Genomic DNA, 115,343 nt, shown 5'->3' with positions numbered 1-115,343 from the left:
ATTACGCAATACCAATAAAGAACATTACAATAAAACCACAGATATCCTATGAAAGAACTATTAGCAATTTTTTTAAACAATCAAATGCTTATAAGTCTACATATAATTTAACCTTAGTCGTTTTTTGATATATGAAAGAACTAACAATAATTTTTATTTGCATTATTTTTTTTAATCTCAATTTATTCTCACAATCAACATTAATCGGGCAAGTATTAGATCAGAAATCATTTAATGCTATACCATTTAGTTTAATTCGACTTTCCAAAATTAATATACAAAGTATCTCAAACGAAGACGGTTTCTTCAGTTTTAATATCGTGGATTTGAATTTAGATGATACTATCACTGTTTCTAGTTTGGGTTATTCCACAAAGAAATTTACAATTGCTGAGATGCTAAAAAATCGAACCAATAAATTTTATTTGTTAGAGACGCCAATAAATTTATCTGAAGTGTCTGTACAGCCTATTAATGTAGTTTCGTTATTAAATAACGCTACAAAAGTATCATCTTTTAAATTTCAATCACCAATATTATTAAATGGCTACTACAGAGAAGTTGTAAAAACAGATACTTCAATATCTAAATACGCTGACGGACTAATAAGTTATTATTTGCAACGGGACAAAAAAACAAAAGTTGAAGTATTAACTAAAATCAACCAAAGTAGATTAAAAGAAATTAATTTGGATGATGATGATAGATTTGATGGATTAGAAAGTAAAATACCAGTTTCAAAATTAGCAGAATTTATAGAGCCGATTAGTGCGTCGATATTAGACAGTAATAATTTCAAATACTATGATTATCAAATTCAGGAAGTGAACGAAGGAACAATTTATGTTATAAAATTTAAACCCAAACCAAATACAAACACCCCTCTATACCAAGGGGTTATAGAGATAGATAAAATGACAAATTTTATTTTATCTATAGAATATAAATTTTCGCCTACACCTAATTTTAAAGTATTAAAAAATGTTACAATCCTTGGTATGAGTGTGAGTATTACAGATATTACAACGATAGTTAAATACAATTTAGAAAATGAAAACTATTTTCCAATATATGTTTATAAACGCATTAATTTTTCCACAAACTTTAAAAAAATTAGTCAAACCAATGAAGTTAAAAGCGAATTTATTACAGTAGATTTTAAAAATGAAGGCATTGTTAAACCAATCGAATTATTTAAAAAGAAATATTTATATCAAAATGGAAATAAGTTTACTTATAATTTTTGGGAATATTTAAATATTAATCCAAATAGCAAACTAATAAATAATTTCTTAAAAGATTAATTATCTAAAAGGGATTTAATACAAATGAACAGTCTTACTTATCGCTATTCTCTTTCAAAAACTAGCTCTTTAATATATTTTACATTTCTAATAGGAATTATTCTAATTTTAGTTTCTCTACCCTACCTCAAAACCACAATTGCCATAAAATCACAAGGATTATTCCAATCTGCTTTAGAAAAAACAAACTTAACCATCCCAGTAAATGGGGTTATTAAAAGAGTTAAATTAACAGATAATCAAAAAACAATAGTTGATGATACTTTATTAGTGATTGATGCTAGCTTACCAGAACAAGAAAACAATATAGTGAGTGAAAGGGTAAACTTGCTAAAAAACAGCTTGCAGGATTTAAATGTTTTAATCATTCACTCTAAAAACAATCAAATTGCTATATCTAATTTAAAAACAAGTCAATATCAAGCGGTATGGCAAGCTTATGAGCAAGAAATGAGCAATGCCTTATTGCAAAAAGAACAAGCATTAAACATTTTTGCAAGGTATGAGAAATTATATAAAGGAGGCGTTTTAACCAGCGCAGAATATGAAAAACACAAATTTGATTATAACCAAGCCCTCAACAATTGTTTGCTGTTAACTAAAAAGTACAACAGCCAGTGGCAAACAGATTTAAACCAATATAAAGATGAGTTAAGGCAACTTTCGGCCAAAACCTTGCAAATTGGAGAACAAAAAAAGCTTTATGTTTTAAAAGCACCTGTTAAAGGAACACTACAAAATATAACTGGCTTACAAAATGGCACTTATGTATTTGCCAATCAAAAAATTGGAGAAATCTCGCCCGACACTAAACTCACAGCTTACTGTTACATTAAACCATCTGATATTGGCCTAATTAATAAAGGGCAAAGTGTACGCTTTAATATTGATGCTTTTAATTATAACCAATGGGGCTTTGTTACAGGTAAGGTATTAGATATATCTGATGATATTTTAATAGCAGATAACCAACCTGTATTTAAAGTAAAGTGCAGTTTAGATACTGATTTTTTACAATTAAAAAATGGTTACAAGGGTTATCTAAAAAAAGGGATGACCTTTAATGCCCGTTTTATAGTTACAGAAAGAACCTTGTATCAATTATTATTTGATAAGGTTGATGATTGGGTAAATCCAAACTTAGCAGCTAAATAATCACATCATTCGGTCTCTTTTCATTCTTACGATTTCATTTTACCTTAAACCCTCTACCTTAAACCTCATACCTTATATAACAGAATGAACATCAAAATAAAACAAAGAGACATTACAGATTGTGGCGCAGCATGTTTAGCTTCTATTGCATCGCATTACAAACTTAACCTTCCTGTAGCTCGTATCCGCCAAATGGCAGGTACCGATAAGAAAGGCACTAATGTTTTAGGAATGATTGAGGCTGCACAAAAAATAGGTTTTGATGCAAAGGGAGTAAAAGGACCTTTTGAGAGTTTGTTTAAAATCCCTTTACCTGCCATTGCTCATGTTATAGTTAAAGAGGTTTTACAACATTATGTGGTGATTTATAAAATCACAAAAAGTTTTGTTGAAATTATGGACCCAGGAGATGGGCAAATCCATAAAAAAAGCCATGAAGAGTTTAAAAAAGAGTGGACGGGTGTTTTAATTCTTTTAATGCCAGATGATGGTTTTAAAATGGGAAATGAGAAAGTTTCAATTAATGCCAGATTTTGGAGTTTAATAAAGCCTCATAAAAGCATTTTGATACAAGCTATTTTTGGAGCAATAGTTTATACTATTTTAGGTTTATCCACCTCTATTTTTGTTCAAAAAATAGTTGATTTTGTTTTGGTTGACGGAAATAGGAACCTATTAAACCTGATGGGAACTATTATGATAGTTTTGCTTTTTGTACAACTATTTATAGGTACTATGAAAACCATATTTACTATCAAAACTGGCCAAATGATAGATGCAAACATTATTTTAGGATATTATAAGCATTTATTAAAATTACCGCAACAATTTTTTGATACCATGCGAGTGGGTGAAATTATATCTAGAATTAATGATGCTGTAAAGATTAGAGCTTTTTTAAATGATGTTAGCATTAATTTTTTGCTTAATATTTTCATTCTGTTTTTCTCTTTCGCTTTAATGTTTACCTACTATTGGAAACTAGCTTTGTTATTAATTGTGGTTATACCGTTGTATGGTTTTATTTATTGGGTTACTAATAAACTTAATAAAAAAGTACAGCGTAAATTAATGGAAGATAGCGCCGAGTTAGAATCTCAATTGGTAGAAAGCTTAAATGCCATGGGTACCATAAAAAGATTTGGTTTAGAGGACTTTGCTAATGAAAAAACAGAGACCCGTTTTATAAAATTGTTAGATTCAATTTATACCTCAAGTATGAATGCGGTTTTTTCTGGCACATCGTCAGAATTTATATCCAGAATCATAATTATTATTTTACTGTGGGTTGGTGCTGGTTTTGTTTTAGATAATGAAATAACACCAGGCGAATTACTTTCTTTTTATGCTTTGGTAGGATATTTTACAAGCCCTGTTGCAGGATTGATAGGTATGAATAAAACGGTACAAGATGCTGTAATTGCAGCCGACAGACTGTTTGAAATAATGGATTTAGAACAAGAAAATCAAGAAAATCAAATTGAGCTTACGGAAACACAAATTGGAACTATCCAATTCCAAAATGTATCTTTTAGGTATGGAACTAGGGTGCAAGTTTTTGATGATTTGAATTTGAGTATCCAAAAAGGAAAGTTTACTGCCATTGTTGGTGAGAGCGGATCTGGAAAAAGCACTTTAATGGCTTTATTACAAAACATTTATCCTATACAAAAAGGTAAAATCAGCATTGGTGATTACGATATTAAATACATCAAAAATTCTTCTTTGAGAGGCTTAGTTTCTGTTGTGCCACAAACTATTGACTTGTTTGCAGGCCATGTAATTGATAATATTGCCATTGGTGATGATGAGCCGGATATGCAGCATATTATTACTATATGCACTCGTCTAGGTATTTTAGATTTTATAGAAAGTTTACCTAAGGGTTTCCAAACTTATTTAGGAGAAAACGGTGCAACATTATCTGGCGGACAAAAACAAAGGATAGCTATTGCTAGAGCTTTATACCGCAAGCCTGAGATTTTAATATTAGATGAAGCTACCTCGTCTTTAGATGCCAAGGCAGAACATTATGTGCAAGAAACCATTAATTTTTTAAAAGAAACAGATAAAACCATCATTGTAATTGCGCACCGTTTAAGTACTATTTACCAAGCCGATAAAATTATAGTTTTAGACCAAGGGAAAGTTGTTGAGGAAGGAGTCCACCACGAATTAATAGATAAAGAACATTATTATTTTAATTTATGGAAACAGGCATTTCCTTTGCAAATGGCTGTTTAATCATCAAAAAATTATATCTTTAACTAATAAAAAAATTTAACCCATGGAAAATTCAGTCATCATCATCACCGGTTTATTTTTGCTTTACAACATCATTGTTTTCTCTTCTTTTTTTTATAAAAAATATTACCTAAAGCAAAAAGTATCCATTTTTAGGAATTTACCTTTTTGGTTTTGAAACGCTTTTATTATAATTGACGTTAGTTTAACCCAATATCCATCAGCATTTACTTACTTTTGCCATATGGCAGGTATTTATATTCACATTCCTTTTTGCAAACAGGCTTGCCATTATTGCGACTTTCATTTTAGTACATCTGCTAAGTATAAAGATGAAATGCTACATGCAATTCATAAAGAAATAAAGCTTCAAAAAACTTACTTAGAAAATCAAAAGGTAGAAACCATTTATTTTGGCGGTGGTACGCCTTCTTTGCTAAGTGCTGATGAGATTTCTAAATTAATTCAAACTATTCAAGAAAATTTTGAGGTTATAAATGATCCGGAAATTACTTTGGAGGCAAACCCAGACGATTTAGGAATAGAAAAACTTAAAGATGTAAGAAATACTGCTGTAAATAGGTTAAGCATTGGTGTACAATCTTTTTATGATGAAGATTTAAAATGGATGAACCGAGCCCACCGAGCTTACGAAGCTGAAAGTGCTATAAAAAGAGCTCAAGATTTTGGTTTAGAAAATATTACCATTGATTTAATTTACGGTTATCCCCTACTCAGTGATTTAAAATGGCAAACCAATATTCAAAAAGCTGTAGATTTTGATATTGTACATTTATCTTCTTACGGGATGACGGTTGAGCCCAAAACCGCTTTGGCTAGTTTTATAAATAATGGAAAACAAAAACCTATGGATGAGGTACAAAGTGCTGCTCAGTTTCAGTATTTAATTGAAAAACTAACAGAAGAAGGTTTTGAACATTACGAGATTTCTAATTTTGCTAAGCCTAATAAATATTCTAAACACAATACCAACTATTGGCGTGGCGTAAATTATTTGGGTGTTGGTCCATCGGCACATTCTTTTAACGGTGAAACTAGGCAGTGGAATATTACCAATAACGCTAAATACAATGCCCAATTAGAATTAGGTAAAATACCTTTTGATTTAGAGGTTTTGACCTTAGAAAACAAGTTTAACGAATATATAATGACCAGCCTTAGAACACAATGGGGTATTGATTTGATTAAAGTAAATACCGATTTCGGGTGCGAAATAAACACAAAATTATTGACCTTTGCCGATGAATATTTAGCAAAAAATTGGTTGCAGTTAAATAATGAAAAGTTAGTTTTAACCAAAGAAGGAAAATTGTATGCAGATTTAATTGCATCAGAACTATTTTTAACAGAAAATGAATTTCAAAAATAAAATTGTTTGGATTACTGGTGCTTCATCTGGCATTGGCGAAGCTTTAGTTTATCAATTAAATGAACAAGGTGCAAAGCTAATTGTATCATCAAGAAGAGCTGATGCACTTTACAAAGTAAAACAAAAATGTAGGAAAAACCCTTTGGATGTGCATGTTTTACCTTTAGATTTAGAACAAACAGATTTGCTTTTTGCCAAAGCTGCTGCCGCTTGGAAAATTTACGGAACTATTGATATATTAATTAATGCTGGTGGAATTAGTCAAAGAGGAAGTGTTTTAGAAACTGAACCTGAAGTTGAACAAAAAATAATGAACATTAATTTTTGGGGGACTGTAAATTTAAGCAAAGCTTTACTTCCAAAAATGATAGCTCAAGGAAAAGGAAACTTAGTAGTAATAAGTTCTGTTGTTGGTAAATTTGGCACCCAATTCCGCAGTACTTATTCTGCATCTAAACATGCTTTACAAGGTTATTTTGATAGTTTACGTTGCGAAGTTTATGATAAAGGCATTTCTATAAATATTATTTGCCCTGGTTTTATTAAAACAAATGTTACCCTAAATTCTGTTACCGCTAATGGCGAGAAATACAATGTTATGGATGACAATCAAGAAAACGGAATGAGTTCCTATGATTGTGCCTTACAGATTTTAAAAGCTATTGAAAAAGATAAAGAAGAGGTTTTAATTGGTAGTAAAGAAACTTATGGGGTTTACCTTAAAAGATTTTTTCCGAAATATTTTTCTAAAATGATTAGGAAAAGGAAGGTTGTTTAGACTTTTAGTTCATTAGTATTGTTGAATTTATTAGTTAGTTCATTAGCCTTTGTTTTTTTAAATGTTAGAGTTAGTTTAATGTTGATGATATTTTAAGACTTTTATCATACAGCTTTCTAAGATTCAACAAAAAATCTTCTTATTTTCTCAATCATCTTTTTGGCTAAAAACCCAAATTTTTTGCCTTTTAAAAGATTGAAAAAACTATATTATTTGCCAATTCAACCAAGAACTCTTGGTTCAAATCTCATGACATATAAGATTTATTATCCTCATTTCATCTTATTGTTACATTTTAATTAACATTATAAAATTCTATTTTTCAAATACTTAACATTAAAGCATATTACCATACAAATATATTTCAATTTTTAAAAAACCGTTTTATTGTTTCATGCGTTAATCAGAACAAACAAAAGAAAAACTAAAAATGAAAAAATTATTTGTAACCGCATTTGCCTTATTAGCTATGGCTTGTGCTTCTGAAACTTACGCACAAAAAAACCCAATGGTGGGTGGTGCAGCAATGTATAACACAAAAGATATTGTAGATAATGCAGTAAATTCAAAAGATCATACAACCTTAGTAGCCGCCGTTAAAGCTGCTGGTTTAGTAGAAACTTTAAAAAGTGCTGGTCCTTTTACTGTATTTGCACCTACAAATGCCGCATTTGATAAATTACCAGAAGGTACTGTTGCAACTTTAGTAAAACCAGAAAACAAAGCTACGCTTACTAAAATTTTAACTTACCATGTTTTAGCGGGCAGATTTAGTGCTGCAGATGTAATGGCTGCTATTAAAAAAGGCGATGGAAAAGCAACCTTTACTACTGTACAAGGCGGTAAATTGTACGCTTCTGTTGATGATGGAAAAGTAAAACTTTGGGACGAAAACGGTGGAACTGCTTATGTTACCATTGCAGATGTTAACCAAAAAAATGGTGTTATACACGTAATTGATAGTGTGGTTACACCTAAATAGTGAGTTGTTTGATTTAGTGATTGATTTAATAGAAAAAAAGCTGCCTTTGGGCAGCTTTTTTTGTTTACAAACTATTTATGGTTGCAATTGTTTTTTCTGTTTCAGCAATTTGAGACCTTATCTTTAGTTTTTCACCTTCCGTTGCCATATCTAAATAATTTTTTTGACTGTTTATTAAATTAGCCAACATGCTATTTACAAATTCATCTGCACCGTATTTTTTGTATTGCTTGGCTAAATTTGTAAGCTTAGCTAAACCAATTTTCAAATTTTCTGTTTGCTTAACATTCATTAATATACCAACAAAACCAGGCGTTAATTGAAATTTGCTTTGTGCCCCTGCTTGCTCAAAAGCATTTGCAACAAAAGAAAACTCAGCATCAGAACCTGTAACAGTATAAACATTTACAATTGCTGCAACTAATGGTCCCTTACTATCTTTTTCTAAATTTTTAGCAATTTTGGTAGCCTCATCTATATTTAATGCTCCCATCGCATTTAAAGCAGAAGCTTGTACAGCGTAAGATTGACTTTTTATTGCATCCTTAAATAATGGCAAATAGGTACTGTCTTGCAATGTTCCTAATGCATCAATTGCTGCGGCTTTTGTTAGAGTACTAACATCTGTTTTGGCTATGCTTATAATGGTATTTAAAACTTTGGCTTTAACTTCAACTTCGTCTAATTTAAGGTTATCAATGGCTTTTATTCTTAAATCAAAATAAGGATCTTTTAATGCTGCAATCAAAATTTCAATACTTTTTTCCGAATCCAATTTTTTACTTGCTGCATTAACTGCCTCTAACCTATCAACATAAAGAGGTGAATTTTTATACTGAAAAGCATATTCTTCCATTGTTTTATCATCGGTTTTTTGAACTAACAAAATTTTATCAGCATCAACATTTATTAAATCTGGTTTAGCAGCATAATTCACTTTTATTGAATCTGATTTTGAAGTAAACCAGTAGTTTTGTATTATTTTTTTCCCTCCAACATAAGTATCAATCTTCATTGGTAATATAAACGCATCCTCATTTTGAGTTTGGTTTAAATAAATAGTTTGAGTTTTTGTAGCATCATTCCACTGATAAGTTATTTTTAACTCTGGATGCCCCGCTCTGTAAAACCATTGATTAAAAAACCAATTTAAATCTTGCCCAGTTACTTGCTCAAATGCCAAACGTAATTGATGTGCCTCGCCATTACGGTAAGCATTATTTTTTAGGTATAAATTTAAACTTTTATAAAAAGCATCTTCGCCTAAATAATTTCTCAACATGTTTAAAATACGACCACCTTTTTGATAGGTAACCACATCAAACATATCTTCTTTATCCTCGTAATTAAACCTTATTAACTTTTTTTCATTCGCGTTTGGAGTACTTAAATAAGCCTGCATAGATTCATAATTATGCGCATCACCAGCATCTTTCCCTCCGCTATACTCTGCCCAAAGGGTTTCGCTTAAATCTGCAAAAGACTCATTAACAGATAAATTACTCCAACTTTCTGCAGTAACATAGTTTCCAAACCATTGGTGAAAAATCTCGTGAGCGATAGTTTCTTCGCCTGCACTGCCATCTAAAAGTTCTCTTTTGGTTTGCTGCACATAATCGCCATGTACTGTTGCAGTGGTGTTTTCCATTGCACCACTTACAAAATCTCTAACTACAATTTGTGCATATTTATTCCAAGGATACTCGATACCTAATTTTTTAGAAAAGAAAGCCATCATTTCTGGAGTTTTACCAAAAATATCTTTTGCATGAGGAGCGTAAGCGGGTTCTAAGTAATAATCAACGGGAATATCTTTATACTTGTCTCTATAAATTTTAAAGTCGCCAACAGCCATCATAAATAAATAAGGCGAATGTGGTTTATCCATTTTCCAAGTATCGGTACGAGTACCATTCGGATTCGCTTTTTGAGAAATTAAAGCTCCATTAGAAAGTGTAACATATTTAGACGGAACAGTTATGCTAATTTCTTGCGTAGTTTTTTGGTTGGGGCTATCAATTGTTGGAAACCAAACTGATGAACCTTCGGTTTCTCCTTGTGTCCAAATTTGTACTGGCTTTCCTTTTGTTGTACTATCCGGATTAATAAAATATAATCCTTTGGCATCAGTAATTGCAGCACTTCCATTAACTTTAAACTCATTTGGCTTTGCCGTATAAGCAATATAAACTGTATAATTTTCTGATGCTTTATAAGTTTTACCTAATTTTATTTTAAGCTGTAAACTATCGTAACTAAATTTTAATGGACTTAAGATATTACCATTTACAATAGATACATTTTTTATATCCATCCCTTTGGCATCTAATGTTAAAGAATCTGTATTGTAGAAATATGGTTTTATGGTAAGCCAAGCTTTCCCGTATAAATAAGCTTTAGCATAATCAAACCTTACATCAAGTTTGGTATTTACTAATTCATTAATTTTAGTTATTGATGCCCTGTAAAGCATGCTGTTTTTAGAGTTCTGATTTTCTTGTGCATAAACAGAAAAACTTAAAATAAAAAGAATTGAACTTATTATAAATTTTGAATTGTACATATTTACAGTTTAACGTGATTAATTATAAGCTATTTAGCAAATATAATAAGTTAAAGAAATGTTAATAAAAAACAAGTAATTAAATTAAAATTCTTTACTAATAAAAATTTAGTGCTTTTTTCATGTTTTTTTATCGATATTAATGTTTTTGCATATTTTTAACAATCCCAATAGATCGAAAAACAGATGTTGAATTTATTATTCCATTACCTAAAATATTTAAGCTGCTCATTTTTGTTGTTTAGCGCAATCACAACTTATGCAGCTAATCCAGATTCTGTAAAAATTGAAAACTACTTAAGCAAATTAGATAAAATTGACGCAAAAAACGTTGATAGTTTGGTGCAAATGGCTAATCAATTTTCTGCTGAATTTTTAGCAGAAAACAACCAATATGGTTTATATAAAATAAAAGCTGATGTTGGCTTTTTATTGAGCAAATATGGTTTCTATCAACTAAGTATTAAATATTATTTAGAAGCATTACAACACGCAGAAAGTGTAAGTAATAAAACATATACAGTAAAGGTTTTAAATGCAGTTGGCGCATATTATGGCCGTAAAGGAGATGCTGAAAAATCAGAAACCTATTTATTAAAGGCAGCATTATTAGCAGATAAAATAGGATATTTTGAAGGGTTAATTTCTTCTTATTTTAAATTAGGCAGTTTGCGTATTAGTCAAAATAAACCTAAGGAATCTTTAGTTTTTTATGATAAGATAGATTCTTTAAACAAAGACTTAAAAACCAAGTATTTGGTGCCCGATGCTTTGGCAAACAAAGGTATTATTTTTGCCATGTCAGGAAATTTAGATACTGCACTTCATATTTTCAATGAAAGCTATCAATACAGTATTAAAACTAAAAATGTAATTGATCAGATTTTGGCACTTCAAAATACTGGGTTGGTTTATAAAGAAAAAGGTGATTATAAAACTGCTTTATCTAATTTTAATAAAGGTGTTATTTTAGCTGAGAAACATGGGTTAATAGAAAATAAAATTAAAATAGCCATTAACATACCCCTCCTATTTTTTATTCAAAACAATGCTGATGATGCTTATAAATTTGCTAAACAATTATTAAAAGATGCAGAAAAAATTGAATTAGAAAGTGCCCAAATTGAAATACAAAACATGATGATTGAAATTGCCAAATCACAAGGCAATTATAAATTAGCTACACAACATTTAGAAGCACTAAGTAGTTTAAAATCTAAACTAAATAAACAAGATAAAAATAAGGCGCTTGCAGAAGCTGCTATTGAATTAGATCTTTATAAAACTCAAAGAGAAATGAAATCAACAATTGATTTACTTTTTGAAACAAAAAAACAAAGAAATATTATTCTTGCTGGTTTATTACTTTTAGTAACACTTTTAATAATATCTGGTTTCTTATTGCTAAGAATTAAAAAATTAAACGAAAAACTAAATAAAAATAAAACTAAACTAATAAACAGCAACAACAACAAAAACAAATTATTTTCAATAATAGGACATGATTTAAGGAGTGCTTATAGCAGTACTTTAGGTGTATTAGGTTTATTAAAATCTGGAGATTTAACTAAGGAAGAAGAGGGAGAATATTTGGATAAGGTAATAAACCAATCTAACGCAGCACTTATTACATTAGATGATTTATTGATGTGGGGACATGCACAAATAAAAGGTACTCATTTAGAAAAAAAGCAGATTAACCCATTAAATAATTTTGAGAAAACCATATCATTTTACCACGAACAACTTAAGACGAAAAACATTGAACTTTTAAACAAAGTAGAGCCTCAGATTCATGTTTACATGGATGAAAATCATTTTTTGTTTATCATAAGAAATTTGATTGCTAATGCTATAAAATATACTCCAAATAATGGGATAATTGAAATTACAGCTTCTTTACATCAAAAAGATTATATCAAATTTTGTGTAAAAGATAGCGGTATTGGGATTGATGAAGATAAATTAGAAACTATTTTCTTGCCAGAAAGTACCAGTAAAAAAGGCACTAATAACGAGCAAGGAACAGGCTTAGGTTTAACACTTTGCAAAGAATTTGTAGAAACTAATGGTGGCGAAATTTGGGCAGAAAACATTATTTCTGGTGGATGCAAAATTTGCTTTACCAGCAAAAAAGGATAAATAATTGCTTAATACAAATTTTATTCTTCAATTATCTCTTGTACACGCCCAACTTGGCCATCATCAAGCATTACTTTAATTCCTCTATGGTGTTTTGGTGCACTAGTTAATAACCGTTTTACAATACCTTCGGTTAATTCTCCAGTTCGTTGATCTTTCTTTAACACAATGTAAACCAGCATTCCCGGTTTTATATTTGCTCTTATAGTTCCATCCATTTATCAAATAATTAATCTTACACCACCTAACTCTTCAATTCTATAAGGAAATCTATCCCCTGGAGAACCTACAAACATAAAATTGGCTGGTATATCCCATTTTTCTGAAAGCTCTCTTATTAATTCGGGTCCAAATTTAGCAATCATCTGTATAAACTCAATATCAATTTCAGGGTACATTCTGTCCAATACATTAATATCTGATTCTAGATTTTCTACCACTTCTTCCCCTTCTCTTAACACAGTTACAATTTTAATACGCTTAGTATGTTCATTGTTTCTTATGTAAGTCATTACATGGTTAAGGTTGGCAACGTTATCTCCTTTGGTAAAAAACACAAATTCTTGGTCGCGAATTCTATGAATATTATTATTTAAAGACTTGCTAATTACCAGAACAGCTTTCCTTAAAGGAATTTCTAAATCGCTATTTTCTGACCATCTTCTAATAGGTGCAAAAAAGTATTGAATTAAATTAATTAAGAATTTTAGCAAAGCGGTTCTGTTAAGCATTACCACTAAAAACAAAGTTGTAGGTATAAAATATTCTAAAAATACCACAATATTTCTTGGCTGCGTTGGGTCTTCCGGAACTATTAATATATTACCAATAATTGCACAAATTACTGCCGAAAGCGCAAATATTAAAGCTGTCCACTTTGCTTTTTCAGGCCTTGGCAATCTTTTCCTCTTCATTTTTAATAGCATATTCCCAATTACAAATAACGCCATAACTGATAAAAATGATAAAGTATAAACACCCGCTAGTAGAGTAACCTCTCCTTTGGTGATGAGTAGAACAGAAACACTTAACAAAAAGAATAAAATAATGATACGGTAAGAGCTTCCTTTTTTGTTTTTCTTCAAAAAGAAGTTAGGCATAATTCTATCTAAAGTAATACGCTCTAACAAACCAGAAACACCAACAAAGGAGGTTAAAACTGCTCCACACAACACTAGAACAGCATCAACTGAAATAATAATAGCCAACCAATCTCCAGAACTTATTGCGCCAATATGAGATAAAAGTGCGTTACTGTGTAATTTAATTTCTGGAATTGGTAAAACGCAAATGGCCAAAAAAGCGATTAACGGATTTAAAACGCTCACCACAATCCACATATTTTTTAAAGTCTTTGGGAAAACACCTTTTTTTTGCTCTTCAACAAAATTGGCAGAACTTTCAAAACCAGAAATACCCAACATTGAGGCTGCAAAACCGAAAAATATGGCCATGCCAATACTTCCGAAAGTTAAGGGTCTGTTCCAATTATCAATTAAATTAGCTGTTCCGTTTTGAAAAAGAAAAATAATTATAGAACCAACCAAAACAACCATGGTTGTTAAATGAAAGATGAAAATCCCTATAGCAACCTTTGCAGATTCTGTTATCCCGGAAACGGTAAGAAATGCAAAAATAGCTAGTATGCCAATGGTTGCAATAATTATTGGCAGGTTTGGAATTAAATGATGCAAGTAATGCATAGCCTCGTTTGCAGATATTACCGCAGTTGCCATATAAGAAAGCAATGTTAAACACGCCGCCATAGATGCCATTGACTTACTTGTTGTATTTAATAATGCATTATAAGCTCCTCCGTTTAAAGGTAAAGCACCTACCACTTCGCCGTAAATTTTGCGGAAAGTAAATAACACTAAAGCCACTATTAAAAGTGTAATCCAAGCATACTGGCCTGCAAAGCTTATTGCTAAAGCAGATACATAAAGTACCGAAGAACTGATATCATTCCCGCAAATAGAGGTTGACGCCAATTCTCCAAGTTTTTTTTCTTCTCTCATAAACTGATATGACTGCTTATTTCTTATAATTATTTGTCTGAATGTCTAATTACTACAGGAATTTCTTGTTGACTACCGTAAAGCTTAAGCTCATGAACATCAGATGGTAGGCTAAATCCTTTTTTAATTAACTCTACTTTAACCTTGTTAATTAGCTCTCCCCTTGTAACCAGCGCCGATCTTCTAAAATCTTTTGTATCGACCCAAAATAACACTTTTAAATTTACTGTACTTGTTGCAAGTTCATTTTCTACCACAAAATTTTCATGTTCTTCATCTGTAATTAAATCAGGATGATGGTTTAAAATTTGTATAATTTCTTTTTTTGCTTGGTCAATATCGTCTTCATACGCTATACCAACAATAAATTCTAATCTAAAAAAACCATCTTCTGTATAATTTGTAACGGGTTTAGTTAAAACGTCGGCGTTAGGTATATAAACATCTTTACCATCAAACGTTTTAATTTTTGTATATCGAAGTTCTAAAGCTTTAACCTTGCCAAAAACATCGTTAATCATAATGGTGTCATTAACATTAAATGGGCGACTAAAAGCTAATATAAACCCAGCTATAAAGTTTTCGCCAATATCTTTAAATGCGAAACCTAAAACTACTGCCGATGCACCAGCGGCAGCTAATATTCCACCAGCAATATCACCTAATCCTCCAGCATATAAAGCAATCATAATAATAAAAACTATGAAAATCATTTTGATTGCTTTAGTTAAAAATCTTGCTGTAAGTGGGTCTTTAGCATTTTTAACTAATTTTGTTCTAATTATACCTGCAATTAAATTGCTAATTAAAATCCCTAAAACAATAATTACAATTGCAGTAATTAGCTTAGGTAAAGAGAGAATAAAAGAAGTCCAATAATGATTAATTGCCCCAGAAAATTCATTCACAAAATTGTTCATCTTAAAAATTTATGTATGGATTGAACTTAAAAAAAGCGCTAGAAGCTTATCCCTTTCAAATATTGGGCTAAAAAAGAGATAATCCTAATTTTGCTTGTGTTTTTCATTGAACGGAGCTATACTATTATTAAAAAACTTTATAATATCAATAAATTCCATGCATTCTTTTAACTTTGTGCAATTTAACAAATCAGTTCTTTTATTTTAAAAGAACATCAAAGTTTAATCATCATAAAATAAAACACATGTCAAACTCATCAAAAATTATTTATACAAAAACAGACGAGGCTCCATTGTTGGCTACTTATTCATTTTTACCTATTGTACAAGCCTTTACAGCATCAGCAGGTATTGATGTAGAAACAAGAGATATCTCTTTAGCAGGAAGAATTTTAGCAAACTTCCCTGAGTTTTTGAAAGATGATCAAAAAATTGGAGATGCATTGACGGAGTTAGGAACTTTGGCAACAACACCAGAGGCTAATATTATTAAATTACCTAACGTTTCTGCTTCTATTCCGCAGTTAAAAGAAGTTATTGCAGAGTTACAATCTCAAGGTTTTGCATTGCCAAACTACCCAGAAGACGCAAAAACAGATGAAGAAAAAACCATTAAATTAAAATATTCAAAAGTATTAGGTTCTGCTGTAAACCCTGTTTTACGTGAAGGAAACTCAGACCGTAGAGCACCAAAAGCAGTTAAGAATTATGTAAAAGCCAATCCACATTCAATGGGTGCGTGGTCTGCAAATTCTAAAACAAAAGTAGCCAGCATGAGCGAAGGTGATTTTTATGGTTCAGAAAAATCTGTAACTGTAGAAAGCGATGCTCAATTTAAAATTGATTTTGTAGATGCCAACGGAGCAATCACATCTTTAAAAGGCTTAGCTAATTTAAAGGCTGGAGAAATTATTGATAGTTCTGTTTTAAGTATTTCTAAACTAAAAGTTTTTGTTGCTGAAGCAATAGAAGAAGCTAAAGCGGCTGGCGTATTATTATCTGCACACTTAAAAGCTACCATGATGAAGGTTTCTGACCCTATCATTTTTGGAGCAATTGTAGAAGTTTACTTTGCAGATGTTTTTGCAAAATACGCGGAACTTTTTAAAACTCTAGGCGTTGATACCAGTAACGGTTTAGGTGATGTTTATGCGAAAATTACTGGTAATGCCCAAGAAGCAGAAGTTAAAGCAGCATTAGATGCAGCAATTGCAAACGGGCCTGCTATTGCAATGGTTAACTCTGATAAAGGAATTACCAATCTACATGTTCCATCTGATGTTATTGTTGATGCTTCAATGCCTGCAATGATTCGTACATCTGGTCAAATGTGGAATAAAGATGGCAAGCCACAAGATACTTTAGCAATTATTCCTGATAGATGTTATGCTGGTATTTATACAGCTACTATTGAAGATTGTAAAAAACATGGAGCTTACAATCCAACAACTATGGGTTCTGTGCCTAACGTTGGTTTAATGGCTCAAAAAGCAGAAGAATATGGTTCTCACGATAAAACTTTCCAAACATCTGCTGCTGGAACAATCCGCGTAAGCGATGCTGCTGGAAATGTATTTTTTGAGCAGACTGTAGAAAAAGGAGATATTTTCCGTATGTGCCAAGTTAAAGACGCTCCTATTCAGGATTGGGTTAAATTAGCTGTAAATAGAGCTCGTTTATCAAATACTCCAGCGGTTTTTTGGTTAGATGAAAATAGAGCGCATGATAGAGAAATCATCAATAAAGTAAATAAATATTTGCCAAACTTTGACACCAAAGGGTTAGATATCCGTATACTTTCTCCAATTGAAGCTACTAAATTTACTTTAGAGCGTATCCGTAAAGGTGAAGACACCATCTCTGTAACTGGCAACGTATTACGTGATTATTTAACAGATTTATTCCCAATTTTAGAATTAGGAACATCTGCAAAAATGTTATCTATTGTTCCTTTAATGAATGGAGGTGGTTTATTTGAAACTGGTGCTGGTGGTTCAGCCCCTAAACATGTTGAGCAGTTTGTTAAAGAAGGTTATTTACGTTGGGATTCTTTAGGCGAATTTTTAGCACTACAGGCTTCTTTAGAGCATTTATCACAAACTCAAAACAACAGTAAAGCACAAGTATTGGCTGATGCTTTAGATGAAGCCAATGCGAAATTCTTAGCAGAAGATAAATCGCCAGGTAGGAAATTAGGAACAATTGACAACCGTGGTTCTCACTTTTACTTAGCTTTATACTGGGCAGAAGCTTTAGCAGCACAAACTAAAGACGCTGACTTGAGAGCTAGATTTGAGCCTTTGGCAAAAGCATTGGCTGAAAACGAAACAACAATCACTGGTGAGTTAATTGAATCGCAAGGTAAAGCTCAAGAAATTGGCGGTTACTATCATCCAAATGATGATTTAGCTTCAAAAGCGATGCGCCCAAGCGCTACTTTTAATAATGCTTTAGCTGCGTTGTAGTTTTATAAAGCTAATTGAATAATATTTTAAGCAGTTTAAACAATGGTTTAAGCTGCTTTTTTGTTTCTCGTTTTTCAGTTTTATTTAGCAAATAAATAATGGTTTAATAAATTATTGGCATGTTTCTAGCTTCTTAATAATTAATAAAACTAAATTATTATGGAAAATTCAAGCAATAATAGCAACGAAAGTTTTAAAAGAAACGGAGAATCTAATTTAGCCGACAATGAAGCTCGTAATTTAAAATATAACGAGGATGAAAACAGCTATGAATTAGATGTTGAGTCTGATGACCCAGATTACCAACATGCCGACCCTTACGACACAGCTGCTGATAATGGAGAGGACATGAATTCGGATTATGACGAAGCAAATCCTTATGTTGGTGATGAATATGATAAAAATCACTCTTTAAAAGATGATATCAATAAATTAGGTATGCATGCTACTGATGCTGATCATTTAAAAATGAGTAAAAGAGATGAAAAGTTAAGTCATACACCAGAAGATGACAGAGATGATTTAGACGCAGAAGGTTATCCTAAGAAAAAATAGTTTAAGGCTTCTCTTTTATTAGGCCTGTAAAATGATAATTCCGGTAGTGAAATGCTACCGGATATTATAGATGCCATTAATAATTTAAAAGTTCGTCGATTTTTTCTTTCAAATAACTTTTGGCCAAAAACTGTACTTCTAGTCTCTTATTCATAGGTATGGTGGTATCTAAACTACCACATCTTAAAACAGGCGAATCTAAAAATTGGAAACAATTTTCGGTGATACTTGCAGCTAATTCTGCTCCAATACCATAACTGATTGTATCTTCATGAAGAACCAAAACTCTACCAGTTTTTTTAGCTGACGTAAAAACAGCTTCTTTATCCCAAGGTAGTAAAGAACGTAAATCTAAAATATCAAAGCTTATATCTGGGTTTTCTTCGGCAAAATCTAATGCCCAATGCACTCCTAAGCCATAAGTAATCAAACTAAATTGAGTGCCTTCTTTTCTTAATTTAGCTTTACCTATAGGTACAAAATATACTCCCACAGGAATTTGCCCATTGTTTTTACGGTACAAATATTTATGTTCGAAATATAAAACTGGATTGCCATCTTCAATTGCAGCGTTCAACAAACCGTAAGCATCATCAGCGAAAGCAGGATAAACCACCTTTAAGCCCGGTGTTTTTGTAAACCAAGCCTCGTTACTTTGCGAATGAAAAGGCCCTGCTCCCGTTCCGGCACCTGTTGGCATTCTTATCACTACATCAACTTTTTGACCCCAACGGTAATGTGTTTTAGCTAAATTATTTACTATTTGGTTAAAACCGCAAGTTGCAAAATCTGCAAATTGCATTTCCATTACCGCCTTATATCCATTAATGGCCAAACCCAAACTGGCACCAACAATTGCCGATTCGCAAATAGGTGTATTCCTTACTCGCTCTTTTCCAAATTTCTCTATAAAACCTTGCGTAATTTTAAAAGCACCACCATACTCTGCAATATCTTGTCCCATTAAAACTAGGTTTTGGTGTTTCTGCATCATTAAATCTAAAGACCAAGAAATGGCATCAATATATCTTCCTTCTTTAGTTTCTGTAATCTCAAATTCTCCTTTTTCAAGGGATGGAAAATACATGTCATTTAATTCTGTCTCCATATTCGCAACAGGCTCTGGTTGTAAGAATGCCTTCTCTACTTCTTGGTTAATGTGCAGCTTGTATTTTTGATGGTAGCTATCAATATCTTCTGGTGTGAGTATTTGCTGCTCTAATAAAAAGTCTTCGTAATTTTTAAGAGGATCTTTTACCATCCATTCTTCAAATAAATTTTGAGGAACATATTTTACACCTGATGCTTCTTCATGTCCCCGCATTCTGAAAGTTACGCACTCTACCAAAACCGGACGAGGATTTACACGTAAATCCTTGGCTAAAGAATTTATGGTATGGTAAACTTCTAATATATTATTACCATCAATTTTAACGCCTTCTATACCATAGCCTTTAGCTTTATCCACTAAATTCTCGCAACGGTACTGTTCTTTTGTTGGTGTTGAAAGCGCATAACCATTGTTTTCTATCACAAAAATAACGGGTAAATCCCAAACGGCAGCTACATTTAGAGCTTCATGAAAATCACCTTCGCTGGTAGCACCTTCACCCGTAAATGCTAAAGTTACTTTTTGTTTGTTTGCTAATTTATCTGCCAGTGCTATCCCATTTGCAACTGCCAATTGTGGCCCTAAGTGAGATATCATCCCTATGATGTGATGTTCTTGCGTACCAAAGTGAAAAGATCGATCTCTGCCTTTGGTAAATCCTGTTGCTTTCCCCTGCCACTGAGCCATCAATTTCCATAAAGGAATATTTCGGCTAGTAAAAACTCCCAAATTACGATGCATCGGCAATATATATTCATCGCTTTTTAGAGCTAAAGTGCAACCAATAGCAATGGCTTCTTGCCCAATGCCCGAAAACCATTTACCTATTTTTTCTTGCCTCAATAAAATCAACATTTTTTCTTCTACTAACCTTGGAAATAGCAGGTGTTGATAGATATTAATGAGATGTTGGTGGTTTAGGTGGCGAGGGTTGAAATCCATAATCCTAAACTAATCATTTTAATAATTAAAGGAAAATGTTTTAACCACAAAGCGCACAGAGGTTTGCACAAAGGCAGCAAAGATTTTGTATGATGAGAAATTTAGAGTTTTAAGAGAATAAAAATCTGCGTTAATTAGCGAAATCTGTGGGAAACATTTTTTTTACCACAAAGCGCACAAAGGTTTGCGCTGAGATCACAAAATTTGGGCTGTGAATAAATTTCGAGGTTTAAGAGAATAAAAATCTGCGGGAAACATCTTGACCACTATTTTCACCACAGAGGTTACTAGAGCAATATATTTGATTAAGTGATAATGAAAGCTGCGAGAAATAAATTCTTGAATATTCTAAAAATCATATTTAACATTTACCATTTTCTCAGATAAATCCCAAAGTTTTTTAGCGTCTGCTAATTTTTTTGAAGCTGCATTAGAATCTACAATTTTCGGTTTGCCTCTCCATTCGTTAAATCCATCAGGACCAATATATTCTCCTCCTTTTAAATCATTAGAAAGTGCTGCAAAAATGATTGGCAAAGCACCATCCTCTGCTTTTTGCCCAATAAACGGACTTAACCATTTTAAAAAAGTAGGCATAAACTGAAACAAACCTGTATTTGAAATACCGGGATGAGCTACAACAGATATTGTATTAGAATCAGATGCTTTTAATCTTCTATCCAACTCATAACCAAACATTAAACAGGCAAATTTACTTTGTCCATAAGCTGCTTTTTTATCATAACCAGTCTCAAAATTCACATCATCAAACTTAATCCCTGTCCACCTATGGGCTAAACTGCTTAAATTAATAACACGAGCGTTTGTAGCGGCATTTAATAAAGGCAGCAATAATCCTGTTAAAGCAAAATGACCTAAATAATTTGTAGCCATTTGATTTTCAAAACCGTCTGCTGTTTTTTTGTACGGAGTCATCATTATGCCTGCATTGTTAATCAGTAAATCTAAATGCTTAAAATCAAATTTAACCAAATCAGCAAATTTAGAAACCGAATTTTGACTACTTAAATCAAGTTGCAAAACATCAATTAACCCATTTGGAAATTCTTTTAAAATGAGCTCTTTAGCTTTTAGTCCTTTTGAAACATCTCTACAGGCCATAATTATCCTGTAATTTACACTCACTAAAACTTTAGAAGTTTCAAAACCTAATCCGGCATTGGCACCGGTAACTATGGCTAACTTTTGCGTCATTTTAAAAGGGATTTGCCAAGGATTCAACCTCGGGATAATAAAAATTAATTAAAATCTTTATTCAATAATCGCTCCAAATCAGTAAAACTGATATTCATTTTTACTCTTCCTTGCTGTGCGTAAGAAATTTCTCCGGTTTCTTCAGATACAATTAATGCAGTAGCGTCACTAGATTCTGTAACACCAATTCCGGCTCTGTGGCGTAAGCCAAATTGAGGTGGTAATTTATCGTTTTCTGTTAGCGGCAAAATACAACTGGCAGATTTTATTAAGTTTTCTGAAATAATTACTGCGCCATCATGCAGCGGACTGTGCTTTTGAAAAATACTTTCTAACAAGCGTTTAGAAATTTTAGCATCAACAACCTCACCACTGTTCACAAAAGCATCTTGATCAAAATATTTTGCAAATACAATAAGCGCACCTGTACGGGTTTTCTTCATGGTTTTGCAGGCATCAATAATTGGTTTTATTTTGGCCATGTTGTTTTTCTCCAACTCTTCTTTTTTGAAAAGAAACTTTAGCCAAGTACGGTTTCTTAAAGAGATATTTTTACCAATTGTTAATAAAAAACGCCTAATTTCCTGCTGAAAAACTACAATTAAAGCTATAAAACCAACACTCACAAAACTGCCTAAAATGCTTGATAAAAGGCGCATTTTTAGAGCTTCTGTTACGTAGTAAAGTACATAAATAAGTATAAAACCAATAAATATATTTACAGCAATGGTGCCTCTAATTAAGTTGTAGATGTAATAAATAATAATAGCCACCAATAACATGTCTATTATATCTAAAACTGTTAATTTAAGAAAACTAAAATCGAGAAAATCCATTTTTGATAGCTAAATTAGTTGATATTATTTATTTAAAAGTTGAAAAAGTTGAATACATTCTTTCGCTTCTTTAACGTCATGCACTCGCAAAATACTTGCGCCTGCTTGTAACGCAAATGTGTTTAAAACTGATGTCCCGTTTAAAGCTTCATTTGCTGATGTATTTAGAGATTTCCATATCATAGATTTACGAGATAAACCTGCTAAAATTGGATACGCTAATAAACTAAAATAGTCTAATTTTTTTAATAACTGATAATTTTGAGCAATATCTTTTGCAAAGCCAAAACCAGGATCTAAAATAACATCTTTTACCCCAAACGCCTTCAATTGCGCAATACGTTCAGATAAATGATATAAGATTTCTTGCATCATGTTTTCATAATTATTTTGATGAACCATATTTTGAGGATTACCTTTTATATGCATTAAAATATACGGCACATTTAGTTTCCCCATGGTTTCAAACATTTTGTCATCCAATGTACCGCCAGAAATATCATTGATAATATGCGCTCCATTTTCTACCGCTTTTTTAGCAATATTAGCTCTAAAAGTATCAACAGAAATGATAGCTGCCGGAAATTCTTTAGCTATACATTTAATAGCAGGTATTAGGCGTAGGCTTTCTTCTTCAGCGGTAATATCGGTTGCGCCAGGGCGGGTAGAATATGCTCCTAAATCCAAAAAATCTGCTCCTTCGGAAAGCATTTTTTCGGCATTTCTCAATAGTTCATTTTCCGATTGTTGCCTGCTTCCACTGTAAAAAGAATCGGGAGTGATGTTTAAAATCCCCATTACTTTTGGTTCGCTTAAATCAACAATTTGCCCAGCAACGTTAAGTGTGCGCTTTACCCGAAAAAATGTATCTTTATCCGTCATTATTGAAACAAATAAAGGCATAATTTCATCATTAAAACAAACATTTAACAAGTTTTGGCAAATAACACATCCTCAGAATACGATTTGGTCATAAAAATTTGTAGAGATCTTTTCATTAAAAAAACCAGAGATTATGGCACTGCATGGCGCATTTTAAGACCATCCTCTATTACTGATCAAATTTTTATTAAAGCACAAAGAATTAGAACTTTAGAAGATAAAAAAGTAAGTAAAGTTGGCGATGATATTATTGGCGAATATATTGGTATTATAAATTATTGTGCAATTGCAATGATGCAGTTGGAGCTTAATGCAGACGCTCCGCAAGAATTAAACCCAGATGATGTGGCTGTAAATTTTGATGCAAAAATTAACGAAACTAAAGAATTGATGTTTGCTAAAAACCACGATTACGGTGAAGTATGGCGAGATATGCGTGTAAGTTCTTTAACAGATTTAATTTTGATGAAGATTTTACGTGTTAAACAGATTGAAGATAATGATGGCAAAACTTTAGCCTCTGAAGGTGTTAAAGCTAATTATCAAGACATGATTAATTATGCCATTTTTGCTTTAATAAAACTTGGAGTTTCCTAATTTAATATGACTGAAAAAAGAAAAAACATAAGCTTAACTTTAATAAAGTTATTTGTAGCGCTACTGTTTATATTTAGTGGGTTAATAAAACTTAACGATCCGTTAGGCTTTTCTTATAAACTGCAAGAGTATTTTGAGGTTTTTCATGTTACCTTCTTAAACCCCTTAGCTGTATTTATATCCATCACTATTTGTGCTTTAGAAGTAGTTTTAGGTTTGTTTTTAATAACAGGTTATTACGCAAAGAAAGTAGTTTGGGGCTTACTCCTACTCATTGTTTTTTTTACTTTTTTAACATTTTACTCGGCATTTTTTGATGTAGTTAAAAGTTGTGGCTGCTTTGGCGATGCAATTCCGCTAACACCTTGGCAATCTTTTAGTAAAGACCTTGTTTTATTAATATTGATAGTGCTATTATTTATTAATGTAAACAAATTTAGTAACCCATCAAAAAGTAAGAACGCTCGTACAATTTGGAGTTCAGTAATTGTTATCATCCCATTATTATTTGGTTTATACACCTATGCATTTTTACCAATAATTGATTTTTTACCTTATAAAATTGGCGCAAACATTCCAGAAAGTATGAAAATACCAGAAGGTGCACCTCAAAATGAGTATAAAATTGTTTATACCCTCAAAAATAAAAAAACTGGCGAGCGTAAAGACATGACTGATAAGGAATATCTTGCTACCAAAATTTACGAAAACGCAGATTGGGAATTAATCTCATCATCAGATCCTATTTTAGTTAAAGAAGGTTACCAACCAAAAATTAGTGATTTAAATGTGTACGATGCTCAAGGAGTAAGTTATACCAAAGAAATTTTTGAAAACCCTTACTATAACTTGGTTGCTGTAGCTTGGAATTTAGATAAAACACATAAAAAAGCTTTAGGAGACATTAACGCCATTGCTATTAATGCTGTAGAAAATTTTAATGTAAGGGCAGTTTTGTTAACGTCTAATTCGGCACAAGATGCCACAAAAATCAATAAAGAATTAAACCTTTTAACGGAGATTTTTTATGCAGATGCTGTGCCTTTAAAAAGTATGGTAAGGGCTAACCCAGGTTTAATTTTACTAAAAGATGGGGTTGTAATTAACAAATGGCCTGCAAGTGCTTTACCAAGTTATAACTATTTAGCAGATAATTATTTCTCAAAAATTAATGATTAAATTCATCATCCAAAAACTGGCTTATGGCTTTGCAGTGCTGCTTGGTGTGGTGGTGGTGGTATTTTTTTTATTCAATATTTTGCCTGCCGACCCAGCAAGGATGACTCAAGGACAACGGTCAGACGTTCAATCTTTAGAAGCTGTGCGTAAAGAGTTTGGCTTAGATAAACCTATCCCTGTTCAGTTTTTGTATTATATTAATGATTTATCTCTTTTGGCTATACATCCATCAGATTTAGCGAGTAAAAAAAAATACAATTATATCACGCTTTTTAAAGTTGGCAATAATAACGCATTGGTTGCTAAACTTCCATATTTACGCCGTTCTTACCAAACCAAAAGAGATGTTACCAATATTTTAGCAGAAACAGTTCCAAATACTTTAATATTAGCATTAAGTGCCATGTTTTTTGCTACTGTTATTGGTATTGCTTTAGGCGTATTGGCGGCTGTTTATAAAGATACTTGGATAGACCAAACCGCTATTGCAGGCTCAATTTTAGGGATTTCGGCACCATCTTTTTTTGCAGGGATTATTATCGCTTGGTTTTTTGGTTTTGTTTTAGGTGATTATACCGGGCTAAACATGTCCGGCAGTTTATACGATTATGATCCTTTTAAAGGCGAAGTTCTAGTTTGGAAAAATCTACTTTTACCTATGTTAACTTTAGGTTTACGTCCGCTCGCTATTATTATGCAATTAACGCGTAGCGCTATGTTAGATGTGCTAAAACAAGATTACATTCGTACAGCAAAAGCAAAAGGTTTAGACTCACAAACTATTATTATTAAACATGCTTTACGCAACGCTTTAAACCCAGTGGTTACCGCTGTATCTGGCTGGTTTGCTTCTTTATTGGCAGGTTCTTTTTTTGTGGAGTATATTTTTGGCTTTAACGGTTTAGGAAAAGCCACTGTTGATGCTTTAGAATTAGCAGATTTACCCGTAATTATGGGTGCAATTTTATTTATCGCTTTCATATTCATCATCATTAATATTTTGGCAGATTTACTTTATGCCGCATTAGACCCAAGGGTTAAAATTTAGATTATCATTAAACATGTCAACAGCTTTAGAAAACAATACCATCTTATCAAAAAAAATATTCTTGATTGGCTTTATGGGCTGCGGTAAAAGCAAATTAGGTAAAAGCATTGCATCAAAATTAGATTTACCTTTTTTAGATTTAGATGATTTAGTAGAAGCTAAAAACCAAATGAGCATTCCCGAACTTTTTGCCGCTTTTGGCGAAAATGGTTTTAGAGAAAGAGAAAAACAAACTTTACAAGAGGCAGCCATTGCCAATGATGCTATAATTGCCACTGGTGGTGGTGCACCCTGCTTTTTTGATAATATGGAATGGATGAATAATAACGGGATTACTGTTTTTATTGATACCCCTATAAAAGTTTTAGCGGATAGGTTAATTAATGCAAGAGTTGAACGCCCACTAATTAAAGGAAAATCTTTTGATGAATTATTAACCTTTATTGAAGCTAAATTAACAGAAAGAAGACCGTTTTATAACCAAGCTAAAATTATGTTAAGAGGTGTCGATTTAAGTGCTGATGATTTGATTGAAGCATTGAGTAAAGTTGAAGGTTAAATGATAATTTTGACTAGCCATGGATAATAAAAAACTGATCACCATCATAAAAATAATAGCAATCCCTACTGCTTATGCTTTAGTATTGAGGACTTTTTTTGATGTAGAAACATGGGAAAGTCTTTTTAAAGTAATGTCTATTTCTTTCTTGTTATGCCTGCCAACAATTATTGGTGCGCTTACCATTTACTTTTCAAGTTTAGAAAATGCTAAAAGCCTACCCTACAAAATTTTTATGCCATGGGTACCAGTGATTTTATTTCTACTGATAACTTTATTTTTTAAAATTGAAGGTTGGGCTTGTTGGCTAATGGTTTTACCACTGTTTTTTGTATTTGCATCTATCGGTGGGTTAATTGGCGGCTATTTTAAACTCAAAAAAGCGGACAACAAACTTTATTTACCTATTTTAACCTTAATCCCGTTATTTATTTCTCCATTAGAATCTCTGGTTAATACCATTCCTGGAGAATATAAAGCCTATACTTATATAGATATTAATGCGCCAGCAAATAAAATTTGGAGCAACGTAACGCGAGTAAAAAATATCAACCAATCGCAAGATAAAGGCTATTTAACAAATTTTTTAGGTTTTCCTCGTCCGTTAAAGGCCGAATTAAATTATGAAGGAATTGGCGCATACAGAGCGGCAGTTTTTACAAACGGATTGGTTTTTCATGAAACAGTTTCTGAATATATTGACCAAAAGAAAATGGTTTTTTCCATAAAAGCTAATCCACACGAAATTCCATCAACAACTTTAGATGAGCATGTGGTTATTGGCGGCGATTTTTTTGATGTTTTAAATGGTACTTACGAACTTGAAAAACTTACAGAAAATACCTACCGGTTACATTTATATAGTTATTTCAAACTATCTACCACTTTTAACTTTTATGCCAGTTGGTGGGCAAAGTGGATAATGAAGGATATACAAAACAATATTTTACAAATAAATAAAAGCAGATCAGAGGCAGAATAGCCTAAAATTAAAAACAGATTAAAGCTCAATTAAGATAAAATAAATGAAAAAAATATTAGTTACAGGAAGCAATGGTTTACTAGGCCAAAAATTAACAGAAAGAATTTTAGCGAAAAATGATTTTGAATTAATTGCTACTGGAAAAGGCATCAATAGATTTCCAATAAAAGAAGGGTATGTTTATGCAGAAATGGACATTTTAAATGCTGAAAGCATTGAAAGCGTAATTGCTAATTTTTTACCAGATGTAGTAATAAATACCGCTGCAATGACTAATGTTGATACCTGTGAAACAGAAAAAGAAGAATGTTGGGCTTTAAATGTTACGGCAGTTGAAAACCTTATCAATTCTTGTGAAAAGCATAATGCACAATTAATCCATTTATCAACCGATTTTATTTTTGACGGTTTAGCTGGCCCATATAAAGAAGATGCACAACCTTGTCCGGTTTCATTTTACGGAGAGTCTAAACTAGCTGCCGAATTGCTTTTGCAACAATCCAACATCAAATGGACGGTATTGCGCACCATCATCGTTTATGGAATTGTGAGCGACATGAGCCGTAGTAATATTGTATTATGGGCAAAAGGGGCTTTAGAAAAAGGCAACCCAATTAATATTGTAAACGACCAGTGGCGTATGCCAACACTGGCAGAAGATTTAGCCGAAATATGTTTATTGGCCGCAGAAAAAGAAGCGCAAGGAGTTTTTAACGCATCGGGCAAAGATATGATGAGTATTATAGAATTGGTTGAACAAGTTGCGGACTATTATGGTTTAGATAAAAGTTTAATTAATCCAATTAGTTCGGCATCTTTAAACCAAGCTGCAAAGCGCCCGGTAAAAACAGGTTTTAATTTAGATAAGTCCATTAAAGAGTTAGGCTATAATCCACATTCTTTTACAGAAGGAATAGCCATAATGGAAAAACAGTTAAATTTATTAAAAACAAATGATTAATAACACTGGTTTAACAAACAATCATTATATTGAAACAATTTAAAAATTAAAAATTATGTCATTAAAAATTGGAGATCAAGCACCAAATTTCACCTTATTTAGTTCAGATTTAAAAGAAGTTAATTTAAAAGATTTTGCAGGTAAAAAAGTAGTTATTCATTTTTTTCCGATGGCTTTTACGGGCGTTTGTACTACCCAACTTTGCACCATGCGAGATAACTTTGGTTTTTACGAAGGTTTAGGAGCGCAAGTTTTAGGCATTTCTGTTGATTCGCCTTTTACATTAGCTAAGTTTAAAGAAGATAATAATTATCAGTTCCCACTATTATCTGACTTTAATAAAGAGGCTTCAAACGCTTACGGAGCAATTTATGAAGAGTTTGTTTTCAATTTAAAAGGTGTTTCTAAAAGAGCTGCTTTTGTAATTGATGAAAATCAAAAAGTTATTTATGCAGAAGTGTTAGAATCTGCCGGAGATTTGCCTAACTTCAAAGCAATTGACGATATTGTAAAATAAACCTAAACATTAAATAATGGATCCATCATTCAGTATTATTTTTATCATCATTGGAAGTGTAGTTGCCTTCTTCTTCTTGTTTTACATTTTACCAGTTAATTTGTGGTTTACTGCACAACTATCTGGTGTAAAGGTAAATCTGTTAAACTTGGTTTTAATGCGTTTAAGAAGAGTACCGCCTTCATTAGTAGTAAACGCAATGATTACCTCTACAAAAGCGGGCTTAAACATTACCTCTAATGAGATTGAAACTCATTACTTAGCTGGTGGACATGTTAATAATGTAATTAAGTCTTTAATATCTGCCGATAAGGCAAATATTCCTTTAGATTTTAAATTAGCTACTGCTATTGATTTAGCTGGGCGTGATGTTTTTGAGGCCGTACAATTATCGGTAAATCCACGAGTAATTAATACGCCACCTGTTGCAGCAGTAGCAAAGGATGGTATTCAATTAATTGCCAAAGCAAGAGTTACGGTAAGAGCAAACATTAACCAATTGGTTGGTGGTGCTGGCGAAGAAACCATTTTAGCCAGAGTTGGCGAAGGTATTGTAACCACTATTGGTTCTGCCGTTAGCCATAAAGAAGTATTAGAAAACCCAGATAAAATATCTAAAGTGGTATTAAGTAAAGGATTAGATTCTGGTACAGCTTTCGAGATTTTATCTATTGATATTGCCGATATTGACATTGGTGATAACATTGGTGCTAAATTACAAACAGACCAAGCGGAAGCCGATTTAAAAGTGGCTAATGCTAAAGCAGAAGAGCGTAGAGCATTTGCGGTTGCTTTTGAGCAAGAAATGATTGCTAAAGCACAAGATGCAAGAGCAAAAGTTATTGAAGCAGAATCTCAAATTCCTTTGGCTATAGCCGAATCTTTTAGAAGTGGAAACTTAGGTATTATGGATTATTATAAAATGCAAAATATCCAAGCAGATACTGATATGAGAGAGTCTATTTCTAAACCAAGAAGCGGAGATCAGAAATAATTATGTTAAAGGCTGAAGGCCTAAAGCTGAAAGCCTACAGTAAAGACACAATTAACAGCGCATTTTTAAAAATGCGCTGTTTTTTTTTATCAAAAATTAACTTTAGTAAATTCACTGAAAGGTATAATATTAATCAAACTCTGCTCCAACTCTTGATTATAAATTTGAGAAAGATTTAGTTAAAAAGATTTTAACATTATAGTCAAAATTGATTATATGATAAATTTCATAAGTTCTGAAATATCATTGTTGGAAATATTATCAGTCTCTGACTTATCGAAAATGGTTAGCAAAAAAATTGTTCCCTCATGAATTTGTAAATAAGTAATTACTCTTGCTCCTCCAGACTTCCCCTTTCTTTTAGAGGCGATAGAAATACGAATCTTATAGCAATTGTTACCTAATGGAACGCCTATCTCTGGCTTTACCTTTAAATCATTTAGCAGATTTAAATATTCATTTTTTATTGATGGGTATTTCTTAGCAAGAAGTTTAAGATCTTTTTCAAATCTGGGTATAGCTATTATTTTATACCTCATCAAAAAGCTCTTCGGCATTACGGCCTTTTAGTTTTCCAGCCTTTACTAGGTTAATTTCCTCTATCGCTTCCTTTATCCCCTCCAAAACCTCAGCCTTTTGAGGTGTAATTGTTTTAGCCTTTACAAACGAGAAACTTTCTAAAAGTTCCATTACAAAATCAGCTTTTGCATCTTTAATATCTAATAATACTTTCATAGATTCTTATTTATTAACTAATATTTATTAAGTTTTAATCACATCAAATATCTAAAAATTAACAATTTGGAGTGCTTTTAGCTTATCAAACAAAAATAGTCAAACTTTATTATCAAATGAAACACACTATAATTTAATATTTTCAGTTTAGTCCGTTGGTGTTTTTAATTTAAAATAGTTTATCTGCTATTAAATAAAAAATGCGCTGTTTTTTTATGCCCCTATTTTTTATGTGGCTTTGTTTTTGAACAGCCCCATCCAATACAACATTTAATTACACACTATCAAATTTTAAAGAAATGAAAAAAGTTATTTTAACAACATTAAGTTTTTGCCTAATGGCTATCATTATAAGTTCTTGCGCATCAAAAAATGCTGCATCAACTAATTATAAAGTTTCAAAAGGTACAATTTCTAATACTTGGACAGTTAACAACGTAAGTTTAGAAGGTTTCCCTGCAGGTTATCAAATTAAAAACGCTTTTGACATGGCTCCTTATCAAAATTTCACAGGAAGTATTTGGAAATTATATGGAGGAAATAGCGGTATTATTACTTTATCAAACGGAACAACACAAAACATTTACTGGTCGTTAATAAATAATGGTACAAACCCAATATTTCAATTTAAAAAAGTTGATGACGGTGAAAAAGCCCGTGAAGTAACTGATGGTTACCAATTAAACATTGATGCTGCAAGTAAAGATGCTTTAACAGTAAGCTCTCCATTTACTTTGCCTAATGGTAACACCGCAAGAATTGTCTACAATTTAAGCGCACAATAAAATATTTAAAAAGTGGCTTAGTAAATTTACTAAGTCATTTTTCTTTAAAATTCTATTAATCCATACATCAAATCTTAATAATTTCCTAAATTTAGGAATGTATGTTGATGAGATTCCTGCTGTAAAAAATATCATCATTGCCCATCGTGGTGCCTGGAAAGAATTTAATTTACCGCAAAACTCTATTGCATCATTACAACAAGCCATAAAATTAGGTTGTTTTGGTTCTGAACTGGATGTGCATTTAACAGCTGATGAAATTATTGTAGTAAATCATGATGCTGAATTTTTCAATCAACATATTGAAACCTCAAATTATAAAGAGCTTTTAAAACATCAATTATTTAACGGAGAAAATATCCCTAAACTAGAAGATTGCATTATTGAATGTTTAAAAAATAATACTACAAAACTAATCATCGAATTAAAGGCATCAGAAATAAACAAAAGCAGAACACTGCTACTTGCAAAATCTATAATAAAATTGGTTAATCAACTAAAAGCTCAACATATAGTTGAATTTATCAGCTTTGACTTTGACGCTTGTTTATATATTATCCAAAATCTACAAAATGCTAAAGTAGCTTATTTAAGTAATGATAAACCGATAGTTCAACTTGCACACTTAGGTTTATATGCAATTAGCTTCCATTATAAAGAATTTTTAAATAAGCCCGAAATTATAGCGGATGCTATAAAACTAAGACTAACAGTTAAAAGTTGGACTGTTAACAACAAACAAATTTTTATCAGCTTGAAAAATAAAGGGCTTAGCTATATTACTACAGATAAGCCCGAACAATTCTTAAAAATCTAAATTTATGGCATTACTTGAGTTACATCGCCTATAACAATTAATGCAGGGTGTGTAATTTCATGTTGTGTTGCTAAATCATGCAAATCGCATAAATTCCCCTTTACCATTTTCATGCTTGGTAAAGAAGCATTTTGAATTAATGCTGCCGAAGTATTAGGTTTACCTGCTTTAATAGCCGCTTCAATAATAAAAGGCAAGTTTTTCATACCCATATATATAACCAAAGTAGTTTTACTTTGCAAAGCCAATTCAATATCTCTTGATAAACTACCGTCTTTTTTTGTTCCAGTAACAATCCACAAACCTTCACTTACCCCACGGTGAGTTAATGGAATATCACATAACCCTATGGCTAACATGCTGGTTATACCCGGAATATAACTAGTTTTCATGCCTATTCCCCTAGCAAAAATTATCTCTTCCATTCCCCTTCCAAAAACAAAAGGGTCCCCACCCTTTAAACGGACAACAACCTCGTGTTTTTGAGCATTTTCTTTTATTAAGGCATGAATTTCTTCTTGACTATTATATTTTTGGTAAGGAGTTTTGCCAACATACACCAATTCGCAGCTGTCTTTCTTATAATCTAACAAAATCTTATTTGCTAAATTATCATATAGTATAACATCTGCTCTTTTTAAAGCATTTATAGCTTTTAAAGTGATCAATTCTGGATCTCCTGGGCCTGCACCTACAACAATTAACTCCATTTTTTCAATTTTAACCAATTATCAACAATAATAACCTACAAAAAATAAGTAATTTTTTAAAATTTATACATTTTACATTAAAATTTTAATAAAAAACCAATAATTTAATATATGAAATTTAATATTATGCTAAAAATTATCATTTTTTACTATTATTTATTATAAAAAACATATAAATACATAAATTTATAAAATAAAATAAGTGATTATTATAATATTAATCATACAATATTTATTTCAATCACAATATTATAAAGATTAAATAACAAAAAATAGGTTTTTATTAAAAAACAACTAAATATGAATAAGAAAAATATAGTAATTATCGGAAATGGAATGGTTGGTTATAAATTTTGTGAAAAATTAGTAACAAAAACCGATAGTTATAATATGATTGTATTTGGAGAAGAACCAAGAAGAGCTTATGACAGGGTGCATTTAAGCGAATATTTCAGCGGCAAAACTGCGGAAGATTTAAGCATGTCTACCTCTACTTGGTATCAAGAAAACAACATCACCTTACATTTAGGAGACCCTGTTTTAGAAATTAACCGAAACACTAAAACCATACATACTCAAAAAGGAATTCTGCAAGCTTACGACTATTTAATTTTAGCCACAGGTTCGGCTCCTTTTGTTCCAAACATACCAGGTATAGAAAAAAAAGGAGTATTTGTTTACAGAACTATTGAAGACTTAGAGCAAATGAAAGAACATGCCAAAACCGCAAAAATTGGTGCGGTAATGGGCGGCGGACTATTAGGATTAGAAGCAGCAAAAGCAGTTTTAGATTTAGGAATTAAAGACGCACATGTTATAGAATTTGCTCCACGATTAATGCCAAGGCAAATAGATAGTGCCGGTAGCGGTCTTTTGCAAGGAAAACTGAATGAGTTAGGATTAAATATTCATTTAAATAAAAGCACCAGCGAAATTATTGGCGAGAATAAAATTGAGGCATTAGTTTTTAATGACGACACAAAACTTGAGGTTGATATGCTTGTCATATCTGCAGGTATTAGACCCAGAGATGAATTGGCAAAGCTAGCTGGCTTAGAAGTAGGCACAAGAGGCGGCATATTAGTAAATAACAAAATGCAAACTAGCGATGAAGCTATTTTTGCTATTGGCGAGTGCGCACTACATCAAGAAATGATTTATGGCTTGGTAGCACCCGGTTACGAAATGGCAGAAGTAGTAGCATCGCATTTATGCAATATTGAGAAAAGCTTTACTGGATTTGACATGAGCACCAAGCTAAAATTAATTGGAGTTGATGTGGCCAGTTTTGGGGATGCTTTTGTAAGCGAACCAAATGGAAGAACCATTGTTTTTGAAGATACGCACAAAGGAATTTACAAAAGAATTAACATTACCAATGATGGGAAATACCTGTTAGGAGGTATTTTAATTGGCGATGCTGATGCTTACAATATTTTGTTGCAAACCGTAAATAATAAACTGGTTTTACCACCAAATCCAGAAGATTTAATTTTAGGAAGTAGAGGCGGCGAAGGTGAAAGCGGCTCTGGAGTTATGGCCTTACCAGACGATGCTCTCATTTGCTCTTGCGAAGCAGTTACCAAAGGAATGATATGCGCTGCTGTTACTGATGGCGGTTGCACCGATTTAAATGGAGTAAAAAAATGCACCAAAGCCGGCACAGGCTGTGGTGGCTGTGTGCCTTTAGTAAAAGATTTAATTAATGGTACCATGGAGCAAAATGGGGTTTACATAAAAAATGTATTATGTGAGCATTTTGACTACTCTCGTCAAGAATTACTGGATTTGATTAAGCTAAATAAAATAAAAGATTTTGATACTGTACTAGACCATTTTGGTACAGGCCATGGTTGCGAAACTTGCAAACCAGCTGTAGCAAATATTTTAGCAGGTTTATGGAACGATTTAATCTTGAAACAAGACACCATACAAGATAGTAATGACCGCTTTTTAGCAAACATACAAAAAGGCGGAACTTACTCTGTTGTACCAAGAATACCAGGCGGAGAAATTACGCCAGATAAACTGATTGTTATTGGACAGGTTGGGAAAAAGTATAATCTATACACCAAGATTACTGGCGGCCAAAGGATAGATTTATTTGGTGCACACCTTAACGATTTACCTGCAATTTGGGAAGAGTTAATTGATGCGGGCTTTGAAAGCGGACATGCTTACGGGAAATCTTTAAGAACTGTGAAAAGCTGTGTTGGAAGCACTTGGTGCAGATTTGGTTTACAAGACAGCGTAAGCTTTGCCATAGAAATTGAAGATCGCTATAAAGGTTTACGTTCCCCTCATAAACTAAAAGGAGGTGTTTCTGGCTGTATTAGAGAATGCGCCGAAGCACAATCAAAAGATTTTGGAATTATTGCAACAGAAAAAGGCTATAACTTATATGTATGCGGAAACGGAGGTTCTAAACCACAACATGCTTTATTATTAGCTGCGGATATTGATAAAGAAACTTGTGTAATATATTTAGATAGATTTTTAATGTTTTATGTAAGAACTGCCGAACCTTTAAGTCGAACAGCAACCTGGCTTAATAAAATGGATGGTGGAATAGCTTACTTAAAAAATGTAGTGATTAACGATAGTTTAGGAATTGCAGAAGAATTGGAAGAGCAAATGAAATACCATGTAAGCACTTACCAATGCGAATGGAAAGCCGCTATCGAAAATCCAGAAATGCGTAAAAAATTCAGCCATTTTGTAAATGCACCAGAAGAAAAAGACCCTACTGTAAAATTTGAAGAAATGCGTAAGCAAATTAAAGCGGAAGCTTGGTAGATTTTAGAGTTCATTACTATTAGTACTTAATAAAAGCCCATATCTTATAAATAATGTACTAATGAACTAACCATTGACTAATAACTAACAACTAACCATTGACCATTCACTATTGACTAATAACTAATACACTAACCATTGACTAATTAATTAACATGAGCGAGATTATAGAATTAAATAAACAACTAGAAAGCACCTCAACAGAGGGATTATTTTTTGCTTGCTATACTGATGACGTACCAGAAAATGGTGGCGCTTGTGTGAAATACCAAGACACACAAATAGCAATTTTTAACTTTACCAGAAATAAAGAATGGTATGCAACGCAAAATCTTTGTCCGCATAAACAACAAATGGCATTATCTCGGGGTATGATTGGCAGTGCTGGACATGATTGTGAACCAAAAGTTGCCTGCCCTTTCCATAAAAAAACATTTTCTTTAAAAAGCGGAGAATGCTTAAGTGGGGATGACTACAAAATTGAAACCTACCCTGTTATTATTATAAATGGGCGAGTTTATTTAAAACTTAATTGAGCTTACACAAATAAAAGAGGCCAATTTTGAGTAAAACAGCCTCTTTTATAACCTAAATTTCTCTTGTGGCTAAATCCTCAACTTTAGCTAAATCAAGTATTTTAATACTCCTTTTTGAAACTTCAATTGCTTTTTCCTCTATTAACTCGTTCAATATTCTAAACAGAGTTTCGTAAGTAGCTCCTATATATGAAGATACATCTTGTTTAGATAATTCTAACGCTAAGGAACCATCTTCATTAACACCAAACTGGTTTTTAAATGATATTAATGTTTGTGCTAACCTACCTTTTACAGACATGTGAGCAATATTTCTCATTTTTCTTTCAGATTCTTGCAATTCATCAGCAAAAAACATTAAAAGCTTATAAGCAAATTTTGTATTTACCTTTAAAGTGCAATGAAAAAAATTCATATCTATATAGCAAACAACAGAATTTTCTAATGCTGTTGCAGAAATAGGATAGTTTGTATTATTGGTTGATAAACCCCTATGACCAAGTATTTTACCATCCGTAGCAAAGCGTAAAATCAGCTCCTTATCAGAAGCCCACTTTTTATGAACCTTTAATTTGCCAGAATAAACAAAATAAATACCTTCTACTGGCTCACCTTCCTTAAAAACAAGTTCACCTTTTTTTACTTCGTATATTTTCTTGTTGGCTTCTATAGCAGGCAACCACTCTGGCAAACAGTGATTACTGAGGTAGCAATTTTCAATTCCGTATTTCTTTTTGCTTAATTTCATCTCTTTTCTTTAGTGAAAAAACTTTTAACTGATCTATCATTAAGATTAAACACTAATTATCTCATGAAATAACAATAAAAACTTTTAAATTTTTCATAAAAATCGTAAAAAGATTTATAAATATGCATTATAGATACTAAAAAATTACATAAACATTAAAAATCAAAGTCAATTTAATTTAAAAAGAGTCTTTTTTATTGCAAATAATACAATTTAACAAATATTTTATAAATAAATATTGATATTTTGATTAAAAAATATCAATATTTTAACATAAATAACATTTTTTCACAAAAATTGATATTAATAATATAAAATTACATGATGTTTAATATATTTATTAAAAAAAAGAACCAAAAAAGATGATTTAAAAAATACAAAAATTAGCAAAAGAAAAAACCCCACTCAGATTGCAGTCTGAAATGGGGTCAACTAGTCTCAAATCGTTCAACTTAAAACTCATCAAATGTATCGAAAATTTAAACTCCCACGAACTCTTCTAATTTTTTTAATTTCAGGTATCAGTTTAACAAACGCAAATGCGCAATTTTCTCTTTCAGGAGAAATTAGACCAAGAGCCGAATTCCGCAACGGTTTTAAAACATTAAATACCTCAACAAGTTCTCCAGCTTTTTTTGTAGAACAAAGAACACGCTTAAACTTCGGTTATACAAAAGAAAAATTAAGCTTTAAAGTTTCTTTTCAAGATATAAGAACTTGGGGTGCAACCGCACAAATTTATAAATCGGACCCTGCGCTTTTCAACGTTTTTGAAGCCTATGGCAAATATCAATTTGATAAAAAATGGTCAATGAAAATTGGGCGTCAAGGTTTAAACTATGATAACGAACGTTTTCTAGGTGTTTTAGATTGGGCGCAGCAAAGCAGAAGTCACGATGTGTTAAAGTTTACCTACAAAGATTCCTTAGGTTTTACAATGGATGTTGGCGCAGCGTTTAATCAAAATATTGGGGTAGAACCAACAAAATTGAGTAGCACTTTTTATAACGGAACAGCCAATTATAAAACCATGCAATACTTATGGTTGCACAAAGATTATAAAGGCGGAAAACTCTCTTTTCTTTTTTTGAACGATGGCCGTCAGAAAACAGATTCAACAACTGCATTTAAACAAACATTTGGTTTGTATGCAGAACAAAAAGTTGGGCAAATTGCTTTGCATGAAGAAGCTTTTTATCAAACTGGAAAAACCACCGCAAGCAAATACGTTAGCGCTTATTTATTGTCTTTTAGCGCTGCATTGCCCAAAGCATTTGCAAGCCCAGAGCTTGGGGCAGATTACTTGTCTGGAACAAAATCAACCTCGGTTGATGAAAATGCCTTTGATCCAGCCTTTGGTACAAACCATAAATTCTACGGTTATATGGATTATTTTTATGTTGGCAACAGTTTTGGCCAAGGTGGCAGAACTACTGGCTTAATAGACATTTACCTAAACACCAAATTTAAAACCGGCAAAAAATCTTTAATTCTTTTAAATATCCATCAATTTAACACCCCTGTTAATGTTTTTGCTGGTACCACAAAACTTTCAAGTTCTTTAGGGCAAGAAGTTGATGTAGTTTATACCCTAAATGTATATTCTGGAGTAAATTTCAAATTGGGTTATTCTCATTTGTTTTCTACAAAAACTATGGATGCTATAAAAAGCTCAATCAATAAAGGGCCAAACCAATGGGCTTGGACAATGATCACTTTTTCACCAACATTTATTTAATTTTTTTGTCACTCTTTAAACTTTAAACGCATGGAAACTAACAATCAACCTCTACATAAATTAAATATCTTCTCTTTTAAAGGAGTTCAAATGCGAACTTTCCATATCACATGGCTCATGTTTTTTGTGTGCTTTTTCGGATGGTTTGGTTTAGCACCATTAATGCCCACCATAAGAGCCGAAATGGGTTTATCAAAAGCTCAAATTGGTAATATCATTATTGCATCTGTATCGGCAACTATTATTGCCCGCCTAGTTATTGGAAAACTGTGTGATATTTTTGGACCACGTAAAACAGCCGTTTGGTTATTGATTTTAGGTTCTTTACCAGTTTTTTTGGTGGGTTTAGCTCATAGTTACGAGACTTTTATTCTTTTCAGACTAGCTATTGGGGTAATAGGAGCTTCGTTTGTTATTACACAATACCATACTTCTATCATGTTTGCGCCAAATATTAAAGGAACAGCAAACGCAGTAACAGGTGGTTGGGGTAATTTAGGTGGCGGTGTTACCAATATGGTTATGCCGGTTATTTTTGCAGCTATTGTAGGTTTTGGTTATACCGATGCACAAGCTTGGAGATACGCCATGATTTTTCCAGGATTAATGATGCTGATAACCGCTTTTATCTATTGGAAATATACTAAAGACACTCCAAAAGGCAATTTTGATGAAATTGGTCACTCAAAAGCAGAGGCAAAAAAAACAGATTGGAAGGTATTGGCAGATTGGAGAGTTTGGGCTTTAACCTTGGCTTACGCCATGTGCTTTGGAATGGAAATTACTTTTGATAACGTAGCTTCTTTACACTTTGTAGATTCTTTTGGTTTATCACAAAGTAGTGCAGGTTTTTGGGCTGGCGCATTTGGTTTTATGAATCTTTTTGCAAGAGCATTGGGCGGAATTGTTTCTGATAAAATAGGTGGTAAATTCGGGATGAAAGGTAAAGGCACTTTATTGGCATTGATGTTACTTTTAGAAGGTTGCGGTGTATTATTATTTGCTCATGCTGGTTCATTTGTATTTGCAATAATATCAATGGTTTCTTTTGCACTATTCTTAAAAATGGCTAATGGAGCTACTTATGGCATCGTTCCGTTTATAAATGATAAAAACGTAGGCCTAATAAGTGGCGTTGTAGGTGCTGGTGGTAATATTGGAGGCATGGCTTTCGGCTTCTTGTTTAAATCAGAAACAATTACTTATGTACAAGCCTTCGAATATATTGGCTATACCATTATTGCGGTTTCAGTAATTATATTCATCACTAAATTCATCGGCTCCACATCAAAAGAAAAAGTAGAAGATTTAGCGCTAAACATGTCAAAATAATTTCAGTTAATATTTATAAAACCTATTAAACATGATAAATCCACATTTAAAATCTACCGCTCAATTATCTACTTGCAGCTATTGCGGTGTGGGTTGTGGCGTAGTTGTGGGAAAAGATAAAAACAATATTTTAAGCTTAAAAGGTGATGAAAGTCACCCATCTAGCAAAGGCATGCTTTGCAGTAAAGGCATGAATTTACATTATACGGTAAATGATAAAAGCGATAGGTTGCTGCATCCGCAAATGCGTTATAATAAAAATATGCCCTTGCAAAAAGTAAGTTGGGATGAGGCACTAAATCGTACAGCTGCAGTTTTTAAAACTTTTATTGATAAATACGGCCCTAACTCGGTAGCGTTTTATGCTTCGGGGCAATGCCTAACCGAGGAGTATTATGTCATCAATAAATTGATAAAAGGATTTATTGGGAGCAATAACATAGATACCAACTCTCGTTTATGTATGAGTAGTGCCGTAGTTGGCTACAAAATGACCTTAGGAGAAGACAGTGTACCAGTTTGCTATGATGATATTGAATTAGCAGATTGTTTTTATGTTACCGGTGCAAATCCGGCTTGGTGCCATCCCATTTTATGGAGAAGAGTAGAAGCACATAAGGCTAAAAATCCAAACACAAAAATAATAGTGGTTGACCCAAGAGCTACAGATTCTGTTGCTATTGCCGATTTACATTTGCAATTAAACCCCGGCACTGATGTGGTTTTAAACAATGCAATTGGCAGGTTACTAATAGAAAATGGAGCTATTGACACTGATTTTATTGCCAATTATGCACAAGGTTACGAAGCTTATAAAGAATCTGTTTTTCTAAAAACTTTGGTAGAAGCTGCTGCAATTTGTGGCTTAGAACCTAGCGAAATACGTTTAGCTGCCAAATATATTGGCGAAGCAAAAGGTTTTATTACCATGTGGACAATGGGATTAAACCAGAGTGCCGTTGGAACTAATAAAAACCTGAGTTTAATTAATTTGAATTTAATTACAGGTCAAATTGGAAAGCCGGGTGCAGGTCCTTTTTCGTTAACCGGGCAGCCAAATGCAATGGGCGGCCGTGAAGTCGGTGGCTTATCAAACCTTTTGCCAGCTCACAGAAATTTGAATAATCCTTTACATCGTAAAGAAGTGCAAGATTTTTGGGGCGGAAAAGAAATCAACGAAAAACCAGGTTTAACAGCAACCGAAATGATGGATGCTTTAAATGATGGAAGTTTAAAAGCCATTTGGATTTTATGCACAAATCCTCTCACAAGTTTACCAAATGCCCGTTTGGCAGATGCTGCTTTAAAGAAAGCGAAGTTTGTAGTAGTTCAAGAAATCAGCAATAAGCCAGAAACTTTAGCTTACGCCGATGTGATTTTACCAGCGGCAGGTTGGGCAGAAAAAGAAGGAACAATGACCAACTCCGAACGCAGAATTACCTATTTGCCTAAAATAGTTGATGCACCCGGCGAAGCATTACCAGATGCGGAAATCATTTGCCGTTTCGCTCAAAAAATGAATTATCCGGGTTTTGATTATAAAAATGCTGAGGAAATTTTTATTGAACATACCAAATTAACAGCTAACACCAATATCGATATTACAGGCTTAAATTACAGCATCCTTAAAAAAGAAAGAAGTGTACAATGGCCTTATAAAAAAGGAAAAAGCGTTAACCGTTTATTTGAGGATAAAATCTTTTATACGCCATCAAAAAAAGCAATTATTCATCCGGTTGATGATACTTTAACCAGTGAATTACCTAACAGCGATTTTCCTTTTATTTTAACAACAGGTCGTATCCGCGATCAATGGCATACCCGTAGCAAAACAGGAAAAGTAAACAAGCTTAACCAACATATTAAAGATGCTTTTTTAGAAATTCATCCTTTAGATGCGGCTTTATTAGGAATTAACGAAAATGATGTTGCTTTAATTAAATCTAGGCGAGGCGAGGTAATGGTAAAAGCTAAAATTACCAGTAGCGTTAAAACTGGAGTTGTTTTTTTACCGATGCACTGGGGTAAAATTTTAGGTAGTGATTTAAACCGAGCAAATAATATTACCAGTGATCAGTTAGATCCAATTTCTAAAGAACCAGATTTTAAATATTGTGCAGTTAGTGTAGAAATATATAAAAAACCACAACAACGCATAGTAATTATTGGTGCAGGTGCAGGTGCTTATGGCTTTGTCAAATCTTATCGAGAGGTTAATAAAGACGATGAAATTACCATTTTTAGCAAAGAAAATTTTCCATTTTATAACCGAGTAATGTTGCCCGATTACATTAGCGGTGAGCAAAAATGGGAGCAATTGGTGAAAATGACGGATGAGGAAGAACCTGATTATAAAATCAGAATGCATCGTGGTTTAGGTATTGAAAAAATCAACCGCCAAGAAAAATATGTGGTTGATGCTTACGGTAAAAAAACACCTTACGATGTATTGGTTTTAGCAACAGGAAGCAGAGCTTCTGTTCCAAAAAATATCCCTTCTTTGCCGGGTATTTTTACCATGCGTAGCCGTACAGATGCCGATAGTTTTATCCAACATATTCCAAAAAATGCGCATGTTGCCATTTATGGTGGTGGTTTATTGGGTTTAGAGATGGCGGCTTCTTTACGAGAAATTGGTGTAAGAATTACCATTATACAAAGGAGTTCTAAGTTTATGCAAAAGCAATTAGACGCTTTAGGCAGTCAGCTTTTGTATGAAGAAATGGTAGATCAAGGTTGCGATATTTATTTTAACGATGAAGTTCAACTTTATTATGGAAGAAGTAAATTAACAGGTATTGGTTTAAAAAGCGGGCGAAGAATTAACTGCGATGCGGTTATTTTAGCTATCGGTACTACTCCAAATTTAGAATTAGCAAAAGATTGCGGCTTAGAATGTAAACGTGGCGTTGTAGTAAATGAAAGATTAGTAACTAGCGATGCATCTATTTTTGCCATTGGCGAGATAGCAGAATTTAAAGGTGATTTATACGGAATTACAACCGCTGCAGAACAGCAAGCACATATTGCAGCAAACTTTTTAAACGGAGATATTGCTAGCGTTTATCAAGGCAGCGCATTAATGAATATTATTAAAATTCACGGGTTCGATTTATGCAGTATTGGTTTGCCAGAATGTCCGGATAGTTCTTATGAGGAGATTGTTTTTATAGATAAAGCAAAACGTTACTACAAAAAATGTATCATCCATCAAGATAAATTGGTTGGTGCTATTTTAATTGGTGATAAAACTGAATTTTTAGAATTTAAAGAACTGATTTCAAATAAAATTGAACTCAGCGATAAGCGAATGCAACTTTTACGTAGCGGAAAAACTGCCGAGCCTGTTTTAGGTAAATTAGTTTGTAGTTGTAATAATGTGGGTGCAGATAATATTAGAGCTAAAATTAATGGCGGTTGCAATGAGTTTTCTGCACTTTGTTCGGCATCAGGTGCTGGTATGGGCTGTGGTTCTTGCAAACCAGAAGTAAAAAAGATTTTAGAAGAAAGTGTAGGTGCAAATATTTTAGAAATGGCGATTTAGGATGGAGAAAACAGAACATATCATCAAAATTAATTTGCCCGGAGGCATTGTTTCTCCTGGCGATTTGCATGAAATTTTGTGTATTGCAGAAAAATGTAAAGTTAAAAATGTACGCTTTGGTAACAGGCAACAATTACTTTTTGTGGTTAATGATGAATATTTGGATGATTTAAATGACCTGTTTTTGGTTGGCGATGTAGCTTATGAAATAGATACAGATGATTATCCGAATTTGGTGAGTTCTTACGTTACCGAAGAAATTTTTCCGACTTCTTTATGGCTTACAGAAGGCGTTTATAAAGATGTTTTAGATGGTTTTAATCATCAGCCTAAGCTTAAAATTAATATAGTAGATTATTATCAAAATCTGATTCCGTTTTTTACGGGCAACCTTAATTTTATAGCGTCTGAGACTAATAATTTTTGGTATTTATATATTCGTTTCCCAAAAACCAACCAAATGTATTGCTGGCCAACATTGGTTTATTCGGAAGATATTGCTGAAATGAGCCGGGTTTTAGAGCAGTTTATTGATTTAAACTCGGAAAAGAAAAGTTTTGAAACACAGATTATTGGAGAGGAAATTTATCATAAAGTAAAAAACAAATTCCAATTTTTAAGCCATACTTTTGAAAAGCCTTTAGTACATACCGATTTTCAATTACCTTATTATGAAGGTTTAAACCGTTATAGCGATAATAAATCTTGGTTAGGCATTTATAGAAGAAACGAAGAATATAGTCTGGATTTTTTAAAAGAAATATGCGAGATATGCTTAGAAACCAGAATTGGACAATTATATACCACTTCTTGGAAATCTATCGTCATCAAAAACATTAACAATAAAGACAGGGTATTTTGGAGCGATTTATTGAACAAATACCGTGTAAATATTCGGCATGCTGCAAACGAGTTAAATTGGCAAACCGAGGATTTTAGCAAAGAAGCTTTACGTATAAAATTAGATTTAGTAAAAGCTTTTGAAGAAGCAGATTTACGTACTTATCGTTTATGTTTTGCAATTAAAACGCAGCCAAAAACAGGCTTGTTTAGTTCTATTGTGGTGAGAAAACGTAATTCTAAAAACGCAAATGGAGAAGAACTTTACGAATTGCTTTATACTAAAGATTTTAATCCAAATTCTAAAGAATACATCACTTACCACGAAGGTGTTGTTTATAGTGAACTGGCACCCAAATTAATGGAGATTTGTGAGGTTTATTATACTTTAAGACTCAATAAAAAGGAACTTCAACAAAAGGAAACTCAAATTAAAAAAACAGTTGAAACCGATAAAATATTTATTGCTCATCAGTGTAAGCATTGCTTTACCATTTACGATGAACGCTACGGAGATTTAGTGAATAACATTCCGGTTGGTGTAAAATTCGATTCTTTAGAAAACTTCTCCTGCCCAACTTGCGATGCTCCAAAAACTGATTTTGAGCAGATAAAACTTAACAAAATGTTAATTGGTTGATGTTAATATTTGGCTCTTTTCTAGGGTTTATAGCCAAATAATTATTGGTGGCAGTTTATTTAATCATTTTCTACCACCGCATCAGCTTTTTTTGAGAAGTTAAAGAAAGTTTAAAATCTTTACCAATAACTCTTGATACTTATATCTTGATACTTTTAAAATCCAAGCAAATTAGCACTTGGTACTTGATACTCACATCTTGATACTACAAATAATCCACACCAACTGCTCTTGATACTTGATACTTGCTACTCTAAACAATAATCTCGATACTTGATAATCAAAACAACATTTCTTACCATGACATCAAAACCAACCATCACCATTACTTACTGTCCAAAATGTGGCTGGCTGTTACGGTCGGCGTATATGGCACAAGAACTTTTAACCACATTTACTGATGAATTAAAAAGTGTTGCACTTTGCCCAAGCGAAGTTGGCGGTGTGTTTATTATTAAATTAAACGATGAAGTAATTTTTGACAGAAAAGAAATGGAACGTTTCCCAGAAATTAAAGAGTTAAAGAAAATAGTGCGTGATGTGATTAGTCCGGATAAAAGTTTAGGACATACGGATAGGTAGGTTTTAATGATTGAATTTTGAATGATTGAATTTTGAATGATTGAATTTTGAATGATTGAATTTTGAATGATTGAATTTTGAATGATTGAATGTTGAATGATTGAATTTTGAATGATTGAATTTTGAATGATTGAATGTTGAATGATTGAATTTTGAATGATTGAATTTTGAATGATTTATAAAAACTTAAACAAATGCAACTAACAGCTTTAATATTATCTGGAGGAGAAAGCAAAAGAGCTGGAACTGATAAAGGTTTAAAAACTACTGACGGAGTAATTTGGGTTGATTTAATTGCTCAAAAACTGAAAGAAGTGGGTTTAATTATTAAAGTTAGTATCAATCAGCAGCAGCTTATCAATTACAGTCAGCATTACCCATCTGCAAATTTAATTGTAGATAAAATAGATGCTCCTGGTCCTTTAAAAGGAATTTTAACTGCGCATCAGTTTTTTCCTAAAACCAATTGGCTGGTAGTTGCTTGTGATATGATTGATTTAGATTTAGAAACTATCAATGAAATAATCTCACTCGCAAATCAAAACCCTAATTTTGATTTTTACACGTTTAAAAATTCAAAATTTCACCAACCTTTTTGCGCCATTTACTCGGCAACAGCCTTAGAAAAAATTAACAAAGCTTACCAAAATAACAACATAGAAAATTTTAGCTTACAACATATTTTTAATAGTTATACTACAAAAAGTATTGTTATTGATGATGATTTTAAGGCATTTAATAATTATAATAGTTAATCCTCTTTCTTTTTTAACACAACCATAACTTTTTCTAATTCTTTTTCATCATTGGTATAAAAAAGTAAATTCTTTTTTGAGCCGTAAACAAAAATACCCGGGTAACGCTTTGGCTGAAAATTAGGAACAAAGTAATAAGCAGTATCTCTTAAAATGGTAATATCAACATTATTTACAATTGCTGGGGCAAAGTTTTTTGTGTAATAATCAATGGCTTTATTTTCATCCATGGTAACAAACAATACATTATACGGCTTTAAATCGTTTAAGCGCTCATTAAAAAACTTTCCCGTAGTTTGGCAATGCGAACAAGTGGCATCAAAAAAAACAATTAACGTTTTTTTGGTAGCGTTTAAATCCTTTGTTCCGTAAGGAGTATTATTGGTGGTAACAAAATTAAAATTTGGCATTTGCTTAGCCGGCTCTTGCTGTGCATTTGCAAAATTTAACAAGCCAAAAAACAATATTATAAATGTTATATATTTCATCATCAAAAAAATTGAACCCAAGTGTGAGTATTTCAAATCTAAAAATCTTAACAAAAAATCACGATTAAAAAAAAAGAAAATTTTATTTATGGAATTGGCATAGTAATTACATCTTCATTAAAAACAAAAATAAAAAATTATGAAAAAGATACTTTTAAGTGCAATAATAGCATTAACAACATTAGCAACCTTTGCTCAAAATATTGATACCCGCAAAAAAATTGAAGTTGGTGGAAGCGCAGAAATAGAAGTTACACCAGACGAAATTTACATTGGCATATCTTTAAAAGAATACCAAAGAGACGCCAGAAGAAAAGTAAGTATTGAAGAATTAGAAGCGCAATTACAAAAAGCAGTTATAAAAGCTGGCATTGCACCAGAAGATTTTATGATTAACAATATTAGTGCTTATACCAATTATTGGGATAAGAAAAAAGACCCTACATTCTTAGCCTCAAAACAATACACTATTAAAGTTAAAGATTTAAGCAAACTTAATGCAGTAATTGCTGAAATAGACGCTAAAGGGATTGCTTATACCAATATTGAGCGTTATGCTTACTCTAAAGAAGAAAGTTTAAAGCAAGAACTAAAAATTAAAGCTTTAAAACAAGCTAAAAATAAAGCTACTTATTTAGTAGAATCTATAGGTGACAAATTAGGTGGAGCTTTAGAAATTACAGAATCCGAAGCTAACAATTATCCGCAACCGATGTACCGCAACACCATGATGAAAGCCGAAATGGCAAGTGATAATATGCCTCAAATTGATTTCCAAAAAATTAAATTAAGCGTACAAATAAGAGCTGTTTTTGAAATAAAATAATTATCAGAATTTTCACTTCAAGCATTTTGCAATGCTTTGAACCAAATACAAAGCCTCCAATAAAAACGGAGGCTTTTTTGTTTTAAATCTAAAGCTTAGCTTTGAGAATGAGCATTTTGAACGACAGGAACGACGTACCTTCTAAAAAGAAGATTTTTTACCCTATTCAAAACCCATTAAGGCAGTATTTGATAAAGTTTGACAGGGAAGTTGATCTTCCAATTCAGTACACAGATATGCTCAGGTTTAACCTATCTACTCCGCTTTTAGATAAAAACGATAAAGACACACTTTGGCAAACCGTTTATTACGACGAGACCGAGATGAATGAACTTTATCCGGGTTTAAAATATATTTATGCTTTAATGCATGCTTCTGGCAGGCTAGAAGTGATGGATCACCTTTCCGTATCGAGAATAGATTATTGCACTTTTGGAAATTCTAAGCCATTTAGGGTGCGCATTATTAATCGTTTAAACGATAATTACGATCATTTTTATGTTAAAAGAGCGGATACTTCCCGAATTTACGGCTTAGAGTTAGAGCATATTTTATCGCCAAATAGAATAAGTTACATTACCAACCAAGAAACGCTTATTGAAGAGCATATTCCGGGGCTTCCGGGCGATGTTTTTTGTGAAGAATATATTACAGATGTTAAATTTAACCAAACCCGTATTAGCAAAGAATTTGTAAAATTTAACGAGCGTTGTTTTGTGCGACTATTGGGCGATATGCGTTCTTATAATTTTGTGGTTGATATTACACCAGATATTGAGGGCAACCAATACCGTATTAGAGCAATAGATTTCGACCAGCAATCTTACGAAGGTAAATTGCGCCTTTACTTGCCGCAATTCTTTAAAGAAAATAATAATTTGGTTTTTTTGGGGATTGATGCCATCAACGAAAAATCTATGAAGCAATACCAACAAGAAGAACGAAGTATCATTAGTCACCGCATAAAATTAGGACGTTACCGAATTAACGAACTTTTTGAAGCTTCTTTATATGATGAGGTTGCCCCGTTAGAAAAAACTTTGGCTTTAGGCAAAGAGTTAGCTTTGTACCATAATGATAAAAAATTTACTAAAATTAAGCACATGGGACGTTTGGTTAAAGCACATTTATATGCTTGCTTGGTTAATAAACCCAGTAAATTATAATGAAACCGATAATTATAAAGTTTATTCCTAAAGTTTGGCTTCGTTTTTACGCTGATTTTAAAACCAAAAATAAAACTGCCGAAACCATTTTTACTGAGATTTACAAAAAACAATATTGGGGTAAAAATGAAGCTGACCCCTATTTTTCTGGTACTGGTACGCATGATGATAATACCACAAAATACATCTCGGCTTTAAAACATTTTATAAATGAAAACAATATAAAATCTGTTTTTGAAATTGGCTGTGGCGATTTTTCTATTATGCAGCAAGTTTTAATTAATGCGGATATAAATTACACCGGAGCAGATATAGTTACCGAATTAGTACAACACTTACTCCAAAATTTCGGCAACCTAAAAACCAATTTTATACATTTTGATGCGGTAAGCTCAGAGATTTATCCAGATGCAGATTTGTGTGTGATAAGGCAAGTTTTACAACATTTAAGCAATACTGATATACAGCAGATTCTTGAGAAAACTAAGAAATATAAATATGTAATCATCACCGAACATGTCCCTTTAAAACCCGAAGAAATTAACGGAGATAAAAGTGTAAACGGTTACATTAGGTTGCAAAACAAAAAAACATCTGGTGTGTTTTTAGCAGCCTCGCCTTTCTCGCAACAATGTGAAACCATTTTATCTTACGCTAAAAATGATGAAAACAGAAATGGAGAAATTATACCTGCCATAATGGTTAGCAGTTTGATTATTAATGCTTAATAAATTAAATTTACAATGATGAAAAAAAATTTAGCTTTGTTATTTGCCCTAATAGGTTGGTTTGCAGTAGTGGCACAATATGTTTTAATGATTGAAAACAGAACAGAGAATATACTTGAAACAAGCATCAGGTTTTTTAGCTTTTTTACCATATTAACCAATATCCTTGTTGCTCTTTATTTCACACTTACCTTTTTTTTTAATGCACAACCTCAAAGAAGATTTAACAAACCTGGCTTTATAACTGCAATAACTATTTACATAAGTATTGTTGGTTTGGTTTATCAGGTAGCATTAAGACATATTTGGAAACCCACAGGTTTACAATTTGTTGTTAACGAGTTACTCCATTCCTTAATTCCAATTTTGGTAATTGGCTTTTGGTATTTATATGAGCATTCAAAATCTGTTAAATATGCTAGTATTGCTAAATGGATGATTTACCCTATGGTTTATTTGGTTTATACGCTAATCAGAGGAAACCAATCTGGTTATTATCCATACCCTTTTGTAGATGTAAATTCGCTTGGTTTAGCAAAAGTATTTATTAACTCAGGTATTTTAATTTCCGTATTTTTTACAATTTCTTTATGTTTTGTATGGCTTGGCAAAAATTATGGCAAGAATAGCTGATTTAATTTGAAAAGGTTTTTCTTTTCTATGTCTAACAAAAACAATGTTTATACAATTAGCTCCTCATCATTTTTAAAGTAAACCAGCCCAGTAAGCAAATAATCAAACCCATAATTACCCATAACCAAAGTTTGTTTTCAAACAGAGGTTCTTCTTTTTCAGTTTTTAAAATATTAGACTTTTCTTCGCCTAAACTTAATTGAGTAAGTCCAGTCGGGATTTTATCAGTAAAGTTTTTGATGTCGTAGTTTGGTTCATTAGCTTTTTCATTACCATAAGCTAAAAAATAAGTAGCAGGTTGGTTAAACCTTACTAAAAGTTGGTAAACAAAACCGTTTAGCTCAACTCCGCTAATATCTAAAGCTTGATTATCGCCATTATCAATCATTATTTCTAGCTTTTTTAAGATGGTACTGTTAAATTGAAATTCGTTGTTTTCGATAGAATTTAATGTGGCAGAATGTAAACTTTGATAATTATAAACCCAGCCTTTTACTGTTTTTACACTATCCGTAATGGCACTAATATTAATTGGGCGGTAATAATCAAAATCGTTATTTACCAAAATTTTTACTTTACTAATAGGAACAGCCAATGGCAAAGTGACAGAAATAATGGTTTGTTTTTCTTTCTTGGCTTGTTTAATAATAACCGATTGTGCCTGATAAAGCTTTTGTAAACCTAATTTGGTTTGTACTAATATTAATTTAGCCGCAGTTAATTCTGGGTCTTTGTTAGTCGGGATAAATAACCTAAAATATTTATACTGTACATCTGTAAAAGAAAGCTTGGTAAACTTATAATTTGTTAAACTATTTTTAATAGATAAAATGCGGTAATTATTTAAAATATTAAACCATTCGTTTTGGTTATTGCTTGCTTCTAAATTTACGGCATATTCAAAATTAGCTTCTTTAAAATCGAGGCTAATTTGATTTAATAGCACATCATCATCTAACTTAAAAGTATAATAATAGCCTTTGCTATCACTGTTTTGGTTAATTAATTTAAAATCGACAATTTGGTTTTGAACCTCATCTTTTGCTATTTGCATTAAATAAGGTGCTTCTAAAGTGTCTGTTTTGGTAACACCAAAAACTCTGATGTCAGAAAAATCAGCCGAGACTTTAGAGAATAATTCATCTGGTAAAACAATGCTATGCCATTTATCATTGATGCCCTTTAGCTCCTGCTGGTACTTATAATTTTTTAACTGCGCAAAAGATGTACAGGTTATAAAAGCAAAAAAGAAAGCTATTCTAATCTTCAGTTTCATTGGTAATAATGTGTTTATATTTATTGTAAAGGAAAGAAATAATTAAAAGTAACACTCCTAAAGCCACAAAAATTACGGTTTTAGCAATGGTTTCCATTTGTGAAATATCGTAAAAAAACAATTTCACCAATGTAACAGAAAACAATGCTATTGCGCCAATTCTAATGTGTTGTTTGTTTTTCCAAATCCCGATAGCAATTAAGAAAAGTGCATAAACTCCCCATAAAATACTTAACCCCAATTTGTAAGATTGATCTGCCACAGAAAAATTTAGCCAAGTAATTAATTCACTACTCAATATCCAAACAATAGAAATATGAACTGCTAAATCAAAACCTATTTTTAAATTTTTGCTGACTGGTTTTATAAATTCTTTTTTGATGATTTGATAACTGGTTAAAATTACGAGTACTAAAAAAAGGTAACAAATATACCTAATGGCGATATTTAAGATTCCAATTTCATAATATTGAGCATTGGTTTGGTGTATGTAACTTTCTCTCAATTCGCTCAAAACATATAATCCTTGTATCAAAAAAGCCAGTAATACAACGGTGTTAAATGCTAAATTTACAAACGCAAACTGTCTGTTTTTTAATGCTTTAATATTGAAAATAGAAAGTATGGAGAAAAATAGCAGAGAATAATTAATTACCCAAATAGTGCTTAAATGCCTTAAATCAAAATTATAATATTGATTAGGATAGGTTTGCTTTGCTGTTTTAATTTCGATTATAGAGTCGGTAAATAATTGGTCCCAATAACGTACAATTTCCATTCTGAAAACCCAATAAAGCACCAACAAAAACATCCCTGTAATGGAATATCCAATTAAATTGATATTCTTTTGTGTGGTTAAAGCCGATTTGTATTTATTGCTGTAAAACAATTTATTAATGAAAGAAAAAGCCGCTACAAATATGATCCCTGTAAGGAAATAAACATTAAAAAAAGGCGTGGTTTTAACATCTTCTCCACCGTAATAGTAAGGCATGGTATAATAATCTTGCAGCAGACTAAAAAAGCCTAAAAACATTAAAATGTAGGATAACTTTTCGTAAACAGAAACTTCTTTTGTTCTACCAATCCAAAACAATAAAGCAGCTTCGCATGCCCAAACTATAGTCACCCAATTTCCATCTAACTGAACCGGAATGGTTACTGTTATAAAAACTAACACCAAACCGGCAACCAAATAAAATAGGTTTTTATCAGCCAGTTTTTGTTTGTAAATAATGCTCCCTACAATAAAATGAATAATTGCATTAAATAAAGTAAACAATCCTAAATACGCACTACATGCCGTTGTGGAAGATAAAATGGCAAAACCAAATCCGTAAAAAACAAAGGAATTTGCCAAAAGGAGTAAAATATCATCTAATTGGTATTTTTCTTTTCTGCTGAGCTTATAAATTAAAAACACAGCATAAAAAGTGGCAAAGAAAACACCTAAAAACGCTAATGAAAGGTTAAAATATTCAGCGGCAATGTATTTGGTAATAAACCACGATGCAAAAATTAACCATGTAAAAATAAAGGATGCATAGTATAAGGATTTCCAATATTTTTTAAAAGCTAAGAATAAAATACCAGCATTTATAATACTAATGTAAGCGAATAAAACGGCAACATTACCTGAACCTTCGCTCAATAAAAAAGGTACTGCATAAGCGCCAACTAAACCAATTAATGCAATAACCTGCTTGTTATAATTAATAGCTGCCACAACTGTAAAAACAGTAAAAAGCAACATTAACGCAAACGCTAAAAGTTGAGGAAATAACCCGTAAAAACTATAGGCAGCAAAAGTAATAAAATACATAATTGCGATAGCGCCACTTACCAAAACAGCGCTATAACTCTCGTACTTTTGTTTCAGTTTTATACCAAAAGCTAATAAAGCAATGCCCATTACATAACCTAAAATTATACGTGTAAGCGGACTAATTAATTCATGCTCAATAGAATATTTTGCACCTATTGCAACACCAATAATGGTTATTGCAATACCTATTTTATTAATTAAGTTTTCGCCGACAAATTTTTCCCAATCGAAAGTATTGGTTTTTGGTAATTGATATTTAAATGGCTCAAAAACTTTGGGTTGTGGTGCTTGATAAGAATTTGTAAAAGGTTTTACAGGCTCTTCTGCTATAAATGGCTTAATATCATCAGCTTTAGCAGCTGTATGAGTTGACTTTAACACATTAACTTCCTGTCTTAAAGCAGCAATTTCTTTATTAAAATTTTCCTGCTTTTTTAAAAGCGTCTCCAGTTTTAAAAGAACTTCATCTATTGGCTTATCGTTTTCCTCCATTTGGTAGTGTTGGTTTATTAATCTAAATGTAGGTTATTTTGATTTATTATCCTTTTTCAAAATGATTTTAGACCAAATAAAAATTAACCGCAAAACGCTCAAAGAAAAAAGGTTTAAACACGGAGAACACAGAGTTGCGGGTTTAATTTGCTATCCAAAAGCAAACTTCAAAATCTGTGATAATCAGCGAAATCTGCGGGAGAAAACATTTTACCACAAAGCGCACTAAGAAAAAAGGTTTAAACACGGAGAACACGGAGAGCACAGAGTTGAGGGTGTTAAACCTGAAATTCACAAATTCAACATCTGCGCTAACCTCCGGGAGATAAAAAGCTAATTAAATAGGTACACTATTTGTATAAATAAATTTCATGAAAGACACCGCAAGCCAAACACCAATACACCCAAAATTAAAATCGATTTCTAAGATTAGTAAATTGATGGACAGCCAGTTTGAAATTGGTGGTTTTAAGTTTGGTTTAGATCCTATTTTAAACTTTGTACCCTTTGCCGGCGATGCTTTTACGGGTATCATTTCTATAGGTTTAGTTTATGCGATGTATAAAAACGGCGCTAGTAGCAAACTTATAGTTAAAATGCTTTGGAATGTGTTTCTTGATGTATTAATTGGTGCAATACCCGTATTAGGTTGGATTTTCGATTTCTACTTTAAAGCTAACAACCGCAATATTGCTTTATTGAATGAACATTATTTAGAAGGGAAACATTCTGGTAGCGCAAAAGGTATATTGACTTGGATTTTAGTTGCTTTTATATTACTTATCGGACTTGCCTTTTATACAGTTTGGTTAATTACAAGTTGGCTTGTTGGAGTTATATTTTAGTGAAGCGAATTGAATGAAATATTTATACCCGTGTTTATTATTCATGTTAACCACTTCTTGTGGGAATGAAACATTGAAGATAGATAGTGATGACTCTTTTTTTGCTTCCGTAATGCTAAATCAAGATTCCTCCTTAATTACAGACAAAACTACAGAATCAATAGACAGTTTATCTTTAAATGATAGTACAAGATTAGACAAAGCAACATTAGTTAATTTCGCCAAAACATTACAAGGAATTCCTTATAAATATGGCTCAACAAATCCAAAAAATGGTTTTGATTGTTCAGGATTTATAACTTACACTTTTAATCACTTCAATTTTCCTGTGCCAAGAAGTTCGGTAGATTTTACAAATTATGGAAGTCCGATAAGTTTTAAAAAAGCACTTCCTGGAGATTTAATTTTATTTACCGGTACAGATAGCACCAAAAAAGTTGTTGGCCACATGGGGATATTAACCCAAACCAGAGATAGCATAAAATTTATTCATTCTACTTCTGGTAAAGCTTATGGAGTAACCATTACTCCCCTAAATAAGTATTATGCTGGCAGATTTGTAAAGATTATTAGGGTTTTGGATTAAGGTTTTCTCTAAAAATCTATAGCTAATATATTGTTAAAATTATTTCAATATCATAACATAATATATTTATAACTCCACCCCTCATTAAGACTTAATATAACTCCTATTTACATTATATGTACCCAATAATTTAAACCTATCTCCGAAGAAAAACCCATTTCGTGTACGCAGACTTATGGGTTTTTATTAGTTTTTGTAAATAGATTATACTATTATTGTATCATCATAAATAATCTGTCTCTTAAAACAGATTATTAAACCAAATGTAAAGTTAGATGAACAAAATTATTTACCTCGCCGTTTTATACTGCTCTTTTTTATGCAATACAAAGTTTGCAAATGCGCAATTTTTAAGCTTAAATAAAACTGAGCTAAAGAAATTAAAAACCATTGTACAAGAAGATAGCAGCGCAAAAAAAGCATTCAGTTTATTAGAAAAACAAGCAAAAGTTGCACTCACACAAAATCCTCAACCTATTGATACCATCATATCTGAAGGGCATTTAGCTACCGACCCTAAAAAGATTAAAACTTTAAAGGCACTTGAGGATTTGAAAAAGATTTACGCTTTGGCTTACACCTACAAAATCACTAACAATAAAGAATATTTTAATAAGTGCGTACAATACATTACAGCTTGGGCAACAATTAACCAAGCGATAGGCAACCCTATAAACGAATCGAAATTAGACCCATTATTTGAAGCTTACGATTTAATTAAAGAAGAAATCAAGACTGCCGACAAACAAATTATTGAAGAATGGTTTAGCAAAATTGCAGCTGCTGAAATTGCAACCCAATTTACCTCACTTAAAAGAAAATCAACCTATAATAACTGGAATTCTCACAGGATAAAAATTTTAACAAATATTGCCTATTTAACAAACAGTAAAACATACCAATTATTTGTAGATAGCAATTTTAAAAAGCAAATAGAAAAGAATTTACATGCTGATGGCTCTGGTATGGATTTTAAAGAACGGGATGCCTTGCATTATCATCAATACACTTTAGAGCCACTTTTAACCGCCGCCACAATTATTAAAAGAGCCACAGGTTTTGATTATTATACCTATCAATCTATTTCAAGTTCTTCCATTCAAAAATCGGTAGAATTTTTAGTGCCTTACGCTAAAGGTGAAAAAACCCATGCAGAATTTGTTAATAGTAGAGCAGCTTTTGACAGAAGAAGAGCAAATAATAATGAACCAGGTTATAAAATTGGTGCAAATTACGACCCGAAAAATGCCATTGATGTATTTATTGAAGCAAGCTATTTTAATAAAGAGTTTGTAGAAATTGTAAATACGTTAGCACAAAATAAGTCCAATTATGCCAATTGGCGATGTGTATTAAATGCAGTTAAAAACTAAATCTCATTATAAAATGAAAAAAAATCTCTTATTAATATTTGGTTTTCTGATTTTAAGCTTTGCCTTAAGGGCAGAAGTTAAGTTGCCAAGCCTTGTTGGCAACGGCATGGTACTGCAAAGAGATGAACAAATTAAAATTTGGGGATGGGCAAACGCCGGAGAAGTGGTAAAAGTTACCTTCAAAAACAAAACTTACACCGCTAAAACTGATAAAGACGGTAAATGGTTAATAAAATTAGATCCTCAGCCAGCTGGTGGACCGTTTAAAATTCAAATTAATAATAAAGAACTTTCTGATATTTTGATTGGTGATGTTTGGCTTTGCGCTGGCCAATCAAACATGGAGGCTTTATTGAGCCGTCCAAATATTAAAGCTAAATACACTAGTGAAATTGCGACTGCAAATTACCCCATGATTAGGCAATTTACAGTAAATAGAGATATGGCATTTATTCCGATTGCTGATGTAGCAAGTGATAAAGGTTGGGTAAGTGCAAACCCGCAAACGGTTTTATCTTTTACAGCAGTAGGATATTTTTTTGCTAAAGATTTATACAAAAAATATAAAGTACCTATTGGCATCATTAATTCTTCTGTTGGAGGCACACCTGCCCAATCTTGGGTAAATAGCGAATCGTTAAAGGAATTTCCAGAATATGATAAAGTTTGGCTGCAGTTAAAAGACACTAACGAAGTTGCCCGTATCATAAATGTACACCAACTAAAAACAGCCAATTGGCACAAAGAAATAACAGAAAATGACCTTGGTGTTAATGAAAAATGGTTTTTAGAAACTGATCATCATGATGTTAATTGGGAAGAAGTAAAAGACATCAACCAATTAGGCGAAAAAGTGAACTTCCCTAAATATGGCTCTATGTGGTTTAAAACCGAAATAAACATTCCGGCTAATTTGGTAGAAAAAACCGCAATTCTTTCTTTAGGAAGTATGCTTACGCAGGATGAAACTTATATTAACGGAAACCAAGTTGGCACAATGAATAGCAGTTATACTGATCGTTTTTATACCATCGCTCCCGGAGTATTGAAAGCTGGAAATAATAAATTGGTCATCAGGTTAATTAGCCCAACAACAGGCATCGGGTTTAACCCAAAAAATAATTATCAAATTAAATTTGGAGAAGATTCTATCGCATTAAACCAACCCTGGAAATATAAATTTGGTATAGAATTACCACAATTACCCAAAGGAAATGGTTTATCCTTACATAGCCCAACGGCATATTATTACGCAATGATTAAGCCGATGGCAAACTATAACATTAAAGGAATTGCTTGGTACCAAGGCGAAAGTAACGTCTCAAAACCAGAACAACATCAACACTTACTAACCTCATTAATAAAGACTTGGCGTAACGATTGGCAAAAACCTGATTTACCATTTTTGTTTGTTCAACTAGCAAATTACTTAGCCACAGGAACCGAACCAGAAATAAGTAATTGGGCTTTGCTAAGAGAAGCACAAATGAAAACTTTAAAAACCCCTCATACTGCAATGGTGGTTATACATGATGTTGGGGAGAAAAACGACATTCACCCAGCAAATAAACAAGATGTTGGTAAACGTTTGGCTTTGGCAGCACAAAAAATGGCTTATCACGAAGACATTGTTTATTCGGGTCCAATATATAAATCAATAAAAATTTCGGGCAATCAGGTTTATGTTTCTTTTAACCATGTTGGGTCGGGGTTAAAGATGGTAGGAAAACAATTAGAGCAGTTCAGCATTTCTGCCGATGGGAAGAATTTTGTGAAAGCTGATGCAAAAATAGTAGGAAACCAAGTGGTAGTTTGGGCTAAAGATATTACAAAACCAATTGCTGTTCGTTACGCTTGGGCAGATGCACCAGAAGGTGCAAATCTCTACAATAAAGAAGGTTTGCCTGCATCAAGTTTTAAAAGCAATTAATCATTTATAAATATTAAATTTTTAAGAATGAATTTTCAAAAAACACTTTCCACTTTCTTGTTAGTCGGTTTTTCTTTAATACTTTCAGCGCAAAGTTTTAAAGTTGACGCTAACTTAATTACAACATCACTAACAGATAGCACCAATTTTTCATTGCTAAACTCAAGGTTAGGTAGCAGGTTTTCTTTTTCTTTATTAAACGAGAAACAAAGTATGCAAACAGGCAGTTTGGGTTTTGATATGGATGAACAAACGGGCTTGCTAATTGGTGTTGAAGTTGATGAAAAATTCTATTGTTTTAGAACTACTAAACTGCCTAGAAATGCCGCTTATTTAATAAAACAGCAGTTAAAATTTGGCCCAGCATCTATGGAAATTACTGGTGAAACGCCAGAAGGCATCAAAGTTAATTTCACTTTGGTTTCTTCTTTTACAACATCTAAAGATTTAGCAGATAGTGCGGCTATTAAAACACAAATATTCCCTGGCTTTTATTTGCAGGTAAATATTGTAAACAATAGCACAACAAATGTAAATGGCAAACTTAAAGTTGCCGTAGCAAAAACACCAGTAAAGGGTTTCAATTTTATGGCTTTTGAGCCGATGAAACCTGACAACGTAACACAACGGGTTTTATTTAGAGACAATACCGATAAAGATGTAAAATTGGCATTATCGGCTATTAAATCTCCTGCAAAAGGCACTTTTAATACTGATGGTTTTGGGGGTTTATTTTATAATTTTAGCCTAGCACCAAAAGCAAATAAAGAATTTACTCAAGTTTACGCAACCTATAATGACCATAAAGTTATTGAAGACTTACGTGTGAACCAAGACCTTAAATTTTATTATACCCGTTATTGGAAAAGTATTAACGATGTTTTAAAATATGCAGAGGTGCATTATGATGAGAACATCCGCCTGACGCAAAACTTTGAAAACAGTTTAATGAATAGCAATTTAACCGCACAAGAAAAATGGGTTTTGGCCTTAACTTTCCATACTGATTTGGCAAATACTTATTTTTTATTGGATGAAAATCAGCAGCCTCGCTTTTATGTCTCTGAAGGAAGATTTAAACATTTAAGTACGGTTGATGTTGCCCACGAAACGGAAGTAAGTGCCATTTTTTGCCCTTGGCGTTTAAAATTACAATTAAGTCAGTGGACTCACTACATTGCAAGAGCAGAGGTGACTGTTGATGCTAATCCGTCCCAAGATAAACCAGCTTATCAACAAGGAATGACTGCGGCAGAATATGGCCCTTATTTATACCATGATGTTGGTGATTTACCTTTTGTTAACGAAACTGCAAATTATAATTACGGCCCACACATGGCGGTTGAAGAGAATACATCTTTTGTTTTATTGCTTTATTATTACTGGAAAATTACTGGCGATGATGCCTTTGTAAAATCAATGTTGGGTACGGTTGATGTTTTAATGCAATCGGTAAAAAACAGAGATACCAACGGAAACGGCATAGCAGATAAAGCTTACGGTTGGAGTACTTACGATGCCAATGAAGCTTTAAAACTATCGCCAGAAAACACTTTTTTAGGGGCTAAACAAATGAGTGCTTATGCTGTAGCTGCAGAAATGTTTAGGGCTTTAGCAAACAAAGAAAAAGTTATTGCAATTGATGCTACCAAAAAAGGTGTTGTTGATGGCGAAGGTGCTGGTTTCAAAAGCTTAGGTGTAGCTGTTAATAATGAAGGTTTAAGAAATAAACAGGCTGCTTACTACGAACAAGAGGCTAGCCTAATTTTATCTACATTAAAAAAAGCACAAAAGAAATATGGTTTTATACCTGTGAGTTTAGACGAAACTTTCCCTAAGTGGGATCAGCGTTCTGTGGTTATTGGCGAAGGTTTGTTTTTACCCGGATTAGTTGGTTCAAAATCTGTTTTGTTAAAGCAATTAGCAGAGGTTTTGAAAAAAGATTATGCTACCACTTACGCTCAGAGCATTACAGATTATGGGATTAAGTTAACCACACAAGAAGGTACAACTTGGTTTAGCAAAACCATTGTTGCCGATGTGGTTGCTGCGCAATGGTATGGCATTAAGCACTCATCTGCTCCTTATGTTTATGAGTGGAATAAAAACAGTCCGTATGCTTATAACGATGGTTTGTTGAAAAAAGATGATGTTTGGATTGGCTATTGGTACCCAAGAGGAATTTCTATTTTAGGATATTGGTTGTTGGAGAATCCGATTAAGGATTAAGCGGAAAGCTAAAGACGGAAGGCTAAAGGCGGAAGGCTTAAAGCTTTCGCTTGTTTAGGTAGGGTTTTACCTTTTGAGGAAATGAATTAACTCAGCTTAGTGAACGCTGCGAAAAGCACTATTCACTCTGCACTTAACTAAAAAAATTAAAAACCACGGAGTACACAAAGCACACATAGCCAAATGGCAACTAGCCGCCCAACTCCGTGACCTCCGAGCACTCTGTGGTTAATTAATAAACAAAAACACAAAACACACAGAGCCAATTGCTAATTAGCCGCCCAACTCTGTGACCTCCGAGCACTCTGTGGTTAAAAAACCAAAGCCCATATTGAGCAAAAAAAACTCAGTAGTCAAGCCCAAATAGGGTTTCTATTTTTGATAACCCTGCGTTTTTTAAATACGAATTACCAACCTCTATACCTCTCCTCCAAAAAATCCTTCATAAACAAATTTGCTTCCCATAAATCACTCACATCATCTTTGCTAAAAGGAAATTGTGGCATATACGGATAAGGGCCAAATTCGCAAGTAACAGTTAAAACAGGAGTTTTTAATCCTACATGACGTTTCACTATTGCATCCCACCATTCGCAATGAAAATCAAGCGCCTCTTTCCACTCAGGAGCGGCAGGGTTGTTAACTTGTGGTCCACCAGGGAAACCCACACGAGCATGAAAATGATCTGAACGACTGATTGCTAAATCCAAACTTTCTTTTTGATCTTGCAAAAAAGATTCAGATACACAGCACCAATGAGAAAAATCTGCTGTGATTCTTAAATCAGGATATTTTTTTAAAAACTGAGCGGTATAAGCGGCACAAAAACTGAATTTTCCGCGGTGGGTTTCGTGTAAAATAGTAACCCCTGTTGCTGCACTAATTTCTGCCGCTAACTCAATTAGTTTACTGTTTTCTTCAAAAGTAAAATAGTCTTTACCGGTTTGTGTATTGATTAAAATTGGTTTTGCAGCAGCTAATGCATTTAAACGAGTTTCATATTCGGGAAAATAGTCTTCAAAATTTGAAGCAGCAGTTTCAAAATGTTGCCCAATCCAAGTTAAACCGTTTTTTTTTAGCTCATCAAACATTTCTGTTTGCTCTTCTTGCAACATTGGCAAATTTGCTTCTACTCCGGCATAACCTGCTCCCTTCGCCTTTACTGCAAAATCAGCCCATGATAAATGCCTGTTTCCCCATCTGGGTATAAAAAATTTGATTTCCATTGTTTGTATGTGTTCAATTTTTTTAGTCCTATGTTTAGCGTTAGAATATTGATAATACTCAATACTTAAACCCCACTACACAGTCTTTCCTGCCCTTATGCCGGGCATTGGCAGTCACTTTTTTTCCGCAAAAAAGTAACCAAAAAACTCTCGCCTGCGTCTGATGCTACGAAAGTCAGTGCTTTAGCAGTTTCATCTGTTCCGCACCAGACAAGGGCGAATTAATGGTATTTAATGTTTCTACATTTAATCAAAACGCATATATAATAATCTTTCTTAAAAAAGGTTCACAATTAAATTTCTTATATCACATTAATCTTAAATCTATTTATGATTAGTGTACTGCAACTGATAAGCTTTTGGCGTTATTCCATTCATCCGTTTAAACAAGCGGTTAAAATAAGAAGGATTATTGAAACCAGATTCAAATGCCACTTCAGCCATACTTAAATCGCCTTTTAGCAATAAGCCAGCGGCATTGCCTAACCTAATTTCGTTCATAAAATCTTTAAACGTTTTGCCAGTTTTCTTTTTAAAATACCTACAAAAAGCAGCGGTAGTCATATTACATTTTAGCGCAATGTTAGACACACTTATATCATCCTTAAAATTGCTCAAAACATAATTATAAACCCTATCTATTTTTTCTATATCGTTACTTTTGTATTGGTGGGCATAACCAATACTACACAAATAATCATATTTTTTTTCGGTAGCAATGCTCAATAATATATCGGTTAAACCAATAATCTTTTGTGCTTCGCTTAAACTTAAAAAGTCGATTAGTTTTTGCTGTAAATTTACATCATTACTAGAAATTGCAATTCCTCTTTTGGCATTATTCAGCAAATCTAACACAGGTTTCATCGGAGGAATTTTCAAAAAATCACTTCCCGCATAATCTTGATTAAACCTGATGATGATGGCTTCCGCACCATTATCTTCCATGTTTTCGTAATAACTACTATCGTTATGCCAATAATGTGGTAAACGCGAGCCTAAAAGAATAATTTCTCCGGGTTTAAACCCCGATATATGATCGCCAATAAATTTTGTGCCCTCACTTTTTAGCACAAAAGTAATTTCTAACTCATCATGAAAATGCCAAGGATTTCCAAAATAACTCACTTGCTCTCTTCTGGCATCAATGTGAAATTTACTATAAGCCGGTACTTTAAGATGAATTGGTTTCATTGCACAAAAAGTAGTGTTTTATTTACAAATATCACTCATAAAGCAAAATTTGTTTTATAAATAGCAAAATTTGAGTTAAAACCTCTTCCTAATTTCGCTTAGCTTCGCTTAACCAATTCACCTAATTATACCAAGAATGAGGTTTTCATTCTTTAAATAAACTATATGAAAATTTCTTACGGATGGAAAATTTGTATCCTCCTATTTTTTGGTACTACTATAAACTATCTGGATAGGCATGTTTTTAGCATATTAGCTCCTGAGCTCCAAAAACTATATCATTGGAATGAGGTAGAGTACAGTTATATCGTCACTGCTTTTCAGGTTTCTTATGGTTTAGGTGTGGTTTTAACGGGCAAATTGTTAGATAAATATGGTACTAAGTGGGTATTTGGAATTGGCGTTGCTTTATGGAGTGCAGCCGGTATGGCTCATGCATTCGCCAGAGGAGCTTTTGGCTTTGGTTTAGCTCGGTTTGGTTTAGGTTTAGGAGAATCGGTTAACTTTCCGGCAAGTGTTAAAACTGTCGCCGAGTTATTTCCTCCTTCTCAAAAAGCATTTGCTACAGGTTTTTTTAATGCAGGCTCTAATATTGGCGCAATAGCAGCTCCATTATTAATCCCATTTATAGCTTACAATTATGGCTGGCAATGGGCTTTTATTTCTACTGGTGCATTAGGTTTTATTTGGTTAATATTTTGGTTTAAAATTTATAAAAAGCCAGCAAAAACTGAAGTTTCAACTGAAATTGATGCTACAAAAACTTCAACCATAAAATCATCAAAAAGCTGGAAAAGTGTGGTATTAAAAAAAGAAGTTTTAACCATTTGCTTAGTTCGGTTTATATCTGACCCTACTTGGTGGTTTTTATTATACTGGCTGCCTAAATTTTTAAACGAAACTAAAGGAGTAAGTACATCATCATTAGGTTGGCCTTTGGTTGCCGTTTACCTAATGGCAGATGTTGGCAGCTTAACCGGAGGCGCATATTCATCTTATTTAATTAAAAAAGGCAAAGGTATTTATGAATCAAGAAAACAGGCTTTATTAACCTGTGCTTTAATTGCATTGGTACTTAGTGGCGTTGGTTTTACAGATAATTTATGGCTTGCCGTATTGCTAATTGGTTTAGGTGCTGCTGCACATTGTGGCTGGACAGCCAACATATTTGCAACCATTACAGATGTTTTCCCTTCAGATGAAGTGGGAACGGTAATGGGTGTAGCAACTTTATCAGCAGTAAGCGGTGGCATAGTACTGTCTCTTTTAACTGGTAGAATTTTAGAACTCACCGGTGGCTACGGAGGCATATTTATGATTATAGGCTTTACTTACCTATTGGGTTATCTATTATTAACCCGCTTAATTCCCGAAATAAAAACAAATGAAACATTAGAAAATGGACTATAAAAAATTAACCCCAGCAGATAAAGCCCAATTTGAGAAAGACGGCTATATTTTAATTAAAGGAATGCTACAAGAAGCAGAAGTAAAAAAACTGTATAGCATTGCCATTAACGACCAAGTAATTAGCAATAAATCTTTTGACAGAGGCGATGCTAACGGATTAAGAACAAAATTAGCTTTATGGTATTCCTTGGCTGATGATGCTTATAGTTTACTAGCTCGCTCTAAGCGGATTGTTGAAGGAGCAAACTTATTATTAGGCGGAGAATCGGCACATTTTCATTCTAAATTGATGCAAAAAGAACCCAAAGTTGGTGGCGCTTGGGAGTGGCATCAAGATTATGGTTATTGGTACCGAGATGGATTTTTGTACCCTCAAATGTTGAGCGTATTAACAGCTTTATCAGCATCTACCAAAGAAAATGGTTGTTTACAAGTGATTAAAGGTTCGCATTTAATGGGAAGAATAGAACATGGCTTTAGCGGTGAGCAAGTTGGTGCAAACCAAGAAAGAGTTGACGAAGCATTAAAAAATTCAGAATTAGTTTTCGTGGAGATGGAAGCTGGAGACACTTTATTTTTCCATAGCAACTTACTTCACCGTTCTGATGCTAATTTGAGTGATGCACCAAGATGGTCGTTAATTTCTGCCTATAATTTAATCACCAACAAACCTTATAAAGGTAATTACCCGTCTGCCACAGAAAAAATTAACATTGTTAATGATGATGTTTTATTACAAGCTGGCAATGAAGGAATTAAAGATAATGCAAATTTTTTAGTGAAGTAGAGCTTTAAAATATTTTTAATTTAATCTAAAAGCGGGAAATAATTAAATCATTTCCCGCTTTTTTATGGCCAATTTTTTGAACTCTATTTTATACCAAAAAAAATCAATAAATAGCTTATATGCATTTTTTAGTTTTTTTTATTAGATTGTTTAATATTTTTACATAGGAATTGGATATATGGATAAACGGATACAAAATGCTAACAGGGGTTAAAGAAATAGCGAGAAGGGCAAATGTTTCAACCGGAACTGTTGATAGGGTTTTACATAATAGAACGGGCGTTTCTGAAGCAACTAAAAACAAAATATTAGCTATTATGAAAGAGCTGGACTACCAGCCAAATATTTTAGCCAGAAGATTAGCCTCTAAAAAAGTATTACGTTTTGCAAGTTTAATTCCGTCTGTTTCTGCCGAAACCGAATATTGGGATGCCCCAATAAAAGGTATTGAAATGGCTGAAGCAGAAATTAAGCAATTTGGGATTGTGATTGATAAATACTTTTATGATCAAAACGACAAACAATCTTTTGTTAAGCAATCAAACAATATTTTAAAAACCCCTATAGATGGCATATTGGTTGCCCCTATTTTTATTGAAGAGTCTTTAGCATTTTCTAAACTTTGTAACCTTAAAAAAATCCCCCAGGTTTTCATAAACTCTGATATCCCTAATGAAAGTAGGTTGAGTTATATTGGTCCAGATTTATTTCAAAGTGGACATTTGAGTGCGCACATGGTTAATTACTTAGTTGCTAGTGGCGATAAAATCCTAATCGTTAACATATCTAAAGAAATTGATAGTTACCATCACTTAATGCGAAAAGAAGAAGGCTTTATTGCTTATTTTAAAGACCATCAAAAAAAGGTAAAAATCATAAAAACAGATATTACCCCAGACACAGATTACCCTTCTGTTGCTAAAAGATTAACGGAAGTACTAACAGAACATACTGACGTAAAAGCAATTTTTGTTACCAATTCAAGGGTTTTCTCTGTTGCCCAGTTTCTACAAAAAACCAATCAAGAACATATTTTTTTAGTAGGTTACGATTTTTTACCCGGAAGTATAGAGCATTTAAAAAACGGTGTGATAGATTTTTTGATTTGCCAAAAACCACAAGAACAAGCATACAAAGGCATTATGGCTTTATACCAAAATGTGGTTTTAAACGGAGATGTGGAACCAACTTATTTTATGCCTATTGATGTGATTACTAAAGAAAATTATACTTCTTATAGGAATTAGGGAGGGCGTTTAAACACTCTATCAACTAGCGGGTATATCCCTTTTTTAATAAAATGCATTCTGTATTTCTCTAATGTCATGGCGAGGTACGAAGCCATCTGTTCATTTTTCGCACTCTCTTTTACTAACTTATTGCTTCGATATTACTTTTAATAACAACGCATTCAGGATAAGTGTTTCTTTCATGCCGGACACAGTCCTTTCCCATTTAAGATTTAAGTGGCTTGCAAACGGGACAATTACATCAGTTGAGGTTATTCCAAGTTATATATACTGCTTCTCACTTATAAAATTTCTTAACCGAACAAATTTGTTTAAACCGTTTTTTCATTTAACAACCGGTTTATTTATCTTTCGCTCTTCGTGATGTTAGCGCAGCGCATCTCGAAGAGCGAAAGATAAAAAGGATTTATAATCCGCTATTCATATTAAATAAATCCCTTTCTTGTTTATTGTTCCGAAGGGTCAATAAATAATTTTGAAAATCGAGGACTGTGCCCGGAAATTTAAGTGTTTGTTTCTTGCCGGACACAGTCCTTTTTTTCTTATTAAGATTTAAGTGACCCGCAAGCGGAACACTTAAACCAGTTAGGGTGTTTGTACCGTCCCAATTAAATACTTTATCAACTCCATTTGCCTTGAATTCTATCGTTGCTGTTTTTGGTTGCGTGGTTGCGTAAATATTAGAGATAATTTTATTGATTTTATCATAACTAAAACCTAAAGATTTTAATACTCTTCCATAACCCGTTTTTCCAGTTCCATTTTCACCAAATACTACGGTTAGGTTTTTTCCGAAGTGAATACTTTGATTTTTAGCTAGCCGATTTACACCTGTAATGTCACAGAGTTTTGCAAGTTCAATTTGTTTGCTTGTCGGAGTATATTTAGGCTTTGTAATAGTAAGTATAGGTAAAGTCTTACTTTTTTTAAGTGGTTCTAAAAAATAATCAAAAACAGACTGCCTTTCTGCTGTCGTTAACTCATTTTCAGTGCTTACAATTCTGCTTATTAAAAGTTTGCCCCAGTCTTCCTGCGTTTCTGCCCATTCCCAAAGGAAGTCGACAATTTCTTTTTTTGTTGTAGTTGTTGAAGCCATTAATTTAAGATTTTAATAGTGTAGCTCATTCTCATAATAGCACACTATAATACTATATCGGTTATCAATTTTGATAAAAGTAATTTAACAAAATTAACTTCCATAAAAGTAAATTTAATAACCTAAATATGTTTACGGTTTCCCGTATTCTAACATTTTAAATTTCTTTTATTTTTAAAAATTAGATTAATCTGTAAAAGAATATTCCAAAAATAGAAAACCCAACATCTGCGCTAATCAGCGAAATCTGCGGGAGAAAAAACTAGAATATTTAACAATAAACAATGCTTAAGCGCAAAAGCTAATGGAAAAAGTAGAGCGTGAAATAAAGTGTTATTTGAAGATGCTGCAAAAACAAAGTTTTGTGCTATAAATTTAGAGATTGCTTCATACCTCGCAATGACACGGACAAACAGCACAATTAAATAAAACATATTTTCCTTCCGCCAGCTGATGAACTTGGGAATTAAAGACATGGTTTTGCCACAGAACAGAGAGCGTTAGGGATTGCAGTGGATACCCGCCTTGTGGCTAAGGCCTTGTGAAGTATGAGCATAAAGCCCGGCTACGCCATTTCGCGGAGAACGCCCAAAAACTAAAATTTAATAAATCTATCCATCTGCTGCCCAGTAAACTTCAAGGTATCTTCTTTAAAAAAATCGCCTTCTTCATTCAACTCAGTATGAATGGATGGAATATGAATTTTGAGTGGTAAAACATGTAGGTTAATATAATTACAGATTCCAGTTAAATGATCTATCCCTCTAATGTTGCCGTATTTACCTGTAGAATGCCCAACTAAAGCCACTTTCTTTTCAAAAAAAGAATCTGGGAATTTGCAACAATCTATAAATAGTTTTAAAATACCGGGGAAACTGCCATTATACTCGGGTGCAATAAAAATAAATTTTTGGGCTTCACTTACTTTATCTTGTATTTTCTGAAAAGCCTCGCTCCTATCGCCATACATATCTGTTTGGATTACGGTAGCTGGTAAATCTGTTAAATATAAAATTTCACTCTCTAAGCCTTTTGCAGCAAGCGTTTTTTGATAATATTGGGCAATTTTAGCAGTATTACTATTTATCCTGTTGGTACCCGAAACAATAATTGTCATGTTTATTTGTTTATAAATTGCATTAACGTGTGGAAATTGATATTGTTTAAATTTGTATCTTGCCGCCTTGTTAAAAAGATTTAAAATTTGGCCTAAATTACAAAAAATGGCCTTTCTTTTTTATAAACAGCATACCAAACAAAAAGTTTCAAAATAGGAAATTATTACATGAGTAAAATCATTGCAATTGCCAATCAAAAAGGAGGCGTTGGTAAAACAACAACTTCTATAAATTTAGCTGCCAGTTTAGCCGTATTAGAGTTTAAAACTTTAATTGTTGATGCCGATCCGCAAGCCAACTCCACATCAGGTATTGGTTTTGACCCTCGTACCATAAAACATAGCATTTACGAGTGCATTATTAATGATGTTACTGCCCGTGAAGCCATACAAAAAACAGATACCCCAAACTTAGATTTGCTGCCAGCACATATTGATTTGGTAGGTGCAGAAATTGAGATGATTAACTTGCATGAACGCGAGTATAAAATGAAAGCGGTTTTGGCACAAATAAGCGATGATTATGATTTTATCATTGTAGATTGCTCTCCTTCTTTAGGTTTAATTACCATTAACGCTTTAACTGCAGCTCATTCTGTAATTATACCTGTACAATGCGAATATTTTGCATTAGAAGGTTTGGGCAAATTGCTAAATACCATTAAAATTGTACAAAACAGGTTAAACCCCGATTTACAAATTGAAGGTATTTTATTAACCATGTACGATGTGCGTTTACGCCTATCAAACCAAGTGGTAGAAGAAGTACGTTCGCATTTTGAAGATTTGGTTTTTAACACCATTATTGCCCGTAACACAAGGTTAAGTGAAGCTCCAAGTTTTGGCGTATCGGTAATTATGCATGATGCTAATTCTAAAGGTGCAATCAATTATTTAAACTTGGCGAGAGAAATTATTGAGAAAAACGGTTTAACTAGAGAAAATCCGGTAGATATTAAAGCGGCATTGAAGAAATGAGTAAAGACAGAAAATTTGGATTAGGCAGAGGATTAGGTGCTTTACTAAGTGACACACCAGAAGTTAACAGAGAAAGAGGCCAAACCAATACCAACAGTAATTCTTCGGTAACAGATAATCCATCGGCAGCTTTAGGCGCTATAAGCCATGTAAAAGTGAGCCAAGTGGAGGTTAACCCTTTTCAACCAAGGTTTGAGTTTGATGAAGATGCTTTAAAAGAATTATCAGAATCCATAAAATTACAAGGTTTAATACAACCCATTACCGTTAGGCAATTGGGGCAAAATAGCTACCAATTAATATCTGGTGAGCGTAGGTTAAGAGCCTCAAAATTAGCAGGAATTTTAGAAATACCTGCTTACATACGCACCGCTGATGACCAACAAATGCTAGAAATGGCATTAATTGAGAACATACAGCGTGAAAACTTAAATGCCATTGAAGTTGCCTTAAGTTTTCAGCGGATGATTGAGGAGTGCAGTATAAACCAAGAAGAATTAGGCGATAGGGTTTCTAAAAACAGATCAACCGTTACTAATTATTTGCGTTTATTAAAGTTACCACCAACCATACAAGCCGCTATTAGGGATAACAGAATTTCTATGGGGCATGCCCGAGCTTTAATTAGCGTTGCCGATGCCACAACGCAACTTTACATTTTTCAGGAGATTTTAGATAAAGACCTTTCTGTACGTAAAGTGGAAGAATTGGTTCGTCAGCTAAAAAATGACGCCACCAAACCGGCATCAAAAGATAAAAAACCAGAAGCTTTTTCTTTTCAGTATCAAAAAATTCAGGACGATTTATCTTCTAAATTTGCCACTAAAATTAAAATGAAAGTGCAAGATGGTGGCAAAGGAAGTATAGAAATCCCTTTCTTATCTGACGATGATTTGAGCAGGATTCTTGAACTGTTAGATTGGTAATGTTTAAATACGGTATCACATTTTTATTTTTCTTATTCTTTTTGCAGGCTAAAGCTCAGCAAAAAGATACTACTGCCGTTTCAGAAAATAATGTAACTGATACCCCAAAAATAAAAACTCCCTTTAAAGAACAATTTAAAAATACCACTAAAGAATTAGGGCTTTTATTTAAAGATACCACGGTTTTACAAAATCCTCGCAAAGCGGTTTTACGGTCTGCCCTTATACCAGGTTGGGGACAAGCCCGAAATAAAAAATGGTGGAAAGTACCTTTAGTTTATGGTGGTTTTGTGGGTTTAGGTTTGGTTTACGAATTTAATAATCGGTTTTACCAAGAGTTTTTGATTGAAAGCCAATTTAGAAAGGACAACCAAACAAAGCCTAGTGAACAGCGTTTTTTCTTTGTGCAATACCAAGGAATTTCTGATGATCAAATTTATAGTGCTAAAGATTTTTATCGCCGTAATAGAGATTTAACTCTTTACAGTTCTTTTGGTTTTTATCTTTTACAAATGGTAGATGCTTATATAGATGCTAAATTAGCTACATTTGATGTGAGTGATGATTTATCGTTAAAAATTAAACCAACTATTAATATGCCATCGTACGCAAATACACATTCGCTTGCGCCTATGCCAATGCTTACCTTAAAATTAAATTTTAAATAAATGAAAATAGCCCTTCTTGGATACGGAAAAATGGGTAAAATGATTGAATCTATCGCTTTAGATAGAAATCATGAAATCGTATTAATTATAGATCAAAACAACGCCCAAAATTTAACGATAGAAAACATACGCAAAGCTGATGTAGCAATAGAATTTAGCACTCCAGACACTGTTTTAAGTAATATAGAACTTTGTATTGAAGCTGGTGTACCTTTAGTTGTAGGCACAACGGGTTGGTATGGGCATTTACAAAAAGTTAAGGATAGTTGTTTAGCCGCTGGTTCTACAGTAATGTATGGTTCAAATTTTAGTGTCGGAGTTAATATATTCTTTCAGTTAAACCAACAGATGGCTAAAATGATGAATAATTTTGCCGACCAGTATGATGTTGGTGTTGAAGAAATTCATCATATTCATAAATTAGATTCGCCTAGTGGAACCGCAATTACCATTGCTGAAGATATTGTTGAAGAGTTTGATAATAAAACAGAATGGGTTGATGTAAAAGCTGATGACGAAGTAACAAATCATCAAGCAAGTAATCTTATTATAAATTCTTACAGAGAAGGTGAAGTACCGGGTACACATTCTGTAATTTATGATTCGGATGTGGATAGGATTGAATTTAAACACATTGCCCACGGTCGCCAAGGATTTGCACTGGGTGCTGTAATTGCAGCCGAATGGTTAAAAGGAAAAGCAGGTTTTTATTCTGTAAAAGAAATGTACAATTTTAAAGCTTAAAGCATAATCATGAATTTAAAATTCTGGGAAAAGAAAAAAGAAAAAAAGAAAAAGAGTGCTAGCAGAGAGTGGTTAGACGCTATTGTTTTTGCAGTTATTGCGGCAACCATTATCCGAGGCTTATTTATTGAAGCTTACACCATACCAACTGGTTCTATGGAACGCTCTTTATTGGTCGGCGATTTTCTTTTTGTAAGTAAAATGAGCTACGGAGCTCGCACTCCTATTACACCTGTTGCATTTCCGTTTGCACACCATACCATGCCTATTTTAAACACCAAAGCATATTGGGATGGTATTCAATTACCTTATTACCGTTTACCGGGATTTGGAAAAATTGAAAGGAACGATGTGGTAGTTTTTAATTACCCAATGGATGCGGATGAACCTTTAAACCGCCCAATTGATAAGCGAGAAAACTATATTAAAAGATGTTTAGGTATTGCTGGTGATACACTTTCTATAGTTGATACGCAGGTTTTTATTAATGGGAAACCGGGAGATTTACCCGAAATGAGCCAAACACAATACTATGTAAAAACTGACGGCACAGATTTTAATCCAATGGCTTTAAAAGATATCGAAGCTGATGTAGAGCGTGTTACTAATGATGAGTATGTGATTACCATGCCCAAAGCAGAGATTGAAAAAATTAAAGCTTTTTCTAATGTGAAAATGGTAACCCCTGTAATTGCAGAAAAAAACACCTTTGAACAACAAGTTTTCCCAAGTGATGGTAAACTAAACTGGAATCAAGATAATTTTGGGCCAATAATTGTACCTAAACAAGGCTGGACAGTTACTTTAGACAGTTTATCACTACCAGTTTATAAAAGAGCTATTGAGCTTTATGAAGGTAATAAATTAGAAGTTAATGGTAACGATATTTTAATTAATGGTGTTAAAACTAATACCTATACTTTTAAAATGAATTATTACTGGATGATGGGTGATAACCGCCACAATTCTTTAGATTCGAGATATTGGGGTTTTGTACCGGAAGATCATATAGTAGGAAAAGCATTATTTGTTTGGATGAGCTGGAATGATAATGGTTCCTTCTTAAGCAAAATTAGATGGAATAGGTTGTTGATGGGGATTCATTAATAATTCTTTTTTAAAATATTTAAATGCTCAGCTTTATAAGTTGGGCATTTTTTTTAGATATTTTTTGGGGTTAGAGATGATAAACATGTAGGCTTAAACTCTTCATTTGACACTCAACAAAGTTTAACCTTTTTACTGGTTTAGGTTTAGCTTTTTATAATATTTAACCTCCCTCTACCCCTCCAGAGGGGGACATATATATCATGAGAAACTGAATTTGATCGCATAAAAAAAGTCTGGATTTACACCCAAATTTTATACTTGATACTTAATACTTGATACTTGATACTTAATACTTGATACTTAATACTTGATACTTAATACTTGATACTTGATACTTAAATCTACTTAATCAAATCATACAATTCGTCTAACTTTGGTGAAAGTACGATCTCAATTCTACGGTTTCTACTTCTAGCTTCCGCTGTATTTCCTAATTCAATAGGTTGAAATTCTCCTTTACCAGTTGCGGTTAAACGCTCAGGAGTTATTGCTTGTAATTCTTTTAAATATCTCACTACAGAGGTTGCCCTTAATACACTTAAATCCCAATTGTCTTTAATTTGCCCAAGATTACCTACCTTTTGATTATCTGTGTGCCCTTCAACCGCAATATTAATTTCAGATTGTGTGTTTAGTACTTTTGCAAGTTCTTGTAAAGCTTGTTTTCCCTTTTCATCAATAACAATAGAACCTGTGTTAAACAATAACTTATCAGTTAAAGAAACGTAAACTTTACCATTTTTAACTTCAACAGTTAAACCATTTTCTGTAAAACCTAATAAGGCTTTTTGTAATTTATCTTTTAAAGCATTTGTAGCTTCATCTCTTTTTCTAAGTATTTCTTCTACCTCTTTTAGCCTAGCTTCACGCTTTTTTAAATCTTCGGAAAGTTTATTAATTTCTGACGAACTATTTGAACTTAAGCTTGCATAATTTTTATTTAAGCCTTCTAATTCTTCGGTTTTACTTGCAATTCTTGCATACAAATCTGCAGTGTCTGCTTTTAAAGTTTTTATGGTTTCCTCCAAAGAGATAATTTTAGTCTGAGCATTATTCCAACCTAAATTCAAGGAATCTTTTTGTGAAACTAATGCTTCATATTTTTTCTTTGACATTACCACACATGAACTTAGGAATAGCAATACTACAATAGCGGATAAAATATGTTGTTTCTTCATTTGATTTATATTTTAAAAATTCAATATAAGGATTTTATAATAGCTTTAAACACTTGCAATGGCCTCTTTTAAAAAACTATTTAAAGGCATTATCTCTTTAAAACAATTAATAACTTCACTAATTATACCTTTATTATATAATGCTTCATCCTTTATAGGATAACTTACTGTAAAACTCTTAAGTTTTAATAACTCAATATTAGGATGATCAGCATCATAACCTTTTGGTGTAGTCTTTAGTTTATCCTCTTCGGACAATCCATCCTTAAAATAAGTTTTAAAACTCTTACTGTCCAGGATAGCTAATAAATCATCCCCATTATAATCAATCTCTTGTCTTATCGATTTTAGATGAGGAGCATCAGGCATCCACATTCCTCCTGCTATAAAACTATTACCTGGTTGCAATTGTACATAATAACCTGGGCTATGCACACCTTTGGCGCTTAGAGAAATATAAAAAGCAAAATTTAATTTGTACGGCGATTTATTCTTGCTAAATCTAACGTCTCTGTAAATTCGCATTACACTTTTTTTACCCGTTAACTCGCCAGGAATTTGAGGTTCAATTTCTCTAAAGCCATCGATAACTTGCTGCGCAAAAGCATCAACATTATCTTTAGCTTTTAAATAAGTTTCTTTATGTTCTTGAAACCATTCCCGGTTATTATTTTCCGACAGCAGGCTTAAGAATTCTAATGTCTCTTTACTAATCGTGGTCATAATGAGAAACGTATTTTATTTTTGGAGACAACCAGTACAATAATATCACTCTAGAATACCTAAAATTTACAGGTGCTAATAATAAACTAAATGAAAGAATAACCCCAATATAAATCCATGGCGACTCTTGTTCATTTGTAAAAACATACGTAGCAATACCTAATGCTACGGCAAGCGCAACATTTAAAGCATAACCCACATACATTGCAGCATAAAAGTAACCAGGTTCAACTTCATAACGCAAGGCGCATTTTGGGCACACTTCATGCATTTTCTGCGATTTAAAACCATACATTGATGTTTTAAATAAATCGCCTCTTCTACAACGTGGGCATTTGGCCTCAAGCATTGCTTTTAATTTTGGAGTTTTTGCCATAATAAAAAAAAATCCCGTCTGTTAAACGGGAATGTTTTAATTTAAGTTTATTTTTTCAGCTTTCATATCTATTACAATATCTTTTTTACGATATTTCTTATACCATAAAACACCTATGCCTGCAATAATTAAGTACGGAGCTGCTAATAAATACATAATCCCTTTATTAAGTCCGCTACCTGTATTACCTCCTCCTTTCAAATTTGATTCAACCGTAGCTTGACACATTGCACATTGTGCAAATGTTGTATTACTTAAGCAAACCAAAACAAGTACAAATAAAGTAACTGTTAAAAGTTTTGAATATTTCATGTGCTTAAAATTTAAAAATTGTAATATGGGGAAACCATTAAATAAACAATTACGCCTGTAGAAGTAACATAAAGCCATATAGGATAACTCCACCTTACCAGTTTACGGTGCTTTTCTACCTGCATTTGCAAGCCTTTGTAAAAGCTCAATAATATTAAAGGTAATACACCAGCTGCTAAAATAATATGACTCACCAAAATAACGTAGTAAACATACCTTAAATTGCCTGCTGAACTTACTTCTTCTGCATTTAATATGCCATCATTGTTTAAATCTCCGTATTTAGTTTCAGGAGCGAAATAATGAAAAATAATATATGACACTAAGAAAAGAGACGATAAAATAAATGTTAAAATATTGGTTCTTTTGTGTGCTTCAATATTTTTTTGCTTAATAAAATATAATGATATCAATAACAACACAGTACAAGTACCATTAATTATTGCATTAAGTGTTGGTAAAAAATACACAAAACTTGGAGTAGGTATAGTTACAGGTATAAGTTTTCTATTTAGTATTACTACCACAACTAAGACAAAAATAGATATCCCTGTAATCAATCTAAAAATTAATTTATCACTCATCTTTTATAAACTTATATGAAGGTATTTTTGTTTTAACCTTCTACCTTAATTTTTCTTAATTCTTCGGTAATCAAGACTTTAATTTCATCACTCAATCTTTTTCCTTCATCCCTAGAAGTTCCAGTATAATATCCTCTAATTCTATTATCAGCGTCTAATAAAATGAGTTTGTCGCTAAAAATAAAATTGTTTTTATCAATTTGAACCGCATTTACAAAAAATTGATTTCTGGCTAAACGGTAAGTTACGCTGGTATCAGCAGTTAGCAAATTCCATTTATTAAATTTAGCCCCAATTTCAGTTTCAAAAGATTTAAGAAGGTTAGGCTTATCAAAATCAGGATCTATACTAATAGATACAAATTTAATACGCTTATTGTCCTTATACTCTTCTTGTAAAGCACTTAGTTGCTCATTCACTAATGGTAAAACTTCCTTATTACGGCTATAAAAAAAATTAACAATAATTAATTGTTGCGTATTTTTAGCTAGTAGCACTGAGTCACCATTGCTATCAAACAAAACCGGGTAATTTATAGCGTGATATATTGTGTCTGGAATTTTCTCGCCTCTTTTTGTATGAAAAGTTCCGGCAACAATCTTAGGCCCTAAAATGGGTAATGGTTTGTACCTATTTTTACCTTTTGCTTGTAGTAAATAATACAAAAATCCTGGAACCGCTAAGATGGTTACCAGGATTAATATTTTTTTTAAAGGAAATTTGTTCCTACTCATTAGTTCATGTGAAGGTTCAAGAAATTTCCCTCTACTAACATTAATACAATGAAATACGCAATAAAAATAAAGGATACAAGAAGCCCTACAATTAAAGCATATTTTTCAAATTTCAAGTGCATAAAAAATGCAACTATATAATATGCCTTCACTAAAGTTAAAGCGATGTAAAGAAAATTTCTAACTCCTAAAGACATCATTGTTTCAGGAACTGCTAAAGCTATTATAAACTCAACAACGGTTATACCTAACAAATAGAAAAACACTTTCCAAATTTTACCTTTAGACATTGACGCATGCTCTTCTGCATGTTCTACATTTGTATGATCTGCTGACATCTTAATTAAATTTTAAAATTATACTAAATAAAAGAAGGTAAACACGAATACCCAAACTAAATCTACAAAGTGCCAGTAAAGACCAACTTTCTCAATCATTAGGTAGTGTCCTCTTCTTTCAAACACACCAAGCATCGTCATTATTAAAATAATAATATTAATGATAACACCTGAAAAAACGTGAAAACCATGGAAACCAGTTATTGTAAAAAATAGGTTTGCAAATTGTTGCGCACTAATGTTATCGGCACCAAGTGCACTAACAGCTTCTGGTCCTGGTATTGTTCCCCACCAAAAACCTTCATGGTGTAAATGAGACCATTCTAAAGCTTGGCAACCCAAAAACATGAAACCGCCAATAATAGTTGCAACCATCCACCATATAACTTCTTTTTTTGAGTTACGATGTCCTGCTTCTACGGCTAAAACCATCGTAACAGAACTCATAATTAATATAAAAGTCATGATTCCTACGAAAACTAAAGGAGCGCCATGGTCTGTAATACCTGGAATAGATTGAAAGACAATGTCAGGATCTGGCCATGTCATTTTACTAAACCTCTGTGATCCGTAATAAATCAGAAATGCAGAAAATGTAAATGCATCTGATAAAAGAAAAAACCACATCATCAGTTTACCATATTCCACAGAGAATGGTGATCTGCCTCCGCTCCAGGGAGTGGTTTTAACTTCGTCTAATTTTGCTGTTGTATCCATCAAATAATAAAGTTGTAATTTCTGAGTAAAATTTTACTGGTTCAAAAGTAAGAAAAGGTATAAATATATCCATAGAATATCTACAAAATGCCAAAAAATAGACGAAATTTCTATTCTAAAAGTACTTGTAACATTCGGAACTTTACTGTAACTACTTATTAATGCGGTTATTAGCATAATTAACCCAGCAAGTATATGCACTATATGAAATAGTGTAAAAGCGTAAACAAAACTAATTGTAGCGTTAGAATTAACAAAAAACACTCCCAAATCAGTCCAAACTGTCCAACCGTAAACTTGTAAACTAATAAAAACTACACCCAAAACAAAAGTTACCCATAGCCATAATCTTTGTAAACCAAATTTTAATTGCTTAGCTTTTAAAAAAGCCAAGTGCATGGTAATACTACTAATTACAATTACTACTGTACTATATAAAAATACTTTAGGCAAAGGCACATTTAAACTTTTCCTTAAACCATCACCAGAATATACAATAAAACCACTGGTAAGACCTGCAAAAAATATAATAGAAGACACAATAAAAAGCCATAGAATAAACTTTTTAGGTTGCAGGTTATGTCTGTCCAAATCTTTATTAACTGCCATCATATCTATTTTAAATTAAACAATAACACCAGTTGTACTACTGGCAAATATATAAAACTACCAAACATTAGCCTTTGAGCTGATTTAATATCTAACTTTTGCATAAGTACAAATGCTTGATAAGAGAAAATGATTCCAATTATTAACGATACTATTGCTATTAAATCTCCCCCAAAACCAAAATAGGTGGGTAATAAACTTACAGGAATTAATACTAAAGTGGAAGCCCAAGTAATAACAGCACTTGTTTTATCTCTATGTGTGGTGGGTAATAGCCTAAATCCTGCTTTCTTGTAATCATCATCTAATACCCAAGCAATGGCCCAAAAATGTGGAAACTGCCAAACAAACTGTATTCCAAATAAAACTAAGGCTATGGTATCGATTTTACCATGTGCAGCTACGTAACCAATTAATGGAGGTAAAGCTCCAGGAAATGCTCCAACAAAAACAGCAATAGGAGATTTTCTTTTTAATGGAGTATAAATAAATGCATAAAGAAAAATTGAAAATACGGATAAAAGTCCTGTTAGTATATTTAAGCTTCCTAATAAATAAGTACCGGATATGCCCATTACCAAACTCAAAACAAGTGCTTGGCCGTTAGTCATCCTGCCAGAAGGCAATGGCCTGTCACAAGTTCTCTTCATCAACTTATCAAGGTCTTTTTCAATAATTTCATTAAATCCATTAGCTGCTGAAGTAACTAAGAAACCTCCGATAACTAATTTTAACCAACTTATCCAATTAATGCCTGCCTGACTCTCTTCTGCAATTAGAAAACAAATTGAAGCGGAAAAAACAACCAAAAAAGTAAGTCTTAATTTAATTAAATTTTTAAAATCTTTAAAAAACTGCCCCACTATAATTTAATTAAATTTTCCTTTTTACTAAAAACAATAAAAAGTAAATAAAGTTGTACCGAAAATAAAATAGTTGCTAACAGTACGTGTGCTGCTTGTGCCCATGGTGCTAGTGCAAAATATGTAAGAACTAATCCTGTAAAAACTTGTGCTAAAAACAATAATATCATTATTAAAGACAGGTTTTGCAATAAACCTGTAATTCTTGTCCTTTTGATTAATGTAAAAAAAACTAAACTAAGCCCTAAATACAACCAAACCAAATCTTTATGCTGTGTAAATATCCTTCCAGTTTCTGTTAACCATAAACTACGCTCTAATTCTGGGAAAGTAATTTTAACAGCATCAATACCCTCTCTTACCTCTGTACCTACAGTAATTTGTATTACCGAAACGATGATAACTAATAGAGAAACGATTCTTAACAACCATAACTGTTTTAAGCTGATTTTTAAGTTAAAAACATGTGTTTTTACAGCAAAATAAGTGTACAAGGCAACACCTAAAATTAATATAGCAACTAACATGTGTACAGTTATTACCCATGCTAACAAGTTTGTTGATACAACGATAGAACCTAACCAAGCTTGAAATACCACTAAAAATAGATTTAAAAAACTTAGCCAGAAAACAATTGGTTTAGTTTTTAACAGTGATATGGAATAAAAGAAGCATGCTAATAAAAACAACCCTGTTAAAGCTCCAATTAATCTGTTAATGTATTCTATATAAGTTTTAGCAGCATTAAATTCCTCAGGAATACCAATGGTCTCATCATGCCTCACTTTTACAGCTAAATCAGTATAGCCCGCCTTATCCAATAATTTAGCAAAACGTTCATTCTTTGCTATTCTTTGCTCAACATACTTCTCTTTATAATCAAGAGGAAGTTGAGTAATATCTGTTGGAGGAATATACTGATCAAAACATTTAGGCCAATCTGGGCAACCCATACCAGAACCTGAACTTCTAACTACTCCGCCTGCAAGTATGAGCAGGAAAAGAGAAATTAAAGTGGTTAGATTAGCTAATAAAAAACGTTTTTCAGCTTTTGAGTGCATTGCGATTTTATAAAAATTGGGGTATCAGTAATTAAATTACAGGATACCCCAATTATATCTTTGTTAAGAAAATATTATTTTACTTCCTCATTTTTATTTACAGGATTGTGCTCAAGATTCCATTTTTCTTGGATTTTCTCTGCCTCCTCGTTTCCATCAAAGTCATGTGGCATATTAGAACTCATGGTTTGAGAAAGTGGAGTTGTTTGCATAATGAAATCTGTTTCATGACCTGGCTTGCTATAATCATAAGGCCAACGGTAAACAGTTGGAATTTCACCTGGCCAGTTACCATGTATTCTTTCAACTGGTGTAGTCCACTCTAAAGTTGTAGATTCCCATGGGTTTTGAGTTGCTTTTTGACCAAAGAAAATAGAATAAAAGAAGTTGTACAAGAAAGCTACTTGAGCTACTGCACCCAAAATTGCTGACCATGTAATAAATTTATTTACTGATAGCCATTCGCTCATTGACTCAAACTCTGTGAAGGCATAATATCTACGTGGCACACCGTCTAAACCCATAAAGTGCATTGGGAAGAATACCAGATAAGCTGAGATAAAAGTTAACCAAAAGTGTAGATAACCTAATTTAGCATTCATCATTCTTCCAAACATTTTAGGGAACCAGTGGTAAATACCTGCTAACATACCAAATATTGCAGCAGAACCCATTACTAAGTGAAAGTGAGCTACAACAAAATAGGTATCATGTAAGTTGATATCTAAAGCAGCATTCCCTAAAAATAATCCAGTTAAACCACCAGAAATAAAGAAAGAAACCAAACCTATACCAAAAAGCATTGCAGGTGTAAATCTGATGTTACCTCTCCATAATGTTGCTAAATAGTTGAATGTTTTAACAGCAGAAGGTACCGCAATAATTAATGTCGTTATCATGAAAACCCCACCTAAGAAAGGATTCATACCGGTAACAAACATGTGGTGACCCCAAACAATAAAAGATAATACTGTTATACCTATTAAAGAGTACACCATTGCATGGTAACCAAAAATTGGTTTACGTGAATTTGTAGCAATAACTTCTGAGGTAAGACCTAAAGCAGGCATTAATACAATGTAAACCTCTGGGTGACCTAAAAACCAAAATAAATGTTGGAATAATATAGGACTACCACCTTCATTAGGAATAGCTTGACCGCCAATAAAAATATCTGATAAATAGAAAGAAGTACCAAAACTTCTGTCAAAGATTAACAAAACTACAGCTGCAACTAATACAGGGAATGATAGAATACCTACAATAGCAGTTAAAAAGAATGACCAGATAGTTAAAGGCATTTTCCATAAGTCCATACCTTTGGTACGCATATTTAATACAGTAGAAACATAGTTGATACCACCCATTAATTGCGATGCAACGAAAAGAACCATAGATACTAACCACAATGTCATCCCTAGACCAGAACCTGGCATAGACTTAGGTAATGCTGATAGAGGTGGATAAATTGTCCATCCAGCCCCTGCAGGACCTGATTCTATAAAAAAAGTAGATAACATGATTACACTTGCAACAAGGAAAAACCAGTATGAAAGCATATTCATGAATGGAGACGCCATATCTCTGGCTCCTAATTGTAGTGGTATTAATAAATTAGAAAAAGTACCACTTAAACCAGCTGTTAATACAAAAAACACCATGATTGTACCATGGATAGTAACCAAAGAAAGATAAAAGTTCGGATCTAAACGACCTTCTGGCGCAAACTTACCTAATAATATTTCTAATAATGGAAAACTCTCATCAGGATAAGCTAATTGAATCCTGAATAAAATTGATAATAGCATAGCAACAACACCCATCACTATACCAGTGATAAGAAATTGCTTTGCAATCATTTTATGATCTTGACTAAAAACATATTTAGTTAAGAATGTTTCATGATGATGCTCGTGTGCATGGTCATCATGGTTTATTGCTGTGTTATGAATTGCAACTGTTGACATAATCTCCTTCTGTGTTTAATCTTAGTTATTTAATGCAATTTTTGTTTTTGATTCAGTTACATTACTTTCCATAGCTAACTGATATTCTTTTTTCATATCATCTGTAACAATTGGTTTCTGTTCTTTCAACCACTCAGCGTACTCTCTTTCGGATACAACTCTAACAGCAAATTTCATGTTATAATGAGAACCTCCACAAATTTTAGCACAGTATAATTGGTACTCAAATTTAGGGTCGTTAGTTTTATCACGCATTTCTGCAGTTGTAACGTTTGGTGTAAATTGAAAATAAGTTGCCATTCCAGGAACACAGTTCATCTGAACTCTAAAATGAGGCATGTAAAAACTATGCAAAACATCTTGAGAACTCAACGTAAATCTAACTGATTTGTTTACAGGTAATACAATTTCAGTAACCTTTAAATCATCAAAGTTTTTAGGATCTGACAAATCTAAACCTAGATTATTTAAACCATTTAAACTTCCAATTAATTTATAATTTTTCTTGCCATTTACATTGTCTTTACCACCATATCTAACATCCCAAGCAAATTGATGAGCTGTAACGTCAATCTGTAATGCGTCTTTAGCCTGATTCAATGGCACATTTGTAATACCTCTCCAAGTAAAGAAACCCATTAAAACCAAAACTGTTAAAACAATAGCTGGAGTAATTGTCCAGTATTTCTCTAACGTATTATTATGAGGATAAAAATAAGCCTTCTTTTTTTTGCTGCTATTGTATAAATATCCAAAAGCAAACAATAAAATATGTGTTATTATAAATACAACTGTGGTAATGATTAATGTGATATTAAACATGGAGTCTATTTCTAGTCCGTGTACCGAAGCTGCTTCGGGTAAAATCATTGCACCTTGAACTGTATAAGACCAATAAGTACCGTATAAACCAGCTACTAAAAGAACAAGAAACAATATTCCATTAATTCTGTCCCAACGTATTCCGTCTTTTTTTCCTTGAATATTACGTGTTAATTCATAAACCTGTAATATTTTTCCAACTATCCCAACAAAAATGCAAACAAGTAAAAACAACAGTAAATAATAGCTTACAGTTTTACCTAAGCCTTCATTTTTTGTTACGTCTTCTGTAACTTTAGCAACATCTTGAGCCATTACTTGACTAAAGGACAAGGCTATAATAGCAGCAAGTGACAATAATGTCTTTAAATTAAAATATCTCTTTATATCCATTTTTATCTATTGAACTTACAAAATTAAATTTGGTGATGTAAACTTTCATCCATGAAAGGGTGATTTTTTGGTGCCAATGGAGCTTTGCTTAAGGAGGTTAACATTGAAAAAGCAAATAACCCAATAAAACCGATTGCAACACCTAACTCAATTACACCAAAACCAGACTCCTCACCAATAGTACCTGGCATAATCATCATGTAATAATCTAACCAGTGACCGCAAATTAATAATATACAAACCCCTAACATTACATTAGTTTTTCGTTTAGCATCTCTTGACATTAATATTAATAATGGAGACAAAAAGTTTATTGCCAAATTTAACCAAAACCAAGGCAAGAAGTGTGGCTCCCATCTCTTATAGAAATACACAGTTTCTTCAGGAATGTTTGCATAGTAAATTAATAAAAATTGAGAAAACCATACATAAGTCCAAAAAATAGAGAATGCAAAAACAAATTTCCCTAAATCATGAATATGGTTTTCATTAATCCAACCCATATAACCAGACCTTTTTAACAAGATAACCGTGATAACGATTGCTGCTACACCAGAAACCCACATTGCTGCAAAGTTATACCAACCAAACATGGTAGAAAACCAATGTGCCTCTAAAGACATGATGGTGTCAAAAGCCCATATTGGGGTAGTAAAACCAAATATTACTAAAAATATTGTTGAATATTTTATACTCTTTTTGTAACTCTCTAAACCACCTGCTAAATCTTCATTGGTTGATAGTTTAGTAATAATGATAGCGAAAATGCTATAAGTACCTAAAAATATAACCAATCTAGTGATGAAAAAAGGAACATTTAAGTATGCTGCTTTTCCAGCAATTAGGTAATCATAATTTTCACTAGTTGGATCAGTTAAACCTTCTCCAGCCCAGTGGTGATACAAGTTGTGAGAAAACAAACCTAAACTAACTACGATAATTAAAATTAAACTAGCAAATGGTAGTACTCTTGCAAATGCTTGTGGTACTCTTAATAAACCAGCAGACCAACCAGCTTGAGCAACAAACTGAACGGCGCAAAAGAAAAGACCCGCTGCGCAGATACAAGTAAAATAATAACTCATTAATAATAAGTTAAGGAATGTACGTTCGGCGTGTCCTGTAAGAAAACCGAAAGCAATTGCAGCAATTCCAAGCACTATAGCTACAATGCTTAGTGTTTTAGCTTTACCACTAAAAGTAAACTGCTCTGAAAAATTATATGATTGATGAGCTCCCATATTTTTATATAATCAATTATTGTGCTTTTTGTAATTCGCGAACATACATTACAACCTGCCATCTTTCTTCTGGCGAAAGTTGAGAGGCGTATGAACCCATTAAATTTAAACCATATTGAATGGTATGGTTAATTTTACCATCAGATAAATCTTTCATAGCGCCTCCTCTAGATGATACACCAGTAGAGTATGACGGAGGAGCAGGATATTTACCTATCTCTACAATATGACCATTTCCCATACCTAATTTACCATGACAAGGACCACACATTGCAATATAAAGCTGTTGTCCTTCAGCTAAATTTTGTTTGTTAACTGTTAAAGGATTTACCATTGCATCTGAAGCTGCATAACCCTCTGGAGTGTTAGGAAAATCATCAAATCTTGTATATCCTACAGGTGTTGTACCTACTGGCGGAACTTGTGCCGTTATACCATCAGCAAAGTTCTTATTCTTTTGATCAGGGTTGTACGCCAAAGGATAATACATATTTGGAGAAAACTCTAAACCTCTACTTCTTTTATCATGGCATGAGCTTAATATAGCAGTAATTGATATTGCTAAAAATGCTAATCCAAAAATATATTTCTTATTCATAACTAAGATATTTTCTATCGTTGTGCTTAACTTCTATTGCGCCAGCTTCTTTTAATAAACTATCAATTTTTGCATTGTCTCCCGCTTTAGCGTCTATTGCAATAACAAATCTATCAGCAGTTGCTCTAAACTCCATTACTCTTGGTGCTCTTCCTGGAAATAAATGATTTCTAAAAAAGAAAGCTGCAACCATTCCAAATGCACAAAAAAGTACTGTCCACTCAAAAGTAATTGGAATATAATCCGGTAAAGCAAAATTTGGTTTACCACCAATATTCATTGGCCAGTCAGTAACCATCATATAATAAATCATGCTAAATGCAGTTAAGCCACCTATTGAGCCACAAATGAAAGCTACAATTGGTAATCTACTTCTTTTAACACCTAATTTATTTTCTATTCCGTGGATAGGCATAGGAGTATAAACATCGTAAATACTGATTTTATTCTCTTGTAGCTTATCAATCCCATGCATCATATCATCAGGATCTTCAAATAGGCCTAAAATATATTTGATATTGCTCATTGTTAATTTTTTACGTAATCTGCTTGTTCAACACTATCGTACTTCTCTAAAGACTCAATGTAATACGCTGCCTCTTCTGGTTTAATTTTACCCTCATCCATTAATTTTTTCTTCGCTTGTTCTGAAGCAGATTTCACTAATAATCTAACCTCTGCCATTGCCACAGAAGGTAATACCCTAATAAATAATAAAAATAATGTAAAGAATACACCAATAGAGCCTATGAAAATTGCTATATCAACCCATGTAGGATAAAACATTGCCCAACTTGATGGTAGATAATCGCGATGTAGAGAGGTTACTATAATTACAAAACGCTCAAACCACATCCCGATATTCACAATGATTGATAGTATCCAAGAAATTGCAATGCTTGTTCTGATTTTTTTAAACCAGAATAGTTGAGGCGTAATAACGTTACACGTCATCATTATCCAATAAGCCCAAGCGTAAGGACCAGAAACTCTGTTTAAGAAAGCATATTGCTCATATTCTGCACCAGAGTACCAAGCAATAAATAATTCTGTTAAGTAAGCTACGCCCACAATAGATCCAGTTAATACAATGATTTTATTCATTGATTCTATATGGAACATGGTAATGTAGTTTTCTAAACCTAAAACTTTTCTTGTTATCAATAATAAGGTTTGTACCATTGCAAAACCAGAGAAAATTGCACCCGCTACGAAATAAGGAGGAAAAATTGTAGTGTGCCATCCTGGAATTACAGAAGTTGCAAAATCCATAGATACAATGGTGTGTACAGAAAGTACTAATGGCGTTGAAACACCTGCTAAAACAAGAGATACAATCTCAAATCTTTGCCATGTTTTTACAGAACCATTCCAACCGAAAGACAAAGTAGAATAAATTCTTCTTCTTAAACCTGTTGCTCTATCTCTAATTGTAGCGATATCTGGTAATAAACCCACATACCAAAAAACTAACGATACAGAGAAGTAAGTTGAGATTGCAAAAACATCCCATACCAATGGAGAGTTAAAGTTAACCCAAAGCGATCCAAACTGATTTGGAAGTGGTAATGGCCAATATGCTAACCAAGGACGCCCCATGTGAGAAACTACGTAAGTAGCAGCACAAATAACGGCGAAAATAGTCATCGCCTCTGCAGAACGGTTAATAGAGTTACGCCAGTTTTGACGGAAAAGTAATAATACCGCAGAAATTAAAGTACCCGCGTGACCAATACCCACCCACCATACGAAACCAGTGATATCCCAAGCCCAACCAACGGTCTTGTTTAATCCCCAAGTTCCAATTCCATTCCAGAATGTATAACTTACGGCCACTAACCATAATAATGCTCCTGCTAATGCAACTATAAAACCTATCCACCAAGCTTTGTTGGGCTTGTTTTCAACCGGCCATAATACCTCTTCGGTAATTCTTGCATAGGTAATATTCTTACCGGTTATTAGAGGTTCTCTTAATATTGATTCGTTATGTGATGACATATCTAATATATATTTTTAAATATTAAGCTTCTTGTAATCCTGTGTTAGTAATTTTTGTCATGTAACCTACTCCAGGTTGTACGTTTAATTCTTCTAGTACGTAGTAAGTTCTTTCGTTTTTAAGTGCCTTAGAAACTTCAGAATTTGGATCATTTGCGTCTCCAAATACAATCGCATTAGCAGGACAAGTTTGCTGACATGCAACCTTAACGTCTCCATCAACCATTGCTCTTTTTTCAATTTTAGCTTCTAATTTACTAGCTTGAATTCGTTGGATACACATAGAGCATTTTTCCATTACACCACGAGAACGTGTAGTAACATCTGGATTTAAAACTAATTGTGTAAACTCATTATTTAGATAGTTATCAAAACGTGAATCATTCCAGTAGTTAAACCAGTTAAAACGACGCACTTTGTAAGGACAGTTGTTAGCACAATATCTTGTACCTACACAACGGTTGTAAGCCATGTGGTTTAAACCTTCTGTAGAGTGTACTGTTGCCAAAACTGGGCAAACAGTTTCGCAAGGAGCATGTTCACAATGCTGACACATCATTGGTTGATGTACAACAGAAATGTTTTCCATACGACCTTCAATATGGTCTATCTCTTTTTCCTCAGTAATTTGCTTTCCTTCTTCGTTAAAAGTGTAGTATCTATCGATACGCATCCAGTGCATTTCTCTTCTTCTACGAACTTCATCTTTACCGACAACAGGAACATTGTTTTCTGCGTTACAAGCAACAATACAAGCACCACAACCAGTACAAGCATTCAAATCAATTGCCATTACCCAATTATGGCCTGGTTGATCGTATTTACTCCAAAGATCATACTTCTCATGTTTTGCACCGTGGTTTCCACTGCCATGAGTAGGGTCTTTTTTATAATCAGCAAAACTAGCTTCGCGGATAATATTTCTACCTTCAAAAGAATGGTGAGTTTGTGTTTGAGCTAACTCCTCAAAACCACCAGTTTTTGTAATTGTAACTGTGTTTGCATAATTAGCAACACCATTGTTGTAAGTGATGAAAGGATAAGCATTTTGTCCAACACCATCGGCAACTTTACCTGCTTTAGTTCTTCCGTAACCAACAGCTACAGAAACAGTTCCGTGTGCTTGACCTGGTTGGTGTAAAACTGGTAAATCAATACTGTGTTTATCAGATTTTATAGTTACAATATCAAATTGATTGATACCTAATGATTCTGCATATTTAGGATTTAGGGCAGCATAATTATCCCAAGTAACTTTTGATACTGGATCTGGAGTTTCTTGTAATAATGGATTATTCGCTTGCTCACCTGAGCCTATAGCTACAGACTGGTAAACATGTAATTGTATATCTTTATCTAAAGACTTTCCTAATTTCAATATTGCATCTGCATCAATAGCTGCAGAAGAGGTGTAAGCCCCCCCCACTTTAGGAGCTAGAGAAACAAAACCGCTTTGTAAAATATCATTCCATTTTTTACCTGCTAAAGCTAAGACTGATTTTTCCCAGTTTGCTTTCACGTAAGTATAATAATCTTGAGTTGGATTATTAGCCCAAACTAATAAACTAACCTCTGCTTGGCGAGTATTATAAATTGGATTGATGGTTGGTTGAACTATAGTGTAATGACCTTCAACTGCGTTTTCATCTCCCCAAGATTCTAAGAAACTATGATTAGGTGCTATTACTTGACATAATGAACCTGTTTCATCTACCCTGTCCGCAAAAGAAATAGTTAATGAAACTTTTTTAATGGCTTCGGTAAATTCTTTAGTTAAGGGATGACTGTAAGCAGGGTTTGCACCTAAAAAGATAACTGCACCAACTCTATTAGCATTCATATCTGCCAATAACATTGAGAAATCTTCGTCTTTACCAGCAAACTGGTAAGATGGATTATCTAAATCAATTGTAGTTCCATAGCTACCTAAGAAACTATTAATTGCATTTACTACATTTTGAATTGCAACATTATTAGAGCCAGAAACAACTAAGGCAGCACCTTTAGCAGCTAATAATTCTTTTGCAGCTAATTTTATTGCAGCATCTGCTGGCTTGTTATTACTTAAAGAAGCACCATTAACTGCCGCACCTGTTAAAGCTGCGTACAAACTTAAAATTGCGGCACCTTCTTCAGAAAGTTTAATCGCAATTCTAGAATCGGCGTTAGTACCCGTCATACTCAATCCGCTTTCAAATTGAATATGTCTTGACATTTTCTTTTGATCAAGAGATGCCATGTTACGGTTGCTTACATATTGCTTTGTAAATTGTACCGGAGATATCCATGAACCTAAGAAATCTGCTGCAAAACTTACAATTACATTTGCTTTATCAAAACGGTATTGAGGCAAAACTGCTTTACCAAAACTTGCTTCGTTTGCTTTAATTATACCAGAATATGATACTGCATCAACTGTTACTTGTTTTGTAGTAGTATATTGAGCAGAAAAATCAGCAATAACAGCCTTTGTTGAAGGACTATTGATTGTTGATGTTACTAAAGCAATAGTTTTACCAGATGCTTGTACTTTTGCTAATTCTTGTTTAACGTGATTATCTATGTCATCCCAAGAATACTCTGCACCTTTAAACAAAGGTCCTTTAAGTTTTGAAACATCATATAAATCTAAGACTGCTGCTTGAGCTTGCGCATTTAATCCACCTTTATTTATTAAACAAGCAGGATTTCCTTCAATTTTAATTGGACGTCCTTCTCTGGTTTTAACCAAAATACTTCCTCCTTTATAACTAGAAGTGTAATAATTTGGAATACCTGGAGTTACCTCTTCTGGCTTAATTAAATAAGGAATAGATTTTTGAACTGGCGCTACATTACAAGCTGCTAAACTTACCGCTCCTAATCCAAAGCCCATGGCTTTTAAAAAGTCTCTGCGGGGAGTAACAGAATTTAGTCCAGTACCTTCTAATAGTTCTTCTACAGGAATTGGCTCAGCAAACTCGTTTTTGTTTTTCTCAACGAATTCAGAAGTGTTTTTTACCTCTTCTAAACCTTTCCAATATTTCTTTGTGCTTTCCATTTAAGCTATATAAGACTGTAATTGTTTATTGCTAATTATTAATAATGACATTTACCACACTCTAATCCACCCAACACAGCGGCTGTCACTTTTTCTCCATTTTTGATTTGCTCATGAGCGGCTATTACTTTATCATAATAAGCATTTCCTTTAGAATTAACTTCAGTTTCTTTATGACAATTGATACACCATTTCATTGTTAATGGAGCGTATTGATAAACTTCGGCCATTTCTTGAATTTCTCCGTGACATTTTTGACATTCTATACCGGCAACTTTTACGTGTTGAGAGTGGTTGAAATAAGCCAAATCTGGAAGGTTGTGAATTCTAACCCACTCAATTGGACGAGTATTTTGACCATATTTTTGAGTTTCTGGATTATAATCTAAAGCGGTGTATATTTTCTGAATTTCTGGAGAAATTTCACCACCATAGTTCTCTGTTGCCTGTACGTATTTATGACAGTTCATACAAACATTTAATGATGGTATTGTTGCATTCTTAGATTTCCATGCACCTGAGTGACAGTACTGGCACTCAATTTGGTTAGCACCTGCGTGTAACTGGTGAGAGAATTTAATTGGCTGAACTGGCTGGTAACCTGTTTGAATACCAGTATTCCATAAGTCCATAAAACCAAATGTGCTTAAAGTGATTAAAAGCGCTAAAACTACAAAAGCTACAAACTTTTTGTTTTTTGCCAGCTTTTTAACTGTTGCATATTTATCTGTTTTTTCTTCTACCGCTTCTTCCTCTTCTAACAATATAATTGAATCACCTTTTTTAAGCAATAAACGCTCTAAAGTTCCAATTACTTTATTTAAAACAAGAATTACTAAGAAAGCAATTAATACAACAGCAACTAAGCCGATAAGCATAAAATCACTGATACCTGTGTCGGCAGCTGCAGCACCACCTGCAACAGCTCCAGCAGCAACTTCTGGTTTTTTATCCCCTTCAACTTGTATGTATGCCAACATATTATCTATGTCTCCATCAGAAAGTTGAGGAAATGATGTCATTACCGCCTTATTGTATTCTTCATAAACAGCAACAGCTTGTTTATCGCCACTAGCAATTAAAGCAGAGGAATTTTTAATCCATTTTTTTAGCCATTCGTTGGTGTATTTTTGATTTACACCAGCCAAAGCAGGACCTAAAACTCTTTTGTTTAAAGCATGACACGAAGTACAATTGGCCTTAAATAAAGCTTCACCAGCGGCGGCATCACCAGCAACAGTAGAAGCCGGGGTAGCGGTTGCGGAAGAATCTGCAGGCGCATCTTGCCCAAAAGTTACACTAATAGCACTTACTGCAATGACAGTTGCCAAAGCTAAAGGCTTTAATAATTTTCTAAAATGAGATGAGAAGTTTCTCATATTGAGTTTGTTATACAAAAATTAAAATGTTAAGATTAATAAAATGTGTTGTTAAATTGAATAACGCTACATTTTTGAACCACAAAAGTATAATTAATTAGCTTGTGGCTGACAATTTCATGACTGATTTTATCAATTTAGAATTATTCTAAATTATTAAAGATTATTGCCCCTAAATACTCTTAGAGCTTATTCTAATTGTTTCCTATGATTAAAACATGTAAAATACTGTTGTTAAAATATATAGATAATTTTGAAACCAATTTTTATTTACATAAAACTATGCAATCAAATTCTTAAGCGCAGTATCAACTGTTGCAAAATCAAAATTTTCTATTACTTTTTTCATCATCGCTTTAACCTCATTTAAGTTTAAATTGCCAATACTTCCTTCATGGGTATGATTTATTTCATATTTTCCACTAAAATTTCCTGCTTCTATATCCATACCTACTTTTTTATAGGCTTCTCTAAAAGGGGTGCCTGCTAAAACTAAATTATTAACTTCTTCTACAGAAAACAGATATTGATATTTAGAATCATCTAAAATGTTGTCTTTAATTTTAATGTTTTTGAGCATTAATTTAGACATATCTAAACATGCCATTAAACTTTGAAAAGCAGGAAAAAGAGTTTCTTTTTGCAATTGCATATCGCGATGATAACCCGACGGCAAATTAGTGGTTAATAGCATTATTTGGTTTGGCAAAGCTTGAAGCTGATTAGTGCGCCCTCTTATTAACTCCCAAACATCTGGATTTTTTTTGTGTGGCATAATACTACTTCCAGTTGTCAATTCATCAGGGAAAGAAATAAACCCGAAATTCTGATTCATAAACAAGCAAGCATCCATAGCCATTTTATTTAAAGTAGCCGCAATTGAGGACATGGCTTGTGACAATATACGCTCTGTTTTTCCACGCCCCATTTGGGCATAAACTACATTATAATTTAAACTTTCAAAACCCAATAAATTTGTAGTCATGGTACGGTTTAAAGGAAAAGAAGAACCATACCCGGCAGCAGAGCCTAAAGGGTTTTTGTTGCAAATTTTATATGCGGCAAGCATTAATTCTAAATCATCAATTAAACTTTCGGCATAAGCACCAAACCATAAACCAAATGATGAAGGCATTGCAATTTGCAAGTGTGTATAGCCTGGCATTAATTTATTTTTATGTATTTCGGCCAGCTGGGTAAGTATGATAAATAACTCGTCAACAGAATATACAATTTCTTGAATTTGGTTTCTAAAAAACAGTTTTAAATCAACCAAAACCTGATCGTTACGAGACCGGCCACTGTGAATTTTTTTTCCTGCTTCACCTAATTTTTGAGTCAAAAGCATTTCTACTTGTGAGTGTACATCTTCTACCCCATCCTCAATTTTAAAATTGCCTGCCTCAATTTGATGATAAATATTTTTTAGTTCCTTTTGTATTAACGCCAAATCATGGGCACTTAACAACCCTATGCTTTCTAACATTTGCGTATGAGCCAAAGACCCTAAAACATCAAAAGATGCTAAAAACAAATCCATTTCTCTGTCTTGCCCAACAGTGAATGTATCTACTTGTTTATTTGTAGAAATTTCTTTTTGCCAAAGTTTCATATTGATTTATACTTATGCTGTACTATTTGTGCTTTTATTGATTTGCCAGCAAATATAGTTTTTTATGAATGTTGCTTAATTTATTTATTGATTTTATATTAAATACAGTTGTGGATGGATAGTATGAAGGAAAGATTGCATAAAAAAAAAGCCACCTTGGCAAGGTGACTTTTTTAAACCAAAAACTAAATCTGATTAACCAATACTCAGAATAAAAGTATATCTACTATTTATGAAAACTCTGACTATAGACACAATAAAAGGTTTAATTTATTTTAAAATTTTCTTAAAAACTATTTAGCATTTTTGTAAAACGATAAATATTGTTATGGTTTTTCAACTTACTGATGAATTAATTTTCCCAAATCCAGAGCTATCTGAAGATGATGGATTATTAGCCATTGGAGGAGACTTATCTTTGAATAGGTTATTGTTAGCTTATGAAAATGGGATATTTCCTTGGTTTAATGAAGACGATCCTATTTTATGGTATTGCCCCCCACAACGTTTTGTGCTTTATCCAAAAGAAATAAAAATTAGCAAAAGTATGCGCAAGGTTATAAAATCTGGCATTTATAAAATAACCTATAACACCGTATTTAAAGATGTGATACTTAATTGTGCGAATACTTTTAGAGATGGCCAAAATGGCACATGGATAAATAATTTAATGATTGATTCTTATGTAAACTTACATAAAAAAGGCTTTGCTCATTCTATTGAAGTTTGGGATGATGATGAATTAGTTGGCGGACTTTATGGTGTTTTAATGAATGGCGTTTTTTGTGGAGAATCTATGTTTGCAAAGAAAAGTAATGCTTCTAAGGTTGCCCTAATTTGGCTTTGTGAAAATGCAAAAATTAGTTTGATAGATTGCCAAATTCATACTTCCCACTTGGAAAGTATGGGTGCTGTATTAATAGATAGAAGTGCATTTTTGGAGGTTTTGAGAAAATGAAAGCTATTGTTTACAATGTTTTTCACCACAAATGAAACCGAGGTTTGCACAGTAATAGCGTAGGATTTTTAATTTTATTTAAGCATAAAAATTTAACGAAGGGCAAAATTAGCAGAAGTTAGAACGCAGTAATTACCTTTTCTAAAAAAAAAGCCGTGAGCATTACACTCACGACTCGTATCAATCAAAAGATTTTTTATTTACTGATAATGATCTGTGTTGAGATAAACGAACCATTAGGCAAGGTTGCTTTTAAAATGTAAACACCAGTTTTAATTTGTAATGGGACATTTATTGAAGGTGCTTTTGTTTCATTTTTCAAAACCAAAGCACCTTGTAGGTTATAAATTTCTACAGATTTTACTGCTTCGCTAAAGTTTATAACATCTGTTACTGGATTAGGATAAACGCTTAATTCAACATCTCCTAAATTGAAATTCACAACTTTAACTTCGCTGTATTCAAATTTTCCATTCAAATCAACTTGTTTTAAACGAAAATAGTTATTGCCTTTTAGCGGAGCATAATCTTTAAAATTATAAGCCAATAATTTCGATGAATTACCATTTCCTTTTACTTCGCCTATGGCTGTAAAAATTCCAGTATCATCACTTCTTTCGATAATAAATTTATCATTATTTAATTATGTAGCTGTTTCCCAATACAAGTTGGCAGATTTAGCATCGGCTATAGCCAAAAACTTAACCAATTTAACAGGTAAAGTTGTTATGCCTTCGCCAATACCAAATTGAGAGAAACTGGTAATTCCTGTAGCAGATGCGGTTACAATTCCTGCATTAACTGTAGAAGGTTGATTTGTTCCTTGATTAGTCCATGGGTAAAAAGAATAATTATCCTGGCGCTTTAACACTAAAAAGTTGGAAGCTGTTGAAGAACCAATTGGAGCAGAAAGACTAATATCATAACTGCCGCCTGTTAATGATGTGTTGGGTGTAATTTTCCATGTTCCTGCAGCTAATACATTATTCACTGCCGCATTTCCTATAGTTAAACTTGGATTGCCACTTACTGCTGTATTAGAAAATGAAGCGGTAATATTTTGCGCTCCAGTTACGCTATTAAAATTAATTGTTGTTGGTGCATAAACCGTTGAAATACCTACCGGAAAATTATAAGACCCAGAAGAATTGATGCTTCTTTTTAAATCTCCAATAACATAACTTGTTGCAGTTGAAGTAATAGTAGCATTTGGATTGGTCATGTTAAATGATTGTCCGTTTGGGACAGTTATCGTTCCATTTGTTAAGGTTACATTTCCGGTTACATTAGTAGTCCTGATTAGCGAAATTCCTCCTGTTTTATTAATCTCAATTGCATTATTAACTACTTGGGTAGTATTATTCATATAATAAGAATCAAATATTGCAGGTGCACTGTTCCCAAAAACTAATTTTCCAGTGCCAGATAATGTGCTAAAGCTTGTACCACTACCAAAACCATAAAATGTTCCGCTTCCGCTGATGTTTATTGTACCGTTGTTGATAATGCCATTTGGTGTATAAAAACTTGACGGCAATGTTAAAGAAGAACCAGAAGCAATTTCAATGGCAGCAGCTGCGCTACCACTTGTTGGGATGTTAGTTGTAGGGTATTGACTAGCGTTAGCGATTACAGCTTTTACTGTTGCACTTGGTACGCCATTGCTCCAATTAGATGCAGTATTCCAATTTGTACTGGTAGTGCCTGTCCATGTGGTTGTACTCGCTTTTAAGCCAATACAGAACAATGTATTGGTAGAGAAAGGAGCTAATCCTGATGCAGTAACTGTAATTACTCCTGCAGTTTCTGTGATATTTGCACCACTTACAATTACCCAAGCGTCTGTTGTGTTGGTGGCTGTTGACGCTCTTCTTAATAAAACATAATCAGCAGTACTTACTCTGCCATTGGTGTAATTTGATGTTTTTAATGTCAAATCAATTGTTCCTGTTGTAGAAAAAACACTAGGTTCTATAAACCATTGCCCAGAGTTGATAAATGAATTGTAAACATCTGCTCCGCTAATAAAGGAAACAGGTGCTGTAAAATATGACTCAAATTTTAAATTATAGACGGCAGCTGCGCCAATATTGTTATTGGTAATGGTAATTTCTCCCAATTTCCTTACTCCATTTCTATGATACTGAAAATCGCCCAAAGGGAAAAGATATGTTCCAGTTGTATTTACAGCTTTTGAAAATCTCTCTGCCGCAATAGCATTAATGGGAGCAGTAATTTGTGTAGTAGCATCCGCATTGGTTTGCTCTAAATAATTTCCACCTGTGCTCCAAGCATTTACTAAACCTGAGATAATGTTAATATTACCACCAATTTTACCTAAAATATTGATAGAGTTTGTGTTTCCGATATTAAAATCAACATCATTATTTAACACGCCCGCAATAACTGTTAAAATTCCACCAGTAGTTTCAAATCTTATTTTTCCGCTTCCGCTGATACCCCCTCCATAACCTGAAAATTGAGTATTGAAACCAACTAATTTTGCAATTTCTATATTACTATTGTTTATTAACCCGTTTGTTAAAATTAATTCTGAATGAAGTTTTAAGCCTGTAATTCCTGAATTTATAGTTAAAGAACGAGCATTATTACCTACTGTGTAAATGGTTGGATAATTAGTTAAACCCGACGGGATAACCGCATCAATAGTGGCATTTGGAATGCCATTGCTCCAGTTGCCTGCATTATTCCATTCTGTATTGGTATTACCTGTCCAGCTTGAGGCTGTTACAGCTGTACTGGTTACAACTGCTGTAGAATTTATCCCGATTACAAAATCAGAAAATTTACCTAAACCAGTTAAGCCTGCTGTTACTGTTGCATTGCTTACCGTTTGTCCGCTTGTTGTACCGCCAGTTTGGGTTGATGCTGTTTTTACACCCTCAAAAGTATAAGGATTGCCAGTTGCAATTCTTTTTAAAACAACATATCTATCTGCATCAGTTACACCATTTGTAAAAGCAGATTTTGAAAAACTAACATCATAAGTTCCTGCTGTTGGGGCAATGTTTGGTGTAATTCTCCAATAGTAATCTCCTAAAACAGTAGTGGTAGTTCCTGTTGCAAAATTTACATTAGGAGCGCCTGCACCATTATCATTTGTTACTGTAATTTTTGTAGTTCCTGTTAAATTGTTGAGCGTTAAAGTGGTTGGCTCAGATTTTAAATAACCAAACTGGGCATTTGGAAAAACATAAACTCCAGTTGAATTTACTGCTCTGGTAATTTTACCCGCAATATAATTTGTAGCGCTATAACCACTAATTGCATTTACATCAGGATTGGTAATTTCTAATCCCCCTGAGGCATTGATAATTGCATTGGTACCAGTAAAAGTGATATTCTTAAAAATTCCTGTTAAGGTGATATTTTCATTTGTTGATAAGCTTAAATCTTTAAAGCCTATCAAACTAAATGCATTCACGCTTGATGTTCCAGTTCCGTTAAAAGCAATAGTGCCAATTCCTTCTATGGCAGTAGCAGAGTAATTTGTAAAATTTAATGTGCCTGTATGGTTAACTTGTAAAGTTCCATTGATAATTAATTTATTTTTAATCACTAATGCTGTTGGTAAAGAAGCTGTAACTCCTGCATCAATAGTCACTTTTAAAGCTGTTGGAGCTGTTGCTATACTTGGCATTTGTGCAGTTGTAGCATTAAATCTCACAATAGTTGATGCATCGGGAACAGTTCCATTACTCCAATTGCCTGTATTATTCCAGTTATTATCAACTCCTAACCAATTTACAGTTGCTGGAGCTACAACATTATTTCCATTAGCTTTAGAGATGAACATATCAGCCTTTATTGATGCCCAAGCAGGGAAACGAGTCGTAAAATCAGTATCATTAAAACTTGGAATTAAAGTAGTTGACCCAATTGTTAAATTGGTTTTAAAATCACCAGAAATAACAATATTATCTCCTAGAGCATCGTAAATATCTATAGGAGGAGCTTTTAAAGCTTTTAAAAAATTAAAGCTTTGATCATAATAAGAAACAACGCTATAAGGAGTGGCACTACTAAAAATATAATCACCGCCTTTATCAATAATACTATTAGCCTGGCCGTTGGTTACGCCTACAATCCCATTTTGAGTAGTTACATAAGTAGTTTCTGAAAAATCTTTATTTAGTTTATAGTTTGTTAATGTGCCTGACGAATTAAAAGTTAACAATCCTACAAAAAGATAATAATTTGTACCAGCAACAGAATTTGGATATAAGTTTGGTAAGGTGGTATAAGGTGGTCTACCAGCAAAGGTAGAAACATTCCCGTTAGTATAATTTACATATAAATCTCCAGAGATTGGATTAACACCCTGTAAAAGTGTAGGGTTTATTACATCTGAAAGTGTAAAGTTTTTAGTACCGTCTGCATTTAAAGAAATTACAATAGAATAAGCAGAATTTACATAATTAGACATTTCTGATGCTATGCTTTGCCCATTAAAATACCATTGACTGCTATTTGTGTAAATACCAAAACTTACCTTACCATCATTACTCACAAATTGGCTTGGCATAGAAAGATTTCCCCAGTTAGCAGAATATAAATCGTTGTGCCATACTTCGTCACCGTTGGCGTTAAATTTTGCAATTCTAGCTGGATACTTAAAAGTTGCATTTGGTGCGCCATTATCAATATTTGCAGATGTCATCCCTACATAAATATTACCATCTGGCGTGATATTTATACCGTGAATATTTGGCGATGCTATACCAGAGTTACCAAATTGAATATCGGTATTACCAATAAATACTTTTTTAATAAATTGAGCAGCACCAGTATTATTAAATTTTATTAGATAAAGCCCCCAATTATTTAATAAAACACCATTACCAAAACCTACTGGAGTTAATGCGTTACCTGTAAAGAGACCATAAAAATCGCCATCTCGGGTAAATTCACCTTTTAATAATCCACTTTGCCCAAAATCTCTAATTAAAGTTTGAGTTCCCGTTGATGATATTTTACCTACAATTGTTTTAACTAATGGGTAAATTCCAAATGCACCTCCATCTAGCTGTTGCCCAGCAAAAACGGCCTTACCAATAATTGTTGCCACAAAATAGGTGTTATTTTGATTGTCTATTTTTAAAGCCTGTACACCAGAGCCTCCGCCACCAAAATTCATTGCAAAATCAAAACCACCGCCAATTTGTGCCTTGGTTATTGTGGTAATTAAAAGAAATAAAAAGAGTAGTAATTTTTTCATGATTTGATCTTTTGATTGATGGGTTAAAATTGGAATTTTAGAAAGGCTTAAACCATACGAAGAACTGCGTATTTTTTAAAAAACCTATTTGAAATATTCTTTAACTTTTTTCCCTATACTGAGCGAATAGAAAGATTCGGAAAATAGACTTAAAATGAGACAAGACTATATAATTAAATATCAACCTTTTCGAAATAAAAAAGGATTACCAATTAGCAATCCTTTTAGTGATAATATTATTTAAAAATTTATTTGCAATAGTAATTTATTACTAGTTTAACCAAACTAATTAGTAACAACACTTCCAATATCATCGCCCATAAATTTCCAAGTTTGCGTAACGTTGCCCGTTGCAGCATCAATAAGTTCGCAATTGGTAAAATCATTTGACGAACCTTGTGGACTGGTAAATTTGCCATATTTTATTAGAATGTTTTTTGAACCATTTACAAAGCACATTTCTAATGAAAAATCAAATGAATCTGATGGAAGGTTTACAGTGTATATTACCTTCGAAACAGGAGCATTTTTTATTAAGTCTTTTATTCTTATTTCGTACTGCCCAGCAACTGCTGTTTTTTGCATAAATGCTACTTTTGATGCGTCAGCAGAAATCATTAATTCTTTAATTTTGGTTTGATCTTTCTCTTCGTTTAGCAGAATGTTAAAGCTATTGGCTTCATCAAAAGTTCCGTTAACAAGTTTAAAAAAATAGCCCGAAGTACTTAAAATCCCTTTACCATCAGCACTAATTAAATCTGGATCTGATATGCTATTGTAAACTTGTTGGGTAATTTCGGTTTCACCCGTACCATCTGCTTTTATAGAAAAAGTTTTGGAAGGTGTTTGGTTTGGAAATGGATTTCCGGGTAAGGTATAGAAAATTTGACCATCGCTGGTTGCTTTTACTAAGCCAACTCGAGTAAAAGCAGGAAAGGTTTTAATTGTTTTTTTATCGCTACCATCTAATTTACAAGTTTTTAAAAAGAAAGGTTTGTCGTATTTTTCTGTATAGATATAAACTAACCGGTCGGCAGTAGGTACATAAGCAGTAGCGTAAATATAATTATTGTTTGTATTTGGTCCTTCTGAAGTTACTAATTTTCTGTTTCCTCCTTTTAAATCAGTACTGTAAATATTAAACGTATCGGTGTAAAATACGGTGTTACTTTCTGCGGAAGCAGATGTGGGATTTGAATCGTCACTTTTAGAACATGCTAAAAATGAAATGCTGGCAATAGCCAAATAAAATATAGTTTTTTTCATAAAGAGTTATTTTTAACGGTGGTAAAATTGCACCATAAATGAAACTTAAACCATACGATTAAATGCGTATTTTTTTATAATGTAGGATGAGCTGTTGCCAATAATTTAAAAATAAGTTAAGCTTATTTTCATTTATACAAATTGACTAGCACTATTCTTAATGGCTATTAAAAAGTAGCTGTGAGCAAATTTATTACCTCAAAATAACTGATCTCCACTAAACAGCAAAGCTAATAACAGCTAATTATCAATTATTTAAATAAAATTTGGATTTAAATTAACAGCTAAAGAAACAACACCAATTTCCAGAAAAATTTATGTCTTTTTTATTTGGATTTAATCTAAATAATAAATACGTTTGCCCCCGTTATTTATAATCAGTCTAATTTAAAGCGCATAAATGAAATTACGTATTACTTTACTGCTAATTTTTGTTTTTATAACAAGTTTAGTATTTGCACAAAAAGCTGCCTTAAGCGGAAAAGTTGTTGACAATAACGACCAAATATTGGTTGGGGCCACCATTAGTTTAAAAGGAACGGTAAGAAGTGCGCAAACCAATAATAAGGGCGAATATGTTATCAAAGGATTAGAAAAAGGTGATTATACCATTTTAGTAAGTTTTATTGGTATGAAAAATAAAACTTCTACGGTTACTTTGTTAGACAACCAACGTCTATCTGTTGATTTTAAACTAATAGACAATGGCATCTCTTTAAACGAGGTAGAAGTATCTACAAGAAGAGGAATAAAAGGTAACGAAACGCTATCTGAGGTTACCGATTTCCGAATCAATGCAGCCAAAAAAAATGAATTAATTATACTAGATAATATCAATGCTAACTTGGCTATGAATAACAGTCGCCAAATTTTTGGACGCACACCAGGTATTTCTGTTTGGGAAAATGATGGTTCTGGTATACAGTTAGGTGTTGCTTCACGTGGTTTAAGCCCTAACCGGTCATGGGAATTTAACGTGAGAATGGATGGATATGACATTACGCCCGACCCAATGGGTTATCCAGAAGCTTATTATACCCCACCAATGGAAGTTGTAGACCGTATAGAGATTATCCGTGGAGCATCATCATTACAATATGGTCCTCAGTTTGGTGGTTTAATGAATTTCGTGTTGCGTAAACCTGATATATCTACACGTTTTACTATTGAGTCTCAAAACACCGTAGGTAGCAACGGTTTATTAAGTACTTTTAATTATGTAGGCGGTACTGTTGGACGTTTAAGTTATACTGCTTACTATCAGAAACGTAGAGGTGACGGCTGGAGAGATAATGGATACTTTGATACAGACCATGCGCATCTTGAATTAAGCTATGCTGTTTCTAAAAAATTTAAAATAGGTACGGAGGTTACTTATATGACTACAGAAAGCCAACAACCTGGTGGTTTAACAGATGTACAGTTTAACCAAGATGCCCGCCAGAGTTTAAGAGGAAGAAACTGGTTTAGTACGCCATGGTTTATACCATCCCTTAATGCAGAATATGTATTTAACGAGAGAACAAAATTAAGTTGGAAAGCCTTTGGTACTATTGCAGAAAGAAACAGCGTTGGTTTTGTTAGTGCTATCACCATCCCAGATAATTTAGGCAACAGACAAGTGGACCGTGATTATTATACCACTTACGGTTCTGAATTACGCTTATTAACAGACTATAAAGTTTTTGGCTTAAACAATACTTTAGCTGCTGGTGTAAGATATTTTAATGGCCATATAGACCGTAAACAATTTGGTGTGGGTACATCAGCCACTGAAATGGATTTTAATTTATCAAGCGGTGCTTACCCACGTAACCTTGATTTTGCCAACGTAAACTCAGCAGCCTTTGTAGAAAATATTTTCCATATAACTGATAAGTTTTTGGTAACAGGTGGTGTACGTTTAGAGAACATCAGCTCAACTATGGAAGGTCAGTTTAATGCAACATCTAACTTAGCTCCTATTACCCGTAAACGTAACTTCTTACTTTTTGGTGCAGGTGCCGAGTATAAAATTACACCAACAACTAAATTTTACTCAAACATTTCACAAGCTTATCGTCCGGTATTAATTTCTGATTTAACTCCACCTGCTACCACAGATGTTATTGACCCAAATTTACAAGATGCAAGAGGTTATAATTTTGATTTTGGTTACCGCGGTAAAGTAAGTAATTACTTAAATTTTGATGTTGACTATTTTCACTTAAACTATGATAACCGCATTGGAACAATTACACAGTTAAATTCCAACTCACAACCTTTCCAATTCCGTACAAATTTGGGTAGGTCTGTAAGTAAAGGTTTTGAAGCTTATATTGAAGTGAACCCTATTACTGCAATTTTTAAGCGTTCTAATGTGGGTTACGTAAGCTTATTTGCGTCACTAGCTCATATTGATGCTACTTACCAAGATTTTAAAACTACATCTGTAAGCAACGGACAAGTAGTGGAAAGTAATTTAGCAGGAAAAAGAGTAGAAAATGCACCAAGAAGTATCAACCGTTTTGGTGCAACTTATGATTTTAAAAGTTTTTCTATTACTTGGCAGTTAAGTAAAATTGGCAAGGCTTATGCCGATGCTTCTAATACAGAAACGCCAAATGCTGCTGCTACAACAGGTTTGATTCCAGCTTACAGCGTACAAGATTTATCAGCTAGCTATAAATTTTTAAAACACTATAACATTAAAGCCGGTGTTAATAACTTAACAGATGAACGCTATTTTACCCGTAGAGCTGGTGGTTACCCAGGTCCTGGAATTATGCCAGCTGATGGTCGTATTGCTTATCTTTCTTTAGGAGTGAAATTTTAACACACTCGTATAAATTACAGTTTAGGCCTCGGGAGATTTCCCGAGGCTTTTTTGTTAAGGTACGGTTTAGGGTGTGTTCTTGATTTTTCATGCCATAGTCTTTGTCCTCACAGAGCATCTACACCGTTTATACTCCTTATTTTTTCGGTCTGTGAGGACAAAGACCGAGTGGAAATGATTGGATTATGAATAAAAGCTAAGAGAAATATTAATCTTCTTTAGGTTTGCTGCACTGCCTTAGGTATAAACCTGGTCAAGCGGTATCCTCCTGTTTTGCGCAACCGAAACGAAGCGGATGGATTAAGCAAAAAAGATTTAGCGGAAGACGGGACTACCGGTTCCTATGAAACGCTGTTTACTTTTTCAAAACAAAAAAACTTAAAAGCCAGAAGAAAATTGATCTAATTTTAATTTTGGTGCTTGCGTAATTATTATCTTTACAAGGCTAGGTTAAAAAACAACCCTAAGTTTGAAACCCCCTTAAGAATATTTTGAACAACAATTTTTTAATAAGACAACAAGATTTTTAACAAAATTTTTATGAACATTAAAACGCTAGTAATCATTATTATTAATAGTTTAATTTTATTGGTAATTGCTTTGTTGTCTTTTTCGTTTTACAAGCAGTTTGCAAGTGTTTTGAATGATCGTATTTTAATGCAGTTAAACTCTATTGAAACGCTTGAAACTATACAAATAGAAAATTTAATACAAACAGAATGGGAAAGTTTCCAAAAATCTGAAATATACAGCGAAGATATTCATAAAAATAATTTGGTGCTTTCGGATAGTATTAAAAATATAGATGGCATTCACGACTTGACGCCTTATCACAAAAATAAATTAGCAACAATAGGTTTTATTTTAAACACTAAAAAAGGCAAAAAAATTAAGGTTATTGATTATAGTAAAATACAAAATATTCTTTTAGAGCGTACAGGTATGGGCGAAAGTGGCGAAACCTATCTTGTAGGCGAGGATTTTCGCATGCGTTCTAAATCTCGCTTTTTTCCTGATAAAAAACCTTACGATATACCTGTAAAAACACAAGGAGTAATTGGCGCATTAAAAGGAATTGATGGGAGAGGTATTTTTAATGATTATCGTGGTATTCCGGTTTACAGCGTTTACAGACTTATTCAAATTTCGAACTTAAAGTTGGTTATTCTTTCTGAAATTGATGTAAGCGAGGTTAACAGACCTTTAGAAAAATTAAAAACAAGATTGATGACCTTAACTTTTGTTATTTTTTTAATTGCGGTTACTTTATCTCTTTTTTTAACCAAAATTATTGTTGACCCCATAAAGAGCATGCAAAATAGTCTAAAAGTGATGGCTAAAGGCGACTATAATCAAAACATCCAATACAAGAGAAGTTCAAATGAAATAAAAGAAATGTTTGATGCGCTATCGAACCTAAAAGCTTCGTTACAAGGTGCTGTAAAATTTTCTGACGAGATTGGTAACATGAATTTAAAAACAGCTTACGAACCCAAAAGTGCTGATGATATGTTAGGAAAAAGCTTAATAACGATGAGAAATAAACTCATCGATTTTAAAAATAAAGAAGATGATACCAGAATGATGGCAAAACGCTTGATGGTTGATGGTTTGGAAAATGAAAGACGGCGACTATCGCGTGAACTCCATGATGGTTTAGGTCCTTATTTAACATCGTTAAAGCATTATATCGAAAACAATGTTAATAATGAACTAAAGAAAACTGAAATGAAAAAAATAGTTGACGAAACTATTTCAGAAATTCGGTTAATGTCGAATGCGTTAATGCCTGCTTCGATAGATGATTTTGGAATTGGGGCAACACTAACAAACTATATCAAAAGCTTAAATAAATCAACTAGTATAAATATTGTGTATGAGGATTTGACCAAACAAGAAAATTCTAATATTTCTAGTCACCAAGCAACCAATCTTTTCAGAATAAGCCAAGAATTAATAAATAACTCTCTAAAACATGCTAAAGCCAAAAACATCCGAATTACCTTATCAGAATTTGATGATTTTATCTCGCTTTTTTACTTTGACGATGGGATTGGTTTTAATATGGAGACAGTTAAACTAGGATCTGGAATTGTAAATATTAAAGAGCGTGTTGAAATTTGCAATGGCGAAATTTTGATTAATGCCTTAATTGGAAATACAACTTTCGAAATTGAATTACCTATTAAACTATGAACGAAATTAAATTAATAATAGCCGATGATCATGAGCTTTTTAGAATTGGGCTTGCAGAATTACTTAAAAAGCATGAGGATATAAAAATTGTAAGAAGTGTTGCCGATGGTTTTGAGTTGATGGAAGTGATTAAGAGCAAGCTTGAAGCTGATATTGTTTTACTTGACTTGACCATGCCCAATATGGATGGTTTTGAGGTTTTAAAGGAATTAAAAAACATAAACTCTAATATTAAACCTATTGTAATTTCTATGCACAGTGTGGGAAATTATATTGCAAAATGTGCTAAAATGGGCGCTTATGGTTATTTGTTAAAAAATACTGACGAATCTGAATTAGTTTTTGCAATTAGAACTGTTTACAAAGGAAAAAAACATTTTGGTACGGATATTTCTGAAAAAATGATAGATTTTATGTCAACCCAAAGCGTTAGTGAGAATATTTTATCAAACAAAGAAACTAAGGTTTTAGAGCTGATTTCTAAGGGTTTAACAACTAAAGAAATTGCTTCGCAACTATTTTTAAGTACACGAACTATTGAAACTCATCGAACCAATATTCTTAAAAAATTTGAAGTAAAAAACACCGCCGAGCTTATTAAAAAAGCCACAGAAATTAATTTGATTTAGTATTTCAGATCAAATCACTACGTATAAATACGGATATAAAAAGCGTAATTTCTCATATCAGCATAAGGCTTCTGTTGACTGTATATTTAATATGAAAATTAAAAATAACAGTTATGAAAAAAGTAGCAATAATTTTAGCACTATTTGTAATTTCATTTGGTGCTTTAGCACAAGAAAAAAGTGATGTTAAACAAAGTGATTTAAAAGGTCCAGAATATAAAAATTTTAAATCATGGATGCATAAGCCTGTAGAAACTAGGGTATATTCGGCAACCACGGCTAACACCCTACAAGGGCCAGCATACAAAAACCAAAAGCCAGGTAAAACTACTGCAAATGTAGAACAGGCTTTGGTAACAACTTCAGGTAACGAACACCAAAAGTTAAAAGGTCCGGCTTACAAAAATTTCAATCACCACACTAGAAAGCCTAATTAAGGTTAAATTTTAAAAGGGGAAATCTTATCAAAATTTCCCCTTTTTTTATGCAATTTTCAACGTTTCTTTTTAAAAAGTAGCGGTTAATTTACCATCATAAAAAGACCATGCTTGGTTTTCTAAAATCACGGTTGCAGTTAAACTATTTGCACTAATAGCAGAAACAACCATTTGTCCACTACCTGCATTATAATCAACTGTTCCTTTTTTGTAAGTCCCTCTAATTGTGTAGGTACCTACTGCATTGACTGCTGATGCAGAAAAAAGCAAAGTATTATTACTGACGTCTTTGGCTACAATAGTGTAATCATTATTGGATTTTGTGGTTACTACACTTGTTGCAGTAAAACTTTCTGGCGCCGACCAAGCCTGAGTTGTAGCGTTATAAAAATTGAATTTAGCGGTTAAACTTCCTGCAACATTTGTAGAGATTGGATCTTCTTTATCGCAACCTATTGTAAACATTACTGCTACAAATAATAGCATAATTTTAAGTTGATTTTTCATGATTTTATTAGTTTGTTTTAAGTTTTAAAATTTAATTATTCATTGCTGCCCATTCTACATCATAATCTCCATTCGCTTTTTCTTTTGCTTTAATTTCTTGTAGGGCTTTGGTAAATGCTGCTGTTAAACCGTTTATATAAATCACTTTATTAGCCAAATCAGAAGGAGCAATTTTTTCATTTTTCTTTAAAGGAAATTTTGGTGCGCTCACACTACCTTTTAAATAATGAGTTTGATAAGTGTCACCCAAAATTGGAGCTATTAACTCGTAATCCATTACGGTTGTCATATAGGCAGAGCTTCCTTCAAAATTTAGTTTAAAATTTAAGCTCAATTTTAATAAAGCATTTACTCCTGTTTCAGTCATTACTTTGTGCTCTGTGGTGTTGTAAGCCATAGTTTCGGCCAATGGTCTTAAACCACTTAAACTTTTGGTGTTTTTGTAGGTCACAAAAAATTCGTCGTGAGTGTTTTCTTCGGGGGTAGTATTATATGGCGAAGCAGCTTTATAGGCTACAGAATTGGTAATTTTATCTAAATCAACAAGCTTAATTCCAAATTCTGTTACTAAAGCCCCAGTTATTTTACTGTACAATTGGTTTAAAACATCGTCCCAAACTTCTGTAGGAAATTGAGGGAATGATGCTGTTTTAGTAGTAGTTTCGTAACCACCACCTATTACATATTTAGTTTTTTGATCGTAAAACGCAGTGCTACCTTTTGCTGAAAAACTCATTACGCCTAAAGTTTTCATACTGTCAAAATTAGGACTGTTAATAGCACTAGATTTTGTTGCCACATATTCAGTTAGGCCTTCTTTTCCTTTTGCTTCTATCCCTTTACTAAATGTAGGTTTTACGGTTACGTTAACAAACATCCCATCATTAACCATCGAGAAATATTTTACCTCGGGATAAATTCCGGTAACATTAGTTGCAGATTCTTCTTTGGTTCTTGAAACTTGTATGTAGGCACCATTAAGACCCAAATTGGCTTCGGCGGCACCAGCCATGTTTCTAAACATTGCAGGCGGAATAACTATTTTCTTTTTTGGTAAAAAATAGCCTACTGCATACATTGTTTTAATTCCAATAATAGCACCGGTAAGCTGTACCAAAATTGGAGTTTTGGTATCCTCGGGCATATCTTCAAATTCTAAAACCACGTCTTTACTTAAATCTAAAGTAGCGTTTGAGGTTTGTCCGTTTACAGAAAGGAGTTTTATTTTTTGTGACGGAGGATTAAGAGTAAAAGAAGAATTCTGACCTTTATCAGTTGTAACCTCTACTTTTCTAGCCTTTTTATCTTTTGATAAGGCTGAATAAAATCCCATAGTAATATAATTTGCAGGTACTCCATCAACTTTAACCGAGCCGTCTATTTTGGTTGTCTTATAACTAGTTTTGCTGCTAAATCCTAAGTATATCATAGAACCTCCAGGTTCCCATCCTCCAAAAAAATCTTGTCCAATTTCTTGTACATCCTTAGAGTGTAAGTTTGAATTGAAGGTGGGCATGATGTTCACTGTTGTTAAATCATCAGTATTGCCTACCATACCCATTGCCCCGCCGCCTACTGCAAAAGCTGCTTTTGCCATTTTACCCACCACTTTATTCATTAAACCTGCACCAAAGCCTCCACCTTCTTTTTTAGGCGCATTGTCTTTAGGTTCTTCAGTTTTTGTACTGTCTTTTTTGCCCATCATGCCTTTAAGTTTCCCTAATTGAGCATAAGTGCAAAAGTTAAAAGTAAGCAGCATTGCTGTTACGTAAATAATTTTTTTGTTCATGGTTTTTTCTTTTTTGATTGATACATCAAAAAGACACAAAATGAGGTTCTTAAACCATACGAAGAACTGCGTATTTATTGTGTTAGAAGTAAATTAATTATTGCAGGTAATAAAATACAGTACCGGCTATTCGCTGTATCCCTCACTTCTGAGGTCGTTCGGGGATGCCGCTACTATCCGGCTTAGGAAGTAAATTTCTGCTATTTTAGAAGGGGTAATTATAAATTTGCTGTTAAATAAGCCTGTTTTTAGTAACAAGATCAACAGCATTTAATTTATTGTTTACTTGCAATTTTCTGTAAATGTTTTCGATGTGTTTACGAACGGTCTCGTAATTGATAAAAAGGTTAGTCGCAATCTGTTCGTAACTTAATCCGTTTTTTAAGTGTGTTAAAAGTTCTATTTCACGTTTTGTCAATCCATAATCTTTGGTTTCAGCGTTTTTAACCGGCAAAGGATTTCTCAATAAATTTAAAACTCTTAATGCAACACCTGCCGACATGGCCGCCCCGCCAGAAAGCGTTTCTATAATAGATTGGCGTAGGTTTTCCGAGCTTTCCTCTTTCAGTAAATACCCATTTGCACCAGCCATAATAGCTTAAAAAATGTTTTCATCATCATCAAAAGTGGTTAGCATGAGCACTTTTAGATGTGAGTATTTTTGTTTAATTAAAGCGGTTGCGTCTATGCCATCCATTCCGGGCATTTGAATGTCCATTAAAATTAAATCCGTTGGTTCTTTATAAATGTTAGCTAACAGTTCTTGGCCATTAAAAGCGGTCATACTTATTACAAAATCTTTAAACCCTGAAAGTTTATTTAAACAAGCTCTCAGTGCAAAGCGGTTATCTTCTGCTATGGCGATGGTGATAGGTATTTTATACATCTTACCAAACATCCTAAAATTTTCCTTTTCAGTAAATACGAATATCTACGTATTTATAACGTAAGTTTTATATCAAAGTGAGTACCTTTTCTAATTTCAGTACGGATTTCTACACTTCCATTAATATCAGCTACTCTGGCTTTTATATTTTTTAATCCATAACCTTCTGATTTAGCATTTAAATTAAAGCCAACACCATCATCACTTATAGAAATTAATAAAACGTTATCTTGCTGTTTTAATTCAATTAAAATCGTTGAAGCTTCAGCATATTTTATTGCATTGTTAAGTATTTCCTGTACTATTCTAAACATATTAACGGCTTGCTTAGAGCTTAATGTTATGTTGTCACTAAAATCAAAGGCCGTATTAAAAATTAAATTCTTCTTCACTAAGGAGGATTTGTTAATAAAGTTTAGGATTTTTAATTTTAAATCTTCCAAATAAATCACCTCAGAATTGAGTACCCATAAAGTATTTCTCAATTCTGAAATAGAGTCGTTACAACAGTTAGAAAGATCTTCGATTTTATGATCTACCGTTTCCCCTAAAGGAACTGATGAAGTTTTAAGTTCATCTAAAATTGAACGGAAAAAGGTGAGTTGTGCGCCAATGTTATCATGTACGTCTCTAGATATTTCTAATCGCTGCTCTTGTATTTTTTTTGTATTCTCTGTGATGCTTACTACATATTGAATTTCAAATTCGGTGTACATCATCATGGTTCTAACTGCAATTAACAGATAAACAAAAAGCATAAAAATTGGCATACCGATAAGATCCATGTTCATTGGTGGTACATCGTACCCTTTTATCAATACCAACATCAGAATTATAAAAATAAATACATTAACAAAAATGTAAAACACAAATTCTTTAGCCCAAGCCTTTTTTAGTTTGGTTTGAACATATAATTTCTCAGATTCACTTATTTTGAGTTTGCTTAAAAAAAACCAAGCTTTCACACAGTAGATAATGGTTAAAATAAGAGGAAATAAATTTGTGATTTCATAAAACAGGTGATGACCAGACATTACAGCTCCAAAGACTCTTTCTGCTTCTACATTGCTCACAAACAGTAGATAAATGCCATATGAAAATGAAATTGCTCCTGGTATGAAACTAAAAATAATTCCTTTTTTAACTTTATAACCAAGGAGACTTTTTACATAATACCAAATTGCCGGACCAAATAATAATGGGATAAAAAACCAAATAAATAGTATAGAAACTAATTTGTAATTACCAAAGTGTATAACAAACAAATTCATAATACAGGTAGAGATTACTGTAAAAAAAAAGACAGTAAAATACGCTAACCTAACTTTCAATTTTTCTCTTTTATTTAAGAGTGTTGGAAGTGCTAAAAGGAAAAGAATTAAGCAAACAGAGATATTTAGATATATTACAAAGGGCTCTTTATAAAGCATTGAAATGTGGAATAAAAACGTATTGGATACTTTGTTTAGATGCGGGAATTCGGGTTTTAAAACAGATGTAATAAATAATTTAACATTTAGATGATTCTGTTTTTACTAGCAACATCAACCGCACTAACTTTGTTGTTTACTTGCAATTTTCGGTAAATATTTTCGATATGTTTACGTACGGTGCCGTAACTGATAAAAAGGTTAGTCGCAATTTGTTCGTAGCTTAAACCATTTTTTAACTGTTTTAAAAGTTCTATTTCACGTTTGGTTAATCCGTAATCTTTGGTTTCAGCACTTTTTGACGGCAAAGGATTTCGTAATAAATTTAAAACCCTTAATGCTACACCCGCCGACATGGCAGCCCCGCCAGATAATTTTTCTATAATAGATTGACGAAGATTTTCTGTGTTTTCTTCTTTTAATAGATAACCGTTTGCACCAGCCATAATGGCTTTAAAAATGTTTTCATCATCATCAAAAGTGGTAAGCATTAACACTTTCAATTCTGGATGTTGTTTTTTAATTAATTCAGTAGCTTGAATGCCGTTCATCCCTGGCATCTGAATATCCATTAGCACTAAATCTATTTGATGTTTGTCAAAATTTTCTAAAAGTTCTTGACTGTTAAAAGCATTCATCACTACTTTAAACTCACGATGGGGGGGCAAGTTTATCCATACAAGCTTTTAAAGCAAAGCTGTTATCTTCGGCTATGGCAATGGTAATGGGCAATTTTATATTTTTATCAAACATCTTTATATTATTAGTTCAATACCATACGATAATCTACGTATATTTTTAAATGGGAATAGTTAAATAAATTTCTGTTCCTGAGCTAATTGCTGTATCAATATTGCAAGTGGCGTTCATGGTTTTAACCCTTACTTGTATATTTTTTAAACCGTAGCCCGCAAGTTTCGCATTTAAATCATAACCTTTACCATCGTCTTTAACAGAAACTATCAATTTATTTTGTTCAGCAACAAGTTTTACTTCTAGCGTATTGGCTTCAGCATGTTTAATGGCATTATTTACCAATTCCTGTATAATTCTAAACAAATTAGTGGCAATAATGGGTTCAATGCTATAATCTTTATCGCTTTGATTTACAATGCCAATATTAGGTTTACTACCATAATATGGTTTTAAATACTCCCTAAGTTTGACAACAAACTCTTCTAAACCAAACTCCTGCTGGTTAATTAACCAAACGGTACTTCTTAATTCTTTAATGGTATTTTGGGTAACCTGTTGCGTATGTTGTAATTGTTCGTTTTTGCTATCGGCATTTGCCATACTTTGAATAGAGCCGTTAATGAAACTGAGTTGCGCACCAATATTATCATGCAGTTCTCTAGAAATGCGAAGCTTTTCTTCTTGCATCCGATGTTTTTCGTCTAGTTTTCTCTTTTTATAATACTGAAATCCAGAGAATCCTAAAACCAATAAAACGATGATAGAAACTACTAAATAGATATTTTTCTGGCGTAGCTCTAAATTGTTAATCTCTTTCTCTTTAGCTAATAAGCTAATTTGCTGAAGCTGTTCTTTAGTTTTTAGCTTTTGAGCCTTAATTTCTGTTTTTTGTAAATTGATACTATAATCTCGGTTTGTAATTTTTCTAAAGCTCTTTGATTGAGTACTAAATCTTGATTATTCAAAGTAAGTTTTTGGATATTATTCTCCTTACCTAGAAGTACAATTTGTTGTTCTTTCTTTTGAGTTTCAAACTTGGTTAGCATTTCTGCAATAGCATCAGCACTTTGTTTCCTGTGTAAAGAATCACTCATCTCATAACTATCTCGCATATAAGGAAATGCTTCTTTCGTTTTCCCCAAACCATCTAAAACTTCTGCTAAGTTTGAACTAAACGCAATTTTCTCTTCTAAAGAGCCTTTCTGTTTACCGTAATCATAAGCTTTTTGAGCAAAGGGGAGTGCTTTTTCAAAATCGTTATTATTGATATAGATATACGCTAAATTATTTTCAATGATTTTTATATTAGCACTTCTATTATATTTTATGGCAAGCTGCAAAGCATCTTCATAAATTTTGATAGCAAGTTTTTGGTCGTTTTCTCTATTGGCAATTACTGCTAAATTAGTCAATGGGTTTATACTTAAAATCGGACGATTCATCCCTACGGCAATATCATAAGCTGCTTTGTAATTTTGTTTAGCCAAACCATATTGCTTTTGATTTTTATAAATGATGCCTAAATTATTGTATATGTTAGACATACCTAAAGAATCTTTTAACTCTTTTCTAATCGATAATCCTTTTTGATAATATTCTATCGCTTTACCAAATTGATTAGAAGATTCCATGCTAATACCCATTTGGAAATAACCTGATGAAAGTCTAGCTTGATCTCCCGCTTGCTCATATAGTTTAATAGCCTCTAAATTTAGGGAAGTTGCTTTGGCGTAATCGCCCATATCTAGTTTTAACCGGGAGTAATTAATTAGCATATTGCCGTACCTCACCTTATTATTTTTTACATAAGGCAAAGATTTTTGAACTGCTGCTTCGGCTTTTTTATACTCCTTTAAATCAGTTAAAATACCAACTAAATTAGAGTAAGCAATGCCAATATCTTCGTAAGATTTATTGAGCTCGTAAATTTTAATAGCTTTTAAATAATAGTTAACAGCTTTTTCATCTTCATAAGTATCAGAAAAAGCCAATCTAGCCAACTGTTGATAGTAAAAACCTTTATGTAACTCGTTCTTTTTAAAGGCATTGCTATCAATCAAAGCTAAAGTAGCTGCCGCTTTTTTATACTCTCGGTCGCCAATTTCTTTGGTTGCTTTATTGATAATGACTAGTTTATTATCAATATG

At 33.0% G+C, this 115,343-nt stretch carries 101 protein-coding genes (2 of these 101 running past the window's edge); 50 read left to right on the top strand and 51 right to left on the bottom strand.

The genetic code is table 11. The features are described 5' to 3' along the window. The 7 genes from ACFSSE_RS02760 to ACFSSE_RS02730 form a co-directional block, all read left to right on the top strand. Nucleotides 1–128, top strand: partial view of a hypothetical protein gene (locus ACFSSE_RS02760; protein ID WP_379040601.1) — the final stretch only. Its footprint begins 442 nt before the window's first position; 128 of the gene's 570 nt are visible here — the last part of the coding sequence; the start codon falls outside the window, past its left edge; it ends in the stop codon at nt 126–128. Between the two features lie 3 nt (nt 129–131). Beyond that, nucleotides 132–1,304 carry a carboxypeptidase-like regulatory domain-containing protein gene (locus ACFSSE_RS02755; protein ID WP_379040602.1) on the top strand — a complete coding sequence of 391 codons (1,173 nt, stop codon included), beginning with the start codon at nt 132–134 and terminating at the stop codon, nt 1,302–1,304. A 24-nt stretch (nt 1,305–1,328) separates the two neighbouring features. Further along, entirely contained in the window at nt 1,329–2,459 is a 1,131-nt protein-coding gene (locus ACFSSE_RS02750) for an HlyD family secretion protein (protein WP_379040604.1), read from the top strand. A gap of 84 nt (nt 2,460–2,543) precedes the next feature. Beyond that, nucleotides 2,544–4,703 carry a peptidase domain-containing ABC transporter gene (locus ACFSSE_RS02745; protein ID WP_379040605.1) on the top strand — a complete coding sequence of 720 codons (2,160 nt, stop codon included), beginning with the start codon at nt 2,544–2,546 and terminating at the stop codon, nt 4,701–4,703. A gap of 244 nt (nt 4,704–4,947) precedes the next feature. Beyond that, a complete protein-coding gene (gene hemW / locus ACFSSE_RS02740; RefSeq protein ID WP_379040606.1) occupies nt 4,948–6,093 on the top strand; it encodes a radical SAM family heme chaperone HemW in 1,146 nt (381 codons plus the stop codon). Continuing rightward, nucleotides 6,077–6,871, top strand: coding sequence for an SDR family oxidoreductase (locus tag ACFSSE_RS02735; protein ID WP_379040607.1), 795 nt, complete (start codon nt 6,077–6,079; stop codon nt 6,869–6,871). The genes hemW and ACFSSE_RS02735 overlap by 17 nt, the downstream gene beginning before the upstream one ends. Nucleotides 6,872–7,301: 430 nt before the next feature. Continuing rightward, nucleotides 7,302–7,853 (top strand): fasciclin domain-containing protein, encoded by a 552-nt coding sequence (locus ACFSSE_RS02730; RefSeq protein WP_379040609.1) that lies wholly within the window; start codon nt 7,302–7,304, stop codon nt 7,851–7,853. Nucleotides 7,854–7,917: 64 nt separating this feature from the next. Here the strand turns inward: ACFSSE_RS02730 and ACFSSE_RS02725 are convergent, their stop codons facing one another. Then, nucleotides 7,918–10,416: a M1 family aminopeptidase gene (locus ACFSSE_RS02725; protein WP_379040610.1), complete on the bottom strand. Its 2,499-nt coding sequence runs from the start codon at nt 10,414–10,416 to the stop codon at nt 7,918–7,920. 186 nt (nt 10,417–10,602) lie between these two features. Here ACFSSE_RS02725 and ACFSSE_RS02720 point away from each other — a divergent pair, with 186 nt between their 5' ends. Next, nucleotides 10,603–12,558: a tetratricopeptide repeat-containing sensor histidine kinase gene (locus ACFSSE_RS02720; protein WP_379040611.1), complete on the top strand. Its 1,956-nt coding sequence runs from the start codon at nt 10,603–10,605 to the stop codon at nt 12,556–12,558. 20 nt (nt 12,559–12,578) lie between these two features. Here ACFSSE_RS02720 and ACFSSE_RS02715 read toward each other — a convergent pair whose 3' ends face one another. Genes ACFSSE_RS02715 through ACFSSE_RS02705 form a run of 3 tightly spaced genes read right to left on the bottom strand, consistent with a single transcriptional unit; the run spans nt 12,579 to nt 15,496 of the window. Beyond that, on the bottom strand, nt 12,579–12,776 hold the full coding sequence (locus tag ACFSSE_RS02715; protein WP_379040613.1) for a YwbE family protein: 198 nt from the start codon (nt 12,774–12,776) through the stop codon (nt 12,579–12,581). A 3-nt stretch (nt 12,777–12,779) separates the two neighbouring features. Further along, the gene (locus tag ACFSSE_RS02710; RefSeq protein WP_379040614.1) at nt 12,780–14,576 is read right to left on the bottom strand and encodes an APC family permease; all 1,797 of its coding nucleotides are present in this window, start codon (nt 14,574–14,576) and stop codon (nt 12,780–12,782) included. Nucleotides 14,577–14,605: 29 nt separating this feature from the next. Continuing rightward, entirely contained in the window at nt 14,606–15,496 is an 891-nt protein-coding gene (locus tag ACFSSE_RS02705) for a mechanosensitive ion channel family protein (RefSeq protein ID WP_379040615.1), read from the bottom strand. A gap of 245 nt (nt 15,497–15,741) precedes the next feature. Here ACFSSE_RS02705 and ACFSSE_RS02700 point away from each other — a divergent pair, with 245 nt between their 5' ends. Next, on the top strand, nt 15,742–17,961 hold the full coding sequence (locus ACFSSE_RS02700) for an NADP-dependent isocitrate dehydrogenase (protein WP_379040616.1): 2,220 nt from the start codon (nt 15,742–15,744) through the stop codon (nt 17,959–17,961). Between the two features lie 159 nt (nt 17,962–18,120). After that, on the top strand, nt 18,121–18,516 hold the full coding sequence (locus ACFSSE_RS02695) for a hypothetical protein (protein ID WP_379040618.1): 396 nt from the start codon (nt 18,121–18,123) through the stop codon (nt 18,514–18,516). 76 nt (nt 18,517–18,592) lie between these two features. On the opposite strand, the gene ACFSSE_RS02690 is transcribed toward ACFSSE_RS02695, so the two are convergent. The 4 genes from ACFSSE_RS02690 to folP all read right to left on the bottom strand — a co-directional run bounded on the left by ACFSSE_RS02690 (nt 18,593) and on the right by folP (nt 23,523). Then, nucleotides 18,593–20,569: an alpha-ketoacid dehydrogenase subunit alpha/beta gene (locus ACFSSE_RS02690; RefSeq protein ID WP_379040620.1), complete on the bottom strand. Its 1,977-nt coding sequence runs from the start codon at nt 20,567–20,569 to the stop codon at nt 18,593–18,595. A 348-nt stretch (nt 20,570–20,917) separates the two neighbouring features. After that, a complete protein-coding gene (locus ACFSSE_RS02685) occupies nt 20,918–21,784 on the bottom strand; it encodes an oxidoreductase (protein ID WP_379040622.1) in 867 nt (288 codons plus the stop codon). Nucleotides 21,785–21,828: 44 nt separating this feature from the next. After that, complete coding sequence (cdaA, locus tag ACFSSE_RS02680; RefSeq protein ID WP_379040623.1) at nt 21,829–22,620, bottom strand: diadenylate cyclase CdaA; 792 nt, start codon at nt 22,618–22,620, stop codon at nt 21,829–21,831. Nucleotides 22,621–22,644: 24 nt separating this feature from the next. Beyond that, entirely contained in the window at nt 22,645–23,523 is an 879-nt protein-coding gene (folP, locus tag ACFSSE_RS02675; protein ID WP_379100696.1) for a dihydropteroate synthase, read from the bottom strand. A gap of 33 nt (nt 23,524–23,556) precedes the next feature. Between folP and ACFSSE_RS02670 the strand changes: the two genes are divergently transcribed. The 8 genes from ACFSSE_RS02670 to floA are packed head-to-tail and all read left to right on the top strand — an operon-like array spanning nt 23,557 to nt 30,339. Then, nucleotides 23,557–24,099: a DUF1599 domain-containing protein gene (locus ACFSSE_RS02670; RefSeq protein WP_379040625.1), complete on the top strand. Its 543-nt coding sequence runs from the start codon at nt 23,557–23,559 to the stop codon at nt 24,097–24,099. Between the two features lie 6 nt (nt 24,100–24,105). Continuing rightward, the gene (locus tag ACFSSE_RS02665) at nt 24,106–25,278 is read left to right on the top strand and encodes a BT_3928 family protein (protein WP_379040626.1); all 1,173 of its coding nucleotides are present in this window, start codon (nt 24,106–24,108) and stop codon (nt 25,276–25,278) included. After that, nucleotides 25,271–26,326, top strand: coding sequence for an ABC transporter permease (locus tag ACFSSE_RS02660; protein WP_379040627.1), 1,056 nt, complete (start codon nt 25,271–25,273; stop codon nt 26,324–26,326). The genes ACFSSE_RS02665 and ACFSSE_RS02660 overlap by 8 nt, the downstream gene beginning before the upstream one ends. Before the next feature lie 13 nt (nt 26,327–26,339). After that, a complete protein-coding gene (locus tag ACFSSE_RS02655) occupies nt 26,340–26,885 on the top strand; it encodes a shikimate kinase (protein WP_379040628.1) in 546 nt (181 codons plus the stop codon). Between the two features lie 19 nt (nt 26,886–26,904). Next, entirely contained in the window at nt 26,905–27,867 is a 963-nt protein-coding gene (locus tag ACFSSE_RS02650; protein ID WP_379040630.1) for a hypothetical protein, read from the top strand. A gap of 43 nt (nt 27,868–27,910) precedes the next feature. Further along, nucleotides 27,911–28,828: an SDR family oxidoreductase gene (locus tag ACFSSE_RS02645; RefSeq protein WP_379040631.1), complete on the top strand. Its 918-nt coding sequence runs from the start codon at nt 27,911–27,913 to the stop codon at nt 28,826–28,828. Between the two features lie 55 nt (nt 28,829–28,883). Further along, nucleotides 28,884–29,345: a redoxin domain-containing protein gene (locus ACFSSE_RS02640; protein ID WP_379040632.1), complete on the top strand. Its 462-nt coding sequence runs from the start codon at nt 28,884–28,886 to the stop codon at nt 29,343–29,345. A 16-nt stretch (nt 29,346–29,361) separates the two neighbouring features. Next, complete coding sequence (gene floA, locus ACFSSE_RS02635) at nt 29,362–30,339, top strand: flotillin-like protein FloA (protein WP_379040633.1); 978 nt, start codon at nt 29,362–29,364, stop codon at nt 30,337–30,339. A gap of 212 nt (nt 30,340–30,551) precedes the next feature. Here floA and ACFSSE_RS02630 read toward each other — a convergent pair whose 3' ends face one another. Continuing rightward, complete coding sequence (locus ACFSSE_RS02630) at nt 30,552–30,896, bottom strand: type II toxin-antitoxin system RelE/ParE family toxin (protein WP_379040634.1); 345 nt, start codon at nt 30,894–30,896, stop codon at nt 30,552–30,554. Next, nucleotides 30,868–31,074, bottom strand: a complete 207-nt coding sequence (locus ACFSSE_RS02625; RefSeq protein WP_379040635.1) for a hypothetical protein — start codon at nt 31,072–31,074, stop codon at nt 30,868–30,870. Before ACFSSE_RS02625 ends, ACFSSE_RS02630 begins: the two co-directional genes overlap by 29 nt. Nucleotides 31,075–31,373: 299 nt before the next feature. On the opposite strand from ACFSSE_RS02625, the gene ACFSSE_RS02620 reads away from it, so the two are divergent. Together ACFSSE_RS02620 and ACFSSE_RS02615 are read left to right on the top strand one after the other, a co-directional pair. Further along, nucleotides 31,374–31,859, top strand: coding sequence for a hypothetical protein (locus tag ACFSSE_RS02620; RefSeq protein WP_379040636.1), 486 nt, complete (start codon nt 31,374–31,376; stop codon nt 31,857–31,859). A 97-nt stretch (nt 31,860–31,956) separates the two neighbouring features. After that, nucleotides 31,957–32,676: a glycerophosphodiester phosphodiesterase gene (locus tag ACFSSE_RS02615; RefSeq protein WP_379040637.1), complete on the top strand. Its 720-nt coding sequence runs from the start codon at nt 31,957–31,959 to the stop codon at nt 32,674–32,676. 2 nt (nt 32,677–32,678) lie between these two features. On the opposite strand, the gene cobA is transcribed toward ACFSSE_RS02615, so the two are convergent. Further along, the gene (gene cobA / locus ACFSSE_RS02610) at nt 32,679–33,386 is read right to left on the bottom strand and encodes a uroporphyrinogen-III C-methyltransferase (RefSeq protein WP_379040638.1); all 708 of its coding nucleotides are present in this window, start codon (nt 33,384–33,386) and stop codon (nt 32,679–32,681) included. A 300-nt stretch (nt 33,387–33,686) separates the two neighbouring features. Here cobA and nirB point away from each other — a divergent pair, with 300 nt between their 5' ends. After that, nucleotides 33,687–36,182, top strand: a complete 2,496-nt coding sequence (gene nirB / locus ACFSSE_RS02605) for a nitrite reductase large subunit NirB (protein ID WP_379040639.1) — start codon at nt 33,687–33,689, stop codon at nt 36,180–36,182. 155 nt (nt 36,183–36,337) lie between these two features. Continuing rightward, entirely contained in the window at nt 36,338–36,718 is a 381-nt protein-coding gene (gene nirD, locus ACFSSE_RS02600) for a nitrite reductase small subunit NirD (RefSeq protein WP_379040640.1), read from the top strand. Nucleotides 36,719–36,770: 52 nt separating this feature from the next. On the opposite strand, the gene ACFSSE_RS02595 is transcribed toward nirD, so the two are convergent. Further along, a complete protein-coding gene (locus ACFSSE_RS02595) occupies nt 36,771–37,466 on the bottom strand; it encodes a Crp/Fnr family transcriptional regulator (RefSeq protein WP_379040641.1) in 696 nt (231 codons plus the stop codon). A gap of 466 nt (nt 37,467–37,932) precedes the next feature. On the opposite strand from ACFSSE_RS02595, the gene ACFSSE_RS02590 reads away from it, so the two are divergent. The 5 genes from ACFSSE_RS02590 (at nt 37,933) to ACFSSE_RS02570 (ending at nt 46,142) form a co-directional block, all read left to right on the top strand. Further along, a complete protein-coding gene (locus tag ACFSSE_RS02590) occupies nt 37,933–39,204 on the top strand; it encodes an alginate export family protein (protein ID WP_379040643.1) in 1,272 nt (423 codons plus the stop codon). 30 nt (nt 39,205–39,234) lie between these two features. Continuing rightward, nucleotides 39,235–40,536 carry an MFS transporter gene (locus ACFSSE_RS02585; RefSeq protein WP_379040644.1) on the top strand — a complete coding sequence of 434 codons (1,302 nt, stop codon included), beginning with the start codon at nt 39,235–39,237 and terminating at the stop codon, nt 40,534–40,536. Between the two features lie 31 nt (nt 40,537–40,567). Beyond that, nucleotides 40,568–44,080, top strand: a complete 3,513-nt coding sequence (locus ACFSSE_RS02580) for a molybdopterin-dependent oxidoreductase (RefSeq protein ID WP_379040645.1) — start codon at nt 40,568–40,570, stop codon at nt 44,078–44,080. A 1-nt stretch (nt 44,081) separates the two neighbouring features. Further along, nucleotides 44,082–45,560 carry a rubredoxin gene (locus ACFSSE_RS02575; protein WP_379040646.1) on the top strand — a complete coding sequence of 493 codons (1,479 nt, stop codon included), beginning with the start codon at nt 44,082–44,084 and terminating at the stop codon, nt 45,558–45,560. Between the two features lie 300 nt (nt 45,561–45,860). Continuing rightward, nucleotides 45,861–46,142, top strand: coding sequence for a SelT/SelW/SelH family protein (locus ACFSSE_RS02570; RefSeq protein ID WP_379040648.1), 282 nt, complete (start codon nt 45,861–45,863; stop codon nt 46,140–46,142). 3 nt (nt 46,143–46,145) lie between these two features. Here the strand turns inward: ACFSSE_RS02570 and ACFSSE_RS02565 are convergent, their stop codons facing one another. After that, nucleotides 46,146–46,322, bottom strand: a complete 177-nt coding sequence (locus ACFSSE_RS02565) for a pentapeptide repeat-containing protein (RefSeq protein ID WP_379040995.1) — start codon at nt 46,320–46,322, stop codon at nt 46,146–46,148. Between the two features lie 14 nt (nt 46,323–46,336). Between ACFSSE_RS02565 and mobA the strand changes: the two genes are divergently transcribed. Continuing rightward, complete coding sequence (gene mobA / locus ACFSSE_RS02560; RefSeq protein ID WP_379040649.1) at nt 46,337–46,897, top strand: molybdenum cofactor guanylyltransferase; 561 nt, start codon at nt 46,337–46,339, stop codon at nt 46,895–46,897. Here the strand turns inward: mobA and ACFSSE_RS02555 are convergent. After that, nucleotides 46,894–47,388: a peroxiredoxin family protein gene (locus ACFSSE_RS02555; protein ID WP_379040650.1), complete on the bottom strand. Its 495-nt coding sequence runs from the start codon at nt 47,386–47,388 to the stop codon at nt 46,894–46,896. The genes mobA and ACFSSE_RS02555 overlap by 4 nt on opposite strands. A 136-nt stretch (nt 47,389–47,524) precedes the next feature. Here ACFSSE_RS02555 and ACFSSE_RS02550 point away from each other — a divergent pair, with 136 nt between their 5' ends. From ACFSSE_RS02550 to ACFSSE_RS02535, 4 genes are all read left to right on the top strand, one after another. Further along, nucleotides 47,525–48,211, top strand: coding sequence for an SIMPL domain-containing protein (locus ACFSSE_RS02550; protein ID WP_379040651.1), 687 nt, complete (start codon nt 47,525–47,527; stop codon nt 48,209–48,211). Nucleotides 48,212–48,318: 107 nt separating this feature from the next. Continuing rightward, nucleotides 48,319–49,377, top strand: coding sequence for a hypothetical protein (locus ACFSSE_RS02545; protein ID WP_379040652.1), 1,059 nt, complete (start codon nt 48,319–48,321; stop codon nt 49,375–49,377). After that, nucleotides 49,377–50,105: a methyltransferase domain-containing protein gene (locus ACFSSE_RS02540; RefSeq protein WP_379040653.1), complete on the top strand. Its 729-nt coding sequence runs from the start codon at nt 49,377–49,379 to the stop codon at nt 50,103–50,105. The genes ACFSSE_RS02545 and ACFSSE_RS02540 overlap by 1 nt, the downstream gene beginning before the upstream one ends. Nucleotides 50,106–50,120: 15 nt before the next feature. Then, nucleotides 50,121–50,738: a Pr6Pr family membrane protein gene (locus tag ACFSSE_RS02535; RefSeq protein ID WP_379040655.1), complete on the top strand. Its 618-nt coding sequence runs from the start codon at nt 50,121–50,123 to the stop codon at nt 50,736–50,738. Between the two features lie 55 nt (nt 50,739–50,793). Here the strand turns inward: ACFSSE_RS02535 and ACFSSE_RS02530 are convergent, their stop codons facing one another. Both ACFSSE_RS02530 and ACFSSE_RS02525 read right to left on the bottom strand, forming a co-directional pair. Beyond that, nucleotides 50,794–52,014: a DUF3999 family protein gene (locus ACFSSE_RS02530; RefSeq protein WP_379040657.1), complete on the bottom strand. Its 1,221-nt coding sequence runs from the start codon at nt 52,012–52,014 to the stop codon at nt 50,794–50,796. Continuing rightward, nucleotides 51,998–54,331, bottom strand: a complete 2,334-nt coding sequence (locus ACFSSE_RS02525) for a DUF2339 domain-containing protein (protein ID WP_379040658.1) — start codon at nt 54,329–54,331, stop codon at nt 51,998–52,000. The genes ACFSSE_RS02530 and ACFSSE_RS02525 overlap by 17 nt, the downstream gene beginning before the upstream one ends. A gap of 371 nt (nt 54,332–54,702) precedes the next feature. Here ACFSSE_RS02525 and ACFSSE_RS02520 point away from each other — a divergent pair, with 371 nt between their 5' ends. From ACFSSE_RS02520 to ACFSSE_RS02500, 5 genes are all read left to right on the top strand, one after another. Further along, a complete protein-coding gene (locus tag ACFSSE_RS02520; protein ID WP_379040660.1) occupies nt 54,703–55,176 on the top strand; it encodes a DUF4112 domain-containing protein in 474 nt (157 codons plus the stop codon). A 73-nt stretch (nt 55,177–55,249) separates the two neighbouring features. Further along, entirely contained in the window at nt 55,250–55,762 is a 513-nt protein-coding gene (locus ACFSSE_RS02515) for a C40 family peptidase (RefSeq protein WP_379040661.1), read from the top strand. Nucleotides 55,763–56,037: 275 nt separating this feature from the next. Further along, entirely contained in the window at nt 56,038–57,135 is a 1,098-nt protein-coding gene (locus tag ACFSSE_RS02510) for an alginate lyase family protein (protein WP_379040662.1), read from the top strand. A 13-nt stretch (nt 57,136–57,148) separates the two neighbouring features. Continuing rightward, on the top strand, nt 57,149–59,065 hold the full coding sequence (locus ACFSSE_RS02505; protein WP_379040663.1) for a sialate O-acetylesterase: 1,917 nt from the start codon (nt 57,149–57,151) through the stop codon (nt 59,063–59,065). A gap of 27 nt (nt 59,066–59,092) precedes the next feature. Continuing rightward, nucleotides 59,093–61,294, top strand: coding sequence for a glycoside hydrolase family 52 protein (locus ACFSSE_RS02500; protein ID WP_379040664.1), 2,202 nt, complete (start codon nt 59,093–59,095; stop codon nt 61,292–61,294). A gap of 407 nt (nt 61,295–61,701) precedes the next feature. Here the strand turns inward: ACFSSE_RS02500 and ACFSSE_RS02495 are convergent, their stop codons facing one another. Further along, complete coding sequence (locus ACFSSE_RS02495; protein WP_379040665.1) at nt 61,702–62,520, bottom strand: sugar phosphate isomerase/epimerase family protein; 819 nt, start codon at nt 62,518–62,520, stop codon at nt 61,702–61,704. A 324-nt stretch (nt 62,521–62,844) separates the two neighbouring features. Continuing rightward, nucleotides 62,845–63,714: an AraC family transcriptional regulator gene (locus ACFSSE_RS02490; RefSeq protein ID WP_379040666.1), complete on the bottom strand. Its 870-nt coding sequence runs from the start codon at nt 63,712–63,714 to the stop codon at nt 62,845–62,847. A gap of 165 nt (nt 63,715–63,879) precedes the next feature. Here ACFSSE_RS02490 and ACFSSE_RS02485 point away from each other — a divergent pair, with 165 nt between their 5' ends. The 3 genes from ACFSSE_RS02485 to ACFSSE_RS02475 all read left to right on the top strand — a co-directional run bounded on the left by ACFSSE_RS02485 (nt 63,880) and on the right by ACFSSE_RS02475 (nt 67,158). Then, nucleotides 63,880–65,124, top strand: coding sequence for an MFS transporter (locus ACFSSE_RS02485; RefSeq protein WP_379040668.1), 1,245 nt, complete (start codon nt 63,880–63,882; stop codon nt 65,122–65,124). Continuing rightward, a complete protein-coding gene (locus tag ACFSSE_RS02480; RefSeq protein WP_379040669.1) occupies nt 65,114–65,911 on the top strand; it encodes a phytanoyl-CoA dioxygenase family protein in 798 nt (265 codons plus the stop codon). The genes ACFSSE_RS02485 and ACFSSE_RS02480 overlap by 11 nt, the downstream gene beginning before the upstream one ends. 197 nt (nt 65,912–66,108) lie before the next feature. Further along, on the top strand, nt 66,109–67,158 hold the full coding sequence (locus ACFSSE_RS02475) for a LacI family DNA-binding transcriptional regulator (protein WP_379100692.1): 1,050 nt from the start codon (nt 66,109–66,111) through the stop codon (nt 67,156–67,158). 409 nt (nt 67,159–67,567) lie between these two features. On the opposite strand, the gene ACFSSE_RS02470 is transcribed toward ACFSSE_RS02475, so the two are convergent. After that, entirely contained in the window at nt 67,568–68,257 is a 690-nt protein-coding gene (locus ACFSSE_RS02470) for a hypothetical protein (protein WP_379040671.1), read from the bottom strand. A gap of 595 nt (nt 68,258–68,852) precedes the next feature. Then, nucleotides 68,853–69,374 (bottom strand): NADPH-dependent FMN reductase, encoded by a 522-nt coding sequence (locus ACFSSE_RS02465; protein ID WP_379040672.1) that lies wholly within the window; start codon nt 69,372–69,374, stop codon nt 68,853–68,855. Between the two features lie 168 nt (nt 69,375–69,542). On the opposite strand from ACFSSE_RS02465, the gene ACFSSE_RS02460 reads away from it, so the two are divergent. The 5 genes from ACFSSE_RS02460 to lepB are packed head-to-tail and all read left to right on the top strand — an operon-like array spanning nt 69,543 to nt 73,797. Continuing rightward, nucleotides 69,543–70,352, top strand: coding sequence for a ParA family protein (locus tag ACFSSE_RS02460; RefSeq protein ID WP_379040673.1), 810 nt, complete (start codon nt 69,543–69,545; stop codon nt 70,350–70,352). Beyond that, entirely contained in the window at nt 70,349–71,278 is a 930-nt protein-coding gene (locus ACFSSE_RS02455) for a ParB/RepB/Spo0J family partition protein (protein WP_379040675.1), read from the top strand. The genes ACFSSE_RS02460 and ACFSSE_RS02455 overlap by 4 nt, the downstream gene beginning before the upstream one ends. Continuing rightward, nucleotides 71,278–71,946 (top strand): DUF5683 domain-containing protein, encoded by a 669-nt coding sequence (locus ACFSSE_RS02450; protein ID WP_379040676.1) that lies wholly within the window; start codon nt 71,278–71,280, stop codon nt 71,944–71,946. Before ACFSSE_RS02455 ends, ACFSSE_RS02450 begins: the two co-directional genes overlap by 1 nt. Then, complete coding sequence (gene dapB / locus ACFSSE_RS02445; RefSeq protein ID WP_379040677.1) at nt 71,947–72,690, top strand: 4-hydroxy-tetrahydrodipicolinate reductase; 744 nt, start codon at nt 71,947–71,949, stop codon at nt 72,688–72,690. It abuts the gene before it with no gap. A 9-nt stretch (nt 72,691–72,699) separates the two neighbouring features. Next, on the top strand, nt 72,700–73,797 hold the full coding sequence (lepB, locus tag ACFSSE_RS02440; protein ID WP_379040678.1) for a signal peptidase I: 1,098 nt from the start codon (nt 72,700–72,702) through the stop codon (nt 73,795–73,797). Between the two features lie 344 nt (nt 73,798–74,141). Here the strand turns inward: lepB and ACFSSE_RS02435 are convergent, their stop codons facing one another. From ACFSSE_RS02435 to argH, 20 genes are all read right to left on the bottom strand, one after another. Continuing rightward, nucleotides 74,142–74,978 (bottom strand): OmpA/MotB family protein, encoded by an 837-nt coding sequence (locus tag ACFSSE_RS02435; protein WP_379040679.1) that lies wholly within the window; start codon nt 74,976–74,978, stop codon nt 74,142–74,144. Between the two features lie 45 nt (nt 74,979–75,023). After that, nucleotides 75,024–75,701, bottom strand: coding sequence for a DUF2461 domain-containing protein (locus ACFSSE_RS02430; RefSeq protein WP_379040681.1), 678 nt, complete (start codon nt 75,699–75,701; stop codon nt 75,024–75,026). Next, entirely contained in the window at nt 75,688–76,077 is a 390-nt protein-coding gene (locus tag ACFSSE_RS02425) for a DUF983 domain-containing protein (protein ID WP_379040682.1), read from the bottom strand. Before ACFSSE_RS02425 ends, ACFSSE_RS02430 begins: the two co-directional genes overlap by 14 nt. A gap of 36 nt (nt 76,078–76,113) precedes the next feature. Further along, nucleotides 76,114–76,389 (bottom strand): hypothetical protein, encoded by a 276-nt coding sequence (locus ACFSSE_RS02420; RefSeq protein WP_379040683.1) that lies wholly within the window; start codon nt 76,387–76,389, stop codon nt 76,114–76,116. Nucleotides 76,390–76,400: 11 nt separating this feature from the next. Beyond that, nucleotides 76,401–76,973, bottom strand: coding sequence for a DUF420 domain-containing protein (locus tag ACFSSE_RS02415; protein ID WP_379040685.1), 573 nt, complete (start codon nt 76,971–76,973; stop codon nt 76,401–76,403). A 32-nt stretch (nt 76,974–77,005) separates the two neighbouring features. Beyond that, nucleotides 77,006–77,707 (bottom strand): SCO family protein, encoded by a 702-nt coding sequence (locus ACFSSE_RS02410; RefSeq protein ID WP_379040686.1) that lies wholly within the window; start codon nt 77,705–77,707, stop codon nt 77,006–77,008. Further along, nucleotides 77,707–78,045: a cytochrome C oxidase subunit IV family protein gene (locus tag ACFSSE_RS02405; protein WP_379040688.1), complete on the bottom strand. Its 339-nt coding sequence runs from the start codon at nt 78,043–78,045 to the stop codon at nt 77,707–77,709. Before ACFSSE_RS02405 ends, ACFSSE_RS02410 begins: the two co-directional genes overlap by 1 nt. Before the next feature lie 18 nt (nt 78,046–78,063). Beyond that, nucleotides 78,064–78,762: a cytochrome c oxidase subunit 3 gene (locus tag ACFSSE_RS02400; protein ID WP_379040689.1), complete on the bottom strand. Its 699-nt coding sequence runs from the start codon at nt 78,760–78,762 to the stop codon at nt 78,064–78,066. A 33-nt stretch (nt 78,763–78,795) separates the two neighbouring features. Beyond that, entirely contained in the window at nt 78,796–79,374 is a 579-nt protein-coding gene (locus tag ACFSSE_RS02395; RefSeq protein ID WP_379040691.1) for a cytochrome c oxidase subunit 3, read from the bottom strand. A gap of 2 nt (nt 79,375–79,376) precedes the next feature. Further along, nucleotides 79,377–80,234: a heme o synthase gene (cyoE, locus tag ACFSSE_RS02390; RefSeq protein WP_379040692.1), complete on the bottom strand. Its 858-nt coding sequence runs from the start codon at nt 80,232–80,234 to the stop codon at nt 79,377–79,379. Then, nucleotides 80,234–81,295: a COX15/CtaA family protein gene (locus ACFSSE_RS02385; RefSeq protein WP_379040694.1), complete on the bottom strand. Its 1,062-nt coding sequence runs from the start codon at nt 81,293–81,295 to the stop codon at nt 80,234–80,236. Before ACFSSE_RS02385 ends, cyoE begins: the two co-directional genes overlap by 1 nt. 74 nt (nt 81,296–81,369) lie before the next feature. Then, entirely contained in the window at nt 81,370–83,262 is a 1,893-nt protein-coding gene (locus ACFSSE_RS02380) for a cytochrome c oxidase subunit I (protein WP_379040695.1), read from the bottom strand. A 21-nt stretch (nt 83,263–83,283) separates the two neighbouring features. Beyond that, nucleotides 83,284–84,477, bottom strand: coding sequence for a cytochrome c oxidase subunit II (locus tag ACFSSE_RS02375; protein WP_379040697.1), 1,194 nt, complete (start codon nt 84,475–84,477; stop codon nt 83,284–83,286). A gap of 23 nt (nt 84,478–84,500) precedes the next feature. After that, nucleotides 84,501–85,718 carry a quinol:cytochrome C oxidoreductase gene (locus tag ACFSSE_RS02370; RefSeq protein WP_379040698.1) on the bottom strand — a complete coding sequence of 406 codons (1,218 nt, stop codon included), beginning with the start codon at nt 85,716–85,718 and terminating at the stop codon, nt 84,501–84,503. 16 nt (nt 85,719–85,734) lie between these two features. Beyond that, a complete protein-coding gene (locus ACFSSE_RS02365) occupies nt 85,735–86,316 on the bottom strand; it encodes a c-type cytochrome (protein WP_379040699.1) in 582 nt (193 codons plus the stop codon). Further along, nucleotides 86,309–86,842 (bottom strand): DUF3341 domain-containing protein, encoded by a 534-nt coding sequence (locus ACFSSE_RS02360; protein ID WP_379040700.1) that lies wholly within the window; start codon nt 86,840–86,842, stop codon nt 86,309–86,311. The genes ACFSSE_RS02365 and ACFSSE_RS02360 overlap by 8 nt, the downstream gene beginning before the upstream one ends. 2 nt (nt 86,843–86,844) lie before the next feature. Further along, the gene (nrfD, locus tag ACFSSE_RS02355) at nt 86,845–88,317 is read right to left on the bottom strand and encodes an NrfD/PsrC family molybdoenzyme membrane anchor subunit (RefSeq protein WP_379040701.1); all 1,473 of its coding nucleotides are present in this window, start codon (nt 88,315–88,317) and stop codon (nt 86,845–86,847) included. 22 nt (nt 88,318–88,339) lie between these two features. Beyond that, nucleotides 88,340–91,357 (bottom strand): TAT-variant-translocated molybdopterin oxidoreductase, encoded by a 3,018-nt coding sequence (locus tag ACFSSE_RS02350; protein ID WP_379040703.1) that lies wholly within the window; start codon nt 91,355–91,357, stop codon nt 88,340–88,342. Nucleotides 91,358–91,395: 38 nt separating this feature from the next. Next, nucleotides 91,396–92,736, bottom strand: a complete 1,341-nt coding sequence (locus tag ACFSSE_RS02345; protein ID WP_379040704.1) for a cytochrome c3 family protein — start codon at nt 92,734–92,736, stop codon at nt 91,396–91,398. A 280-nt stretch (nt 92,737–93,016) separates the two neighbouring features. Beyond that, on the bottom strand, nt 93,017–94,348 hold the full coding sequence (argH, locus tag ACFSSE_RS02340) for an argininosuccinate lyase (RefSeq protein WP_379040705.1): 1,332 nt from the start codon (nt 94,346–94,348) through the stop codon (nt 93,017–93,019). 328 nt (nt 94,349–94,676) lie between these two features. On the opposite strand from argH, the gene aat reads away from it, so the two are divergent. Then, on the top strand, nt 94,677–95,306 hold the full coding sequence (gene aat, locus ACFSSE_RS02335) for a leucyl/phenylalanyl-tRNA--protein transferase (protein WP_379040707.1): 630 nt from the start codon (nt 94,677–94,679) through the stop codon (nt 95,304–95,306). Nucleotides 95,307–95,502: 196 nt separating this feature from the next. Here aat and ACFSSE_RS02330 read toward each other — a convergent pair whose 3' ends face one another. The 3 genes from ACFSSE_RS02330 to ACFSSE_RS02320 all read right to left on the bottom strand — a co-directional run bounded on the left by ACFSSE_RS02330 (nt 95,503) and on the right by ACFSSE_RS02320 (nt 101,811). Next, on the bottom strand, nt 95,503–95,784 hold the full coding sequence (locus ACFSSE_RS02330) for a T9SS type A sorting domain-containing protein (protein ID WP_379100689.1): 282 nt from the start codon (nt 95,782–95,784) through the stop codon (nt 95,503–95,505). Nucleotides 95,785–95,949: 165 nt separating this feature from the next. Continuing rightward, nucleotides 95,950–100,545: a beta strand repeat-containing protein gene (locus tag ACFSSE_RS02325; protein WP_379040709.1), complete on the bottom strand. Its 4,596-nt coding sequence runs from the start codon at nt 100,543–100,545 to the stop codon at nt 95,950–95,952. Nucleotides 100,546–100,830: 285 nt separating this feature from the next. Then, on the bottom strand, nt 100,831–101,811 hold the full coding sequence (locus ACFSSE_RS02320) for a hypothetical protein (RefSeq protein ID WP_379040711.1): 981 nt from the start codon (nt 101,809–101,811) through the stop codon (nt 100,831–100,833). A 400-nt stretch (nt 101,812–102,211) separates the two neighbouring features. Between ACFSSE_RS02320 and ACFSSE_RS02315 the strand changes: the two genes are divergently transcribed. The 4 genes from ACFSSE_RS02315 (at nt 102,212) to ACFSSE_RS02300 (ending at nt 107,888) form a co-directional block, all read left to right on the top strand. Beyond that, nucleotides 102,212–104,626: a TonB-dependent receptor domain-containing protein gene (locus ACFSSE_RS02315; protein WP_379040712.1), complete on the top strand. Its 2,415-nt coding sequence runs from the start codon at nt 102,212–102,214 to the stop codon at nt 104,624–104,626. 540 nt (nt 104,627–105,166) lie between these two features. Continuing rightward, complete coding sequence (locus tag ACFSSE_RS02310; RefSeq protein WP_379040713.1) at nt 105,167–106,822, top strand: sensor histidine kinase; 1,656 nt, start codon at nt 105,167–105,169, stop codon at nt 106,820–106,822. Beyond that, nucleotides 106,819–107,451 (top strand): response regulator, encoded by a 633-nt coding sequence (locus tag ACFSSE_RS02305; RefSeq protein ID WP_379040714.1) that lies wholly within the window; start codon nt 106,819–106,821, stop codon nt 107,449–107,451. The genes ACFSSE_RS02310 and ACFSSE_RS02305 overlap by 4 nt, the downstream gene beginning before the upstream one ends. 113 nt (nt 107,452–107,564) lie before the next feature. Continuing rightward, the gene (locus tag ACFSSE_RS02300) at nt 107,565–107,888 is read left to right on the top strand and encodes a hypothetical protein (RefSeq protein WP_379040715.1); all 324 of its coding nucleotides are present in this window, start codon (nt 107,565–107,567) and stop codon (nt 107,886–107,888) included. A gap of 69 nt (nt 107,889–107,957) precedes the next feature. Here ACFSSE_RS02300 and ACFSSE_RS02295 read toward each other — a convergent pair whose 3' ends face one another. The 8 genes from ACFSSE_RS02295 to ACFSSE_RS02260 form a co-directional block, all read right to left on the bottom strand. Beyond that, entirely contained in the window at nt 107,958–108,395 is a 438-nt protein-coding gene (locus tag ACFSSE_RS02295) for a hypothetical protein (protein ID WP_379040716.1), read from the bottom strand. Between the two features lie 31 nt (nt 108,396–108,426). Further along, nucleotides 108,427–110,184: a hypothetical protein gene (locus tag ACFSSE_RS02290; RefSeq protein ID WP_379040717.1), complete on the bottom strand. Its 1,758-nt coding sequence runs from the start codon at nt 110,182–110,184 to the stop codon at nt 108,427–108,429. 232 nt (nt 110,185–110,416) lie between these two features. After that, entirely contained in the window at nt 110,417–110,776 is a 360-nt protein-coding gene (locus ACFSSE_RS02285) for a helix-turn-helix transcriptional regulator (protein WP_379040718.1), read from the bottom strand. Between the two features lie 6 nt (nt 110,777–110,782). After that, nucleotides 110,783–111,070 (bottom strand): response regulator, encoded by a 288-nt coding sequence (locus ACFSSE_RS02280; protein ID WP_379040720.1) that lies wholly within the window; start codon nt 111,068–111,070, stop codon nt 110,783–110,785. Nucleotides 111,071–111,123: 53 nt separating this feature from the next. Further along, nucleotides 111,124–112,500: a sensor histidine kinase gene (locus ACFSSE_RS02275; RefSeq protein WP_379100686.1), complete on the bottom strand. Its 1,377-nt coding sequence runs from the start codon at nt 112,498–112,500 to the stop codon at nt 111,124–111,126. 86 nt (nt 112,501–112,586) lie between these two features. Continuing rightward, nucleotides 112,587–113,168: a response regulator transcription factor gene (locus ACFSSE_RS02270; RefSeq protein WP_379100683.1), complete on the bottom strand. Its 582-nt coding sequence runs from the start codon at nt 113,166–113,168 to the stop codon at nt 112,587–112,589. A 130-nt stretch (nt 113,169–113,298) separates the two neighbouring features. Further along, entirely contained in the window at nt 113,299–113,883 is a 585-nt protein-coding gene (locus ACFSSE_RS02265) for a sensor histidine kinase (protein WP_379040724.1), read from the bottom strand. Between the two features lie 173 nt (nt 113,884–114,056). Continuing rightward, nucleotides 114,057–115,343: the 3' portion of a tetratricopeptide repeat protein gene (locus tag ACFSSE_RS02260; protein WP_379040726.1), read on the bottom strand. The gene runs 63 nt beyond the window's last position; 1,287 of the gene's 1,350 nt are visible here — the last part of the coding sequence; its start codon lies beyond the right edge, outside the window; the stop codon is at nt 114,057–114,059.

It is taken from the genome of Pedobacter alpinus, from assembly GCF_042684645.1.
Lineage (GTDB): Bacteria > Bacteroidota > Bacteroidia > Sphingobacteriales > Sphingobacteriaceae > Pseudopedobacter > Pseudopedobacter alpinus.
The sequence above is the reverse complement of the archived record's forward strand: the minus strand, read 5'-3'. Positions and strand labels throughout refer to the sequence as shown.

Bases quoted from the DNA above. Each gene is read 5' to 3' on its own strand.
- ACFSSE_RS02715 (WP_379040613.1), bottom strand. From the start codon at position 12,776: ATGGATGGAACTATAAGAGCAAATATAAAACCGGGAATGCTGGTTTAC.
- ACFSSE_RS02620 (WP_379040636.1), top strand. From the start codon at position 31,374: ATGAAAAAAGTTATTTTAACAACATTAAGTTTTTGCCTAATGGCTATC.
- folP (WP_379100696.1), bottom strand. From the start codon at position 23,523: ATGCCTTTATTTGTTTCAATAATGACGGATAAAGATACATTTTTTCGG.
- ACFSSE_RS02510 (WP_379040662.1), top strand. From the start codon at position 56,038: ATGAACAAAATTATTTACCTCGCCGTTTTATACTGCTCTTTTTTATGC.
- ACFSSE_RS02520 (WP_379040660.1), top strand. From the start codon at position 54,703: ATGAAAGACACCGCAAGCCAAACACCAATACACCCAAAATTAAAATCG.
- dapB (WP_379040677.1), top strand. From the start codon at position 71,947: ATGAAAATAGCCCTTCTTGGATACGGAAAAATGGGTAAAATGATTGAA.
- cobA (WP_379040638.1), bottom strand. From the start codon at position 33,386: ATGGAGTTAATTGTTGTAGGTGCAGGCCCAGGAGATCCAGAATTGATC.
- nrfD (WP_379040701.1), bottom strand. From the start codon at position 88,317: ATGTCATCACATAACGAATCAATATTAAGAGAACCTCTAATAACCGGT.
- ACFSSE_RS02480 (WP_379040669.1), top strand. From the start codon at position 65,114: ATGGACTATAAAAAATTAACCCCAGCAGATAAAGCCCAATTTGAGAAA.
- ACFSSE_RS02530 (WP_379040657.1), bottom strand. From the start codon at position 52,014: ATGAAACTGAAGATTAGAATAGCTTTCTTTTTTGCTTTTATAACCTGT.
- ACFSSE_RS02710 (WP_379040614.1), bottom strand. From the start codon at position 14,576: ATGAGAGAAGAAAAAAAACTTGGAGAATTGGCGTCAACCTCTATTTGC.
- ACFSSE_RS02350 (WP_379040703.1), bottom strand. From the start codon at position 91,357: ATGGAAAGCACAAAGAAATATTGGAAAGGTTTAGAAGAGGTAAAAAAC.
- ACFSSE_RS02325 (WP_379040709.1), bottom strand. From the start codon at position 100,545: ATGAAAAAATTACTACTCTTTTTATTTCTTTTAATTACCACAATAACC.
- ACFSSE_RS02615 (WP_379040637.1), top strand. From the start codon at position 31,957: ATGTATGTTGATGAGATTCCTGCTGTAAAAAATATCATCATTGCCCAT.
- ACFSSE_RS02665 (WP_379040626.1), top strand. From the start codon at position 24,106: ATGACTGAAAAAAGAAAAAACATAAGCTTAACTTTAATAAAGTTATTT.
- nirB (WP_379040639.1), top strand. From the start codon at position 33,687: ATGAATAAGAAAAATATAGTAATTATCGGAAATGGAATGGTTGGTTAT.
- mobA (WP_379040649.1), top strand. From the start codon at position 46,337: ATGCAACTAACAGCTTTAATATTATCTGGAGGAGAAAGCAAAAGAGCT.
- ACFSSE_RS02475 (WP_379100692.1), top strand. From the start codon at position 66,109: ATGCTAACAGGGGTTAAAGAAATAGCGAGAAGGGCAAATGTTTCAACC.
- ACFSSE_RS02295 (WP_379040716.1), bottom strand. From the start codon at position 108,395: ATGAAAAATCAACTTAAAATTATGCTATTATTTGTAGCAGTAATGTTT.
- ACFSSE_RS02735 (WP_379040607.1), top strand. From the start codon at position 6,077: ATGAATTTCAAAAATAAAATTGTTTGGATTACTGGTGCTTCATCTGGC.
- ACFSSE_RS02595 (WP_379040641.1), bottom strand. From the start codon at position 37,466: ATGAAATTAAGCAAAAAGAAATACGGAATTGAAAATTGCTACCTCAGT.
- ACFSSE_RS02455 (WP_379040675.1), top strand. From the start codon at position 70,349: ATGAGTAAAGACAGAAAATTTGGATTAGGCAGAGGATTAGGTGCTTTA.
- ACFSSE_RS02755 (WP_379040602.1), top strand. From the start codon at position 132: ATGAAAGAACTAACAATAATTTTTATTTGCATTATTTTTTTTAATCTC.
- ACFSSE_RS02495 (WP_379040665.1), bottom strand. From the start codon at position 62,520: ATGGAAATCAAATTTTTTATACCCAGATGGGGAAACAGGCATTTATCA.
- ACFSSE_RS02265 (WP_379040724.1), bottom strand. From the start codon at position 113,883: ATGCAAGAAGAAAAGCTTCGCATTTCTAGAGAACTGCATGATAATATT.
- aat (WP_379040707.1), top strand. From the start codon at position 94,677: ATGGTTTTTCAACTTACTGATGAATTAATTTTCCCAAATCCAGAGCTA.
- ACFSSE_RS02555 (WP_379040650.1), bottom strand. From the start codon at position 47,388: ATGATGAAATATATAACATTTATAATATTGTTTTTTGGCTTGTTAAAT.
- ACFSSE_RS02500 (WP_379040664.1), top strand. From the start codon at position 59,093: ATGAATTTTCAAAAAACACTTTCCACTTTCTTGTTAGTCGGTTTTTCT.
- ACFSSE_RS02730 (WP_379040609.1), top strand. From the start codon at position 7,302: ATGAAAAAATTATTTGTAACCGCATTTGCCTTATTAGCTATGGCTTGT.
- ACFSSE_RS02465 (WP_379040672.1), bottom strand. From the start codon at position 69,374: ATGACAATTATTGTTTCGGGTACCAACAGGATAAATAGTAATACTGCT.
- ACFSSE_RS02720 (WP_379040611.1), top strand. From the start codon at position 10,603: ATGTTGAATTTATTATTCCATTACCTAAAATATTTAAGCTGCTCATTT.
- ACFSSE_RS02360 (WP_379040700.1), bottom strand. From the start codon at position 86,842: ATGAGCAATATCAAATATATTTTAGGCCTATTTGAAGATCCTGATGAT.
- ACFSSE_RS02490 (WP_379040666.1), bottom strand. From the start codon at position 63,714: ATGAAACCAATTCATCTTAAAGTACCGGCTTATAGTAAATTTCACATT.
- ACFSSE_RS02400 (WP_379040689.1), bottom strand. From the start codon at position 78,762: ATGGATACAACAGCAAAATTAGACGAAGTTAAAACCACTCCCTGGAGC.
- ACFSSE_RS02570 (WP_379040648.1), top strand. From the start codon at position 45,861: ATGACATCAAAACCAACCATCACCATTACTTACTGTCCAAAATGTGGC.
- ACFSSE_RS02655 (WP_379040628.1), top strand. From the start codon at position 26,340: ATGTCAACAGCTTTAGAAAACAATACCATCTTATCAAAAAAAATATTC.
- ACFSSE_RS02630 (WP_379040634.1), bottom strand. From the start codon at position 30,896: ATGCCGAAGAGCTTTTTGATGAGGTATAAAATAATAGCTATACCCAGA.
- ACFSSE_RS02545 (WP_379040652.1), top strand. From the start codon at position 48,319: ATGAGCATTTTGAACGACAGGAACGACGTACCTTCTAAAAAGAAGATT.
- ACFSSE_RS02280 (WP_379040720.1), bottom strand. From the start codon at position 111,070: ATGTATAAAATACCTATCACCATCGCCATAGCAGAAGATAACCGCTTT.
- ACFSSE_RS02290 (WP_379040717.1), bottom strand. From the start codon at position 110,184: ATGAACAAAAAAATTATTTACGTAACAGCAATGCTGCTTACTTTTAAC.
- ACFSSE_RS02275 (WP_379100686.1), bottom strand. From the start codon at position 112,500: ATGCTTTATAAAGAGCCCTTTGTAATATATCTAAATATCTCTGTTTGC.
- ACFSSE_RS02505 (WP_379040663.1), top strand. From the start codon at position 57,149: ATGAAAAAAAATCTCTTATTAATATTTGGTTTTCTGATTTTAAGCTTT.
- cdaA (WP_379040623.1), bottom strand. From the start codon at position 22,620: ATGGATTTTCTCGATTTTAGTTTTCTTAAATTAACAGTTTTAGATATA.
- ACFSSE_RS02380 (WP_379040695.1), bottom strand. From the start codon at position 83,262: ATGTCAACAGTTGCAATTCATAACACAGCAATAAACCATGATGACCAT.
- ACFSSE_RS02585 (WP_379040644.1), top strand. From the start codon at position 39,235: ATGGAAACTAACAATCAACCTCTACATAAATTAAATATCTTCTCTTTT.
- ACFSSE_RS02590 (WP_379040643.1), top strand. From the start codon at position 37,933: ATGTATCGAAAATTTAAACTCCCACGAACTCTTCTAATTTTTTTAATT.
- ACFSSE_RS02285 (WP_379040718.1), bottom strand. From the start codon at position 110,776: ATGGCTGGTGCAAATGGGTATTTACTGAAAGAGGAAAGCTCGGAAAAC.
- ACFSSE_RS02485 (WP_379040668.1), top strand. From the start codon at position 63,880: ATGAAAATTTCTTACGGATGGAAAATTTGTATCCTCCTATTTTTTGGT.
- ACFSSE_RS02575 (WP_379040646.1), top strand. From the start codon at position 44,082: ATGGAGAAAACAGAACATATCATCAAAATTAATTTGCCCGGAGGCATT.
- floA (WP_379040633.1), top strand. From the start codon at position 29,362: ATGGATCCATCATTCAGTATTATTTTTATCATCATTGGAAGTGTAGTT.
- ACFSSE_RS02410 (WP_379040686.1), bottom strand. From the start codon at position 77,707: ATGAGTAGGAACAAATTTCCTTTAAAAAAAATATTAATCCTGGTAACC.
- ACFSSE_RS02685 (WP_379040622.1), bottom strand. From the start codon at position 21,784: ATGACGCAAAAGTTAGCCATAGTTACCGGTGCCAATGCCGGATTAGGT.
- ACFSSE_RS02625 (WP_379040635.1), bottom strand. From the start codon at position 31,074: ATGAAAGTATTATTAGATATTAAAGATGCAAAAGCTGATTTTGTAATG.
- ACFSSE_RS02435 (WP_379040679.1), bottom strand. From the start codon at position 74,978: ATGAAGAAACAACATATTTTATCCGCTATTGTAGTATTGCTATTCCTA.
- ACFSSE_RS02550 (WP_379040651.1), top strand. From the start codon at position 47,525: ATGAAAAAGATACTTTTAAGTGCAATAATAGCATTAACAACATTAGCA.
- ACFSSE_RS02535 (WP_379040655.1), top strand. From the start codon at position 50,121: ATGATGAAAAAAAATTTAGCTTTGTTATTTGCCCTAATAGGTTGGTTT.
- ACFSSE_RS02640 (WP_379040632.1), top strand. From the start codon at position 28,884: ATGTCATTAAAAATTGGAGATCAAGCACCAAATTTCACCTTATTTAGT.
- ACFSSE_RS02745 (WP_379040605.1), top strand. From the start codon at position 2,544: ATGAACATCAAAATAAAACAAAGAGACATTACAGATTGTGGCGCAGCA.
- ACFSSE_RS02300 (WP_379040715.1), top strand. From the start codon at position 107,565: ATGAAAAAAGTAGCAATAATTTTAGCACTATTTGTAATTTCATTTGGT.
- ACFSSE_RS02690 (WP_379040620.1), bottom strand. From the start codon at position 20,569: ATGGATTTCAACCCTCGCCACCTAAACCACCAACATCTCATTAATATC.
- ACFSSE_RS02525 (WP_379040658.1), bottom strand. From the start codon at position 54,331: ATGGAGGAAAACGATAAGCCAATAGATGAAGTTCTTTTAAAACTGGAG.
- ACFSSE_RS02725 (WP_379040610.1), bottom strand. From the start codon at position 10,416: ATGTACAATTCAAAATTTATAATAAGTTCAATTCTTTTTATTTTAAGT.
- ACFSSE_RS02310 (WP_379040713.1), top strand. From the start codon at position 105,167: ATGAACATTAAAACGCTAGTAATCATTATTATTAATAGTTTAATTTTA.
- ACFSSE_RS02540 (WP_379040653.1), top strand. From the start codon at position 49,377: ATGAAACCGATAATTATAAAGTTTATTCCTAAAGTTTGGCTTCGTTTT.
- ACFSSE_RS02705 (WP_379040615.1), bottom strand. From the start codon at position 15,496: ATGAACAATTTTGTGAATGAATTTTCTGGGGCAATTAATCATTATTGG.
- ACFSSE_RS02415 (WP_379040685.1), bottom strand. From the start codon at position 76,973: ATGAGTGATAAATTAATTTTTAGATTGATTACAGGGATATCTATTTTT.
- ACFSSE_RS02405 (WP_379040688.1), bottom strand. From the start codon at position 78,045: ATGTCAGCAGATCATACAAATGTAGAACATGCAGAAGAGCATGCGTCA.
- ACFSSE_RS02420 (WP_379040683.1), bottom strand. From the start codon at position 76,389: ATGAAATATTCAAAACTTTTAACAGTTACTTTATTTGTACTTGTTTTG.
- ACFSSE_RS02660 (WP_379040627.1), top strand. From the start codon at position 25,271: ATGATTAAATTCATCATCCAAAAACTGGCTTATGGCTTTGCAGTGCTG.
- ACFSSE_RS02645 (WP_379040631.1), top strand. From the start codon at position 27,911: ATGAAAAAAATATTAGTTACAGGAAGCAATGGTTTACTAGGCCAAAAA.
- ACFSSE_RS02460 (WP_379040673.1), top strand. From the start codon at position 69,543: ATGAGTAAAATCATTGCAATTGCCAATCAAAAAGGAGGCGTTGGTAAA.
- lepB (WP_379040678.1), top strand. From the start codon at position 72,700: ATGAATTTAAAATTCTGGGAAAAGAAAAAAGAAAAAAAGAAAAAGAGT.
- ACFSSE_RS02470 (WP_379040671.1), bottom strand. From the start codon at position 68,257: ATGGCTTCAACAACTACAACAAAAAAAGAAATTGTCGACTTCCTTTGG.
- ACFSSE_RS02365 (WP_379040699.1), bottom strand. From the start codon at position 86,316: ATGAATAAGAAATATATTTTTGGATTAGCATTTTTAGCAATATCAATT.
- ACFSSE_RS02315 (WP_379040712.1), top strand. From the start codon at position 102,212: ATGAAATTACGTATTACTTTACTGCTAATTTTTGTTTTTATAACAAGT.
- nirD (WP_379040640.1), top strand. From the start codon at position 36,338: ATGAGCGAGATTATAGAATTAAATAAACAACTAGAAAGCACCTCAACA.
- ACFSSE_RS02305 (WP_379040714.1), top strand. From the start codon at position 106,819: ATGAACGAAATTAAATTAATAATAGCCGATGATCATGAGCTTTTTAGA.
- ACFSSE_RS02580 (WP_379040645.1), top strand. From the start codon at position 40,568: ATGATAAATCCACATTTAAAATCTACCGCTCAATTATCTACTTGCAGC.
- ACFSSE_RS02425 (WP_379040682.1), bottom strand. From the start codon at position 76,077: ATGGCAAAAACTCCAAAATTAAAAGCAATGCTTGAGGCCAAATGCCCA.
- ACFSSE_RS02370 (WP_379040698.1), bottom strand. From the start codon at position 85,718: ATGGGAGCTCATCAATCATATAATTTTTCAGAGCAGTTTACTTTTAGT.
- ACFSSE_RS02345 (WP_379040704.1), bottom strand. From the start codon at position 92,736: ATGAGAAACTTCTCATCTCATTTTAGAAAATTATTAAAGCCTTTAGCT.
- ACFSSE_RS02375 (WP_379040697.1), bottom strand. From the start codon at position 84,477: ATGGATATAAAGAGATATTTTAATTTAAAGACATTATTGTCACTTGCT.
- ACFSSE_RS02450 (WP_379040676.1), top strand. From the start codon at position 71,278: ATGTTTAAATACGGTATCACATTTTTATTTTTCTTATTCTTTTTGCAG.
- ACFSSE_RS02650 (WP_379040630.1), top strand. From the start codon at position 26,905: ATGGATAATAAAAAACTGATCACCATCATAAAAATAATAGCAATCCCT.
- ACFSSE_RS02695 (WP_379040618.1), top strand. From the start codon at position 18,121: ATGGAAAATTCAAGCAATAATAGCAACGAAAGTTTTAAAAGAAACGGA.
- argH (WP_379040705.1), bottom strand. From the start codon at position 94,348: ATGAAACTTTGGCAAAAAGAAATTTCTACAAATAAACAAGTAGATACA.
- ACFSSE_RS02385 (WP_379040694.1), bottom strand. From the start codon at position 81,295: ATGCACTCAAAAGCTGAAAAACGTTTTTTATTAGCTAATCTAACCACT.
- hemW (WP_379040606.1), top strand. From the start codon at position 4,948: ATGGCAGGTATTTATATTCACATTCCTTTTTGCAAACAGGCTTGCCAT.
- ACFSSE_RS02750 (WP_379040604.1), top strand. From the start codon at position 1,329: ATGAACAGTCTTACTTATCGCTATTCTCTTTCAAAAACTAGCTCTTTA.
- ACFSSE_RS02700 (WP_379040616.1), top strand. From the start codon at position 15,742: ATGTCAAACTCATCAAAAATTATTTATACAAAAACAGACGAGGCTCCA.
- ACFSSE_RS02320 (WP_379040711.1), bottom strand. From the start codon at position 101,811: ATGAAAAAAACTATATTTTATTTGGCTATTGCCAGCATTTCATTTTTA.
- ACFSSE_RS02430 (WP_379040681.1), bottom strand. From the start codon at position 75,701: ATGACCACGATTAGTAAAGAGACATTAGAATTCTTAAGCCTGCTGTCG.
- ACFSSE_RS02395 (WP_379040691.1), bottom strand. From the start codon at position 79,374: ATGATGGCAGTTAATAAAGATTTGGACAGACATAACCTGCAACCTAAA.